A 113,787-nucleotide genomic window follows, 5' to 3' on the forward strand; every position below is an offset into this window, starting at 1 on the left:
ACGCGCTTCTCATAGAGCGTGAGAATGAATGAGCCGGTGGTGGTGTGCAGGAGATAATTGGTGTTCTCGACACCCTCTGCAATGCCTTTATAGGAGGTCAATGCACCGATGTCATATTGCTCGAGAAAAGCGCCAAGCTCGATTTCGTTAATGTCTGTATAGACGGCCATGCCGCTTATTTCCCCATATTCACCACGCGCATCTTATCCAAAAACCGTTACACACTTTTTGGGATGCGCTCTAATTTAGGTATTCCGACGACCCGGTTTTCGCCGTTGACGAATGCCATATCCTGCACCGTCAGCTCAACATCGCGGATCTCGCGGTTGACCAGGAAGTTTTCCGTTTCAACGGTCGTTTCAGCCAGTTCAATTTTGACCGAGAAACGCGCCTTGAAAGCATCAATAATCTCATCGACGATAATTTCAGGCGCAGAAGCGCCAGCAGAAAGGCCAACAACCGAAATATCGCCAATCTTGTCCCAATCAATCTCAGAAGCGCGCTGCACAAGCAGCGACATGCCTGCGCCCGCCTTTTCTGCCACCTCAACAAGCCGCTTGGAGTTGGAAGAGTTTGGCGCACCCACGATCAGGAAAAGATCGCAACCGGGTGCTGCATGGCGCACAGCTTCCTGACGGTTGGTCGTTGCATAGCAAATCGATTCCGCCGCCGCCGCATGCATATTCGGGAAGCGTTGCTGCAATTCCTCAATAATGCCCGCAGTATCATCCACTGAAAGCGTCGTCTGTGTGACAAAGCCGAGATTATCCGGGTCGGCAAATTCAATCACCCGTGCATCTTCGACCGTTTCAATGAGCGTGACCGTGCCGTCCGGCAACTGCCCCATTGTGCCAATGACTTCCGGGTGGCCGGAATGGCCGATCAGGATCACATGACGCCCAAGACGCTGATGACGCATGGCCTGTTTATGCACTTTTGAAACCAGCGGGCATGTCGCATCAAGATAAAACAGGTTCTTGGCTTCTGCATCCGCTGGCACCGATTTCGGCACGCCATGGGCAGAAAATACCACCGGCTGATCGCGATGCTCTGCCGGGATTTCATCGAGTTCCTCGACAAAGATTGCCCCGCGCGACTGCAAGCCTTCAACGACATAGCGATTATGCACGATTTCGTGGCGCACATAGACCGGCGCGCCATATTTCTTCAACGCCAGCACAACGATCTGGATAGCCCGGTCAACACCTGCGCAAAACCCACGCGGGCCGCAAAGGCGAATTTCCAGAGGGGGGCGGTTATCGGTCATGAAGCGTGCTCGCTGGGTTCGGCGTGAGGCGCAAGTTCTATAAAGCCGGAGTTGGGCTTCAACGAGGCCCTTGTCAAGTCTTTGTAGCCTTTCGATACCGCCAGAACCACGCCACGACAACCCCTAAGAGCGCCAAAGCAAGCCCATACCAGGTCACAGCATATTGAAGATGGTTGTTGGGAAAGTCGATAATCGTTATCCCGCCAATCGGTAAACCGCCGAAATTGGGCTTATTATCAGCATCAATAAAGAACGGCACCGCATCGTCGAGCGACGGAATATCCGCGCTTTCAGCCATGGCCGACCAGTCTTTCCAGTAAAAAATATTCTTGTCCGCATCATTATCCGGCAAGAAATAACCGGGCTTGCTTGTAAGCGGGTCGCGCGCCAGCCCGGTGATTGTCACCGGCCCATCGAGTTGACCATCAAGACGTGTCTGCTGATCTTTCTTTTCATAAGGCACAAAGCCGCGATTGATCAGCACAAAGCGACCGTCTTCGAGCATCAAAGGCGTATAGACGTTAAAGCCCGGCTGACCCTGATAGGTCGCCAGAAAATGCCGCTCGCCCTGATGCATAAAAGTGCCGGACACCGTGACCGGACGATATTCGACAGTGCCTTCGTCGCGATAGATTTTCTCCATCTCGGAAAGGGGCAATGGAGCCTCATGGACACGCTCCTGCGTCGATGCAAGCAGCGCTTCTTTCCAGTGCAGCCGCTCAACCTGCCATGTTCCGAGTGAAACCAGAATCGCGAATGCGATAAGAGATGCGATCAGCACACCCCATGGAAAAGCTTTCGGCTTTTGTGGCTTTTTCATTGACCATCATCCAGACGGCCCTGTGCCGCCTTGTTGCGATATTGCAGATTGATCAAAATACCCTTCATGCTGCGCATAGCAACAAGACTTAAAATAATCGCCAGCGGCACCCACAGCAGAAAATGCACCCAGAGCGGTGATCCATAATTGACCTCCATCCACAAGGCTGCCCCAACAACGATAAAGCCAATAAGCAGGATCACAAAAGCTGCCGGACCATCGCCAGAGTCAGCAAATGCATAATCCAGTCCACAAGCGCTGCAACGCGGAGCAAGCGTTAGAAAACCGTTGAAAAGCTTGCCCTCGCCGCAGCGTGGGCAATGGCCTGTCATTCCGCTCTTCACCGGATCGACCGGCGGATAAAGATGATGGTCCGACATCACACTCTCACACATGAAAAGAATAAAGGGCGGCCAAGTTTCCAAGGCCGCCCCTCACTTCATTCAAGTCACTGATCAGCCGCCATGCATTGGCGCGCCCCAGCTGCCCCACACATAAATGGCGCAGAACAGGAACAGCCAGACCACGTCCACAAAGTGCCAGTACCATGCAGCAGCTTCAAAACCGAAATGGCGTTCCGGCGTGAAATCGCCCTTCATGGCTCGGAACAGGATAACCAGCAGGAAGATCGTACCCACGATGACGTGGAAGCCATGGAAGCCCGTCGCCATGAAGAAGGTTGCGCCATAGATCGAGTCCTTGAACTCAAAAGGTGCATGCGCATATTCAAAGAACTGTACGAAGGAGAACAGGATGCCAAGTGCGACTGTCAGGACCAGACCAATGATCATGCCTGACCGGTCTTTATGCAACAGCGCATGATGCGCCCATGTCAGTGTTGTGCCCGACAAAAGCAGGATAACCGTGTTGTAAAGCGGCAAATGCAGCGGATCGAGAACTTCAAGACCCTTTGGAGGCCACTGACCGCCAGTAAATTCGGCGCGCAGAACCTGATGCACTTCATTTGGAAACAGGCTGACGTCGAAGAATGCCCAGAACCATGCAGCAAAGAACATCACTTCCGAGGCAATGAACATGATCATGCCATAGCGCAGATGCAACGCGACGACGCGCGTATGATGGCCTTCGTGACCTTCTTTGATCGCGTCTGCCCACCAAGCATACATGCAGTAAAGAACGATCGCGAGACCGATGAAGAATAGCCAAGGTGTTGCCAGATTGATGCCAAAGAAAGGCAGATCACCAGCATTGATGTATCGCATCCATGCAATGCCACCAATGGCCAGCACGAAGGCACCAACCGAGCTCAGAAACGGCCAAGGGCTGGGTGCAAGAATATGATAATCGTGATTCTTCTCGTGAACGTCGGCCATGTCTCTCCCCATGCGACCCGTGAGGGCCCTCTCTCATGCATTCCAGCCTGTCCGCCAATGGCACGATCAGACCGTTCCCTTCTTCACACAACATAGAGCTGTGCTGCTTGTTTGTCTTTGCGGCATTATGTGCCGCAAGCATTCTGTTTTGTCAGCTTCCGCTATTAACAGCCGGAGCCAGTTTTGCATTCGCAACAGGCTTCGGCTTATCAATCGGGAAGAACGTATAGGACAACGTGATTGTCTTCACGTCCTTCAAATCTGGATCGTTGACGATTTCAGGATCAACGAAGAACACAACAGGCATTTCCATGCTTTCGCCCGCTTGCAGCGTCGTATCAGTAAAGCAGAAGCATTCCACCTTGTTGAAGTAAGCGCCTGCCCTGCCCGGCGCAACATTGAAGCTTGCGCGGCCATAGGTTGGTTCATCAAACAGGTTGCGGGCATTGTATTTGACCATCTTGGTCTCACCAATGCGAATTTCTATCTCGCGCTGTTCCGGCTTGAAATCCCAAGGCAAGGCATTCGACGTGTTGGCGTCAAAACGTACCTTTACAGTTCGGTCGAGGATTGTATCCGAATACTGATCGACCCGCTGCGTCGTGCCGCCATAGCCCGTCACCTGACAGAAAATGCGATAAAGCGGAACGGAAGCGTAGGCCGCACCAATCATGCAGACGAAAAAAGAAACGCAGGCAATCGCCACCGTCCGGTTGGAGCGGTTCAGCTTCTTCTGTTTTTCGTCACTATCATGCTGTTGAACCATTTTCTCCTCCCGAAAACGAATAACAGTCGATCAGTTGAGGCCGATTAAATCGTCCTCGCAAATATATTGGCACCGAGTTTGGCAACCGTGCCGATATAAACAAGCACTACAAACAACAGCAGGGCAATCGCCAGACCAATCGAGCGATTGCGCTGTGCTTTTTTCTGCGAAGGCGTCGGAACGATCAGTTCCAGTTTTTCTGTCGGCAGGTTCTGCCCTGTCTTTTCAGTCACGACGCTCTCCATTCCATCTCCTCAGAGGATACCAAAGCCGCTCAGTAACTTCATCGTCAAAGCTTCAAACAGCAGAACGGCAAATATCGCTGAAAGATAGATGAGCGAAAAGCGGAACAGTTTGCGCGCTGCAAGAAGCATCTGGGTTTCGCTGTCTGCCATCCACATGCGCCATGCATAATAAACAAAAGCCAGACCGAGCAGTGTCGAAACCACGCCATAAGTGACGCCCGCAAAGCCCATCAGATAAGGCAACACACCGACCGGCGCCATAATGACCGCATAGAACATCGCCTGACGACGCGTGGACAGCTCGCCCTTCACATTTGGCATCATCGGGATGCGGGCAGCTTCATAATCGTTGCTGGAAAACAGCGACAGCGCCCAGAAATGCGGTGGCGTCCAAAGAAAGATGATCATGAACAGGACAACACTATCCCATGTGACTTCGCCAGTGGCCGCAGCCCAGCCGATCATTGGCGGGAAAGCACCGGCAGCGCCACCAATAACAATGTTTTGCGGCGTCGAACGCTTAAGCCACATTGTGTAAACAACGGCATAGAAGAAAATCGTAAATGCCAGCAAAGCTGCCGAAAGCCAGTTGACCATCAGGCCAAGTGTCAGCACCGAGAACGCGGAAAGTGTGAGGCCGAATGCCAAAACCTGGTTGGGTGCGATGACGCCTGCCGGGATGGGGCGCTTTTTTGTGCGCTTCATGATCGCGTCAATATCGGCATCGTACCACATATTGAGCGCACCAGATGCGCCAGCGCCGACTGCGATGCAAAGAATGCTGATCGCTGCCAAAACAGGATTCATGTGACCGGGCGCAAGCACCAGACCGACAAGTCCGGTAAACACCACCAGCGACATAACACGCGGTTTCAGCAGTACAAGGTAATCCCGCGCTGTCGCCTCGGAGAGTGCGAATGCATCATCGGAAACCGTGTTTTTTTCCACCAGAGACATTAACTTTTACAACCTCAAATTCAACCAACCGAAGCTGCGTTCGGCCCTGAACGCACATCGGCAATTCTATAAACAGTACCCTCCCGGAAATGCATTCACTCCTATCGGAATTTCCGTTCCCAGCCGCAAGCCGATGGCATGCGGCACTGAATGCCGCCTGCACATAACATAGTTTTATGCGTGGGCGAACCCCTTTCGGAAATTCGCCCTAAGCAAGTTTACTTGATACGTGGCAGCTGTTCCCACTGGTGATATGGCGGCGGCGAAGAAAGCTGCCATTCCAGTGTTGTCGCACCCGGACCCCATGGGTTTGCGCCTGCTTCGCGCTTCTTCGCAAATGCCTCGAAGACATTGTAGAGGAAGATCAGCACGGCAAAGCCTGAAATGTAGGAACCGTAGGACGACACCATGTTCCAGCCTGCATAGGCATCCGGGTAGTCGATATAACGACGCGGCATACCAGCAAGACCAAGGAAGTGCTGCGGGAAGAAGACGAGATTGACGCCAATGAAGGTGACCCAGAAATGGAGCTTCGCGGTGAATTCGTCATACATATAACCGCTCATCTTCGGGAACCAGTAATACCAGCCTGCGAAGATTGCGAACACAGCACCCAGCGAAAGCACGTAATGGAAGTGTGCAACCACATAATAAGTGTCGTGCAGAGCGCGGTCGAGACCGGCATTGGCAAGCTGCACACCGGTCACACCACCAACGGTGAACAGGAAGATGAAGCCAATAGCCCAGAGCATCGGTGCGCGGAAGGTTATCGAACCACCCCACATGGTCGCGATCCACGAGAAAATCTTAATGCCTGTCGGCACCGCGATAACCATCGTCGCGAATACGAAATAGCGCTGCGTATCAAGTGACAGCCCCACCGTGTACATATGGTGCGCCCAGACCACAAAGCCGACCACGCCGATTGCAACCATAGCATAAGCCATGCCGAGATAGCCGAACACTGGCTTGCGTGAGAAAGTCGAGATGATGTGGCTGACGATACCAAAGCCCGGCAGGATCAGAATGTAAACTTCCGGATGACCGAAGAACCAGAACAGATGCTGGTAGAGAATTGGATCGCCGCCGCCTTCAGGCGCGAAGAATGACGTGCCGAAGTTACGGTCTGTGAGCAGCATCGTAATACCACCAGCCAGAACTGGCAGCGACAGAAGCAGCAGGAATGCTGTTACCAGCACCGACCATGCAAATAGCGGCATCTTATGCAGCGTCATGCCCGGAGCGCGCATGTTGAGGATCGTGGTGATGAAGTTAATCGCACCAAGGATCGACGACACACCTGCGATATGCAGCGCAAGAATTGCAAAGTCGATTGCCGGACCCGGCTGACCACTGGTTGAGAGCGGCGGATACAATGTCCAGCCGCCGCCGACACCCCACGTACCGGGTGAAGCAGGCATGAACAGTGAGATCAACAGCAGCAGCAATGCCGGAGGCAGCAGCCAGAAGGAGATGTTGTTCATGCGTGGGAACGCCATATCTGGCGCGCCGATCATCAGCGGAATCATCCAGTTGGCATAGCCACCGATCAATGCAGGCATAACCATGAAGAAGATCATGATCAGCGCGTGCATAGAGGTAAAAACATTGAACATGTGCTTGCCAGCATCGAGAGCTGCATCGCCCTCAACACCATAAACCATTGCCGCAAGGCCGTGGAAAATCTGAATACCCGGTTCCTGCAATTCCGCGCGCATGGCGATCGACAATGCGCCGCCGATAATGCCTGCCGTGATTGCGAAAATCAGGTACAGCGTACCGATGTCTTTATGATTGGTCGAGTAAACCCACCGCACCCAGCCTTTTGGCTTATGGTCGTCATGGGCTCCATGCTCGTGAGCTGCTGTGCCAGCCATGGAATTCGCTCCCGTCTTTCAACAGTGTTGCGTACAGGGCTTTTAAAAGCTCGCCGCAGCTACTTTATCGTTTGCTTTGTCTTCAAGTTGATCCCGCAGCGCCCGATTGGCACCCGAAAGATCCGACGCTGCAGCACTCAGCCATGTGTTATATTGCTCGTCAGAGACAACACGCACAGCAATTGGCATATAAGCGTGATCCTTGCCACAAAGTTCGGAACATTGGCCATAATAAAGGCCTTCTTTGTCCGCCTTGAACCAGGCCTCATTGATGCGACCCGGAATAGCGTCCATCTTCACACCAAAAGCCGGAATGGTCCATGAGTGGATAACATCCGCAGCGGTTACGAGCAGACGAACAGTCGTCCCGACCGGCACAACGACTTCATTGTCGACCGCCAGAAGGCGCGGATAAACTGCGAGGTTCTCTTTACCTGCGGCAGCCCGTTCGCTCTCCTTAAGAATAAGGGAATCAAAACTGACCGGGTTTTCCGTCTGATATTCGTAGCCCCAATACCACTGATAGCCCGTCGCCTTGACGGTCAGCGTTGGATCCTGCGGCGAATATTGCGCGGTCAGAAGCTGAAACGACGGAACCGCCAGAAACAGCAGGATAATCACCGGACCAACGGTCCAGATCACCTCAATTGCCGTGTTATGGCTGGTTTTGGATGGCTCAGGATTTGCGCTGGCGCGGAATTTCACCACACACCAGATCAGCAGCGCCAGAACAAGCAAGGTGATCGGCACGATGAACCAGAGCGTATAGCGCTCAAACCAATGAATCTGTTCGGCTATTCCCGTAGCCGCAGCTTGAAATGTCATTTCCCACGGACGCGGTTGATCCGCTAAAGCGGCACCGCTTGTCCACAGCAATGCGACAGCACCAACGACGGCACCCCTCGTTGTGGCAACAATTTTATCCACCAGAACTCTCTCCCTTTTTGCTCTTGCGAGCTGGACGCCGGACGTACAGACGGCCGTATCCCCCGTCAGCGTTCAAACCACACCTTAACGCACACCGCAAGGAAGGCGAATATGTTCCTGTGCGGCATTTTTGCGCGCTGCCCTGCGTTAGAAGTTCGCATCTCAGAAGTGCGGTAAACCTGCTTAAAAGCGTCACGAGCCTTCGAAAACTTGGGAAAATACCAAGAATCACATAATGAAGCCATGATTTAGCGGAAGGTTTCCTTTAACGTGCCGCGTGATAATGGATGCAACTGCCGGAGACGCATCGCAGATGCGATGTCGGTAGGACCTCTGCGACAATGGTGCGGAAGCGACAATAGCTTTTCACCGTGTGTTTCAGAGGATAACGTCCCGGTGATTCGATCTGGAGATTTCATGATTTTCCGTCCATCCATCCGCCGCCCGGTTTTCCAGCGCCTCGCCACCCTTGCAACGGGTGCGGCTTTGATTTTTTCGGCTGCGACACTGCCATCACTCGCACAAACGCCAGCACAGCTTCCTGCGCCAACTGCGCAGCAGGAATCCGGTCAGTCGCCTTCTACACCGCAGCAGAGCGGCACATTGAAGTCGCAGCACGGTCCATGGGCGATCCTTTGTGATACGCCAGCCGGTGCAAAGACTGAGCAATGCGCGCTCATTCAGAATGTGGTTGCAGCCAAGCGTCCTGAACTCGGCCTTTCAGTCGTTGTTCTCAAGACAGCTGACAACAAGGCACGCATCTTGCGCGTTCTTGCACCACTCGGCGTATTACTGCCAAACGGTCTGGGCCTGAATGTCGACGGCAAGGATATTGGCCGCGCTTATTTCGTGCGCTGCTTTGAAGACGGCTGCTACGCAGAAGTGATCCTAGAAGACGAGTTGCTCAACACATTCCGCAACGGCAAGTCTGCAACCTTCATCGTCTTCCAGACACCGGAAGAAGGCGTGGGCATTCCGGTTGATCTAACAGCGTTTGGTGAAGGCTTCGACGCCCTACCCTAATAAATTCTGGCGCTGACGGGCTGCAAACCGCATCCCGCTGCGCTTCCGGTGCTCATGTACCTTAAAGTACACTGCGCTCCGGTTCTCGCGGTACACGGTTTTCGCCTCGTCACCACCAGAATCGCGACACTTCTTATTCTCATGGTTGTTCTCAACCGATTTAGCGCTTACATCCTGTGACAAACACATGCCGCAGGATTATTTTTATGAAAAGCCTGATTGATAGCTTCGACGTTAACCGTGACGATATTGAACGCCTTGTTTCGCAGAGCCTGAACGGCAGCGATGACGGCGAACTCTTCATGGAGTATCGCGAGGCGGAAGCACTCGTCTTTGACAATGGCCGCCTCAAGACTGGCTCGTTTAATCAGGATCAGGGTTTTGGCCTGCGCGCGGTGGCGGGTGAAGCTATCGGCTATGCTCATGCAGGCGACATGTCCGTCGCAGCTCTCAAACGCGCATCGGATGCAGTTTCGGCAACGCTCAGCGGCCATAGCGGTAGCTATGCGGCGGCACCTGCTGGCACAAATCGTCATCTTTACACCGACGAGAACCCAATCGGCTCGCCGACTTTTGACGCCAAGGTCCAGCTTCTACAGAAGATTGACGCCTATCTGCGCGCCAAAGACCCGAAAGTCCGACAAGTTTCCGTTTCCATCGCCGGATCATGGCAGCAGGTGGAAATTCTGCGTGCTGATGGTCACTTCGTGCGCGATATTCGCCCGATGGTGCGGCTGAGTGTTTCGGTGGTTGCAGGCAACGGCGATCGGCAGGAATCCGGTTCGCATACGCTTGGCGGACGCAAGGGCTTTGGCGATTTCATCACCACCGAAAGCTGGCAAAGCGTTGCCGATGAAGCGCTTCGTCAGGCACTGGTTAATCTCGAAGCCATTCCAGCGCCCGCCGGAACCTATGATATCGTGCTGGGCAATGGCTGGCCGGGCGTGATGTTGCATGAGGCGGTCGGCCACGGTCTTGAAGGCGATTTCAATCGCAAGAAGACATCAGCCTTTGCGGGGCTCCTCGGCCAACAAGTCGCCTCCAAGGGCGTAACCGTCGTCGATGATGGTACAATCTCGGAGCGTCGCGGCTCACTCACCATCGATGACGAAGGCACGCCGACCAATCGCACGGTGCTGATTGAGGACGGCAAGCTCGTCAATTACATGCAGGACAGGCAGAATGCGCGTCTGATGGGCATGGAAGCCACCGGCAACGGACGCCGTGAATCCTACGCACATGCGCCCATGCCACGCATGACCAACACCTATATGCTCTCTGGCGACAAGTCGCCGGAAGAGATCATCGCCTCCATGAAGAAGGGCATTTATGCCGTTTCTTTCGGTGGCGGTCAGGTGGATATTACGTCGGGCAAGTTCGTGTTCGGCTGCACCGAAGCCTACATGATTGAAGACGGTAAAGTCGGTGCGCCGATCAAGGGCGCAATGCTGATCGGCAATGGCCCGGATGCCATGCAGCGCATTTCGATGATCGGCAACGATATGAAACTCGACACCGGCTCAGGCAATTGTGGCAAAGGCGGACAGTGGGTGCCGGTCGGCGTTGGCCAGCCGCACTTGCGCATGGATCAGGTGACTGTCGGCGGTACAGCGGTTTAAATCCTGCTCATGCAACTGATCGATAAATATCTGCCGGACTATGGTTTCAGCGAAGTGCATGGCTGCGATGTCAGCGCTTCGCCGGAAACCGTCTTGCAGGCAGCAATGAACTACCGGCCCGAAACGGACGCGTTTTTCCGCTGCATGATTGCATTGCGCGAAGTGCCAATGCGCGCGCTCGCAATGCTGCGCGGACGGAAAAGCACGGTCGCCCCACCGTTTGGCCTTCATGAATTTACGTTGCTTGAGCATAAGCCGGGGGAAGCACTGGTTTATGGGCTGGTCGGGAAATTCTGGAAAGCAGATTTCGGCCTTCATAAAATGGAAAGCGCAGAAGACTATCTGGCCTTCAGAATGCCGGGCGTCGCCAAACTCGCACTTGCCTTCACAGTGACTGAACAGGGTGGCAAAACGCGCCTTGTCACGGAAACCCGCGTCTTCTGCCCGGATCGTGGAAGCCATCTGCGTTTCACGCCCTACTGGTATCTGATCCGGCCCGTCAGTGGCATCATCCGGGGTCGCATTCTCAACTCGATCCGAGAAGCCAGCGAAACATCGCCTGCCCGCTATGGAGCGCCTTTGTGAACATCATCGCGCATGTTGAAATTCCAGTGACGAAGCTCGAACGTGCCATCGCATTCTATAGTACGGTTTTTGGCATCAGCTTTGGGGACGTGGTTGAAATCCACGGCAACCGCATGGCTTATTTTCCATTTGAGGAAGGCAAAGACGGCGCAAGCGGTGCACTCGCGGAAGGTGAAGTCTACGTCCCAACCATTCATGGCGCGATCGTCTATCTCAGTGTTGACGACATAGACGAAGTCATCGCAAAGGCGACAGAACAAGGCAGCGAAGTCCTGTTTCCCAAAACTGAGATCGGCGAAAACGGGTTTGTGGCAGAAATCACAGATAGTGAAGGCAATCGTATTGCAATCCAGTCCTTATAAAGTGCAAACTCGCTGCAAAGACCTGACTGGAGGAGACTATGCCTGAAACACCATATGACTGGAGCGGAAAGCAGCCTGAAAAGCGTTCCCGACAAAAGCGTATGATGGTGATAGCCGCCGCAACTATGATCGCTCTGCTCTTCACGCTGGCTGTGGTGGATGCAATCCTTATTCTGGTCGACTGATGTTGCCGGTCTATGAAATCGACTGCACCGGCATAAAATCCCCCAACGAACTCTGGCAACGCTATCTCGACACAGTGCCCGTGCTCGACCCGAAATCCTTTGGCTATACGCTCGATTCATTCTGGGATGGCGTGCAATGGGGCGGCCCCGGATGGCCCGGAGAATGTGAATTGATATTCAGAAATGTGGAAGCTCTGCGCGATTTAACAACGCTCGGCGGCAAGTCATTTCTTGAAGCATTTCGGCAATTGGTGGCAGACACGGATCGAGTGAAGATCAGGCTCGCCTGATCCTGTTCCAAACTTTACCAGTTGATCGGCAAAATCATCAGGCGCTCAGCCCACCCGCAACGGTAATCACCGCGCCAGTTACAAATCCTGATTTGTCAGATGCCAGCCAAAGCGCGGTTTGTGCAATATCTTCCGGCTCGGCGATACGTCCCATCGGTGTCATGGCTGCGATCTTTGCAGGTCGATCCGGGTTTCCATTCATTGAGTGAATGGACGTATTGGTTGTCCCAACACGGATGGCATTTACGCGGATGCCTTCGGGTGCCAGCTCTTTGCCTGCGCCGATGGAAATGGTTTCGACTGCGCCTTTTGATGCAGCGTAATGCACATATTCGCCGGGGCTTCCGAGAACTGCCGCAACCGACGAAATATTGATGATAACGCCACCGCTACCGTCATTTGCCGTGGACATGCGGCGAGCGGCCTCCTGCGTGCAATAGAGCAAGCCAAAGACATTTGTTTTGAATGTTTGTTCGAGTGCTTCTTCGGAAAGTCCCGAGATGCGCGTGCTTTGCCCGATGACACCAGCATTGTTGATGAGGCATTGCGGCGCGCCGAGCACACTGTCACAGGCGGCAAATAGATCCGCAACGTCCTGTCGGTTGGCCACATCGCTTCGCACGGCGATTGTTTTGGCACCGAAGCCTTCGCAGGCTTTGACAGTTTCGTTTGCCGCGTCTGCATCGCTCACGTAGCTAATGCAGACATTATATCCTTCACGTGCAAAGAGAATTGCGGTGGCAGCGCCAATGCCTCTGCCGCCGCCGGTAACGATAACAACTGGCCTCACGTCGCGCCCTCCCCGCGCTTTGAACCATGTCAAATTTCCGGATTCTCCTCCAGAAGACCTTCGACAAATTCAAAAAGTCCGGGACGGCGATCACGGCGCAGACGTTCCGCGATGATAATGCCTTTAATGCCTGCATAAGAGCGCTGAAGGTCTTCATTGATAACGATATAGTCGTATTTCGCCCATTTTTGGATTTCAAAACGCGCATTCTGCAAACGGGTTTCGATCACATCTGCGGTGTCTTCCGCGCGGCGATTAAGACGGTTCTGCAATTCACGCATAGTTGGCGGCAAAATGAAAATCGACACGACATCGGCAGGCATTTTGGCCTGCAATTGCTCGGCACCCTGCCAGTCGATGTCGAACAACATATCCTTGCCGTCGGCCAGCGCTTCTTCAGCAGTCTGGCGCAGCGTGCCGTAGAAATTGCCGTGCACTTCTGCCCATTCAATCAGCTCGTCATTGTCGCGACGGCGCTCAAATTCGCGCTTGGTGATGAAGTGGTAATGCACGCCTTCAATTTCGCTTGGACGGCGTTCACGCGTGGTCACGGAAACGGACAGCGAAAGGTTCATATCCGCATCGCTTAGCAATTGCCGCGCAATTGTCGATTTACCAGCGCCTGATGGTGATGAAATCACCACCATCAGACCGCGGCGTGCAATGCCATGTTCGACCGAAGAGATGGCCATTTTCCGTTACTCCAGATTCTGTACCTGTTCGCGAAACTGATCGACGACCGCTTTCAGCTCGAGGCCGATTGCCGTGATCGATGCCGCATTCGATTTTGAACACAACGTATTCGCTTCGCGATTAAATTCCTGTGAAAGAAAGTCAAGCTTGCGTCCGATTGGGCCACCATCGGACAGCAGCTTGCGAGCAGATGCCACATGGGTTTCCAGCCGGTCCAGCTCTTCCTGAATGTCGGCCTTGGTCGCAAGAAATGCTGCTTCCTGATAAAGCCGCGCCTCGTCAAGATCGCGCCCGGTTTCCATCAGCAGTGCAACCTGTGTGCCAAGCTTTGCACGAATGGCATCGATGCTACGCGATGGATCATTGCGCGCTTCAAGCGTCAGACGCTCAATCGTATCGACATGACCAGACAAAATGTTGAAGAGTGACTTGCCTTCATGCGCGCGCGCTTCGGCAATCGCCTTTAGCGCGCCTTCAAAGGCTGCAACAACAGCCGCGTCAAGGCCAGCGCGTGCATTCTCATCTTCGCTTACCTGTGCCTGATCAATGATGCCACGCAGGGAAAGAATACCGTCAACGCTTGCTGGTGCCAGACCATGACGGGCTTGCAACTCAGCGCCAAGTTTCAGCACTTCATCAAGCATTGCCTGATTGATTGAAAAACCTGCCTGCGCTTCTGCGCGCTCGACACTGAGGCTCGCCTGAAAATTGCCGCGCGAGAAATAGCGCGCCTGAAGAGAGCGAATGGCATGTTCTGCACCCTCTAAGCCCTGTGGCAGGCGCAAACGCAGGTCCAGTCCCTTGCCATTGACCGAGCGCACTTCCCACACGATGCGCGCTTCACTATCGGCAGCACCATACTGTATCGCGTGGCGGGCAAACCCTGTCATACTCTGGAGCGCCATATCTCTTACCCTTTACACGAGATAAACCGCCCATCGCTTGCCAATATCGCTGGGCGGCATCTTATTATTGCTGGCTTCGTCCCTGCTCAACGGCACGCCATTTGCGCACATTGGCATTGTGTTCCTGCAAAGTCTTGGCAAAGACGTGTCCGCCTGTCCCGTCTGCAACGAAGTAGAGATCTTCCGTATCCAGTGGATTGGCAACGGCTTCAAGCGCTGCACGACCCGGATTTGCAATCGGTGTCGGCGGCAGGCCGTTGATCACATAAGTGTTGTATGGTGTTGGCTTCTCGATATCCGACTTAAAGATCGGGCGATCAGACGGCTTACCCGCGCCGCCGAACAGACCATAGATGATGGTCGGATCAGACTGAATACGCATTCCCTTGTTGAGACGATTCACGAAAACCGAAGCCACATGCGGGCGTTCCGATGCAATGCCCGTTTCCTTCTCAACGATAGAAGCAAGCGTAACGAATTCGTTCTTGTCCTTAACTGGCAGATCAGGACGGCGCTTTGCCCATGTATCGTCAATCAGCTTCTGCTGCGAAGCAACCATGCGATTGATGATTTCTTCGCGCGTGGTGCCGCGTGTAAAATTGAGCGTATCTGTGAACAGTCCACCTTCCGCTGGCATTTCCTTCGGCATGTCACCCACGAGCGTCGGATCAGCGGAAATACGATCAAACACTTGTTTGACGGTCAGACCTTCAGGGATAGTCAGCGGATACATGATCGACTTGCCGCTGATGAGAATATTCATCACATCGCGCATGGTCGATCCGGCAGGGAGCGCATATTCGCCAGCCTTCAGATCGTTTTCATGACCGTAGGCACGCATACCATAACGGAAAATACGCGCATCGCTGACGATCTCGCGATTTTCAAGACTGTTGGACACTTCGGAAATACCGGCACCACGCTTCACCAGAAACGTTGTTTCTGCGGTCAGCGGTCCGGGAGAATCAAACTGAAGTTTACCAAAATAAAACAGTGCCGATCCGCCGAGCAAAACCAGCACCAGCAGCGACAACATGAAATTCATGAAGACGACGATTTGGCTGCGCGCATGACGCGAGCGCTTACGCGGCGGCGGCGTACCGGGTTCAGGGCGCAGTGCTTCCGAGGCAGATTTTGGCACAAAGGGCGCAGCGGGCGCGGCCTGTTCCGGCGTCGCAGACGATGGTGTGTTATCCTGCGGCGGCTGTTGGACGGAATTGCTTCCCGCCTTTTCCTCTGACGTCACTCGACTACCTCGTCTTTAGAGCACGTTCCGATCTGATTAAATCAAGTCTGCGCTCTTTTGCTCTGATCCGCCTGAAACGGCATCCAAATCAATTACATTTTGTAGAGCAACACTAAACATAAATGGCAATTTTAAACATGACATAGGGTCATATTTTGACAAAAACGCGGAGAAATCCCCGCGTTTTTAAATAAGCTTAGTTTTCAGCGTGCCGTATTTTACGAATAACGGCGCAGAACCAGCGAAGCATTTGTGCCGCCAAAGCCGAACGAGTTCGACAAGGCAATGTCGATTTTACGTTCACGTGCCTTATGCGGAACCAAATCGATCTTGGTTTCAACGGCTGGATTGTCAAGATTGAGCGTTGGCGGCGCGATATTATCACGAATTGCCAGCGTCGAGAAAATCGCTTCCGCAGCACCAGCAGCACCCAGAAGGTGACCAATGGACGACTTCGTCGAGGACATCGAAATCTTCGAAGCTGCATCACCCACAACGCGCTCGACAGCACCCAGCTCAATCGTATCAGCCATGGTCGAAGTGCCATGTGCATTGATGTAATCGATCTGGTCAGGCGTAATCTCTGCACGCTTCAAGGCTGCAACCATGCAACGCTCTGCACCTTCACCGCTCTCGGTTGGAGCCGTGATGTGGTAGGCATCGCCCGACAGGCCATAGCCAACAACTTCAGCGTAAATCTTGGCACCGCGTGCAAGAGCGTGTTCCAGCTCTTCAAGCACGACAACGCCTGCACCCTCACCCATGACAAAACCGTCGCGGTCATTGTCGTAAGGACGCGAAGCGGCAGTTGGATCGTCATTGCGCTTGGTGGACAGCGCCTTACAGGCGGCGAAGCCGGCCAGCGAAATGCGGCTGACTGGCGATTCTGTACCACCAGCAACCATCACGTCCGCATCGCCAAAAGCGATCAGGCGGGCAGCATCACCAATGGCGTGCGTGCCGGTTGCGCAAGCAGTAACAACCGAATGGTTCGGGCCGCGCAGTCCGTGCTTGATCGAAACATGGCCGGAAGCCAGATTGATCAGACGGCCAGGAATAAAGAATGGAGAAATACGGCGCGGGCCTTTGTCGCGCAGCGTGTAGCCAGCTTCAACAATGCCTTCGATGCCGCCAATGCCGGAACCGATCAGAACGCCGGTGCGAACCTGATCTTCGTCGCTTTCAGGATGCCAGTTTGCATCGTCGAGTGCCTGGTCGGCAGCGCCAACAGCATAAACGATGAACGGATCGACCTTGCGCTGTTCCTTCTGCTCCATATGGAGGTCAGGATTGAAAGTACCATTGGTACCATCGCCAAGAGGGATACGGCATGCGATCTGACAAGCCAGATCGTCAACTTCAAATTCCGTGACGCGGCGAGCACCGCTTTCACCGGCAATCAGACGCTTCCAGGTTTCTTCGACGCCGCTTGCCAGCGGCGACACCAAACCAAGACCGGTGATGACGACACGCCTCATATCCACCCCTTAAATTTGATAAATTTCGTTGGAGACATCCCGCAGGCAATAAACGCCTCATACGGTCGATGCTCAATCTCGTTACCGGCTCGCTATCGGATTGCGATATGCACATGATCATGCGGCCAAGCCGGGGCAGTTCATTATCTTCAAACTGAAGACAAGCAGGGCCGGGATTCGAAAGAATCCCAGCCCCAAAAGCTCAGATTAGGCAGAAGCCTTATCGATGAACTTTACAGCGTCGCCGACCGTGAGGATCGTTTCTGCTGCATCATCAGGAATTTCAACGCCGAACTCTTCTTCGAAAGCCATGACGAGCTCGACGGTGTCGAGGCTGTCTGCACCAAGATCATCGATGAAGCTTGCACCTTCGGTGACCTTGTCGGCATCTACACCCAGATGCTCAACAACGATTTTCTTGACGCGCTCTGCGGTATCGCTCATGTCGGAACCCTCGACCTGTTTGTTTACTTGCTCCGCATTGGTTAGCGGTATGCATGATTGTAATCAAGTTATAAGGCACCTGCCAAGTTACGAGTTTGCTCGCCTGACAGTCACCCTGTGGATATTCCTTGCGGAACAGGATAACGGCATCCCGCGAACGAAATGCCGAAACTCTCGTCGGGCGCATTACCATGCTTCTTGAGCAAGGCAAAGCGCATTTTGGTTTCTACCACCCGACTTTAATAGTTTTTATACCGTAAAATACTGATTTAAGAGCCATCTAACGGCTTTTAAATCATCGCCATACCGCCATTGATGTGCAGTGTCTGACCTGTAACATAGGCTGCTTCATCACTCGCGAGATAGACAACAGCAGCAGCAATCTCGCTGCCAACGCCCATGCGCTTCATCGGAATGCTGCCCATGATTGCGTCTTTTTGCTTATCATTCAGCTTGTCAGTCATAGCCGATTCGATAAAGCCCGGCGCAATGCAGTTGACTGTGACGTTACGGCTTGCGATTTCCTGTGCCAGCGACTTCGAGAAGCCGATCAGACCAGCCTTGGACGCGCAGTAATTCGCCTGACCCGGATTACCCGTTACACCAACAATCGACGTGATGTTGATGATACGACCCTTGCGGCGGCGCATCATTGGATGGGTCAATTCGCGCGTCAGGTTGAACACGGATGTCAGATTGACGTTGAGAACCGCATCCCAATCTTCATCGCTCATACGAACAAACAGGCCATCGCGGGTGATACCAGCATTGTTGACGAGAATGTCGATGCCGCCCATTTCTTCTTCAGCCTTCTGGCCCAAAGCCTTGACGGCTTCGCGATCAGAAAGATTGGCCGGGAAGATGAAAGTGCGGTCGCCCAATTCAGCAGCCAGCTCTTTCAGCTTTTCTTCGCGGGTGCCGTGAAGACCAACAATTGCGCCCTGCGCATGAAGAGCGCGCGCAATTGCTTCGCCTAAGCCGCCGGTCGCACCGGTTACGAGGGCCTTGCGGCCAGTCAGATCAAACATCTGGAATCCCTTAGCTATTCAAGGCAGCAAGCGCTGCTGCAATTTCTTCAGCCGAACCAACGGTCACGCCGGTCACATCCTTGGAGATGCGACGCGCAAGACCCGTCAGAACTTTGCCTGAACCTACTTCATAGAGCGTTGTCACGCCATTGGCTGCAAACCACTCAACAGTTTCGCGCCAGCGGACCTGACCCGTCACCTGTTCAACCAACAGATCAGCGATCTCATTGGCATCGGTGACAGGTGCTGCGCGCACATTGGCAATGAGCGGCACAACCGGATTGTGCTTTTCAACCTGAGCAAGCGCTTCACGCATCGCCTCGGCCGCAGGTGCCATCAATGTCGAATGGAATGGTGCAGAGACAGGCAGCATGATTGCGCGCTTGGCACCTTTATCAGAAGCTAGCGAAGCCGCGAGTTCAACCGCAGCCTTCGAGCCGGAGATTACAAGCTGGCCGCCGCCATTATCATTGGCGATCTGAACCGAGCCGGAAGCTTTGGCTTCTGCGCAGATTGCTTCGACGTCGCTGTGTTCCAGACCGATGATAGCAGCCATTGCGCCTTCACCAACCGGAACAGCTTTCTGCATTGCATTGCCGCGAATGCGCAAAAGACGTGCAGTATCGGCCAGCGAAAATGTGCCCGCCGCGCATAGTGCCGAATATTCGCCGAGCGAATGACCGGCAACATAAACGACCTTATCTTTTAACGAAAAGCCCTGAGCTTCCATGACGCGCAGCGTTGCAATGGAAACAGCCATCAATGCAGGCTGCGCATTGGCTGTCAGCGTCAGAACATCTTCAGGACCTTCAAACATGGTTGCGGAGAGCTTTTCGCCCAACGCTGCGTCCACTTCCTCGAAAACAGCGCGTGCCTCAGCGAATTGTTCAGCAAGGGCTTTACCCATGCCAACTGCCTGGCTACCCTGTCCCGGAAATGTAAATGCTACCGCCATGAATGCCTCTTTTTATAGAACAATTTCATGCGATGTGCCCCAACACAGGTTGAAAAGTCAACCATTTGTGGATTTCAGCGGGCTTTACGGCTTGCAAATCCGGGGAAAAAGACGTAATGAGCGCCCGTTCGTTGCTGGCATTAGCTGGGGGCTGAACGGAGGAGCGACCAGTTCTTCAACACTTTGTTGAGTTGGTCGTGGAAGTCTAAAGTGCTTCTGCCTCCCGTGTCTCCGCTCTCGATTGTCTTAACTTCAAGCGTCCTTTCTTCCCGGTTTTCCGGTCTTAGAGAAGTCGCAGAGGCTTAGCCGTTAGTGTCAGCGTGATGTAACAGAAGAAAGGCAAAGCCAATGGCTCTTTATGAACATGTGCTTCTTGCCCGCCAGGACATTTCCCAGCAGCAGGTCGACGCTCTCGTCGAACAGTACAAGGGTGTCCTCGAAGCTAATGGCGGCAAGGTTGGTAAGGTAGAAAACTGGGGTCTTCGTCCCCTCACCTACCGCATCAAGAAGAATCGCAAGGCGTATTACACGCTCGTAAACATTGACGCACCAGCAGCTGCTGTTGCTGAAATGGAACGCCAGATGCGCATCAACGAAGACGTTCTTCGTTTCATGACCATCCGCGTTGAAGAACACGAAGAAGGCCAGTCGGCTATGCTTTCGCGCCGCGACGATCGTCGTGAACGCGACGGTGATGACCGTGGCCCACGTCGTCCACGCGAAGGCGGTTTCGACCGTGGCGATCGCGGTGATCGCGGACCACGTCGTCCACGTGACAACGAAGCTGGCGAAGGAGCATAATTATGGTTGATATCAATCAGATCCCAACCCGTCGTCCTTTCCACCGTCGTCGCAAGACCTGCCCATTCACCGGTCCAAACGCGCCAAAGATCGACTACAAGGACATCAAGCTCCTGCAGCGTTACATTTCGGAACGCGGCAAGATCGTTCCTTCGCGTATTACAGCTGTTAGCCAGAAGAAGCAGCGCGAACTCGCTCAGGCGATCAAGCGTGCACGTTTCCTCGGCCTGCTTCCATACGTTGTGAAGTAAGACATTCTCGCAAGGCGACATTCGTGTCGCCTTGCGTTTCTTCTAGGATGCGATGGGCGCAACCGGAGCACTCAAAATCCCAAGTTGGGGCGATAGCGAATAATCGCAGCCTCTAACTGCAAAACCGGAACAGCCGGAGCAGGACAGCGAATTTATGAAATTCAACGGAACCATCATTGGAGTCGGCATATTGGCGGGGCTTGCCTCGGCACTGATGTCGTCTGGCGTCATCGCCCAGTCGGGTATGGCGGTGGTTTTGTATTTCCTGACACCATTACCAATTTTTGTCGCCGCTCTTGGCTGGGGTTCGAGCGCAGGGCTTGTCGCTGCTGCTTGCGCCACCATTGCGGTCGGCATCGTTGCTACACCGATTGGCGCTGTTCTGATGGCGCTAACGAGCTATGCACCAGCAGCAATCGGCGCTTATCTTTCAGGCCTCGCCCGTCCTGCATCAGAACTCGGCGGCCCAAAAGACGTGATGGTCTGGTATCCGCTTTCGGATATTGTTTTCCGTCTGGCGCTGATGGTTGCGGCAAGCTTTATTATCATTGGCTACATCATCGGCTTTGGCCCGGATATGGCGCGTGAGCTTTCAAACACATTGATTGATAGTCTCGCAGCTGCCGACCCGCAATTCACCGCAAGCGATGAAATGCGTCAGAGCGTGAGCGCACTTCTGATGGTGGCGCTGCCTGCGATCCAGCCTGCAACATGCCTCGCCATTCTCATCGGCAATCTCTATCTGGCTCTGCGCCTCACAGCGCTTTCTGGTCGCCTGCGTCGCCCGCGTGATGACTGGCCCGCAACCATGCGCATGCCGCGCCCAGCTTTGCTGGTTTTTGCAGTTGCGCTCGCAGTTGCATTTTTGCCGGGTGCTGCTGGCCTCGTCGCAACTGTCGTTGTGGGTGCGTTGAGCTTCGGTTTCATGATCGCCGGTCTTGCAACGTTCCACCAGCGCAGCCGTGGCAAGCCATGGCGTCCAGTCGCTTTGTGGCTCGTCTATGTTGTGATCATTTTGTTCGCACCCGTGCTTTTCGTCTTCATGGTTTTTGGTCTTTTCGATACATCGCGCGGCGCGCCAATCTCGAAAATCCCGGAAGCCGACAACCAATAAATCCATATTTAAATCTCGAAAGGAAACTCAAATGGACGTTATTCTTCTGGAACGCATCGCCCGCCTCGGTCAGATGGGCGACACTGTAAAGGTTAAGGACGGCTTTGCCCGTAACTTCCTTCTGCCACAGGGCAAGGCTCTTCGTGCCAACGAAGCCAACCGCAAGAAGTTCGAAGGCCAGCGCGCACAGCTAGAAGCTCAGAACCTTGAGCGCAAGAACGAAGCTGAAGCAGTTGCAACCAAGCTCAACGGCGAATCGTTCATCGTTGTTCGTTCGGCTGGTGAAACCGGTCAGCTCTACGGTTCGGTTTCGACCCGCGATATCGCTGACATCGTTACTGCAAACGGCTTCAACCTGCACCGCAACCAGGTTGAACTGAAGCAGCCGATCAAGGCAATTGGCATTCATGAAATCGTTATCTCCCTGCATCCTGAAGTCGAAGTTACGGTTTCCGTAAACATCGCTCGTTCGAACGAAGAAGCTGAACGTCAGGCAAAGGGTGAAGACCTGACCTCGATCGAAGCTATCTACGGCATCGAAGAAGCTCCACTTGCTGAAGAAATCTTCGACGAAGACGAAGAAGTAGAAGATCAGGCTTAATTAGCCGTCTTCCAGCCAGTGAATGCCTGCCCTAAACGCAGGCATTCCCATGGTGGTAAACTTTATATGATGATGCCCGGTGGTCTCCGCCGGGCATTTTCTCTTTTCAGATTAGAAAAACTCCCTATTCTGCATATTAGTATTGGATTGGAGAGAGTGCCGACGGAAACGTCCGCGTTTGCTCAGGCGATAAGCAATAGGCCAATTGACCGAATGGAAATTGCCTGAAATCTGATGACAGTGCGGCCGCTAAGGCAACGGGCCGCCTGCCATGCAACCGCATGGATGTTGCACTTGCTTCAGTCCCGCAAAAGGGAGATGGGGCCAATGCATGGAATACTGCGTACTGTTCTTTCGCATATGATTAAAGTCGGCGACCTGACGGTTACCGATTCAACTGGAACTGCCAATCGTTATGGTGACAAGACTGGTGAGCCGGTCCATATGCGGTTCAATACGCTCCATGCGGAACGTGCAGTTGCTCTCGACCCGGAACTAAAACTCGCTGAATGCTTCATGGATGGTGAGATCGATTTTCTGGACGGCGATATTTATAAGCTTCTGAAAATCGTCTTTGAAAACACCGGCCCGACAGCGGCCACCGAGCCTTGGATGAAAGCGGCGGGGAAATTCCGCGTGTTGTTCCGTCGTTTCCAACAGATGAACAACATTGCGCGCTCATCCAGCAACGTCAAAAGCCACTACGATCTTTCCGGTGCGCTTTATGATCTGTTTCTAGATCCCGACAAACAATATTCCTGCGCTTATTTTGAAACACCCAATGCAACGCTTGCAGAAGCGCAGCTTGCTAAAAAGCGGCATATAGCAGCCAAGCTTCTTGTCAAAGAGGATCACAAGGTTCTCGACATTGGTTGTGGCTGGGGCGGTATGGGGCTTTACCTCGCCCGCTTTCTCAAAGCCGATGTGACCGGTGTGACGCTGTCTGAAGAGCAACATGCTATTGCTAATCAGCGTGCATTGGATGAGGGCCTATCCGACCGCGCAAAATTTCAACTCACCGACTATCGAAACATTGACGACCAGTTCGACCGACTGGTTTCGGTTGGTATGTTTGAGCATGTGGGCGTTGGACACTTCGCTGAATATTTCCAGCATGCGGCGCGGCTATTGAAAAAAGACGGCGTTTTTCTGCTCCATGCCATTGGTCGCGCTGATGGACCCGGTGCGACCAATCCATTTATTCGCAAATATATTTTCCCCGGCGGCTATATCCCTGCTCTCTCTGAAGTCTTGCCGCATATCGAAAAGGCTGGGCTATATGTTACCGACATTGAAATCCTGCGGCTTCATTATGCAGAGACACTCAAAGAATGGCGACTGGCTTTCATGGCACGGCGCGACGAAGCAAAAGCGCTATATGATGAACGCTTCTGCCGTATGTGGGAGTTCTATCTGGCCGCCTCAGAAAGCGCATTCCGCTGGCAGAATATGATGGTATTCCACATTCAGATTGCACACCGTCAGGACGCCGTTCCACTGACGCGCAATTATATTGAGACGGAGGAAAAACGCCTAAAGCGGCTCGACAGTGCGCCCAAAGGCGCAAACAGTGAGGCGCAGGTGCCAAAAAGAAGGGTTAAGGCATAAAGACACCCCGTCAAGTCTTCGTGCAAAAGATTAAACCGTGAACTGTGGATGCCTGTGAATCATGGTATAGCTTGTGACTTCCAGTTGGAATCACCTTGAGGCTGCATTGCGTTTGGCCTCACATCAGGGCTAGCTGGAAAAGATCAGGGACAGGAAAAGACGGATATGGCGGAAGCGGCGGTACGCAAACTTGACGATGCGCGTGATCAGAAAGACGCGCTTTATCGTGAAGCACCTCATAATATTGAAGCAGAACAGGCGCTTTTGGGTGCTATTCTGATCAACAATGATGCGTTCTACCGCGTTTCGGATTTTCTCAAGTCGACTCATTTCTTTGAGCCTCTGCATCGTCGCATCTACGAGATTTCGACCGACCTTATTCGCGTTGGCAAAATGGCCAATCCGGTGACGATGAAGACCTTCTTGCCGAACGAAGGCAAGATCGGCGATCTGACCGTATTTCAGTATGTCGCGCGTCTAGCGACAGAAGCCGTGACAATCATCAATGCCGAAGATTATGGCCGTGCGATCTATGATCTAGCGACCCGCCGCGCGCTGATCGGCATTGGCGAAGACATGGTCAATGTAGCCTATGACGCACCAGTCGATAATGCGCCGCAGGAACAGATCGAAGACGCCGAGCGTCGTCTGTTTGAACTCGCTGAAACCGGCCGTTATGACGGTGGTTTTCAGGCGTTTAAAGATGCTGTCACCACCGCAGTAGATATGGCCAACGCCGCATTCATGCGCGATGGTCATTTGTCCGGCGTATCGACTGGCATTCACATGCTTGATGGCAAGATGGGTGGCCTGCAGCCTTCCGACTTGATCGTGCTTGCGGGTCGTCCGGGTATGGGTAAGACCTCGCTTGCAACCAATATCGCTTTCAACATTGCCAACGCCTATGAAGCAGACCAGCAGGCCGATGGTTCGATGAAAGCCAAAAATGGCGGTGTTGTCGGTTTCTTCTCACTCGAAATGTCGGCGGAACAGCTCGCAACGCGTATCATTTCCGAGCAGACCGAAGTGTCATCATCGAAAATCCGCCGTGGTGATATTACCGAATCTGACTTTGAAAAGCTGGTCGCCTGCTCGCAGCATATGCAGAAAATTCCACTCTATATCGATCAGACGGGTGGTATTTCGATTGCACAGTTGGCTGCACGTGCGCGTCGTCTCAAGCGCCAGCGCGGCCTTGATGTTCTGGTAATCGACTATATTCAGCTGATGACGGGTTCTTCTAAAGCATCTGCACAGAACCGTGTTCAGGAAATCACCGAAATCACCACCGGCCTGAAAGCGCTTGGCAAGGAGCTTAATGTTCCGATCATTGCGCTCTCACAGCTCTCGCGTCAGGTGGAAAGCCGCGAAGACAAGCGTCCACAGCTCTCCGATCTTCGTGAATCGGGCTCGATCGAGCAGGACGCCGACGTGGTGCTTTTCGTGTTCCGTGAGGAATATTACGTTAAGAACCTAGAGCCGCGCGATGAATTTGATCCGAAATATGAAGAGTGGAAGCAGCACTTTGAAAAGGTGAAAGGCACGGCTGACGTGATCGTCGCCAAGCAGCGTCACGGACCAACCGGCACTGTTAAACTCGCCTTCCAGTCCGAGTTCACGCGATTTGCAGATTTGGCCGAGGGTTCCTATATCCCGGAACAGTATGAATAAATCCGAATGTTCCTTTTGGTCGCAATTCCGAACGGAAAACCGCTACGCACTTTTCCTGGAATTGCTTGTATCCCGGAGCAATATGAATAGTTCTTCCGATCTCAAGGGGCGCGCCTGATGGCCAAGGCACGCATTCAGTTCATCTGTCAGAATTGCGGCGCGGTGCATACGCGCTGGGCGGGTAAGTGCGACGGTTGTGGCGAGTGGAATACGCTCGTCGAAGAAGGCACCAATAGTGGCATCGGGTCTGGCCCCGGCTCCATGCTTTCCAAGCGCAAAGGCCGCGCTGTCGCCCTCACCTCGCTATCGGGCGAAATCGAAGATGCGCCACGTATCATTTCCGGTATCAGCGAACTTGATCGCGTCACTGGCGGTGGTTTCGTTCGAGGCTCAGCGATACTGATCGGCGGTGATCCCGGCATCGGCAAATCAACGCTCCTGACACAGGCTGCAGCAGCGCTTGCTAATCATGGGCATCGCATTGTCTACGTATCGGGCGAAGAAGCCGTCGCACAGATACGCCTGCGCGCGCAGCGTCTGGGCGTGGCATCGTCTTCCGTGGAACTCGCGGCTGAAACCAATGTCGAAGACATTCTCGCAACCGTATCCGACGGTAAGCGTCCCGATCTGGTCATCATCGATTCGATCCAGACACTCTGGACCGACATGGCAGATTCTGCACCCGGCACAGTCACCCAGGTTCGCTCCTCCGCGCAGGCAATGATCCGCTATGCCAAGCAAACGGGCGCAGCCGTCGTCCTTGTTGGCCACGTCACCAAAGAAGGCCAGATTGCAGGTCCACGTGTGGTCGAACATATGGTCGATGGCGTTCTCTATTTTGAAGGCGAAGGCGGGCATCAATACCGTATCCTGCGCACCGTGAAGAACCGCTTCGGCCCGACCGATGAAATCGGCGTTTTTGAAATGTCGGACGGTGGCCTGCGAGAAGTTTCTAATCCGTCCGAACTGTTCCTCGGCGAGCGCAATGCGAAATCACCGGGTGCAGCTGTTTTTGCAGGAATGGAAGGCACGCGCCCTGTTCTGGTCGAAATACAGGCACTCGTTTCCCCCTCGTCGCTCGGCACACCGCGCCGCGCAGTCGTAGGCTGGGACGGAAGCCGTCTTGCGATGATCCTCGCAGTGCTCGAATCACATTGCGGCGTGCGCTTTGGCCAACACGATGTTTATCTCAATGTGGCGGGCGGCTATCGCATCAGCGAGCCAGCGGCGGACATTGCAGTTGCTGCCGCACTGGTTTCGTCCATTGCAGGTATTGCCCTGCCGGCAGATAGTGTTTATTTCGGCGAAATCAGCCTTTCTGGTGCTGTTCGTGCGGTTTCGCATGCGGTACAGAGACTGAAAGAAGCTGAAAAGCTTGGCTTTCAGCAGGCAGTTGCACCAGGCGGAACCAGTGATCTTTGGAAAGATCGCAACTTCAGTCTCGTGGAAACCACTGCTCTCTCGGACCTCGTTGTGCGCATTGCTGCATCAGGTCCAGCCAAAAAATGACCTTGTTCTGCAATCATCAGGTTGCAGATCATTGAATTTAATGAGATTTAACTGCGGAAGGTTTCGTCAACTTTCCGATGTTAATCTATCAAAAGTATGACTGCCCCGCAGGTGGACACATCCTGCGTATCAATTAAGGACAGCCCAGAATGCCGGTTACGCTACTTGATGGAATTCTACTAGGAATAACACTGGTTTCGGCCATTCTTGCGATGGTTCGCGGCTTCTCGCGCGAAGTGCTTTCGCTGGTTTCATGGGCTGCAGCAGCCGCAGCGGCTTACCTGTTTTACCAACCTGTGCTGCCTTATCTCCAGCCATACATCAACAATGAGACGATCGCGAAGATTGCAGCCGCTGGCGCAGTGTTCCTCGTGGTCCTGATTGTTGTGTCGCTTATCACAATGAAAATCGCCGATTTCATCATCGACAGCCGCATCGGTGCGCTTGATCGCACGCTCGGCTTTCTGTTCGGTGCTGCGCGTGGTGTTCTGCTCGTGGTCGTGGCAATGCTGTTCTTCAACTGGCTGGTTCCAACTGGCCAACCTGCATGGGTCACCAATGCAAAATCCAAGCCAATGCTCGACTCTTTCGGTCAGCAGCTTGTGGAGCTTCTGCCTGCCGACCCTGAATCTGCCATAAAGCAGTTCAAACCCGGACAGGATACACAGACGCCAGCTGGCACCACCACTGAGCAACCCGTGCCGGACGACACACCGGCTGCAAACTGATCCAGAACCAAGAATTATGAAACCGGCAGCATAAAGCTGCCGGTTTCATCTGTTTTTAGCCAAAGTCTTATCCTATATCAGCGGCTGAAACGCGCATCATGCAAGGGATCGCTTTTAAAATGCGGGCTTTTGCTGTAAATGTTGCTTTTAGTAACCGCAATCGAAAGGCCTTGCGGACGATGTCCCAACAATCGCATGACGAAAACTCCTTTATGCTGGACGATGATACGTTGCATGAAGAGTGTGGTGTATTTGGTATTCTCGGCCATGAAGATGCGGCAGCGCTGACAGCGCTTGGTCTGCATGCTCTTCAGCATCGTGGTCAGGAAGCTGCTGGTATCGTTTCCTATCACAACCGCCGTTTCCATTCAGAGCGACACATGGGGCTGGTCGGCGATCACTTCACCGATGCGTCGACGCTTAATCGCCTGCCCGGCGACCGTGCTATCGGTCATGTGCGCTATTCCACAACGGGCGAAACGATCCTACGCAATGTGCAGCCGCTTTTTGCCGAGCTGGAAGTTGGTGGCATCGCGATTGCGCATAACGGCAATTTCACCAATGGCATTACGCTTCGCAAGCAGCTGATTGCATCGGGCGCGATCTTTCAAGCAACATCCGATACCGAAGTCGTGTTGCATATGATTGCGCGTTCGCGCCAGACCTCGTCGAGCGCACGTTTTGTCGATGCGATCCGTCAGGTCGAAGGCGGCTATGCTATGCTCGCTCTAACCCGTACGAAGTTGATTGCGGCACGTGATCCGGTCGGCATTCGCCCCCTCGTCATGGGTGAACTCGACGGCAAGCCAATCTTCTGCTCGGAAACCTGTGCTCTCGACATTATCGGCGCGAAATATATTCGCGACGTGGAAAATGGCGAAGTCATCATCTGTGAAATCCAGAAAGATGGCTCGATCACAACCGATTGCATCAAGGCCGAAAATCCACAACCGGAACGTCTTTGCCTGTTTGAATATGTCTATTTCGCACGTCCTGACTCGGTCGTTGGCGGTCGCAGCGTTTATGTTGCGCGCAAAAACATGGGCATGGAACTGGCAAAAGAATCGCCAATCGAAGCCGATGTTGTTGTCCCTGTGCCAGATGGCGGCACGCCAGCGGCGCTTGGTTTTGCGCAGGCCAGCGGCATTCCGTTTGAATATGGCATCATCCGCAATCACTATGTTGGCCGTACCTTCATTGAGCCAACGCAGCAAATTCGTGCGCTGGGTGTGAAGCTCAAGCATTCGGCAAATCGTGCAATGATCGAAGGCAAGCGTGTTGTTCTGGTGGATGACTCCATCGTGCGCGGCACAACATCGGTCAAGATCGTCCAGATGATCCGCGATGCAGGTGCCAAGGAAGTGCATATCCGCGTCGCAAGTCCGATGATTTTCCATCCGGACTTCTACGGTATCGATACGCCGGACGGCGATAAGCTGCTGGCAAACCAATATGACAGCCTCGACGCGATGTGCCGTTACATCGGCGCGGATTCGCTGGAATTCCTCACCATTGACGGGCTTTATAAGGCCGTTGGCGGTGAAGCTCGTGATCCGAAGGCTCCCGCCTTCACCGATCACTATTTCACGGGTGAATATCCAACCCGTCTTCTCGATCAGGAAGGCGAAAGCAACGTCCACACGTTGTCGCTTCTTGCCTCAAACGGCTGATCGATTATCTTCACGCAGGCGGCTCAACGGGCCGCCTGTTTCATCTCTAAGAAAATTAAACTGGGGGTATAATGAGTATCGACCTTACAGGCCGCGTGGCCTTGGTAACGGGCGCTTCGCGCGGTATTGGTTACTTTCTGTCGCTTGAACTGGCAAAGCGCGGCGCGCATGTGATTGCCGTTGCACGGACCGTTGGCGGTTTGGAAGAACTCGACGATGATATTCGCAAGGTCGGCGGCAGCGCCACGCTCGTTCCGCTCGATATTACCGATATGGAAGCGATTGACCGTCTCGGCGGCTCTATTCATGAGCGTTGGGGCAAACTCGATATTCTGGTCGCAAATGCTGGCATTCTTGGCACGATTTCCCCCATCGGCCACGTTGAAGCTAAAGTTTTTGATCAGGTCATGAATGTCAACGTTACAAGCGTATGGCGTCTCATCCGCACGACAGATACCCTGCTGCGCGCTTCAGATGCTGGACGCGCTATCCTGCTCTCATCCGGCGTTGCACATACTTGCCGTGCATTCTGGGCGCCTTATGCCGCTTCCAAGGCTGCTGTCGAGGTCATGGGACGCAGCTGGGCTGAAGAAACCAAGCAGATGAAGCTTAAAGTCAATTCGGTCAATCCGGGCGCAACCCGCACAGCTATGCGCGCAAAAGCAATGCCGGGTGAAGATCCTGAAACTTTGCCGACACCGCAGTCGGTTGCAGAAAAAATCGTCCAGCTTGCCGATCCGAAGCTCGACGTTACAGGAAAGCTTTACGACGTACGTCAGGATAAATTCCTCGACTATAACATGCCATCCTAATCACTGTTTTTCCGGCCTTACTTAGAGCGCGTTTCGATCTGATTGAATCAGATCGGCGCTCTAAATATCTTTTTGGCGCGCATCTTGGTGCGAAAACCGTTTCACACTTTTCGGGATGCGCGCTAACCCCAAGGCCGGAAGTATCCTTTTTTAAATATTCCGCTCCTGCCGAACCATTCGGCCCTGTTTTAAAGCGGCCCTCTCCCCAAACAATATTACTCTGAAGCTTACTTTTCCCAATTTATTGGAGGAACAATGACTTACGACATACAACGATTTATCGTCATCAGCGGTGGCCCCGGATCAGGCAAAAGCACGCTGATTGATGCACTGGAAAGCCAAGGCTTTGCCCGCAGTATTGAAGCTGGCCGCGCCATTATTCAACATCAGTCAAAGATCGGCGGAAACGCATTGCCATGGGCAGATCGCGCATTATTTGCAGAGCTGATGCTGTCATGGGAGATGCGCTCATACGACCTTGCGCTTGAGCAAAAAGGCCCGGTATTTTTCGACCGGGGCGTGCCAGATGTCATCGGCTATCTCACGCTTTGCAGCCTGCCCGTACCTGAGCATATGCGCCGCGCAGCATCGATGATTCAATATAACAGAACAGTGTTTCTCGCCCCGCCATGGGAGGCAATTTTTGGTCAGGATGCTGAGCGCAAACAGTACTTCGATGAAGCCTTGCGCACATTCAAGGTGATGGAAGAAACATATCGCGGGCTTGGATATGAAATCGCGCTCCTGCCGAAATCATCCGTTCAGGAGCGCGTGAATTTCATCCGGAAAACCTTGCCGTCAGACTTCTTCTGACGGCTCACTTTCAATTGCCGCTTTGCGATCAGCGGCTTCGCGCTTGTTCCATGCGACCAAACTGAATGGCAAAAACGCCAGGTAAGCAAGTGCTGTCAGCGTCAGCGTGTGCCATGTGAAGCTCATGAGAAACGCCACATAGATCACGACCAACAAAATCAGCGGCATGACGAAATCGCGACGAATAAGTCCGCCTGCGGACTTACCATTATAGACCGGCAGACGGCTGACCAGCAGGAAAGCAATTGCTACGGTGAAAACCGCAACCGCGAAAGCAAGCCCTTTTGTTGGCGTAAGCCCAAGAAAGCCAAGATAGACCGGCAGAAGCACCAGCATCGCACCCGCAGGGGCAGGCACGCCGATGAAATAATTGCTCTGCCATGGCGGACGGTTTGGGTCTTCCAGCATGACATTGAAGCGCGCCAAGCGAAGGCAGCAGGCAATTGCATAGAGAAGTGCTGCGATCCAGCCAAATGAACGTGCCTGATCAAGCACATAGACATAAAGCACCAGCGCGGGTGCGACGCCGAAATTGACGATATCAGCGAGTGAATCCATCTGCTCGCCAAACTTCGACGAGCCTTTCATCATGCGTGCAACGCGACCATCCACACCGTCGAGAAATGCCGCAACCAGCACCATCATCACCGCAAGTTCAAAGCGGTGCTCAAACGCCAGACGAATGCCCGTAAGCCCCGCGCAAATTGCAAGAACCGTGATAACATTCGGGACAACGATGCGCAGTGGAATCTGCGACAATCTAGGGCCGCGCGATGAATTCACGCGGCCATTCGGCTCGAAGGGTGGGAATGGTGTTTCCATCGGCTCAGGCGATCCGAACCACTGGTTCAGCGCGCTCACTGCCAAATTCGGCAAGCACTGTTTCACCAGCCACTGCTGTCTGACCAACAGCCACGCGGACCGATGCACCAGCAGGCAGATAAACATCAACGCGTGAGCCGAAACGGATCAGACCGAAGCGTTCGCCGACGCTAAGATTATCGCTTTCGCGCGACCAGCAGACGATACGACGTGCAACGAGACCTGCGATCTGCACAACGCCGACTTTACCGTTTGCGCTGTCGATAAGAACGGAATTGCGTTCATTATCGGTGCTAGCCTTATCAAGCTCTGCATTCAGGAACTTGCCCGGACGGTGGAAAATCTTTTCGATCTTGCCACGTACTGGTGCGCGGTTGATGTGGACCGAAAACACATTCATGAACACGGAAACGCGCATCAGTGGCTCTGTACCGAGTTCCAGTTCTGCTGGTGGCACGGCCGGACCAACAAAAGATACTTTGCCATCAGCCGGGCTGATAACCAGATCATCGGCGATAGGCGTTACGCGCTCAGGGTCACGGTAAAAATAGATGCACCAGATGGTCAGCACCAGACCAACCCAGAAAAGTGGCTCCCATAGCCAGCCCAGAATGAGCGAAACCACGAAAAACGCCGCGATAAACGGATAGCCTTCACGATGGATCGGCACGAAAGTGTTACGGATTGTATCAGACAGGCTCATCGGTTTTCCTTTAGGTTTGGCCGTTTTTACCTCATCCTGTCCAAAATCCAAATCGATTTCGCAAATTATTCACGGCTGTTAGGGCGCGTGATCTTATCGCGCCTTATGGCCAGTAATTTGTATAACGCGTGAAAATGATAAAGAGCGCAAAGAGGATCACCGCTGAGATCACAAAAACACAGGCGACCTTATAGACGCTCCACACCAGCCACAGCGAAAATCTGATCATTTGCTCCCTTTGTGGACATACTGGCTTTTCGACTCATCCGTAAAAATACGCGCAATGAAATTTGCCGTCCACTCGCCGTAATTTCGTAAGGCGTCCCACCTACTTCTATTTCTCTACCCACGAAATCGTCCATATCCAAAGGACATAACTTATTCAAAAATTTGTTTCTATCAGGCGCGAAAGTTGCATTTCACCGGCGTGAACGACAACGGCGCTTTTCAAACCATGCAAGATTTTTCAAATTGGGATTATCAAAATTGCGTCGATCACAACTTGGCACCCGGCGATCTCTGTTCGTCACATATAGAAAGTTTGGAGACACCCAGTCTTTGTAATAGCCATTCCAGTCACCGATCAGTGTATCCCAGGGACCAACCCCTTTCCCGGCTCCATCGTCAGCAAGCGGAATAAGTCTGTTCGTTTCCCCATCGATTAATTGGAGACCAGCAGAGCTACGAACCTTTATATAGCGGTCATCAAAGCACATGCTTGAAATTCGAGTTGCAAGACGCGTTTTACCGTCAAATGCATAGAGGTTGCTCAGACTTTGCCGTATTGAACCGTAAAATTCACGTTTAACGATCATGCCATTGGGCAAGATAAAACTATCGTTCAGATACACAACGAGCAAAAACAAAATGCGCAAGCTTAGGATAGTTACAATCGTAACGCAGAAAAACTCGTAGACCTTCCAGGTCCACCAGAGTGTTTTTTTCCAAAATGTTTTTTGCCGAAATATCTGTGACATTGTCAGCCCCCAGACTGACAATGCCTTAATTCTCGATCTCTGCAAAGAGCCTTACTCGGCTGCGGGAACACCCCGGCTGACGACGCCCATGTCGTCATTCTCGCGAACCTGACGCAGGCGTTCCTCTGCCTCATCCGCTTCGCGCTGACGGCTCCACATCGATGCATAGAGACCATCCTGCAAGAGCAGATCGCGATGCGTACCACGCTCGGCGATCAAACCATCTTTCAGCACGATGATTTCGTCGGCGCTTATCACAGTCGACAGACGGTGTGCAATCACAAGCGTCGTGCGGCCACGGCTGACAATATCAAGCGCAGACTGGATTTCCTGTTCTGTCGCGGTATCGAGCGCCGAAGTTGCCTCATCCAGAATGAGGATTGGCGGTGCTTTCAGGATTGTACGTGCAATCGCAACGCGCTGCTTCTCGCCACCGGAAAGCTTCAGTCCGCGTTCACCCACCATCGCCTGATAGCCTTCCGGCAAATGTTTGATGAACTGAGAAATCTGCGCCATTTCGGCGGCCTTTTCCACTTCCTGATCGCTTGCATCGGTGCGGCCATAACGAATGTTATAGGCAATTGTATCGTTGAAGAGCACCGTATCCTGCGGCACCATTCCGATGACTTTACGCAAGCTTTCCTGTGTCACTTCGCGCACGTCCTGCCCGTCAATCGTAACCGAACCCGACTGGACGTCATAGAAGCGGAACAGCAGACGCGAGATCGTGGATTTGCCCGCACCAGATGGGCCGACAATCGCCACCGTTTTGCCCGCTGGCACTTCAAAGCTCACGCCTTTGAGGATCGGGCGGTTTGCATCATAGGCAAAATGCACATCGTTGAAACGGATCGCACCTTTATCAACGCTGAGAGGCTCGGCAGTTGGCTTGTCCTGCACTTCCTGTTGAACATCGAGCAGGTCAAACATCTGCTCAATGTCGGTCAAACCTTGACGGATTTCACGATAGATGAAGCCAATGAAATTGAGTGGAATCGAAAGCTGCATCAACATCGCGTTGATGAAAACGAAGTCACCCAGCGACTGCGTGCCTGCCTGTACTTCGCGCGCCGACATCACCATGACAATCGCCATACCGACACCGAAGATGACGGCCTGACCGAAATTGAGCCAGCCGAGCGAGGTCCATGTTTTGGTTGCCGCATCTTCATAACGCGCCATCGACGCATCGAAGCGCTTGGCTTCCATGGTCTCGTTGCCAAAATATTTGACCGTCTCGAAGTTGAGCAACGAGTCGATCGCCTTAGTGTTGGCATCGGTGTCGGAGTCGTTCATCTCGCGGCGAATATTGATGCGCCAGTCGCTCGCCTTGATCGTGAACCAAGTATAGGCAACGACCGTAACAGCGACGACCAGCAGATAGGAAAAGCCATAAGCGAAGGCGAAAATCACCGCCGTCAGTGCAAATTCCAGAATGGTCGGCAGCGTGTTGAGGATTGTGAAACGGACAATGGTTTCAATGCCCTTGGTACCGCGTTCAATCACACGCGAAAGCCCGCCCGTGCGCCGCTCCAGATGGAAGCGCAATGAGAGCTGGTGCATATGCACGAAAGTTTTATAGGCAAGCTGGCGCACGGCATATTGCCCAACACTGGCAAACAGCGCATCGCGCAGCTGGTTCAGACCCGCCTGAATGATCTTAGCGGCATTATAAGCCAGCACCAGCATCACCGCGCCGGTTAGAAACAGCGGAATGTAATCAGCTGCATCAAGCTGACCGTTCAGCGCATTCGTCACCCATTTGAAGAAATAGGGAACAAGGATCAGTACGATCTTGGAAATAACCAGATAGAACGTCGCCCATACCACGCGCATACGCAGGTCGGGACGCTCAGACGGCCACATATAGGGCCACAGATTTCGCAGTGTTTTGAACGTTTCGCCGGAATCGGCAGAAACAGTTTTGGGGGAACTCATGGCATTTCTTTCAGATCAGACAGGTTTTTCGCAGCAGCCATTGTTGAAGGCTGCAAGATGCGAACGAATTTTGGTCAACTGCTGCCAGTTGACGCTGTAGCGTGATGTCTGGCGGTCGGGCCGATAGTCAATAAGGCCAGCCTGGACGAGAACCTTGAGATGCTGCGACACGGTGGACTGCGCAAGGTCGAGACGACCAACAATGTCTTTGCAGCAGCAGGCATCTTCAAGAATAAGTTGCCGGAGAATGTGAATGCGAACGGAATGGCCAAGCGCTGCATATATGCGCGCAGCATCCTCATCGTCCATGCCAGAAACAGCATCAGACATTATGTCTAGGGAAATATTCATCGTAAATCGACGATATACGATTATACTATAACTAGCAAGATTACGCAGTGCCCTTTCTAAAGGACACTGCGTTCACGAAATGGAGATAACGCGTTTATATCAGTTTGCGGAATCGTGCAGGCGGCGCTGCACTTCATCATCGCCGAGCGGCTGCTGCGGCATAACAAACACCTGACCCGGCAAAATCAGGTCTGGATTACGGATCTGATCACGATTGGCAAGATAGATCGTGGTGTAGCGTAGGCCATTACCGTACGTGCGCTTCGAGATGGTCCAAAGGTTATCACCCTTGCGGATAATCACCGAGCCATCGACGTTCTGCAACGGCGTGCTATTGGCTGCATCTTCCGTTGTATTGTTCTGGCTTACTGTTCCTGCTGCCACGGCGGAGACGTTCTCACCAGCCTCGCGACGGAACGGCACACGTGCTGTTGCAATCACACGACCACTGCCATCAAGCAAATCAGCGCGGATGATATAATCACCCACCGCGAGCGGCTTCTGGCTTTGTACCAAAAAGCGACCTTCCGCCGAAATCGGGCTTGAGCCAAGCAAAATATCGTTGGCATTCACGACAACGGTGCTGCCGCCCTTCGCCTTGCCTGCAACGAAAACTTTGCTGCCTTCGATTTCCACTGCTTCAATAGCAATAGGCGCATCAACCGGTGCTTGAGCCTTCGGCGCCTCTTCACCTGTCTCGGTCGTTGATGCCGCCTGTTGTGCAGGTGCTTCAGGCTTGGTAATCAGACGGCTGGCCTGACCCGGCTCTTCAACGAGCGCCAGAACCTGACCATTGCTGTTATCAGGCACGGATACGATTGCTGTCTGCGCCGAGGTTGCAACATTGGCACCATCAGCGCCTGCGCGCAGCACAAGCTGATGATCTCCCGGTGGTAACGGCTGATCGAGAACAATAGCAAAGTCGCCATTTTCACCGGCCTTGGCTGTTCCTAGCACTTTTGAACCGGAAATAATTTCAACCGCTGCATTGGCAGCTGCCTGACCCGCGATCACCACCGAGCCATCTGTTTCGACACGAAGAATGTCGAAAACAGGAACCTTGGCTTCTTTTGGCGCTTCAGGGGAAGCTGCAGGCGCGTTCTGTTCAACTGGTTGTTGCGCTGCCGCTTCCGCTGGCTTCTCAGGCTCAGCTACCGCAACAGGATCCTGCGTTTCAGCAGGCTTTGGCGTGCTGCCGGTTTCGGGAGCCTTTGCAGCGATGTCCGAACCCGGTGCTGCGCCCTGCTCTTTCAGCGAATTCCAATAATACGCACCACCGCCCAGAATAAGGACGATGATAATACCGATAATTCCATATCTGTAATTTTGCATTTCGGCCCGAAACCCACATGAGTAAATTAGTCAGTGGGTTTATCGCTTTTTTATGCGTCTCACAAGAAGTTGAGCCGAATTACAAATATTATCGGTACTGATTATAAGAAAACTACTCTTCTTTACAGCTAATTGGCTTTTCCTGATCGGGATCTTCCATCAGATTATAGAGATCAGCGGTATCGCCTTTGGTCCACCAGACGTAAATGCCCCCTGCATATTTCGCACCAGAACCCGCAAGCACATTGGCTGCGATAACCGAAGCATCTTCCATTTCAAGCTGCACAAGCGAGTTTTCACCGGCATTGTAATAAGTGGCAGAAACGTTCTGATCACCGCATTTATAAAGAACCGAGTTTTCCGTGACTTCGACATCATCCGGCAAAGGAATGTTAATTTCTCCGGCCAGCGAACCCGATGCCACAAGCGAAAAACCTGCAGCCAAAACCAACTTCTTCATCATATCAAACTCCCTGCCTCATTGATGCTTCGCGACAGTTATAGCTTGAGACGCTTGACGCTGAAACCGCAAAAGCGCACAAGAAATCATGTCTCAGATTCGATCCATTTGTGTTTATTGCGGCTCTTCAACGGGCTTAAATCCAATCTACCGCGAAGCAGGCCTGACGCTTGGTCGCTCGCTCGCTGAACACGGCATTCGCCTTGTTTATGGCGGCGGAACGCGCGGCATTATGGGCGCGGTTGCGCAGGGCGTGATGGAAGCTGGCGGCGAAGTCACCGGCATTATACCGACCTTCCTGCTCGACAAGGAAGCGAGCCTTGAAAAGGCGCAGGAGCTGACCGAGCTGATCGTGGTTGGCGACATGCACGAGCGTAAGCACCTGATGTTCCAGAAGTCGGACGCTTTTGTCACCCTTCCCGGCGGCATTGGCACGGTTGAAGAAATCGTGGAGATGATGACCTGGGCGCAGCTCGGCAAGCACCGCAAACCGATGGTTTTCGCCAATATCAACAAGTTCTGGCAGCCAATGCTCACCCTGCTTGAGCACATGACCACTGAAGGCTTCATTCATACCGCACATCAGGTAAAGCCACTGGTGATTGATGATGCGAAAGACATTGTGCCTGCGATTATCGCTGCCAATGGCCGTGCACATGAAGGGGATCCGAAAATTATAGAAAAGATGTAATCGCGGCTCTGGACCGATTGCATGACGAATAAAAGGGCGGAGCGATCCGCCCTTAACTCTATCCGGGAGGCTGAGATGAAAACGATTGGACTGATCGGCGGGATGAGCTGGGAGAGCTCGCAGGAATATTACCGCATTATCAACCGCGAAGTCCGCGCAAGACTTGGCGGCACGCATTCGGCCAAAAGCCTGATGTGGTCGATGGATTTTGCAGAAATCGAGCATCTCCAGCATCAGGGCCAATGGGACGCGCTGACAAAGCTGATGATTGAAGCAGCGCAAAACCTTGAAAAAGGCGGCGCGGATTTCATCCTGATCTGCACCAACACCATGCATAAAATGGCAGCCGACATTGAACGCGCCACATCGATCCCGCTCGTGCATATTGCCGATCCGACCGCAGAAAAGATCAAGGCCGCAGGCTTCTCAAAAGTAGGTCTTCTCGGCACCGCGTTCACGATGGAGCAGGATTTCTACAAAGGTCGCCTCGCTGCGAAATATGGGCTGGACGTTCTCACGCCCGACGATGCCGACCGCAAAACCTTGCATGACATCATCTATCAGGAACTGGTGGTGGGCGATGTGCGCGATGCATCCCGCGAAAAATACCGCGCGGTCATCAGTCGCCTCGTTGAGCGCGGCGCAGAAGCAATCATTCTTGGGTGCACGGAAATCATGCTGCTTATTGGTCAAGAAGACAACTCTGTGCCGGTATTCGACACGACACGGATACATGCAGAAGCCGCTGTAGACCGGGCTTTACGGTAAACGAAAGGGCGGAAAATCCGCCCTTTTTTAATGTATTAAACAGCGAGGCGATCATTCACCGCCTTTAACGCAGCTTCACGATCATCCTTGTTGAGGTCGAGACGTTCAAAACCCTCATCCAGAAGAACGGGCAATGATGCCTGCGGATGTATGGCAACGATGCCATAGGTCTCATCATCCACTTGCACATAATGAAGAAACGGGCTTTCCTTTCGCGAAAATCGCGAAACAACGCTCTTCTTTTTATGTGCCTTATCAATCGGATTGTAAGTGATGTTCGTCGCACCGAGACTCTTCTTGCTGGCTGTGATCTTCGCCCACACAAACTGAAGTGTTGCGGCAGATTTCATTGCAGACGCGCTGCCCATGATCTTGAAGAAGCGAACCAGAAACAGCACAGACATTGCGAGCATGATCGCGAAAAGTCCGAGATCAAAGGCCAGACGATTCCAGAACTCATCAATGGCCAGTGTCAGCGTTACATTCTCAGGATCAGACCGCTGCATGACAACGTCTGTTTCGTAATCGCCACCCGCCAAGCTCACGAATGAAAATTCGACCTGTTTGATACGGCGTTCGCCTTCATAGTCATAAACAATGCCTGCCTTGCAGTTAACAGTCATCTTTTTAGACCGGCACTGACCGTCGATGATAGAAGCATCTTCCAAAACGAGCGGATCGTTCATGATCAGGTGGTCTTTATAAAGTCCCGGAAACCAGGCCACAGCAACGCCAACACTCGCAAAAGCAAAGACGATGCTGAGAAACGGATAGAGCAGACGATGCGCTAATCCATGTTTTTTGATTTTGATTTCACGAGCAGGAAAAACGCCGTTGAGGTCCGGCAAAGAGGTATTTTCAGTCATTTTATAATCGTCTATCGCAGGGCGCTATTCACGATTGGGAGGAAGAACCGCGCCGGTGATACGTCTTGCAGCCTGTCGGCAAAAATCTGCACAAAACGCGATATGAACATGGCGGTGCGACGCACAGAAACATCATATGCAAGGCCATGAAATGAAAAGCCTGAATGGGTAAAAAACACCCATTCAGGTTTGCATTTTTTAGCAAAGTCGAATTTTACTGCAATATCCGGCAGCCAGAGGAATCCCGAAAACACCCGTCAGCCAGTAACAATTGCGAACAGCCAGACTCTTAATGTGAGACGCAAATGTTGCTGCGATAAAGCGTTCTACTTCTTCACAAGTGTCGCCACGGCTTCAACATGTGGCGACCAGAGGAACTGGTCAATCGGCGTGACGCGTGTGATGCGGTAGCCACCTTTTACCAAAATTGCGAGATCGCGAGCCAGCGTTACAGGATTGCACGAGATGGCAACCACCTTGCCGACCTTGGATTTGGCCAGTTCCTGTGCCTGCTCTTCGGCACCCGCACGCGGCGGATCAAACACAACCGCATCATAAGGCAGTAATTCCTTCGGCATCAGTGGGCGGCGGAACAAATCACGGCGTTCGACCGAAACAGGCTTTAAGCCCTGCACATGACGTACACCACGATCAAGGGCAGCAAGCGCTGGTGCATCGTTTTCAATCGCGTGGACCGCGCTCTTTTCTGCAATACGCAGCGCAAATGTGCCAACACCACAAAAGAGGTCTGCAACGCGCTTGGCCTTGCCGAGATGCGCCTGAACCAGAGAAACCATCGCTTCTTCGGCCTCAACCGTTGCCTGCAAGAAGCAACCCGGAGGCACCGGAACCGGCACTTTGCCAAAATGGATGATCGGCTTTTTAGGCTCAACGATGATTTCGCCTTCATGCGAAAGGCGGGCAAAGCCCTTTTTCATCATGAGTGCAGTCAGCGCACGGCGTTGCTCATCGCTCAGCTTGCCGCAGCCACTTGCTGCCAGATCAAGCCCGGAGGCGGTTACAGTTGTGGCCAGTTTAAACGGCTTTGAACCCGGCGCAATCAGCGCGCCCACTTCGCGCAAATCATCAAGATGCGCAATGATTTCCGGAACTGTGACGGCGCATTCGACAAGATCGATGATCTCGTGGCTCTGGTGGCGATTGAAGCCGAGCAGCACGCCTTTTTCTGTCTTGCGAGCAGCAAAAACCGCACGGCGGCGTGACTGCGGCTGGCAAGCGACCAGCGGCTCCACCTCGACATCAAGGCCGCGGCCCTTCAAAGCCGAGACAACCAGCTCGCGTTTCCATGCGCGATAGGGTTCGTCCTGCCAATGTTGAAGCGCACAACTGCCGCATTCTTCAAAATGCTGGCAGGCAGGATCCTGACGCTCATTGGAGGTTTCAAGCAGTGCCATAACCGTGCCACGGTTTTTGTCGCGTGCGACATTGGCCACTTCACCCGGCAGCGTGAAAGGCACAAACAGCTGACCATCAGGAAGATTGGCGACGCCATCGCCGCCCGCACCTATCGAGCGGATTGTAATTTGCGTCGTCATTGGTCTTTCTTTCCTGCCAAGAGATATTCACGATTGCCGTCGCCGCCCTCAATGGGTGACGGGCAAAGGCCTAGCGCTCGCCAACCGGGCTGCGTTTCAAGCCATGCTTTCAATTCTTCCGCAATGCGCTCGCCGTCTTTCGGGTCACGCAGAATGCCACCTTTGCCGATGGCTTCGCGCCCGGCTTCAAACTGCGGCTTTACGAGAAGCGCGCAGATAGCATCTTTTTGCGCAAACGCCAATGCCGGAGGCAAAGCGAGTTTCAGCGAGATGAAACTGACATCCGAAACAACACAGCCAATATCGCGCCCATCAAGATGGCTGACATCGAGTGCACGGGCATTGACGCCTTCTTTGTTGGTCACACGCGCATCATTGCGAAGGCTCTCATGCAACTGATCGTGACCAACATCGATTGCGATGACATGACTGGCGCCACGCTCTAAAAGCACTTGCGTAAAACCGCCAGTCGATGCGCCAATATCCAGCGCATTCAGACCCTTAACATCGAGATTGAAGTGATCAAGCGCTGCAATCAGTTTGAGTGCTCCGCGCGAAACATAGGCGCTTGCGGGATCATCGACGCTCAATTCAGCCGTGCGCAGAACATTTTGCCCCGGCTTAGTCACCGTCTTGCCGTCAACCTTCACCGTGCCACGCTGGATCGCATCGCGCGCACGCGAGCGCGTAGCAAACAGGCCGCGATCAACCAGCAACTGGTCAAGACGCGGGCGGTTATCCGTCGATTGCTCGCTCATATTTATGCGCGGAACGGTGCCGCGACTTCTTCGCGGCCCAATGCCGCAAAGACCGTGTGCACGATGCCAGCACGATCAAGACCGGCATTGGCATACATAACTTCCGGTTTGGCGTGATCCTGATAGGTATCCGGCAGGGTAAGCACGCGCACTTTCAGTCCGCGATCCAGCAGACCATCTGTTGCAAGGAATTGCAGCACATGAGCAGCGAAACCACCGGCAGCACCTTCTTCAATGGTTACCAGCACTTCATGCTCACGCGCCAGCCGGCGGATAAGATCATGATCAAGCGGCTTGGCAAAGCGTGCATCGGCGACCGTTGTTGAAAGGCCTGCTGCGGCCAGTTCATCGGCAGCACCCAGACATTCATGCAACCGCGTTCCGAATGAAAGAAGGGCAACCTTAGTGCCTTCACGCACAATACGACCTTTGCCGATTTCAAGCACCGATCCACGTTCTGGCAGTTCCACACCAACACCATCGCCACGCGGATAACGGAAGGAAATCGGGCCTTCGTCATAGTCCGCAGCCGTGCGCACCATATGGCGCAGTTCGGCTTCGTCTGATGCAGCCATCACCACAAAGCCCGGAAGCGCCGCAAGGAAGCCAGTATCGAACGAACCGGCATGGGTCGGGCCATCGGCACCCACCAGACCAGCGCGATCAATCGGGAAACGCACGGGCAGGTTCTGGATCGACACATCATGCACGACTTGATCATAGCCGCGCTGGAGGAAGGTCGAATAAATCGCGCAGAAAGGCTTATAGCCTTCAGAGGCAAGACCAGCCGCGAAAGTGACTGCGTGCTGTTCAGCAATTCCAACGTCAAAAGTGCGCTTTGGAAACACTTCGCCAAACAGATCAAGGCCGGTACCGGTTGGCATAGCCGCTGTTACCGCAACAATCTTGTCATCGTGACGGGCTTCTTCAATAAGGCTGGTGCCGAAAATCTTGGTATAGCTCGGCGCATTTGCTGGCGGCTTTGCCTGCTTGCCAGTGATGACGTCGAACTTGTTGACGCCATGATATTTATCGGCAGCAGCTTCGGCAGGCGCATAGCCTTTGCCCTTCTGCGTCACCATATGAATCAGCACGGGGCCGTCCTGCGTGTCACGCACGTTTTTGAGGATCGGCAGCATATGATCGAGATTATGCCCGTCGATCGGCCCAACATAATAAAAGCCAAGCTCTTCAAACATCGTGCCGCCGGTGAAGAACGCACGCGTAAACTCTTCCGATTTGCGCGCCTTGTCCTGCAAGAATTTTGGTAGTTTCTTGGCAACCTGCTTGGCGGCCTCACGCACGCTGCGATAGGTCTTGCCCGAAACAAGCCGGGCCAGATAGGCGCTCATAGCGCCCGTCGGCGGTGCAATCGACATGTCGTTGTCGTTGAGAATGACGATCAGGCGTGCGTCAAGCGCACCGGCATTGTTCATGGCTTCATAGGCCATGCCAGCCGACATCGAACCATCGCCGATAACGGCAATCACATTGCGCTTTTCGCCCGAAAGATCAGCTGCGACAGCCATACCAAGACCGGCAGAAATCGACGTCGAAGAATGGGCCGCCCCGAACGGATCATATTCGCTCTCAGCGCGCTTGGTGAAACCGGACAGGCCGTTTTCCTGCCTAAGCGTGCGGATACGATCACGGCGTCCCGTCAATATCTTATGCGGATAGGCCTGATGGCCAACATCCCAGATGATACGATCATTAGGCGTATTAAAGACGTGATGCAGCGCGATGGTGAGTTCCACAACACCAAGCCCTGCCCCCAGATGCCCACCTGTAGTCGAAACCGCGTCCACCAGTTCGGCGCGCAGTTCTTCCGCAAGCTTCGGCAAATCCTGCTCCGGCAATGCGCGCAGGGCTTCCGGTGTCGGTGCCTTATCGAGCAATGGGGTAATGGGTCGGGACATTAAAACAGCCTGTTTCTGGTTCGATTTTTATCTGTCGGTATAGCAGCCGCCAGTGCAGATCAAGCTTGTCAAAGCTTTCGTGTAGCCAGCGAGACATCATGTCATGCCTATTTATTCTGGCAAAGGTATGAACTCTTCCTCATCACCCGGCACAATATCAAAACGTCCAGTGCGCCATTCTTCTTTGGCCTGTTCAATGCGCTCTCTGGAAGACGACACGAAATTCCACCAGACATAGCGCTTCGAGCCAAGAGCCGCCCCGCCAAACAGCATGAAATGCGCGCCGTCTGGCCCGGCCTGAACCACAATATCGTCACCCGGACGGAAAGCCAGCAGACGATCTGGCGGAAACGCTTCTCCAGCGATGCCAACATTGCCGCGCAACGTATAAATCGCGCGTTCTTCAGTCGTTGGCGGAATATGAAAACGTCCGCCGGGCAGCACTTCTATATCTGCATAAAGCGTTTCGGCATGCTGGATGACCGGCGATGAGAGGCCATGCATTGAGCCAAGAATCAAACGCCCGTTAAATTCACGGTCTTCCATCAATGGCAGATCAGGCGAATTGGTGTGATAAAAATGCGGATCGATTTCTTCGAATTGCTCAGGCAGCGCGAGCCATGTCTGCACACCTGAAATTGCCAGAGGCCCATCGCGCTCTTCTTCCGGTGAACGTTCGGAATGGACGATACCGCGCCCCGCCGTCATGAGGTTCACATCACCCGGACGGATCACCATTTCGGTGCCAAGGCTGTCGCGATGACGGATATGACCATCGAACAGATAGGTCACTGTCGAAAGACCGATATGCGGATGTGGACGCACATCAAGCGCATCGCCATCATTGAGTACCGCCGGTCCCATGCGGTCAAAGAAAATGAAGGGCCCAACCAGCCGCCGCTTCACGGTTGGCAAAGCACGACGCACTTCCAGCCCGCCAATATCGCTGGTGCGCGGAATGACCAGCGTTTCGATTGCATCAACGGAAGTCTTGTCGCCAAGCACCGGATCAGGACAGGGGAAAAAGCTCATCGGGCAGCCACCAAATAAAAGCGCACCGGCAAACGGCTTGCCGGTGCGTCATCCTCAAAAAGATAGAACTGTGTCAGCGATTGTGCAACAGGCGCGACAATTCGTTCGTGTCCGGCACCTGTCCATTGCTGGTCAATTTATCAACCAGACCCGGAAGCACTTGCGAAAGCTGATTGAGCAGTTCCTGCTGGTCAATGCCTGCATGGGCCGCAATTTCGCTCAATGTCTTATTGCCAAGTGCATCGCCAAGCTGACCCGGCTCGATCTGGTGGTTATTGCCCTGCCCGATCCAAGAATCGACCTTGTCACCAAGGCCAGCCTGCTTGAGCTGATCCAGAAGACCACCCAGACCACCACCTAACGGGCCGGGTGCTGCGGGTGCAGATGAGGCACTGCCACTTGCAAGGGCGCCACCAAGCAGGCCACCAAGGCCACCCAGAATACCGCCAAGCAGTCCGCCACCATTATCCGCCTGCTGCGCCGATTGGTCTGGAATAGGAGCCGGTTGCTCTGGCTCGTCGCTATGGCCTTTCAACATTCTTCCGACCAGCAGCGCGCCGAGCGCAATCAAAACCGGCTTAGCAAGGCTACCGCCGGGGATCGGCGAATTGTTGGAATTGTCATCAGAACTTCCCATCACACGATACTCCCTGTTGGTCGCTGTGGTTTTCTCACACGCGATAAATTAAGGTGAAATAAGTTTTCGCCTTTGACAAGCATTATACCTTGCCAAATCGAAACTATTGTGAAAATTTTCTAACTGTCTGATGCAAAACCTTATTTTCGCAATCGGAGATATTAGATGTCTATAATAAGCTGGATTATCCTAGGACTAATTGCCGGCTTTATCGGCAGTAAAATCGTCAATAAAAGCGGTCAGGGTGTGTTCTTCGACATTGCATTAGGCATTGTCGGGGCGATCGTTGGCGGCGTTCTTTCTTCGACACTGTTTGGTCGCGGCGTCACTGGCGCGTTCGATCCAATGAGCCTGATCATTGCGATTATCGGCTCAATAATTGTGCTGTGGGTCTATCACAAGATTACCGGCAAGCGTTCCATCGGCTAAAAAACACGCTATAGTCCTATGGCTCCGGCTCATACCGGAGCCTTTTTATTGCAATCTTCATGAAAGTGCCAACCGTTGATGGGTTTCATCGATCATTACATCGCAGCTTATGGCGCTTTTGCGATTTTTATCATTGTCTATTTTGAATCTTTTGGCGCACCGCTTCCTGGTGAAAGCGCTTTAATTGCTTGTTCATTGCTTGCATTGAATGGAACGCTACATATTGAGCATGTGTTGCTCGCCGTGTTTATCGGAGCCGTTCTAGGAGATACGACTGGATATATCATAGGGCGCTCTGGCGGACGCGCGCTGATCCTGCGTTATGGCAGCCGCATTAAACTGACGCCTGAAAGACTTGAGCACTTTGAGCGCATCTTCGAAACGAAAGGCATCTATGTCGTCGCGACTGCGCGCTTCGTTGTGTTGCTGCGACAGCTGAACGGCATCATTGCCGGTTCCATGAAAATGCCGCCGCTACACTTCATGGCAGCGAATATTTTCGGTGCAGCAGTTTGGACACTGGTTTGGGGGCTTGGTCCCTATCTGCTGAGCGGTATGCTTGCGCCTTATGTCATTCATTTCAAGCGCATGCTCCATTAGCCAGCTTTGAAACAAACATTTCCAGGCTTCATTTCTGTTGCAAACCAACAACAGCAACCATTTAAATAGCTCAGTTTAATTATTTTTAGACAGTGTTGCCTAGTCATTAAAACTTCACTAATCTGACATGTAATTGATATTGTTTGTTTTTTTAACACCTCTATAAGCGCTCCAGTCACACCTCACTTATGGAGTTTCTTATGAGGGTTAAGCATTTTCTCTGCGCTTCGGCTGCAGTATTTTCGTTCGCATCAGTTGCACAGGCTGCTGACGCGATTGTTGCGCCAGAGCCAGAAGCAGTAGAATATGTTCGCGTTTGCGATGCATACGGCGCTGGCTACTTCTACATTCCAGGCACTGAAACCTGCCTGCGCATCCACGGTTATGTACGCGCTGACATCAAGGGCGGCGACAATGTCTATGCTAAGACCCTTAGCGCTCGTGATCGCGACACCTATGACTACCTGACCCGTTTCTCGCTCCGTTTCTCGACCGCTTCGGAAACAGAACTCGGCACACTGAAGACCTATACTGAAGCCCGCTTCCAGTACCAGAACGGCGCTGACGCAAGCTCGACCGGCACCCTGCGTTATGGCTACATCCAGCTCGGCGGCCTGCGCGTTGGTCTTGATGAGTCCGCTTTCGTTACCTTCACCGGTTACCTCGGCGACGTCATCAACGACGACGTGATCCTCGCTGGCGGCACCCGCACCAACGCAATCAGCTACACCTTCAAGGGCGGCAACGGCTTTTCGGCTATCGTTGCGCTTGAACAGGGCGGCAATGGCGATTCCAACGGCTCCGTCACCATCGACGACTACACACCACACGTTGTTGGTGGTCTGAAGTATGCTCAGGGCTGGGGTTCGATCGCCGGTGTTGCAGCTTACGACGCGCTCAATGAAAAGTGGATGGGCAAGGTTCGCCTCGACGTGAACGTAACCGAACAGTTCTCGATCTGGGGACAGGGCGCTTACAAGTCGAATGACGACCATTACATTGCTGGCGTTCGTCAGATCGACAGCTTCTACGGCACATGGGGTGGCGATTGGGCTGTCTGGGGTGGCGCGAAGTACAAGTTCAACAAGAAGACCGCCTTCAACATTCAGGCAGCTTACGAAGAAGCTGGTCGTTTTGCAGGCACCATGAACGTTGCTTACACCATCGTACCGGGCTTCACCATCACTCCAGAAGTGTCCTACACAAAGTGGAACGACGATCGTTCGGTCCTCAAGGGCAAAGACGCGGTTCAGGGCATGGTTCGCTTCCAACGCTCATTCTAAGCAATATTGCTTAGTTCAAATTTGCGTCGCTGAAGCTTCCCGACCTCCAGTCAGATCGAACGCGACACAAAGGAATAGCGGCTCCCAAAGAGCCGCTATTTTTATATCCAGATAAGAGTGTTAGCTGAACTTATTCAGCGTCGAGAGGCTCGGTGCCCACGGGCTGACCATCGCGACCAACGCGAATCTTCTCGACCTTGTCTTCCGCAGATTTGAGCAGCGTATCGCAATGCTTCTTCAGTGCTTCGCCGCGCTCATAGATGCGGATCGATTCTTCAAGCGGCACATCGCCCCGCTCCAAAGCATCGACGATCTTCTCAAGCTGCTTCAAGGCGTCCTCAAAGCTCATAACTGCAATGTCGGTGTTGGACGGTTCGGTTACCATGGTTTATCCTTTCAACAGCCGCGTAATATGGGAAGACGCGGACTGCGACAAGCCCTCAAGATCATATCCACCTTCAAGCACACTCACCAGCCGATGATTGCAGAAGCGCTCTGCACGTTCCATGAGCTTGCCCGTCGCCCAGTCGAAATCCGCTTCATCGAGATTAATCTCGGAAAGAGGATCGCGGAAATGCGCGTCGAAGCCAGCTGAAATAAGGATCAAATCTGGCCGGAAGTTGTCCAAAGCAGGCAATACACGACTATTAAATGCCTCGCGAAATTCGCGGCTGCCGGTATTTGGCGAAAGCGGCGCATTGACGATATTGCCAACGCCCACTTCATCTTTCCGGCCTGTGCCGGGAAAGAGCGGAAACTGATGTGTCGAGCAAAACAAAACGCTTGGATCGTCTTTGAAAATATCCTGTGTGCCGTTGCCGTGATGCACGTCCCAGTCAACAATCGCAATGCGCTCCGCACCATGATTGCGCTGAGCATAACGTGCGGCGATCGCCACGTTGTTAAACAGGCAAAAGCCCATGGCAGTTGCAAGCTCAGCATGATGACCGGGCGGACGCGAGGCGACAAAGACATTATCTGCCTGCCCTGAAAACACATCATCAACTGCGTTAGTTGCGGCACCAATTGCCAGAAGCGCCGCCTCCCAGCTTTTGGGACTTGCATAAGTATCGACACCAAGCTTGTTGATTGGCTGCGGCGCTTCCTCATCATCAACCGGATCAGGAATCTGCCGACGAATTTCATCGAAATAGCTTTCGGGATGCGCGAGCAGAATGGCATCTTCGGATGCCATTTGCGCTTCCACACGGTCGAGACGGTAAAAATCCGGCCCGTCCAGCTCGCTCATCAACGCACGAATACGGTCTGGCCGCTCGGGATGTCCGGGCGGCACGATATGCTCAAGGTAGGTCGGATGCCAGTAAAGCCGTGTTGTCATTGCGCTCCTCTAGCATCCCTAGCCAACAACTCTGTGTCAGATAATTTCCGTGCGCGTGATGTTGATGCCGAAACCTTCAAGCCCAACATAGTGACGCTCACGCGAAGCCAGCAGCACAATCGACGTAATACCGAGATCTTTCAGAATCTGCGCACCCAGACCAATCTGACGCCATTCTTCTTCACGCGCTACAGCTTCCGCATGGGCTTCCTGCTCGCCAAGCAAAGCTTCACGCGCCCGCGCATCGCGATGATCAGAGCGCACGCCAACCGAATCTTCACGCAGGTAAACCAGAACACCACGGCCTTCTTTGCCCATGCGCTTCATGATCTCATCGAGATTGCTGCCGCCATTGCCGAACACATCGCTCAGCACATCTTCGCGATGCAAGCGCACCGGCACTTCTTCGCCGTCGCGAATATCGCCAAAGACAACGGCCACATGCTGCATTGGCTCCCAAGGAAGCTCATAAGTATAGGCATGGGCTGGACCTGCGCAGGTATTGATGGCGGCATCACCGATACGCTTAACCAATGTTTCTTTGCGCTGACGATAGGCAATAAGATCAGCAACCGTGACGCGATGCAGCTTATGCTGTTCTGCAAAGCTCGTTACGTCAGGTCCGCGCATAACGGTGCCATCATCATTGATCAGTTCGCAGATCACGCCAATTGGCGGCAGGTTAGCGAGCTTGCAAAGATCGACTGCTGCTTCGGTATGACCGGAGCGCATCAGAACGCCGCCTTCGCGTGCGATAAGCGGAAAAATATGGCCCGGACGTACGAAATCCGACGCACCAGCATTCGGGTTCGCAAGGTTGCGCACAGTGAGCGTGCGATCATCAGCAGAAATGCCCGTGGTAGTGCCATGACGATAATCAACCGTGACCGTAAAAGCAGTCGTGTGAGCCGATTCGTTCTCGGCAACCATCGGTGCGAGATTGAGGCGCTTCGCTTCCTCGCGCGGCATCGGCGTGCAAACGATACCCGAAGTATAGCGTACGATGAAGGCCATCTTTTCCGGCGTGCAGTGAACAGCGGCAACGATCAGATCGCCTTCGTTCTCGCGCCCGTCATCATCCATGACCACAACAATTTCGCCACGCTCGAAAGCCCGCAGTGCATCAACGACCTGTTTCTGATTATAGCTCATTTCAGCCTCAATCTTTGTAACTCAGTTTCAGTATCTCGCTTTCACGCATGTCGTTATCGGAAAACCGGTTCCCACTTTTCCGCGACATGCTCAGAACCGGCCCTTGGTCCCTGAAACTTGTCTCTGAATATTTTACACGCGACCCGTCTGTCCACGATGGCGCAGATAGTGATCGGCGATTGCGCAAGCGACCATCGCTTCACCAATCGGCACGGCGCGAATACCCACGCAAGGATCATGACGACCCTTGGTCATCACATCCACTTCCTTGCCCTGCGCATCAATCGACTTGCGCGGCGTGAGGATCGACGATGTCGGCTTCACTGCAAAGCGCGAGACAACCGGCGCACCGGTCGCGATGCCGCCCAAAACACCACCGGCATGATTGGACAGGAATACCGGCTGGCCATCATTGCCGATCCGCATTTCATCGGCATTTTCTTCGCCAGTCAGACGTGCAGCTTCAAAACCGTTGCCGATCTCAACGCCCTTCACGGCATTAATCGACATGAGATAGCTTGCAATGTCCTGATCGAGCTTGCCATAGATTGGCGCACCAATACCGGCAGGAACACCTTCAGCTACGATTTCAATAATCGCGCCAATCGAAGAACCATTCTTGCGGATACCATCGAGATAGTCTGCAAAAACCTCGACCGAACCCGCATCCGGCGTGAAGAACGGATTGTTATCGACCTCATTCCAGTCCCAGCGCGAGCGATCAATGTCATGCACACCCATCGAGACTAGCGCACCACGTACCTGCAAACCCGGAACAACTTTGCGCGCAATGGCACCGGCTGCAACGCGGGCTGCGGTTTCGCGTGCCGAGGAACGACCACCGCCGCGATAATCGCGAATGCCATATTTCACATCATAGGCATAATCGGCATGGCCCGGACGATATTGCCGTGCAATGTCACCATAATCCTTGGAACGCTGATCGGTGTTTTCGATCATCATCGAAATCGGCGTGCCGGTCGTGGTCATGGTCACGCCATCGTCGCCCAGAAGCACACCAGACAACACGCGCACCTGATCCGGCTCGCGGCGCTGTGTCGTGTATTTTGACTGTCCCGGCTTGCGCTTATCGAGATAGGACTGAATTTCGGCCTCGGTAAATGTGATGCCGGGAGGGCAACCATCCACGACACAACCAAGCGCAATACCATGGCTTTCACCCCAGGTTGTTACGCGGAACAGATGACCGAAACTGTTATGAGACATGAGCTAAGCCTGATTACGGAGCGCCTTTTCCGGCAAGATATGGGGCGGTTTTATTGGCCTTTTGAGCAACGGTCAAATTATTGCTGGGCATAGCGCATCAGGATCGCAAAATTTCCATCAGATCATCCACATGCCGCATTCTTTTTGACACATTCCACCAGCTAAAATGCGCCCACAAATGAAGTTGCTTCCCTCGGTTTCAGCTCTTAGTGTTTGCTAAAAAATCCGGGAACAATAGCAAAATGCAATTCGTGTCGAATCAGTCAATGGACGGTCGGGCACCCAAATGGAGGATAGCACCCATGCAGTATATTGTGGGACTGCTCTTTATCATTGCTTCGCTCTTTTCGACTGTCGCAATGGCAGATGATGTCGAAGGCAAGATCACTGGCATCAATCAGGACAAGGAAACAATCACGCTTGATGACGGCAAGACTTACAAGTTGCCGGGCGAGTTTGATTATTCCGCCATTAACAAAGGCATGAAGGTTATCATTCTTTACGATGAATCCGACAATACGCGCTTCATCACAGACATTCAGGAAGCGCCGTAAACCTAGGTCACGGATAGAATTGTGCCCGTGTCGTATTGACGAACGAAATCGACACGGGTTCCGTCCCAATGATAGCTGTAATGCCGTCCCTGAACGGGAATCGGTATAACATTCGGCCAGAAAATTCCGATACAAGAGCCGCCGCGCATCCGCACACTGGGCCATAGAAGCCCATGACTGCCGACAATGCGCAATTCTCTTCCCTCAACATGAGATGCAGCATAATCAACCGGATCAAGAACACCCGGAACCGCGCTCACGTCGTCTAATTCCTTATCCACACTGCCGATAAGCACCCGAAAGTCCGAGGTCCAGCCCGGCTCTTCGCGGGTTGCACGCATGAATTTTTCATGGTGATGAATGGTTTCCGCTACTGCCACGTCTTCGCGATCAGCAGCATAATAAATGCCGTAACTGCCATCGCTGAAACGCCCCGGACGCGTCGTTGAGCAATGCACAAAAGGCGCCATCACATAGGTAGCACCCTGCCCTGCAACACGCCTGTCGGCAGGGACTTTGCCAAGATCACCGATTTCAAACCGAATGCGCGGATTGGTTTTTTCCTCGACCGAGGCCAGTGCCTCCCAGTCGCGCGGGTCGGCAATATCTTCAAACAAGTCAATCGGCGGATGAATGGAGCGGATGATGCGAAATGTCTGCGACCAGTTTACAGCCCGCTTTTGCGCCAGCCCGCTTACCACGCGCCACGCTCCGCATTAAGCCATTCACGAAGTGCTGCGAGATCAGAGATTTCGCCTCGCAACATAAGATCAAGCGCCGAAAGACCGCCGAAAGCGTCATTGGGCTTTCTGATCCATGCATAGCCGCGTGCAGCATCGCGGAACATATAACGCAGCCCTTTATGAATACCCATGAGATGCGCCATGCGCATCCTAAGATCGCGATCAATCCGGCCAATAGTGCCATCTTTCCAGCGCGCCCATGTCCGCGGCGACATATCACCCAACAGCGTGCAAGCTTCTCCATCCGAGAGCTTCCAGACCTTCAACAGATTGACCGTGGTGCGCGCCAAAGCGCCCGCTTCTTCATCGGTAATCGCCTTCGTCAGAGTGCCTGCTGGCGTGATACTGATTGGCTGAAGTTCCATCGCACACCTTCCTTATGGCAGAAAGATAACATAGTTTTGCCAAATGGCAAATCGGGTCATCGCAAAGCACGTCGTTGCTAGACTTTTAGGGGCGAGTCTGTTTGTGTCCGAGAGATGGGGGCCTCCAATAATCCGGTCAGGCCGAGTATTGCATATTGGGGCAAGCATCGATGGATGATCCGATAAAATCACTCGACCGGCCGGGAAACAGATCAGCACAAGCGCGCTATGTATTCTTTGCTGCCCTGACGGGAATATTGACCGGAACTGTCGGATCTTATTTTCATCTCATCATTGATGCGTTGATGACATGGCCGCAAAAGCTCGGCCAATACATCACCGGAACATCGCTTATCGTTGCGGCAGCACTGTTTACAATGTGCTGCACGGTGCTTGCGGCTTTCATTGTTCGTCGTTTTGCGCCCGAAGCTGGCGGCAGTGGCGTTCAGGAAATTGAAGGCGCAATGGAAGGCTTGCGTGAAGTGCGCTGGCGGCGTGTGCTGCCTGTGAAATTTCTCATGGGCATCACATCAATCTCATCCGGCCTCGTTCTGGGGCGCGAAGGCCCAACTATCCACATTGGCGCATCACTTGGTGCTGCCATCACAGATTTTTTCAAAGTCAGCGAAACTGAACGGCGTGGCATTCTGGCGGCTGGTGCGGCTGCGGGTCTCGCCTGCGCTTTTAATGCGCCGCTGGCCGGAGTTCTGTTTATCGTCGAAGAAACCCACAAACAGTTCCCCTATACATTCCGCACCTATATGGGCGTGATCGCGGCTGCACTGCTCGCAACCGTCATGACGCAAATCATCGGCGGCACCGCACCCGATATGTCGATGCCCGAAGTGAAAGCAGCACTGGAACATCTGCCTGCTTTTGTCGTGCTTGGCTGTGTGCTCGGCTTCGTTGGTGTGGCGCTCAATGGTGGCATCATGTGGGCGGTCGACTTTGCAGCGCGTATGCATAATCGCGTACCATATCTGTATCCAGCAATTATCGGGCTCTGCGTAGGCGCTCTGTTTATTGTGCTGCCTTATTCAGTCACCGGCGGCGAGCATATCATTATGGAGCTTGCCCATCAGAAAACCGGACTGGCACTACTGCTTTTGCTGGCTTTTGCGCGTTACTTCACGATGGTCGGAAGTTATTCCACTGGCGTTCCGGGTGGCATTTTTGCGCCGATGCTCACACTAGCGACCTGTATCGGTCTGGCATTTGCTGGCATCATCAGTGTGCTTTTGCCAGATGCCGGCATCATGCCGCTGGCATTTGCGATTGCAGCGATGGGTGGGCTATTTACGGCATCGGTTCGTGCACCAATTGTCGGCGTTGTTCTGACGCTCGAACTCACAGGTGCCTATGGTATGGCAATGCCGCTAATCGCGACATGCCTCACTGCCAATCTCGTTGCACAATGGATTGGTGGTAAACCAATCTATGAACAGCTTCTTGATCGCACGCTGGCACAGGCCGGTATCAAACCGAAAGACAGGCCAGCCGAGTCGCACACGGGGCTGGCTTAAACCCACTCAAGCCTGTTGTTCTCGAATTTCAGTATCTTATCCTGCGGGATCGAGAGATTTGCGGCAGCATGGCCGTCCATATCGCCGTAAAGATAGAACAGCGTGCGAATGCAGCCGCCATGCGTCACGCAGACCGTTGGCCATTCAACCGCTTCGACCCAGCGACCAATGCGCTGTGACAGCCGCATATAGCTTTCGGCTGTCTCGCCCGGTGGTATAAAATTCCACTTGTCCTGGGCACGCGCGTCGAGAAGATCTTCGCGCTCTTTGGCAATGTCTTCCATCATGAAGCCCTGCCAATCGCCGAAATTCACTTCCATCAATTGCGGGTCGGTGCGGAAATCATAAGGATCAAGGCCCATGCGCAGGCGAATGCGCTCCATGGTTTCGCGGGTGCGGCGCAGAGGGCTTGCAACAAAATCGTAACCAGCGCCATCGCCGATCAACGATTTCAGCATATCACCATTTCGATCTGCCTGTGTGCGGCCATGCGCATTGATATCAATATCAAGCTGTCCCTGAATGCGCTGCGCAACATTCCAATCCGTCTCACCATGACGCGAAAAATAGATGATCTCGCGGGCCAAAATCACACCTCTGTCTGCACGTAATTCTATTTTGAATAGCCCCTTCGACGATGAAGAGACAAAGAAAAATCCCGAAAAGTCGGTCAACTTTTCGGGATTTTAGAATGTTCAGATCAGTCTTTGATGACCGAGATGTCCGGCGCGTCAACCGCTTTCATGCCGATGACATGATAGCCGCTGTCGGCGTGGTGGACTTCACCTGTGACCGAACGTGAAAGGTCGGAGAGGAAGTAAAGGCCAACATCGCCCACTTCATCAATCGTAACCGTGCGGCGCAGCGGTGCGTTGTATTCGTTCCACTTGAGAATATAGCGGAAATCACCAATGCCTGAAGCTGCAAGCGTCTTGATCGGGCCTGCCGAAATCGCGTTCACGCGAATCTTCTGCGGTCCAAGATCAACGGCCAGATACTTCACGCTTGCTTCAAGAGCGGCCTTTGCAACGCCCATGACGTTGTAGTTCGGCATAACTTTTTCAGCGCCATAATAGGTCAGCGTGAGAATCGAACCACCATCATTCATCAGCTTTTCCGCACGACGCGAAATCGCAGTTAGCGAATAAACCGAAATCAGCATGGTGTTCTGGAAATTGGCTTCGCTGGTGTCGACATAACGACCAGTCAATTCGTCCTTATCGGAGAAACCAATGGCGTGAACGACGAAGTCAATCTTGCCCCACTTCTTTTCCAATGCTTCAAAAACAGCATCAATGCTTGCACCGTCGGCAACATCGCAATGTCCGGCAACAAAAGCATCCAGTTCTTCGGCCAGCGGCTCGACGCGCTTCTTCAGCGCATCACCCTGATAGGTGAATGCGAGTTCCGCACCAGCTTCACGAGCAGCCTTGGCAATGCCCCAGGCGATAGAACGGTTGTTGGCTACGCCCAGAATCAATCCGCGCTTGCCCTGCAACAAACCTGACTTTGCGGTCATTAAGGGTCCTCATCGAAATATAATCAACTAGATGCCCTATCGCACAGCATTGCACAGGCTTCAAGCAATTGCGCACAAAAAGCCGGGTATTATAAAACCTAAGCGACGGATCGCCGCGCAGTGCAGCGATCCGGTTACAGTTTAACGAGGCTCAATATCAATTATTCGCCTCGGCGTTTCTTTAAAAATTCTTCCAATTCTGCATCGCCACCTTCCGGCAACATGATGCGAACATGAACATAAAGATCGCCATGGCCACCGGCCTTGAGCGGCAGGCCTTTGCCCTTAAGACGCAAAACCTTATCCGAGCTCGACCATGCGGGCACTTTGACTGCAATACGACCGCTCAGCGTTTCGACCTCTGCTTTACCGCCAAGCGCTGCATCTTCAAGTTCAACCGGCAAATCGACATGCACATCGCGGCCTTCAAGCTTGAAACGTGCGCTCGGCTTGAAATGGATCGTCACCAGCGCATCCCCCGGCGTACCGCCGACAACATGCTCGCCCTGACCTTTCAGGCGAATGGTCTGGCCATCTTCAACAAACTGCGGCAGCTTGATTTTCAGGTGTTTGCCATTCGGGAAAACGGCCTCCACCTTGTCAGCACCAGCAGCCTGCTCGAGCGTGATATTGATCGAAGCAGCCAGATCATCGCCTTTGATGGGACCACGCTGACGCGCGCGACCACCGCCGCCGCCAAAAGCGCCACCGAATATATCGTTGAGAATGTCTTCGGCACCGCCGCCGAAACCACCCTGCTGGCCACCGCCACGCTGACGAAAGCCTGCAAACGGATCGCCGCCGCCACCAAATCCAGATTGACCGCCGAAACCACCCTGCCCACCAAAGCCCTGAAAGGCCTGCTTGCCTTCGGCATCGATTTCGCCCCGGTCAAACTGACCGCGTTTGTCTTTATCGCCGACAATCTCATAGGCCTGATTGATTTCGGAAAAGCGCTCCTGCGCCTTTGGATCATTCTGATTCTGATCCGGATGGTATTTCTTGGCCAGCTTGCGGAAAGCCGATTTTATTTCTTCGGGCTTCGCCGTTTTGGCGACGCCCAACACGCTATAGGGATCGCGCATATAGTCCTCATTCGGGAAAATGACTGATTTATCAGCCGTTAGACTCACTTTGCCGTAATATGAGTACTAAGCCAGAAAACTTCCAGATCAATAGCGTAAGGTTTTCTAAAAAGCCTAAAGCGGTGCAAATGAGGTTAATGTCCACTCACCGCCGCGCTGCATACAGGTTTCACCGCGATAGATCGAAACGCCATCGAAAGCTTCGCGCGAGGTTTCGAACTGGCGGCACAGCGTGTCGTTGGATTTTGTCTCGGCGATAGTGGTGATGGCACCCTGACTGCCGGTATCGGGATTAGCCCATGGAACCGGATTCTTACCCCATTGGGTAAAGTTCAGTGCTGACACAATGCTCTTGATTGTAGACTGATCGGAACGCTTGCCATTATCCGTCTCGTCTTTTTCGACGGACTTTATGGAGCCAGTGATGGTCGAAGAATCAGGAACTGCTTTGTCGATACCAACTCCGCCCATCGCACAACCTGCGAGCGAAACCATGACGGCAGCGAGGGCCACATGGCGGATCAGAGCCATGCTTCGATTGCAGGTCACATCATTTTTTTCGCGGCGAGCAAGTCCAGCGGCCAACGGGTCTTCCCTTAAGTACATCCTAAAGATGCAATGAATATGGGGGATATGGAGTTAACAAGCGGTTCGCAGGCAGGGTAAACAAATCACTACCAAAGAACAACGCTCAAAATCTGCTCATCTGCGCAAAACAATAGACAAAATGCGCGATATGGACGAAGTTCGCTTACACACACTTTCATGAAAATATGAAATAGCAGAAAATGACCGACAACAGCGACGACTTCACCCAGAGTTCCGAACCCTTCAAGCTCTTTGCGCAATGGCTGAATGACGCCACCAAAAGCGAAGTGAACGACCCAAACGCTTTGGCGCTGGCCACCGTTGATCGCGACGGCTTGCCAAATGTGCGTATGGTTTTGCTTAAGGATTTCGACGAGCACGGCTTTGTCTTCTACACCAATTACGAAAGCACCAAGGGGCAGGAAATCCTGTCTGCCGAAAAAGCGGCCATGTGCTTTCATTGGAAATCGCTGCGTCGTCAGGTTCGTGTACGCGGCCCTGTTGAGAAGGTTACCGCGGAGGAAGCCGATGCTTATTATGCATCGCGTCCACGTGGCAGCCGCATCGGCGCATGGGCTTCAAAGCAGTCGCGTCCGCTTGAAAGCCGCTTTGCGCTCGAAAAAGCTGTTGCAGAATATACGGCTCGTTATGCGATTGGTGAAATCCCTCGCCCGAAACATTGGTCGGGCTTCCGCATCCGCCCAGTCTCCATCGAGTTCTGGCACGATCGCCCCTTCCGCTTGCATGACCGCGTGTTGTTTACCCGCGACACACCGGAAGGCGACTGGCACAAAGATCGTCTCTATCCATAAATTAAAAAGACCGCTGAAATCAGCGGCCTTTTAGAGCACCGATCTGATTAAATCAGATCGGTGCTCTAAAAGTTTTTTTTGACGCGCATCTTGATCCGAAAACCGCTTCACACTTTTCGGGATGCGCTCTCATTTTATACCATCGGTTTTAATGCGACCCAGAGGCTTCCCAATACGAGGCCTAAGAAAATCAGCCAGCCAACCGTGTTGTTCGACTTAAACAAACGCAGGCACTGATCAGGATTATCGATGTCGAGCACGATGATCTGGCGATAAAGATGAACGCCAGCCGCGAGCAGTCCGGCAAGCGCTGGCATCGGCACCTGTGCAACCGCAAAGGCCGCAGCGAAAAAGCCAATCGCTCCACCATAAAGCACCAGCAGCGCCGTCTTGGTATGTTTACCAAACAGACGCGCCGTCGATCCGACGCCGACCAGCGCATCGTCTTCCTTGTCCTGATGGGCGTAGATCGTGTCATAGCCAATCGTCCAGAGGATCGCGCCAATATAAAGCAATACCGGTGAAAGTGAGAGTGAGCCTTCAACAGCCGCCCAGCCCATCAGCGCGCCCCATGAAAAGGCAAGGCCAAGCACCAGCTGCGGCAGGTTCGTGATGCGCTTCATGAAAGGATAAGCCGCGACGATCACAAGCGATCCAACGCCAAGGCCAATCGTGAACCAGTTAAATTGCAGCACAACGGCTAGCCCGACCAGAGCCTGCAAGACAATGAATATTTTTGCCTGTTTGCGTGTCACCTGACCGGACGGCAGCGGGCGCGAGCGTGTGCGGTCGACCTTATCGTCAATGTCCTGATCGGCCAGATCATTATAAGTGCAGCCAGCGCCGCGCATCGCGACAGAGCCAACGAAAAACAAAATGAGATGCCAGATGGATGGCACGACAGACCATGCATCATCGCCCGGTTGCGCACCTGCACCTGCTACCAGAGCAGCCGACCACAAGCATGGCCAGAGCAGAAGCTGCCAGCCAATTGGACGATCCCAGCGTGCAAGCTGCGCATAGGGCCACAGCGATGGCGGAAGCACCCGATAGACCCAATGGCCGGATGGCGCATCCTTGACACGTCCGCGGCTTTCGCGTGACTGAACATCCGAAGCGGTGCCCATATCGGGCTTTGACTGCTGCATGACTGCTTGCTTTCCTGAAACTATGCCGGTGCGACCGCTTTTTATCCAAAAATCGCGGCACTGCCCTTGCCCGCGCGTGCGTTGGGCAATAGAGACCCGTATAAACAACGTTTACTGATCTCACGCGCAGGGAGCAAGGCATGAAAGTTCTGTTGATCGGTTCGGGTGGACGCGAACACGCATTGGCATGGAAACTTGCAGCATCCGATAAGCTGACAAAGCTCTATTGCGCGCCGGGCAATCCCGGCATTGCTGAATATGCAGAACTGGTAACGCTCGATGTAACCGATCACGCGGCTGTCATTGTTTTTGCCAAGCAGAATGCGATTGATCTGGTTGTTGTTGGCCCGGAAGCACCACTCGTCGCCGGCCTTGCCGACGATCTGCAGGCTGCGAATATTCGCGTCTTCGGCCCTTCCAAGTTGGCCGCCCAGCTTGAAGGCTCAAAGGGCTTCACCAAAGATCTCTGCGCCCGTTTTGATATTCCGACCGGCGCTTATGGCCGCTTCAACAATGCGCCAAAAGCTAAAGCCTATATTCGCGAAATGGGTGCGCCAATCGTCGTCAAAGCCGACGGACTTGCCGCAGGCAAAGGCGTTGTCGTTGCCATGACGCTTGATGAAGCGCTTGATGCCGTCGATATGTGCTTTGAAGGCGCATTTGGCTCTGCCGGTGCAGAAGTCGTCGTTGAAGAGTTTCTTGAAGGCGAAGAAGCAAGCTTCTTCTGCATTTGCGACGGCAAGACCGCCCTATCGCTCGGCTCAGCACAAGACCATAAGCGTGTCGGCGATGGCGACACCGGACCGAACACCGGCGGCATGGGTGCTTATGCCCCTGCCCCTGTAATGACACCAGAAATTGTTGAGCGCACCATGCGCGAACTGATCGAGCCAACCATGCGCGGCATGGCTGAAATCGGGGCACCATTCTCGGGCGCGCTGTTCCTCGGCCTGATGATCGGCAAGGACGGCCCGAAGCTCATTGAATACAACACCCGCTTTGGTGATCCTGAATGTCAGGTGCTGATGATGCGCCTCGAAACTGATCTGCTCGACCTCATCAATGCAGCCGTTGATGGTAAGCTTGATAAAGTTAAGCTCGAATGGAAAGACCAGCCAGCGCTAACCGTTGTTATGGCTGCGGAAGGCTATCCGGCCAACGTGAAAAAGGGCAGCGTCATTCGCGGCCTCGAGAAGCTCGACGGCATTGATGGCCTGAAAGTCTTCCACGCTGGCACAGCGGAAAAAGACGGCAATCTCATCGCCAATGGTGGCCGCGTCCTTAACGTGACAGCCATTGCTGAAACCGTAGCGGAAGCCCAAAGCAAAGCCTATGACGCTGTAAAGCAAGTGAACTGGCCAGAAGGCTTTTATCGCTCCGACATCGGCTGGCGTGCTGTCGAGCGTGAGCGTTCAGGCGAATAATTTACGCTATATGAACCCGGTTTCTAGCCGCTAAGCAATATGGACGCGATTGCGTCCGGCATTCTTCGCATCATAGAGCGCCGAGTCCGCACGGCGCATCGTCTCATAAAGGCTTTCCTCATCGACCTGTTCAGCGACACCAAAACTCGCAGTCGGCCCCCAATCAGGTGCTTTTTCGGCAAAGCGTAGTTTGCTCAAAGATTCGCGAAGGCTTTGTGCGAGGCTTTCAGCAGCCGCCATATCCGCATCCGGGATGAACACCACGAACTCTTCGCCACCCATACGCGCTGCAACGGCTGCTTTAGGAAGTTGCGTTTTGAGCAACTTGCCAAAAGCCGCGATCACGCGGTCACCGCCATCATGACCATAGGTGTCATTAACGCGTTTAAAGAAATCCAGATCGCTCATAATCACCGAATAGCGAATTCGTGCGCCTTTGCGGGCCAGCACGCGCGAAACATGCCGGTCAAAACCACGGCGATTATAAATCTGGGAAAGCTCGTCCACCTCTGATTGCTCGCTCGCCTCGCCCACCATGTGCGAAACCGTGGTTAAAAGCAGCAACAGACCACGCACGACATGCACGAACACACCAATCGATAGTGATACAATCACGTGCAGCGTATTGGCTGGATCATCAGGTCTGATATCTGCACCCGGACCAGAGATTAAAAAAGCTTTCGAGAAGTAATGAAGACAGGCGACAACAGCGAGTGCCATCATCAGCCTATCAACGAGGCGTGGCATTCCAGAACGATAAATGACGCGGATCATTAAAAGCTGCGCGATACAAAGTGGTACCTGATACAGAAAGCGATGCAGAAACGACGTGCGTGGCAGTTCTGAAATCAGCAAATTGCAAAGCATAGCGGCGACGAAAAAGCCACTTATGAGTTTCCAGTCAATTTTCTGGCGGTAAATACTTTGCAGACCGATAATTGCTGCCAGAAACGCGATCATTGAAAGCGCAAATGAAATAAGAACAAGCAGCCTGGTGTCTATCGCAACTGGAATCCAGTAGCCGAATATCGAGACAAGTGCCGCTGCGATCGCCGCCAGCGTGAACCAGCGTGGGGCAGCATAATTGCGCTCCTGCATAGCCACAAAAGCGAATGTCAGAATGAAAACGCACGATACCGTAAGATTAACAGTGAGAAAATACGGGACGAGCGTCATATATCAGCACCTTTCAACATACCCACCGTTTAAAAGCATGCGAAGAAAATTTCATTAAGAACGAGGCTATTCTTTACAGGAAAAACATCAGCCATGCAGCATTTAGACATAAGGCACATCTAAAAAACTACCTTTGTATTACGTTAATCAGTATTATTTGGATCCCTATAATTTTTACTTATCCTAGTAATTTTCTCGATTTTAGAAAAGCGCCTTGTAAAAGTGCGATTTGCCGCATATATAGGTGTCATCGATTTTGTTTTCGAATGTTGCGGCGTGCTTTTCGCCACCCGGTACTTCTTTCAAACTCGTAAAATTCGGCGATGGGTTTTGGCCCATTATATTTCAACCGTGCGATTTGAAAGGAATTCAACATGGCAAACGGAACAGTAAAATTCTTCAACACAACCAAGGGCTTCGGCTTCATTCAGCCTGATGACGGCGGCGTAGACGTGTTCGTTCACATCTCGGCTGTTGAGCGTTCGGGCCTCAGCACCCTCAATGAAGGCCAGAAGGTCAGCTTTGAAGTTGTTGCAGACCGTCGTTCGGGCAAGAATGCAGCAGAAAACCTGCGCGCACTCTAATAATTATTCAAGCGAAGCTATTTGAAGCTTTGCTTGCGTGATTGCGCAAAGAAATTTGTCTCCAATCTTTGACCACGGATGTACTGGCACTGATTGTTGAGACTTATGAAGGTCGGGTCCATGCCCGGCCTTTTTGCTTTTCTAGGGCATGAAAACGTCTAACAAAGCCGCCCCCATTTTTCCGCAACCTGATTGCTCCTTCTGTAGTTCACTATCGCTCTTGCGACCCAACTATAATGAATACAACTTGCTCCAAGAAATATTGACGTTTACGTAATAAGCCGCTAGCACTTAGACACGCCAGCCATAAGGCTGAACGCATCGCTGCCAAAGGGCAGCAATGCGAAGCCTTTTGAGGAGAAGGTTTAGGAGGAAAGATGTATCGCGCGCCGGTTTCTGAAATTTCGCATACGCTGATGAAAGTCGCAGGCCTTGAAAAGGCAATCGCAGACAATCAGTTTCCTGATTTCTCCGCTGATCTGGCAGAAGCTATTCTCGAAGAAGCTGGCAAGTTTGCTGCTGAGCGCGTGGAACCGCTTCGCATAACCGGCGACAAACACGGCGCTAGTGTCAAAGACGGCGTCGTTACAACCGCTCCCGGCTGGAAAGAGCTTTATGCCGACTGGATTGCCGGCGGCTGGAATTCGCTGACTGGCTCGCCTGAATATGGTGGACAGGGTTTGCCAACCATGATGTCGGTGGCCGTTAGCGAAATGTGGAATTCCGGCACACTGGCTTTTGCCATCGCTCCCACACTCACCATGGGCGCGGTCGAAGCGCTGGAAAAACACGCCTCAAAAGAACTCAAAGACATCTATCTTGAAAAGCTCATCTCCGGTGAATGGATGGGCACCATGAACCTGACCGAGCCTCAGGCCGGTTCTGATGTCGGCGCATTGCGCACCCGCGCGGAGCGCAACGATGATGGCTCCTATCGCATCTTTGGTCAAAAGATTTTCATAACTTATGGCGAACACGACCTGACCGAAAACATCGTTCACCTCGTGCTAGCTCGCCTGCCCGATGCGCCTGCTGGCACCAAGGGCATATCACTCTTCCTCGTGCCAAAATTTCTCGTCAATGACGATGGTTCGCTCGGCCGTCGCAATGATCTCTTCTGCTCTGGCCTTGAACACAAGATGGGTATTCACGCCTCCCCAACCTGCACCATGATTTATGGCGATGGCTTTATGAAAGGCGAGGAAACAGGCGCAGTCGGTTATTTAATCGGAGAAGAAAATCGCGGTTTGGCTTGTATGTTCACCATGATGAATAATGCCCGTCTGCTAGTCGGCATTCAGGGCGTAGGCGTCGCAGAAGCCGCCTATCAGCAAGCGTTGAACTATGCAAAGGAACGCAAACAGGGACGCGCCCTTGGTGCTAATCCAAAGGCGGGCATGAGCCCGATCATCGAGCATCCCGATGTGCAGCGTATGCTGCTCACCATGAAAGCGCTCACACAGGTCGCCCGTGCAATCACCTATTCCTGCGCCCATGCGATTGATATGAGCCATGCAACGGAAGGTTCAGACGCGCAATTCTGGTCAGATCGCGCAGGGTTGCTCACACCTTTAGCTAAAAGCTTTGCGACTGACGTCGGCGTGGATGTTGCTTCGCTTGGCGTACAGATCCATGGTGGCATGGGCTTCATTGAGGAAACAGGCGCTGCACAATTGCTGCGCGATGCCCGCATTACCCCGATCTACGAAGGTACAAACGGAATTCAGGCTATCGACCTTGTGCTGCGCAAATTGCCGCTCGGCAATGGTGAGCATATTCAAGGCTTCTTTGCCGAATTGCAGGACGAGGCTGAGAAGGCCACGGCCTCGAACCGCCCTGAACTAGGCGAAACCGGCCCGCGCCTTTCAACAGCAATCAATGAAGTGCGCGAAGCAACTGACTGGCTGCAAAAGGCGGCAGCCGAAGGCCGTACAGAGGAAGCACTAGCAGGAGCTACGCCTTACCAGCGACTGCTGTCACTGACCGCTGGCGGCGCATATCTGGCGCGAGCAGCACTCACAAGCGATGATACAGGCCGCGCTGCTCTTTGCCGCTTCTTTGCAGAAAACATGCTAGCCGAAGTCGCTGCTCTGAAAGACACCGTCATCACCGGCTCATCGAGCCTCGCCGCTGCAAAATCAGCACTGGAGGCGTGACAATGGGCGAACATATTCTGATCGAACGTCAGGGTGCTGTGCAGATCATCCGGTTGAACCGGGCTGACAAGAAAAACGCTATCACCCGCGCCATGTATGCCACAATGGCCAAAGCGCTCATCGATGGTGACGCCGATGATGCCGTGCGGGTGCATGTGTTTCTCGGGGTGCCGGGAGCATTTTCATCTGGCAATGATATGCAGGATTTCATGGCTGCTGCATCCGGCGGCAGTCTTGGCCAGGAGATTCTGGATTTTCTAAATGCGCTCTCAAGTGCGAAAAAGCCGATTGTCTCCGGCGTCGATGGCTTGGCGATTGGTATTGGCACGACGATACACCTCCATTGCGACCTCACATTTGCTACCAGCCACGCGCTTTTTCGCACACCGTTTGTTGATCTCGGCCTTGTGCCGGAAGCAGCCTCCAGCCTGCTCGCTCCACCGCTCATGGGCCATCAGAAGGCATTTGCACTTTTGGCCCTCGGCCATGGCTTCGATGCACAGGCAGCGCTTGAGGCTGGCATTGTGTATAAGATCGTCGAAAGCAGCGGCCTCGAAACAGAAGTATTGAAGGCCGCAGACGAAATCGCGTCTAAGCCACCACAGGCCATGCAGATCGCACGCAGCCTGATGCGGATGCCTGCTGAACCTGTCGTTGACCGCATTCAACGCGAAGCCAAGCATTTTGCCGAACGGCTAACTTCGGATGAAGCGCGGGAGGCCGTAATGGCATTTCTCAGCCGGAAAAAGTAATCAAAAAAATACCCGGATGGGGATACCATCCGGGTGGCTTTGTTGGAGGTCAGCCAATTTGTTGCTCCGACATCGTGGCCTTTAATATCTGGAAAGGTCCTTCATCTTTCCAGACAACCACCAAGCGGCGCGTTATTCCTTAGATAATATAGAAATCAGACGAGAACATGTTCACACGCGAATGTGATCTTTTGTTAGTTTCTTGCAATAATCTCACGACCTTCGATCACCATGCGCACACCCAGCGAACCAGTCTTGCGACGTGCGAGGAACCGAGGACGGCGGCGGCGTGGCTCCTGCCCCTGACGGCGCGCTTGCGGCTCAGCGGTGCGGACCGGGCCAGTGCTTTCGTAAAGCGGGCGCGCAACGCCATCTTCTTCGACCAGCATCATCGGCAGGTTGAAGGTCGCAGCCCATGCGCGCCAGTCAGCGGCAACATCGGTCAGATCATGCGCCACCAGCAGCGGCACCGAAAGCTGCGGGTCTTCATGCATCAGTTCGAGTGTTACGGTGATTTCGCCGTACTCGTCTTCAACAGCGCGGGCAACGACACCGACAAATGCGTTGATCGGCAGCGCAATCGACATCGGCAAACCGCTCGAAGGCAGGATCTGGCGCATAACCGCACCACGTTCGCTGATCGTGAAAGTTACGTCTGCATCACAATCTTCAGCCGGGTAAGTCACGACCTGCGGAAGGTGAAACGGATCAAGCCGAAGTTCCTGACCTGCCCATTCTGGCTTCTTCTGTCCGCTGCTCATCATTTTCGACGCCTCTGTCTATCTCTGCCTGTTTTTTTGAGAGCCAGTTATTCCGGCTTCTCTTTTGAGCATGTTCGCTCTTGTTGATTTAGAGAATAGGCGATGAATATTACCGAGGCGCTTAACGCGTTAGGTTAACTTTTCCCTGCTTTTTCATTTGGTTACTGCTTTACAACCAGCTGTAAGAACTCAGTAATTCTTGCTAATTTTCGTTTACATAAATGAAAAAGCGGACAGTTGCCTGCCCGCCTCGTTTTCGTCATATTTGCTGAAATTACAGCACTTTACCCGGATTCATGATGCCATTCGGATCGAATGATTTCTTAATATGGCGCATCAATTCGAGGGCTACGTCTTGCTTGAAGAAGGCAAGCTCTTCGCGTTTCAGCACGCCAATACCGTGCTCTGCGGAGATCGATCCGGTATAAGAAGCAACAATTGTGTGAATGCGATGATTTAATTCGTGCCAGCGCGCAAGGAATGCTTCCTTATCGGCACCAATCGGCTGCGACACGTTATAGTGCAGATTGCCATCGCCAATATGACCGAAGCAAACGATACGCGAACCCGGAATCATCTCAAGCGTTGCTGCATTGGCTTCTGCAATGAATTCAGGGATTTTCGCGACAGGCACGGAAATGTCGTGCTTGATCGAGCCGCCTTCCGGCTTCTGCGCCCAGGACATTTCCTCACGCATTTTCCAGAACATCTGCGCCTGCGCGACGCTTTCAGCAATGGCTGCATCCTGAATGATGTCGTTCTCGAAAGCTTCCGTTAGAATAGTTTCAAGCGTCGTGCGGGCATCGTCTTCCGAACGAGATGAGGAAATATCAACCAGCACATACCAGTCATGCGGGCTTTCAAGTGGATCGCGAACGCCATCGACATGAGCAATGGTAAACTCGACGCCGACGCGCGGCATCAGTTCAAAACCAGTCAGCGATGGGCCTGCGTGTTCGGTCGAAAGCTGGAACAGACGCAACACATCTTCTGGGCTGCGCAGACCGGCATAGGCCACGCCCTTGCCCTTTGGCTGAGGGTAAATCTTCAGCACTGCTGCGGTGATAACCCCAAGCGTTCCTTCAGAACCGATGAACAGGTCTTTCAGATCGTAGCCGGTATTGTCTTTCTTTACATAGCGCAGATCGTTGAGGATCTCGCCATTCGGTAGAACCACTTCAAGGCCAAGGCAAAGCTCGCGCATATTGCCATAGGCCAGCACTGCGGTGCCGCCTGCATTGGAGCCAAGATTACCACCAACCTGACACGAACCTTCCGCACCCAGCGACAGCGGGAACAGACGACCAACTTTCTGCGCTTCGTCCTGAAGGTTTTTCAGGATCACACCAGCTTCCACCGTCACCAGATTGCCAACCGGATCAACCGCACGCACCTTATTCATGCGACCAAGCGACAGAACGATGGCAGTATTGCTCTGATCCGGCGTCTGACCGCCAACAAGACCGGTATTGCCACCCTGTGGCACAACCGGCGTTTTGGTTTCATTGGCAAGCTTCATGATTGCCGAAACTTCTTCCGTCGAAGCGGGGCGCAGTACCAGCGGCGATTGCCCCTGATAGAGATCGCGCTGCTCAATCATAAATGGCGCAATATCTTCGGGCGCAGTCAGTGCATTCTTTTCGCCAACAATGGCTGCAAAACGTTCGATCAGGGCAGTGTCGAGCATGTGCTTCTCTTGAATGTTTGGGGAACTAGCGCGGGGCCGCCGCGCGTTTAAGACGATCATTGATGGCCTCACCGAGACCATCAAACGGAATGGGTTCAACGGCGATTGTCACAACACCGGTAGCATCAAGCTTGCGCATGAAGTCAAACAGGTTGCTGGCTGCCTCGCGCAGATCGCCGCTTTCGCTAAGATTAAGAATTTGGATAGCTTGCTCGCTGCCTGCAACGCGCTTGGGGCCAAATGCCAGCAGCGCCTCACCGGGCTTCACGCTCTTAACGTCAAGGCGCATCGCGGCATCCGGCGCATAATGCGATTCCATCATGCCGGGCGCCTGAATGGCTGCATTATGCTCAGCGCGGATCAGCTTCACGCCTAGAAACGCTTCAATCTCTTCCGCAGCCAAACCGCCGGGGCGCAGCAGATGCACGCGCTCGCCATCGACTTTGACGATTGTGGATTCAACACCCACGCCGCACGGACCGGCATCAAGGATCAAGTCGATCTTACCGCCAAGATCGTCGGCTACAGCCTGCGCGCTTGTCGGGCTGATACGACCCGATGTATTGGCGCTTGGTGCTGCCACAGGGCTGTCCAGATTCTTTATAACATCACGCACCTGACCATTCGGCATGCGGATGGCGAGCGTATCAAGCCCCGCCGTTACCAGCGGATGGATCGGGCGTGGCGTGCCTTGCTTTGCTTTAAGCGGCAGAACAATCGTCAGTGGTCCCGGCCAGAATTTCTCTGCAAGCCTGCGCGAAATAGCATCAAACGTCACGTAACGCTCGGCCATGGCGACACTATCGACATGCGCAATAAGCGGATTGAATTGCGGGCGACCTTTAGCGGCGAAAATACCGGCCACGCCTTCGCCATGCGCCGCGTCAGCTGCAAGACCATAGACAGTCTCAGTCGGAATCGCGACAAGGCCACCGCGGGCGAGCACTTCTACCGCGCGTGAAACAGCTTTATCGTCAAATTCCAGAATATCGGCCAAGGTCATTCTCCTGCCGCTGTAGCTACACAACACATGGGCTTAGAGCAAGGGACTCGTATACGTAGTTGATGCAAGATAGGAATGAGTTATGAAAAAGGCCGCCTCAGAGGCGGCCTTTTGATCTTATCCGGCGATTTTCGAGAAATCGGCCACTGTGCTTGTGGCATTGCGGATTTGTTCAAGCAGAGCAAGACGGTTAGCGCGGACATTTTCGTCCTCGTCATTGACCAAGACGCTCTCAAAGAATGTATCGACCGGACCGCGCAGCTTGGCGAGTGCCAGCATTGCACCACCGAAATCTTCGCGGGCAATCGCTTCTTCGGCTTCGGTGGATGCAAGGTTTACAGCCGCATAAAGCGCCTTTTCCTCGTCAAGCTTCAACAGAGCCGCATCGACGCTGCCTGCTACCTTCGTGCCCTTCTTTTCTTCCGCAGCCAAAATATTGGCGGCGCGCTTGGTACCGGCCAGAAGGTTCTTGCCGTCTTCTTCATTGATGAAGACGATCAGAGCTTCCAGACGACGGGCAACCAACAGAAGATTGTCGGCATCCGATGTCAGAACTGCGTCAATCGCGTCGTAGCGTGCGCCTTCTTCCTTCAGATGAACCTTGAAGCGGTCATGCAAGAAGGACAGAAGATCAGCCAGCAATGGCTCAGCATTGGCTTCGGTTTCTGCACGCGTCTTAGTTTCAAGATTACGCAGTGCGTTATCGACGTCCTGTTCGCCGTCCACATCGCCAGACTTTTCAGACACAAGCTTCGCCTCAAACTCGCGCAGCTTACGCTGAACCTGACCTTCTTTGAGCGACGCATAAGCCGAGCGCAGAAGTGGCAAAAGCGGGAACTTCCAATCCTGCGACAGGATCAGGCGGATAACACCCAAAGCCGCACGACGCAGCGCAAACGGGTCTTTCGAGCCAGTTGGCTTTTCGTCAATCGCCCAGAAGCCGACCAGCGTGTCGAGCTTATCAGCGAGTGCCACAGCGACTGAAACCGGGTTCTTCGGCACAAAATCAGACGGACCTTGTGGCTTGTAATGCTCTTCGAGAGCGCCCGCCACAGCTTCGTCTTCACCCTGAAGCAGCGCATATTTGCGACCCATTGCACCCTGAAGCTCAGGGAATTCACCCACAACTTCCGTTGTCAGATCAGCTTTTGCCAGAACTGCTGCACGGGCTGCAAGCTTCGGATCAGCACCGACCAGCGGCGCAATCTGACTTGCAAGCTCACGAATACGCTCAACACGTGCGCCTTGCGTGCCGAGCTTAGCATGGAAAGTCACATTGAGGCTATCGAGGCGCGCCATACGCTGATCAAGCGGCTTTTTCAGATCAAGGCCAAACTTCTCACCCGAAGCTGAAAGCTTGTCGAGATCAGGCAGATCATGCTGATCGGTATTCCAGAAATAGAGCGCATCAGACAGGCGTGCGCGCACGACCTTGCCGTTACCATAAGCGATTTCCGTGCCGCCATCGCGCGCTGCGATGTTCGACACCAGAATGAACTTGTTCGACAGCGCTTCCGTTTCGCCCTGCTTGCGGGTGACGAAGCATTTCTGGTTCACGCGGATGGTCAGCTGAATGACTTCCGGCGGGATCGCGAGGAATTCTTCCTCAAACTCGCCCATCAGCACGACCGGCCATTCGACCAGACCGGAAACTTCTTCCAAAAGCCCTGCATCTTCGACCAGCTCCAGACCGGAAGCGAAAGCAAGATTATGCGCGTCCTGCGAGATGATTTCCTTGCGGCGCTCGGCGTCGAGCACAACGAAAGCCTTTTCAAGCTTATCGACGTAATCCTCGAAACGACGCACTTTGATCGCCTGACCATCGCTCAGGAAACGATGCCCATAGGTGACATTGCCCGACTTGATACCATCAACGTCAAATTCAACGACGACTGTTTCTTCTGTTTCTGGGCCAAAAGTGCACAGGATCGATTGCAGCGGACGCACCCAGCGCAACGCACCCGGCTTGGATGACGCCGCACCCCAGCGCATGGATTTTGGCCATGGGAAATTGCGGATCGTCTGCGGCACGAGTTCCGCGATTATTTCTTCGGCAGCGCGGCCCGGCTTCGTCAGATGGGCAACGTAGAAATCGCCCTTCTTTGGATCGGAATGCACATGCGCCTGAGAAACATCCGAGAGACCAGCCTTGCGCAGGAAGCCTGCAATCGCCTGTTCCGGCGCAGTGACGGATGGACCCTTCACGTCTTCATGCACGTCTTTTGAGCGCACAGTGAGGCCGCGAATGTCGAGCGCCAGGCGGCGCGGGGTCCAATAGGCAGTTGTTGCCTCATAGGTGAGACCTGCTTCCACCAGACCATCGGTGATCATCTTCTTGAAATCACCCGCAGCTTTGCGCTGCATACGGGCCGGGATTTCTTCGGAAAAGAGTTCGAGCAACAAATCAGGCATATTACTCGCCCTCACGCTTGAGATTAAAACCACCGGCATCCGTCAACAGGAACGCTTCGCCGCACTGACGCGCTAGATTGCGCACGCGCAGAATATAGCTCTGACGCTCTGTCACCGAGATCACCCCACGCGCATCCATCAGGTTGAAGACATGCGATGCCTTGATGCACTGGTCGTAAGCTGGAAACACACATTTATGCAGCGAGCCTTCGCCTGTGCTACCTGCCTTCAAAATCGCAGCGCATTCGCGCTCAGCATCAATGAAATGCTGATGCAGGATTTCGGTATTGGCCATTTCGAAATTGTAGCGGGAATATTCCTGCTCAGCTTGCAGGAAAACGTCGCCATAGGTGACTTTTTCGTCGCCCTCGAGACCATTGAAGTTGAGGTCATAAACATTGTCCACGCCCTGCACATACATGGCGAGGCGTTCAAGACCATAGGTCAACTCACCCGCAACCGGCGAGCATTCAATGCCGCAGACTTGCTGGAAATAGGTGAACTGCGACACTTCCATGCCGTCACACCAGCACTCCCAACCAAGACCCCATGCACCAAGCGTCGGGCTTTCCCAGTCGTCTTCCACAAAGCGCACGTCATGTAGCGTCGGATCAAGACCGATGGCGCGCAGCGAACCGAGATAAAGATCCTGAAGGTTCGGCGGCGATGGCTTGATGATCACCTGATACTGATAATAATGCTGCAAACGGTTTGGATTTTCACCATAGCGACCATCTTTCGGACGGCGCGATGGCTGCACATAGGCAGCTTTCCACGGCTTCGGCCCGAGCGAACGCAAGGTAGTTGCCGGGTGGAATGTACCCGCCCCCACTTCCATGTCGTAAGGCTGCAAAATAGCGCAACCGTGTTCCGCCCAATAGTTATGGAGCGTCAGGATCAGACCCTGAAAGGAACGGGTGGGGTGCATATGTGCTGGCAACGTACTGGACACAGGGTCAGGCCTTGTTATTGAAATGATTGGCCCGGTCTAATTTGTCCGCCTGCCACGGTCAAGCATGACATTTGATCGCTGAACGCTCGTAAGCAAACATCGACAAATAGAAAGCCCGGAAATCGATAAAACTTCCGGGCTTAAAAACTATTCGGTTTTGCTTTCAGGCGCTTTTGTCGGGGTAAGGCTCTTATCCTGCACACGTGCCTCAGCAGGGTTCGGATCGGCTGGCAATCCCTTTTTCAGCTTTTCTTCGATTTTGACCAGTTCTTCCGGCTCAGGTTTACCAGCAATTGCGTGGTTCCATTGAAACGTCGCTTCCAGCTGACGATCCGTCCGCCAGTAAGCATCCCCAAGGTGGTCATTTATGGTAGGGTCTTCCGGGCGCAGTTTCACAGCCTTTTCAAGCTCAACGACTGCTTCCGGATAACGCCCCAGCTTGTAATAAGCCCATCCAAGCGAATCGACGATGTAGCCATCCTGCGGACGCAAATCGACCGCCTTTTTGATCATGCCGAGCGCCTCATCGAGGTTTTCACCCCGATCAACCCATGAATAGCCAAGATAATTGAGCACCTGTGGCTGATCAGGATAGAGCTCCAGCGCCTTGCGGAAATTAGGCTCCGCCTGATCCCATTCCTTCAGCCGTTCATGTGCGATGCCACGCTGATAGAAAACCGGCCAATCCTTGCGCTCTGGCTTTTCAATCTGCTCAACAGCCGCATCATAGATTTTCGCTGCATCGGCAAAATTCTTGTCCTGCGCATAGACGCCGCCCAGCGCGAGATAAGTGCGGATATCCGTCTTATCGCGCTTTAGCAGCGTTTTAAGCTGTCCGATTGCATCGCCAGTCTTTTCATTCTCAGCGAGATTGAGCGCACGCTGCATCTCGGCATCGCGCCTGTAAGGTGACCATTCCGGCACACGCGCATAATATCGAACAGCCTGTTCTGGCTGGCGTAATTTGGCCGAAATATCACCAAGCTGATAAAGTGTTGCGTCATTATCCGGGCGCAATGGCAGTGACATTTGCAGATAAAGCTTGGCAAAAGCTTCTGCGCCGCCGCGATTGATCGCAGTGCCAAGCGTATAAAGCACTTCGCCAACGCCCTGCTGTGCATTGTTGACCAGACGACGATGTCTCTGGCCGTCCTCAAGCTTTTCACGCAATGCGGTGATTGTTATCCGACCGTTGAGGACTTCTTCCGCGTCTTTGAGAAGCTTTATAGCCCCTGCCCTGTCGCCGCGACGCAGCAAAAACGAGGCATAAGACATGACTACGCGTTCATAAGTATCAGGAGCCGCTGCACCACCCGCGCGATCATCAACAGCCTGCTGATAATAGTTTCGCGCGTCCTGCCTCAGGCCCGCAACATCGGCAATCATTGCGGCATTATAGATGCGGAACAGGTTGTACCATTCCGGCCCTTTGATATTGACGACATCGGAAAGCGCTTCCTGTGCATTTCCCTGCCCGACCTTCACCCATGCGCCAATAAGATTGGTCGCGAGTTCGTCCATGTCGGACTTAACCGATAGCATCAGCAATGGCTCGGTCTTGCGATATTGTTTTTTGGAGAGGGCATCAATCGCCAGCGCGACGCGAGAAAACCGTTCAATCTCCGGCTGATCTTTCAGCTCGTCAGCAATGGGCAATGCTTCTTTGAAACGACCTTCAGTCAACAATGCCAGCAGCAAATTTTGCTTGATAAGATCATTGCTCGGATCAAAAGCCATAGCCTGCCGATAGAAATCGACAGCTGCGGAAATATTGTTATCGGATTCTGCCGTAAGCGCAGCAAGATAAGCACCTGCAAACGAGCCTGCGCGGACTTGTGGAGCCGGATCTATACTTGTTTTAGCCATTGCCGCATTGGACGGCATCGCCACTCCAGCCAAAGCCAGAAGAAGCAATCCGTAAAGCGGACGACGTTTAGATCCCTGCCGCATAAAGCTCAGTCCTCTTTCCGATTCCTTATAAACTCCCCTACTCAGAGGAGCCTCAAGCATGGCCTTTTTGGGGTCCAAGCGCAAGAAAAGCATCCGTGAAGGATGCTTTTCTTTTATTCTATTCAATTAGCTATGCAGCAAATCAGTTCACCCGGCTGATGCAGAAGTCGATGACTTCAATCAGTGCATCCTTTTCAGGGGATGCCTTCAATGTAGCCAAAGCATCGCGGGCCATTTCACCAAAGTCACGTGCGCGCTGAACAGTTTCAGCAATAGCGCCATGCTTCAGCATGAGGTCAATGGCTTTCTCGAGCGATGCATCATCACTCGCACCTTCTTCAATGGCGTGCTTCCAGAAGGCGCGCTCTTCATCCGAGCCATGACGATAGCTCAGGATAACCGGCAACGTAATTTTGCCTTCGCGGAAATCATCGCCTGTGTTCTTGCCAAGATCAGCAGCCGAACCACCGTAATCAAGCGCATCATCAACGAGCTGGAACGCGAGCCCGAGATAAAGGCCATAATCACGAAGGGCTGTACGATCCGACGGTTTTGCATCCGCGATGATCGGACCAACTTCCGCAGCCGCCGAAAACAGCGCTGCGGTCTTGGCTTTGATCACTGCCAGATATTCGTCCTCGGTGGTTTCCATGTTCTTGGCGGCTGCAAGCTGCATCACTTCACCTTCGGCAATGACCGAAGCAGAAGTTGCAAGCACATCGAGAGCGTCAAGCGAGCCGACATCGACCATCATCTTAAACGCCTGACCGAGCAGAAAGTCGCCAACCAGAACGCTTGCCTGATTGCCCCAAATCATGCGGGCGGTGCTTTTGCCGCGACGCAGATCGCTTTCATCGACCACATCATCATGAAGAAGCGTTGCCGTGTGCATGAATTCGACAGCGGTTGCGAGACGAACGTGGCCGTCGCCTTCATAGCCAAACATGCGGGCACTTGCGAGTGTCATCATCGGGCGAAGACGCTTGCCACCGGATGAAATCAGGTGGTTTGCCACTTCCGGGATCATCTCAACATCGGAACCGGCGCGCGACAGGATCAGTTCGTTTACACGACCCATATCAGCCTTTGTCAGATCGACCAGAGGCTGAACCGATCCTTCCCGCTTCGTATTCCCGTCAAGATTCAAAACCACACCCAATGCCGTTACTCCTAGCTGCTGACCACACTATGTGCGTGGATCAGAACGCTCAAGGTGCCTTACAGCCCCTGCAACGCCCAAGCTTTTTTATTCAGAGCCTGTTCACCATTGAAGGAGGCAGTTGTCAATGCGGTCTATTGAATACACAGTGTCGAAATGATCGAACTTATGCGCACAAATGATTCCGTTTTGCTGTCAGTTGCTGAAGCGCTGATGAAAGAAGCAGGCATCGTCTATTTCATCGCTGATACCAATATGAGCATTCTTGAAGGTTCGCTCGGTATAATACCGAGGCGCTTTCTGGTGGAAGAAGACAGGTTGGATGAAGCCAGACGCTACTTGATTGATGCCGGTCTGGAACATGAACTCAAAGACAATGGCAAATAGAGTGCCTGAGCCAATAGAAGAAACAGTGGATGTGTTTCATCGCGGTGCATTTCATCTCGTGCAGCCTGCGATGAAGGGACATCGCTCTGGCGTAGATGCGATGATTCTTGCAAGCAGTGTGCCGAATGACTTCAAAGGTCGTCTCGCCGATCTTGGCAGCGGTGCTGGCGCTGCCGGTCTCGCTGTAGCAGCGCGTTGCAAAGATGCACGCGTAACACTTATCGAACGCTCCGGCTTTATGCTCAGCTTTGCGCACAAAAGCGTGAACCATCCGCTGAATGCTACCTTGCGTGCTCGCATTGATATTCTGGAAGCCGATGTTGCGCTCACCGGCAAAGCGCGCGCGGAAGCGGGACTGATCGATAACAGCTTCGATTACGTCATCATGAACCCGCCGTTTAACGAAGCGAGCGACCGTGCAACGCCCGATCCCGTGAAAGCCGAAGCACATGTCATGCCGGAAGGCATGTTTGACCAATGGCTGCGCACGGCATCGGCTCTGCTCCGCCCCGGCGGCGGCGTTTCCATTATCGCGCGCCCTGCTTCGCTTGCGCCGATATTAGAAGCGTTGGACCGGCGTTTTGGCGGATTGAAAATCATTCCAATCCTGCCGCGCCCTGATGCAGCAGCAATCCGCATTGTAATCACCGGCATTCGCGGCAGCCGAGCTGGTCTTTCACTGATGCCGGCACTCGTTCTGCACGGTGATGCGGGCAATGAGTTTACGCAACGCGCCACAGCGATCAGCAATGGCCAAACATCGTTGCTTTAGGAAAAGCTCGTGAAAAAATGTTTGCAAGCGATGGATCGCGCCGACGCAAAGGCCCGGTTCGAACTGTTTGATCATGGCAATGGACTTTATTCCTTTGAGGAAACAAGAGAGCTTCTCGATGAAGTGCCGGAACTCGGCCCCTATATTTATTGGGGCACGACTTACGCCTCAGGCCTTTACAATGACCCAAGCGAGGCCATGCGGGAAGCCAAAGCGCTGATCCCGTGGCTCGCAAAAATCAGCTAACACTATAATCTGGAAAACTGAAGACATGCTTCTGATCATTGGAACCATTCGCCTGCCTGCCGAAAAACTTGATGAAGCGCGACCAGTTATGCAGAAAATGATCGAAGCAAGCCGCGCAGAAGATGGCTGCATCGATTATACTTATTCTCAGGATATACTTGATGCGAGCCTCATTCATGTGAAAGAGCTCTGGCGTGATCGGGTTTCACTGGACAAACACTTCCTGTCTGACCACATAGGGGACTGGCGCTCTGAATGGCCCAAACTCGGCATAACGGATCGCAACCTCATGCTCTATGAAGTCGGCGCTCCGGTAAAAACCTGAAAAGAAGAAGAATGACAACAAATCCGCAGCCAGCTCGCCCCGTTTCCATCATGCGCCGATTTCTGGACAGCGAATCCGCAGGCGGCATTGTACTTATGGCTGCGGCGGCGCTGGCGCTGATTGTTGCCAATTCGCCTTTCTCCAAAACCTATTTTGACGCCCTGCATTTTTATATTGGTCCGCTCAGCCTGTCGCACTGGATCAATGATGCGCTGATGGCCGTGTTCTTCTTTCTCGTTGGCCTTGAGATCAAACGAGAGTTTCTCGATGGTCAGCTTGCCAGCTGGCCCAATCGCATCCTACCGGGAATTGCCGCTGCCGGTGGCGTTATCGTACCTGCTCTGATTTTTGTAGCGTTCAATTATGGGGACCCGGAAAAAGTGCGCGGCTGGGCCGTGCCTTCCGCCACCGACATCGCTTTTGCGCTTGGTGTTTTATCGCTGCTTGGATCGCGCGTGCCGTCGAGCCTCAAAGTCTTTCTGGCAACGCTTGCAATCCTTGATGACCTCGCAGCCGTTATCATCATCGCGATTTTCTACACTGCCGAAATCTCCATGCCTTATTTGGGTGCAGCCTTCGCAACCGCAGCCGTTCTGTTTGCGATGAACCGCATGGGCGTTTCCCGCCTGCTGCCTTATCTTATCGGCGCAGCCCTGTTGTGGTTTTTGGTATTTAATTCCGGCGTTCATGCTACCGTCGCAGGTGTCGTTGCTGCACTCATGATCCCGCTCAAGCCTGCAAAGGCCAAGCCAGACGATATGAGCTCGCCGCTGCATACGCTGGAACACGCACTGGCGAAGCCTGTCGCTTTCTTCATTGTTCCGGTATTCGGCTTTGCCAATGCGGGCATTTCCTTTACCGGCATGACACCAACCATCATTTTCGACACATTGCCGCTTGGCATCATGCTCGGCCTGTTTGTGGGCAAACAGATAGGCGTATTCGGTGCTGCATGGCTGGCGATTAAAGCCGGTTTTGCACAAAGGCCGATGGGCGCAAGCTGGGCACAGCTTTATGGCGTTGCAATCCTGTGCGGCATCGGCTTCACCATGAGCATCTTCATCGGGCTTCTGTCTTACCCCTCAGAATTGTTGCAGGCCGAGACAAAAATCGGTGTGCTTACTGGGTCTGCGCTATCCGCAATATGCGGTTATGTCCTGCTCCGAATGCTGGCAAAGCCAAAAAAATAACGAATATTCAATGCCCGGAACGAAATTCCGGGCATTTCTCTTTGTGTTTGCAAAATTGCTTCCTACATTCGCTGCAACGTGATTTTTTCAAGTTGGAGTTTAATTTGTCCGGGATTTTGTGCCGTTTCATTCCGCGCCGTTTTCGCAAAAAAGAAATTGAGATTCCTGTTGTGCGTCTGCATGGCGCAATCATGAGCGGCGGCTCCTCGCTGCGCCCATCGCTTTCGCTCGCAAGCGCTTCCGGCGTGCTGGAAAAAGCCTTTGGCGACAAAGAAACGCCAGCCGTTGCCATTTCGATCAATTCGCCCGGCGGATCGCCCGTGCAGTCACGCCTGATCTATCGTCGCATTCGCGACCTAGCGGACGAGCATCAGAAACGTGTTTTCGTGTTTGTTGAAGATGCAGCCGCATCGGGCGGCTACATGATCGCACTCGCTGGCGATGAAATCATTGCCGATCCGTCATCAATTGTCGGCTCCATCGGCGTTGTTTCAGCCTCGTTCGGCTTCCCGGAACTGCTCAAGAAAATCGGCGTCGAGCGCCGCGTTTACACTGCTGGCCAGAACAAAGCCGTGCTTGATCCTTTTCAGCCGGAAAAAGAAGCCGATATTGAGCGCCTCAAGTCGCTTCAGCTTGAAATTCATGCGACCTTTATCGACATGGTCAAAGAGCGTCGTGGCAGCAAGCTGGCAGACAACGACGACCTGTTTACCGGCATGTTCTGGACAGGCACCAAGGGCAAAGAACTCGGTCTCGTTGATGGGCTTGGTGATATGCGCAGCTTCCTGCGCAAGACCTATGGCGACAAGGTAAAGCTCAAGCTCATCGAACCAAAGCGCGGACTGCTCGGGCGCAAAGCCCCCGGCGTCGAAATCGCGCTTGGCGGCATGGATCCGGCATCGATTGCTGCTAATCTCGGTGACGGTCTTCTCTCTGTTGCTGAAGAAAAAGCGCTTTGGGCGCGATATGGTCTTTGAAATTCACCATTTCACCATGATATGATGCATAATCCTACAAATTAGTGTTATGCTTCCTGCAACGAAGTTTCCCTGCGTGATCCCGAAAAGGCATTTCGGGGTCAGGTTTAAGATAGAGCGCCATTCGTCCTTTGGACGAATAAAGGTCGCTCTAATTATTTGAAACACGCATCATGCTTTCCAAAAATCGATTACGATTTTTGGAAAGCATGATGCTAAAGGATTAGAGGCCATGCCCCAGCTTATCTTTCTGCTGCTGATACTCGCTGCCGCTTGGTACGGCTATCGTTCGTTCAAGCGCGAAGCGGTCCGCGTGACCCAGCGCGTGCGTCGGGCAGAAAAAGAAGCGCAGAACCGTGCGCATGGCACTCTGGTTCAAGACCCGAAGACCGGCGAATATTACGTCAAAAAAGACTAGGCCTGACTTACCTTTAAAATGCATAATACAGCTCAGGCCGCGCAAACGGTTCGCTACACTGCTCCGGCCAAGATTAATCTCGCGCTCCATGTGACGGGGCGCAGAGACGACGGTTATCACCTGCTCGACATGCTGGTGGTTTTTGCCAATTTCGGCGATCGCGTCACCGTTCAGGAAGCCAGCGAAGACAATTTCACCATTGACGGACGTTTTTCTGAGGGCATCCCGCTTGATAGCCGCAATCTGGTTATCAAAGCACGCGACGCTTTAAGAGCGCATAAGGGTCGCAAACTTTCACCCGTTTCCATTCATCTTGAAAAGAACCTGCCAGTTGCATCCGGCATCGGCGGCGGCTCAAGTGATGCGGCGGCGACGCTTCTCGCACTCAATGAAATCTGGCAGCTTGGCCTTAACCACAACACGCTGGCCGAACTTGGTCTGAAGCTGGGCGCTGATTTGCCGATGTGCCTGCATGGTGCAGCTTATGGTGCGCCACTTATTGCGCGTGGCATTGGCGAGCAACTGACCGCAGCCCCTCAAATGCCATCGCTGCCTATGCTGCTTGTCAATGACGGGACGGCCATTGCAACGCCTGATGTCTTCCGTGCGTTGACAAAGCGAGACAATGCACCCCTTCCCGCCCCTGCTCACAGCAGCGTCGAAAACATCTGCGCCTATCTCGGCTCGACGCGCAACGACCTTCTGCCCGCAGCGCTCTCCATTGCCCCGCACATCAACGACAAGCTTGCTCTCTTGCGCGCAAGTGGTGCGCTTTTTGCGCAAATGTCTGGATCAGGCGCGACTTGCTTTGCTGTCTTTAAAAACCAACAGAGCGCAGATACCGCCGCATTGCATATCCTTGCGCATAAGCCTGACTGGTTTGTGGCTTCAAGCCATACCGCGCCGTCTGCACAGTAACGAAAACAGCCACTTTCCCGCCTCATACTGTTCACATATACTTGAATAAATAGCTGCCCATAGAACAATCCTCTGGCTTCAAGGGTTCATTGTCTACCAATTAGAATACAATGCGTGAACCAAACGCTGGCTATGCGCAGCCGATTGAAAGGCCTATCTCTTAGTCATCGAAACGACGAACACATCGCCGCTTCACACAAACCAAGGAGATAGAAAATGAAAAAGTTTGTTCTAGCTACTGTTGCTGTTGTTCTGAGCGCTGGCGCTGCTTTCGCTGAAAACCCAAATGTTGGCACCCCTGCTGATCTCTATGCCAATGACCGCACTCCAGTTGCTGCACAGCAGATTGATCGCACTGCAACTGCTTCGATCGGCAAAGCTTCGGTCATGGACGGTTCCGCTCATCGTTTTGGCGACGCATCGCCTTCGAGCTTCCAGAACTAACTCTGAATTAATGAACAATCCCGCCTGACGGACTTATCCAAAAGGCAATCCCAGTTATCTCCCCGGTGGATGGCATTGCTGCCACTCCGGTGCCCCGTAAGCACTGATGCCATCCAAAGGGCGATTATAAAAAGGAATAGAAAAATGAAGAAGTTTGCTCTCGCTGCCGTAGCCGTTGCCCTTAGCGCCGGTGCAGCTTTCGCTGAAAACCCAAATGTTGGCACTCCTGCTGATCTTTATGCCAACGACCGTACACCAGTTGCTTCGCAGCAGGTTGATAACACCGCTACCGCTTCGATTGGCCAGAAGACCTATCAGGATGGCTCAGCTCATCGCTTTGGCGACGCATCGCCTTCAAGCTACCAGAACTAATATCGGCACCCGCCGGTAGGACTGCACAAAAAGGCGAAGCCAGTCAGGCTCCGCCTTTTGTTGTATTTGGAAGTGTAATAACTGGCGATAATCGCACAGGCTTCAACTGACGCGGCAAATCTTCAAGCTCGTCCAAACGCGACGGCAATGGCTTGAGCTTATCGACCTTCACAAGCAATCCCGCATCTAAAGATGGCTTGCGGGTAAATAACTTTCCTAGCAGTCCGAAGCGCGCCTCTTGTGGCAATGTAAAACGCGCCGCAGAATTGCTCGCCGCCAAATGACGGCCAACCGCATCTATCCATTCATCCTGCAATGTCGCTCCAGGCTGCAAAATAAGCAGCCAATGCGTTCGCAAATCCCGAAATGCCTCAGATAAATTTTCTTCATCATAAAGCGCGCAACCCGCACCTTCTGCTACGAGCTTAGTATCATCTGTCGAGCCTTGATCGACAACGACGACACGTCGCAAAAGCCCATCGACAACGGCAGGCACCAGCCCGGCCAGTGTATGTGCCAAAGCTTTTTCAGAATTATTTGTGACGAGCAGAACAGAAAGCATTATTTTCTATATCACAGTTGGTAGCCTTCTAAAGCAGTGCAACACGAATATTCATTCTGTTCTTTAATATTAATTATAAGCTAAAAATAACATATGAAATCAGCAAGCAAAGTGATTTAGTCGATTCTGTTATGAACCCTATATTTTGCGGAGTGAGCTGATGCGGGTAGCTCTTACATCGATTGTTCTGGCAACGGCAATGCTTGCAGCACCTGTTGCACAGGCTGCGAATGCTATAGCGACAACCAATCTGAACGTGCGCACGGGTCCGGGTACGAACTATCCGGTCATTGGTGCAATTCCAAATGGTGCAGGCATTGACGTGCTTGGCTGCACAACTGGCTATAACTGGTGTCAGGTCGATTACGGCGGTCGCCTCGGATGGGCGTCGTCCAATTATCTGGCCTTCTCACAGGGATCGGCCAGAAACTCCAATAATTTTGGAACTGCGGCAGTTGCCATCGGGATCCCGCTGATAGCAGCGGCAATTCTCAGCTCCAACAAACACGGCTGGCATCGTCCGCCACCGCCACGGCCGCCGCATTGGAACAATGGCCCGCACCGTCCCGGCAAGCCTCCGGCAACACATCGTCCGGGTCGTCCTGATAGGCCGCATGCAAACCGTCCCGGTCGTCCGGGCGGCCCAGGCAAACCGCATGAGGTCCGTCCGGGTGGTCCCGGCGGCCCGGGTAAGCCTGGCCATAACCAGGGCCATCCGCCAAAGAAGCAGCCACGCTACTAATATAAGACCCCAGACACCGGCGTGAACGATCACGTCGGTGTTTTATTCTATCGGCTCAAGATTTTGTGTTCTTGCTTTGTTCTATTCTCTGCGATAGGATGAGTATAGAAAACGAAAGAGTCGGTTATGGAAATCATCCAGCAGGCAGATCAGGCAGCATTCGGAGCAGGACGTGCAGATCACGCCAATGCGCTTGTCAGTGAAGCTGGCCTGCGTATTGATCACTCCCGCAGACGCGGACGCGGCGCTGGCATCAATCCGACCGGACGCTTTGAACCCACCACGCGCCATGAATTTGATGACGGCTGGGAAACGCTCGAAGATTTGCCTGCTTTCAAGACTGACGTGCAGGTTGAAAAGCCACGCACGATTATCACGCGCAACGATTCACCCGACATCAGTTTCGACCGTTCGATCAATCCTTATCGCGGTTGCGAACATGGTTGCATCTATTGCTTCGCACGTCCGACACACAGCTATATGGGCTTGTCTGCTGGCCTTGATTTTGAAGCGAAGCTGTTTGCCAAGCCTGATGCTCCGCGTCTGCTTGAGCGCGAGCTGGCGAAGCCGGGCTATCAACCGAAGACCATTGCTATCGGCACCAACACTGATCCCTATCAGCCAATCGAAAAAAAATGGCGCATCATGCGCGAAATTCTTGAAGTGCTGGAAGCAGCCAACCATCCGGTTGGCATTGTTACCAAATCAGCTTTGGTCGTGCGTGACATCGATATTCTGAGCCGTATGGCAGAAAAAGGTCTGGCTAAGGTCGCCCTGTCGGTCACAACCGTAGACGCCACGCTTGCACGCACCATGGAGCCGCGTGCATCAACGCCGACACTGCGTCTGCAAGCCATTCGTAAACTCACCGAGGCTGGCATTCCAACCAGTGTGATGATGGGGCCAATTATTCCCGGCATCAATGATCATGAGATTGAACGCATTCTGGATGCAGCTTACGCACAAGGTGCGCGTGAAGCAGGCTATGTATTGCTGCGCCTGCCGCTTGAAGTCGCACCTTTGTTCAAGGATTGGCTACTGCGCAATTATCCCGACCGTTATCGCCATGTGATGTCGCTTGTACGCTCCATGCGCGACGGCAAGGATTATGATGCGGAATGGGGCAAGCGTATGCGCGGTACTGGCCCTTATGCTTGGCAAATCGGGCGCCGCTTCGAAATTAGCGCACGTAAGCTCGGCTTCAATTCAAAGCGCATTCCCTTGCGTACAGACCTGTTTGAACCCGTCGAAAAAGGCGGAAAGCAGCTTTCGCTTTTCTAAATTCTGGATATCAGAGCGCGATACATCAGCGTTCTGGTTCAGACGATACGCTAAAGTTCAAGTGTGCATGAGTTGTCAGTTGTGCGTTCCATCCCCGTCTGATTTTTTCGGACAGAAGGCCCCTGCTTTTACGCCAATATCCTCGGCAGGGACCTTGCGGAGAATCAGAAGCAATGCGAACATTTCCGCCAAATGAAACGCTTAAGTTCTGATTCTCCGCTCCTCTTTGAAATTCCGCTTGCTCCAGACTTCTCGGAAGAGACGAAATATCTGGCCCGGGGGATAAAACATATTGCTGGCATTGATGAGGCTGGCCGTGGACCGCTCGCAGGTCCTGTTGTTGCGGCCACTGTTGTACTTGATCCCCACGATCTGCCAGAGGGACTGGATGACTCCAAGCGGCTGAAGGCAGCGAAGCGCGATGCGCTTTATGATGTTATTTTGGCCAAAGCAGTGAGCGTTTCCGTTGCAAGCCTGAGTGCGCGCAGTATTGATGCCAGCGACATTCGCAAAGCGGCCCTTGAAGCCATGCGCCGCTCTCTTATGGGACTAACACTTAGCCCCGATCACGCATTGATCGACGGACGCGATGTTCCCCCGGGCCTATCTTGCCCCGGCTCGGCATTGGTAAAAGGCGATCAGCGCTCGATTTCTATTGCCGCTGCATCCATCGTGGCGAAGGTCACACGAGACCGCATGATGATGCGCACCGGTGCCTTGCACCCATCCTACGGCTTTGAGGTTCATGCCGGTTACGGAACACTCAAGCATCGCAATGCTATCGAGACAGCGGGGCCAATTGCGGGCATTCATCGCTATACATTTGCGCCTATCAAAGGGCGCACATTCCCATAGCGAATTAAGACCTAGAAACTTGTTGCTCGATCGTTCAGCAACGCGCGCACAGATGGATGAAGCCGACTGCCCTCTGCCTCTTGTCTCCGTGCAAACGCACGCATGGCATTGGGTGCTATCTGTGCCAGAATTGCATCCTTATAAACCGTATTGAGATTGATGCTGATCTTCTTCTCATCCTGCGTGAATAGAAGTGTGCCGCGCAGCGCTTTCCTTCGTGCATTGTACTGATGAACGACATTGGCATTCGCAAGATCAATCCTCGTCTCGTACGGTCGCAGTTGAAAACAGCCCTTTTCAATGAGAAATCGCCCATCTGTCATGAGATACGTCACGTTTGGAGCGAGCGAAACAATTACCGCCGCTGCGGCGAAAACCAGAGCAACCACACATCCAACAGACCAATAAGCTATCTTCGAGCCAACCCATATGGGTTGTGGCGCAATATCTTGCTGGGCGGGAAAATGACGGGCCAGCAGCTTTTCCTTTAGCAGCGCCATCAAGATTACGAGAGCCAAAGAGCCCAGGCCAATCAAGAAGATTATACCCGGTCGTGTCGTACATGAGAAATCAGACCAGATACGGTCGTCAAGGATAAGCAAGTCAGGCCCCGCGCCATAAACTGCATCTTCAAACGCGTTGTGCGCCCAGAGTGCATTCCATTTTTATTTACAGCCGCAAGAAGACCACTGGCCTTCTGGACCGCATCGATAAAGACCGCCAAAATTTCTCGACAGATGTCAAACGCGTATCCCGACGCATTGAAGCAATATTCTCTTATTAAAAAGAAATGACAGAAACAACAAAAACGCCGCCCTTTTGAGGCGGCGTTTTCAAAACTCTAAAAAGACTGAACTTAGTTCAGGTTAGTCTTAACCTGACCGAGTGCATCCTTGAACAGGGTGCCTGCAACCTTGGCATCGACCTTGTCGGCAACGATTTTGCCAGCAGCGGCGATAGCCAGATCAACAGCTGAAGCGCGCACTGCATTGATTGCATCAGTTTCAGCGGTTGCAATCTTCTGCTCAGCAAGCTTGTTGCGACGAACAACATAGTCTTCTGTCGCCTGCTTGGCGTCTTCGAGAAGAGCCTTTGCTTCGCGCTCTGCAGCAGCGACGATGTCGCCAGCTTCTTTTTCCGCTTCCTTACGCTTGCGATGATATTCAGCAAGAAGCTGCTGGGCTTCTTCGCGCAGGGTACGGGCTTCTTCGAGTTCCTTCTTAATATTTTCGGCGCGCTCATCGAGCGAGCGACCGATCACGCCTGGAACCTTCAGGTAAACAATCAGTGCGATGAAGAGAAGAAGAGCAATAAATGCCCAAAATGTTGAATCCATTTTCGTCTCCTCAGGCGTTTGCGGTTTTAACGGCTGCGGCAACGTCAGCCTTGTCGGCCTTAGTTCCCAGAAGCTGTTCAACAATCGCAGACGTGGTTTCTTCAGCGATCGTACCGACATCGCTCATGGCCTTGGCCTTGATTGCGGCGATACGTTCTTCAGCTTCAGCAAGCTTGCCTTCAAGTGCAGCTTCAGCAGCAGCACGTTCGGCATCAGCTTCGCCTTTGCCCTTTTCACGAGCAGCTTCAGCAATCGAAGCGGCCTTGGTGCGGGCAGAAGCCAGTTCCTGCTCGTAAGCAGCAATCGCGTTGTCTGCATCCTGCTTGAGGCGTGCAGCCTGCTCGAGATCCTGTGCGATACGATCACGACGGTTTTCGATCACGCCGCCAATACGCGGCAGAACCACGCGCGACAGGAACAGATAGAAAAGACCGAAAGAGATCGCCAGCCACAGAAGCTGCGATGCATAATGGGTGGAATCAAACGGCGGGAATACGCCGCTGCCGTGTCCGGCATCGTGCGCGACCCCGGTTTCGGTGTGCACAGCATCGGCTGCGCCGTGCTCGCCAGCAGCTGGTGCCGGTTGCGATTCGGTGGCGGTTTGGGCAAACGCCGTGGACACGAACATCCAGATTTCCCCTTTAATCCAGCATATTCTTTTCCGGGCAGAAGAGCCGGGAAAAACGGAATACGCTCACTCAGACTTCATATGCAAAGGCCAGCCGCGCTGCATTTCAAGATACAGATCGCGGCAGGCCAGTTTCTTGCGACTGTTTATTAAACAGCGAAGAGGAGCAGAAGCGCGATGAGCAGCGAGAAGATGCCCAGAGCTTCCGTCACAGCGAAACCGAATACCAGACGGCCAAACTGGCTGTCAGCAGCGGATGGGTTACGCAGAGCGCCCGAGAGATAGCTACCGAAAATGTTGCCGAGGCCGAGAGCCGTACCGGCCATACCGAAACAGGCGAGACCGGCGCCGATGTACTTTGCTGCTTCCGCTTCCATGTTAAAGCTCCTTCTGGATTGCAAATTAGTGCGGATTTCTGTTCTGGCGGAAACCCGCCGGCGAGAACCTCAAAGCGCATTACTTATAATTTGATGCAAAGCGCTTTAAATCTTTTCATTACGCATGTTGTTTTCGGAAAACCAGTAAACCACTTTTCCGCAACATGCTTTTAGTGACCAGGATGTACTGCGTCGTTGATGTACATGCAGGTAAGAACGGTGAAGACGTAGGCCTGGAGGAATGCAACCAGGAACTCAAGCGCGGTGATCGCGACCGTCATGATCAGAGGCAGAATAGCGCCGCCAACACCCAGTGCACCAAGCGAGCTCAGCGAGACAACGAAGCCTGCGAAAACCTTGAGTGTGATGTGACCTGCCAGCATGTTCGCGAAAAGACGAACTGAAAGGCTGATTGGGCGCGAAAGGAAGGAAATGATTTCAATGGCAACAACCAGCGGTACAATGATGCCCGGTACGCCGCTTGGCACGAAAAGCTTCAGGAAGCCAATGCCATGCTTGTAGAAACCGTAAATGATGACCGTTCCGATAACGAGCAGCGACAGCGCAAATGTTACAATGATCTGGCTGGTGACTGTGTAGAAATAAGGGAACAGACCGATAAAGTTTGCAACCAGAATGAACATGAACAGCGAGAACACAAAGGGGAAGAACTTCATACCCTTTGAACCGGCTGAATCTCTCAGGCTCGATGCAACAAACTCATAAGCCATTTCAGAAACCGACTGAAGGCGGCTTGGAATCAGACCACGGCTTGAAGACGTGAAATAAAGAAAGCCTGACGCAAGAACCACAGTTGCGACCATAAAGGCCGAAACATTGGTAAACGACAGGTCCAAACCACCGACGTCGATAGGAATCAACCGGGAAACCTGGAACTGATGGATCGGATCGTTGGCCAACTTAACCTCGTCTGTCGTTCCTGCCCTAGGGCGTTTCAGTCACGGACCAAAGGTCCGCTTGGGGCGTTTTCGTTACGAACCAAAGGCTCGCTTGTCTTAAAGGTCTATACGCGAACATTTTCGTGATGTCCGCGAAGACTTATTCCTTATCGCTCTTTTCCACGCTAGACTTAATGTTGCCTTGATCGGCGACATAACCTGCGGAACGGAGCACGTTGAGGGTGCCAGCACCGAAGCCGAGAAGGAGAAAGATGATTAACCCCCACGGCGAAGTCCCTGCGTAGCGATCAAGAGCCCAACCAATCAGCGCGCCAACGATAATACCAGCGATAAATTCACTGGAGAGTTTCATGGCTTGCGCGACAGAACTGGATGTTTCTGATCGCTCATCCTCGGAAGCTGGCGGTTTGAGCAAACCTTTTTTGGCCAATTCGACCTCAAGGCGATTCAAACGCTGATCCAACCCCCCGGAAACAGTTTTTGCGTCCTCATTCTTGCGCTCACCGGGTGTTTTTCCCGGCTCAGTGCCGCTCGTCATTGGCAGCTCCTTTTTGCAAGAAATGCGGGCGTTAAAAGCCCATTTCCAAGTTGCGCGCAACATATTGACACACCGCACGCTAGTCAAGGCAATGAAGCACTTGCTCCAAAAGGTTTTTTCTCGTGAAAAGACAATAACTTAGCCATTAGTGCGACTCATTTTCCGCTCAAAGTGGCAGATCGGTCAGCATTTCGGTCCACAAATTGGAATCGAATTGGGCGAAGGTCAGCACATAGATTCATCATTGTGCACGCGTTTCAAGCGCGGTTTCGGACAAATAAATGTGTCCGAAAGTGATCGCTTCGACACGGAACCCTATCAGCTCCAGCCGCCGCCATAGGTCCGGTAAAACACATGAAGACCGATCTTGGTCATTTTCTTCATGGTCGGTGCCCAGAACGGGCTGACATAGGTTGCGTGATAATGTGTTGAAGAACCAACTTCCGGCAGCCAGATGCGGCCGTCGGTTACGGTCTTTGCTACCTGCTGCGCCAGACGCCATTGCGGCATCTCGGTGACGCGATGCTTCTGACCGTCACAGGCAAAGGAAAACTGGCAAGCATTGAGCCAATTCTGGTTCTGATAAACAACGCCGCAAATCGTGCCAGGATAGGCTGGATTGCGTACACGGTTCAGAACGACCTGTGCGACAGCCACCTGCCCTTTAACATTTTCGCCGCGCGCTTCATAGTAAACTGCTTCGGCAAGGCACTTCTGCTCTTTCGAGCCGAATGATTCTGCTGGTAGCGGTGTTGCTGCCCAGGCGTGGTCCTGATCGCTGATCGGTGGCACGAAACGGCCACTGTCAGCTTCCGGTGTCAGGATGCTCTCGAAGGGAGATGTTTTGCCGTAATCAGGCTTAGACGGCGCATAGCCCAACGCGAGAACGTCGGGCTGATCATTGTTGATGAGCTTTGCCAGTTGCACCGGCATATCCGGCTTGGGTTTTGGTGGTTTGACCGCATGAAACGCCATCGCGATCTCAACCTCCTTGCCCTCAACACTGGACTTGGAGAAAGCCATACGCGCATCGATCTTTTCGCGCGGTGCCGTGATCATGCTGATTTTCTCAAACATGCTACCGGCATTAAACGACCGTGCTGGCGCTTTCGGCTTCACAGAGACAAGACGACCCGTCTTGTCAGCGCGATTAATGCGGTTTTCATCAGGATTGGGATCATCGACGCCAAGCTTGGCGGTCTTCTGGCCACCTGAAAGCGCGACACGTCCAATGCCCGGCACTTCGATACCCGTCGCCGAAATACTACCCGTTACGGTCGTCGCATCGACAAAAGGCATTTCTGCCTGGTGCAGCGAGCCAACCGGCGCTTTTGCAACAAAAGCCGTCCAGCGATGACCGGCAATATCGGCGGCTGGCACAAGGCTCGCCATATCCTGAAAAGCAATCGCATTAGAATTGAAGAGATAGGTAATGGCAGCCAGCACAAGCGGCACCAAACGATGTGGTTTGCGCACGACATGACGTGGCTTGGCGCGCACGGCGTAATAGCGACCATCCTCCGGGCAATAGCCCTTCACCGGATAGTGCCATACCGGCTCGGCAGCGGCCTTTGACCGGCCAAACAGCGCTCGTATGGAACCAAAACGCACCGCAAACTCCACTCGCAACGATTACTTAACTATGTGCGATAATGGCTTATTAACCTTGATGGAACGTTAACGGGACTTTGTTTACCCTTTGAAAATATTGATTAATTTTGAATTAACATCGTTTCAGGAGGTTTGTTTTTATTTGCTTTTTTAGCCGTCACAATAGCTAATGTATGAAGGCAACATCCAATGAAGCAGATAAAATTTTTAGGGTATTTATAATGTTTAGCAAAAAGATCATTCAAGCACTGGCGGCAGGGTTGATGCTTCTCCCTTTCTCATTGTCAAATCTTTACGCTGGCAACGCCCCACACACTCTTATTTTGAGTGATACGCCAAAACTCACACGGTGGGCAGTGGTTCATCAGCAACCCGATAGCGCGCACAATGATCCTTATTTTCATCTGGAAGCGTTCGAGCATAAAAAGGGCAACAAGCCATGGGTGTTCAAACGGCTTACCCAGCATATGGTGATCACACCGGAGGCTCTCAATAAAAGCCGCAACGGACAGAAAGCCAAAACCTACGCCTATAAAGATGTCGAGTTCTGGATCACCTATAAGCACTGGCGCGACACCCCAGAGAGCCGCGCCGAGACGCCCGTTTGTGAAACAAGCATCGCCGATTGTTTGCGAGACTAGAGAGACCTACGCATAGGCCGCATCAAAGAATGCTTTCTCAAGCTCGACTGCCCGCTGAAAGAAGCTGCGGGACTGCGTGCCGGCGTCAGGCCCAACCCGATCGAGTTCTGAGCGCAGAAATCCGACAAATTCAGAGAAATATGGATTGTCGTGCAACACAATCCACTCTGAAAAAACGAAGCTTTCAGGAAATTCCTTCGGAGCCTTTTGCGCCCAATCCAGATAAAGCCATTCCGCAACCGTCAAAACAGAGAGACATGCAGCATATGAGCCAGATGTTGCGGCCTCGAGCATCAAAGCCTTAAACGCCGCAGTTGGTTGTGCATCCGGTGCGTCGTAACGCTCAGCATCGCTTACATTCAGGCTGGTGAAAGCGCGCTCGAAATATGAATTTTCATCATTGCTGATCATGCCGATGAAGCGACCAAATGTTAACTTCGCTTCCATAGTGTCGCAATTTATGAGCACGCCGCCGAGAAGCGAAAGGAAACAATCAATAAAGCGATGATCCTGTACGAGATAGCGCTTCATCACTTCAGCCGGTACAGAGCCGCGATAGATTTCCTGCACCAAACGGTGATGAACAGCCTGCGACCAGAACGGTTCGGCACTCTGGCGTAAGTTTTCGGAGAATCGTTCCGATGTTTTTTCAGCAACCATCGACATAAGCGGACTTGGCTCCGTATTTGAGTGATTTCAAATAACTTAGCCACCCCTGCTCTTCATCACAATGAAAAGCATCCACACTTGTGCTTTCACAGCACATCTGGAACAACTGCCTTCAACAAGCCACAGAGCAGAAATAAGCGGGCAATATGATCAAAAAAGTGCTTTTCGCCGTCGTTATTATCGCTGTTGCTCTGTTTGGCTATACCAAAGTCATGGCGCGGATTGGCTCTGGGGAGCCGCCGCAGGCAGCGCCTGCTGAACAGCAAGCCGATAGTATCAAAGTCTATAAAAGTGAGCGCCGGATGACCTTGCTTCGCGGCGATGAGGTCATCGGCACCTATCGCATTGCGCTTGGCGGCAATGGCGATGGCGGGCACAAGGCTCGCGAGGGTGATCAGAAAACGCCGGAAGGCAGTTACGTCATCGACTGGCGCAATCCACGCTCAATGGCACATCTGAGTCTGCATGTTTCCTATCCAAATACGGACGACCAGAATGCCGCCGATGCCGCTGGCTACTCACCCGGCGGCAACATCATGATCCACGGCCTGCCAAATGGCTGGGGCCTGCTTGCGCCCGTGCATCATCTCTGGGACTGGACCGATGGTTGCATTGGTGTAACCAATGCTGAAATGCGAGAAATCTGGTCGAAGGTGCCAAACGGCACCCCCATCACCATCACACCTTAAGCTGCCTTCACCGCCCAGCGTTCAATGTCTGCGCTCTGGCCAATCAGCGCCAGACCATTGGCAATCGAATCAAACTGGTTAGAGCTTGTAACCATCGCGTCCGGGAAGCGCTTTTCGAACGCCGTGCGAATGGCGGGTACGAAAGACGTGCCGCCCGTCAGGAACACGCGATCGATGCCATCAAATGTCAGTCCAGCATTTTCAACGGCCTGCTCGACCGAACGTTCAATATTGGCCACGTCTTCGGCAATCCAGTTGTCGAAATCATTGCGGGTTACGTCAGAGCGAATCTCGAAATCGTCCGCCTTGAAGTGCAGTTCGGCTGCACGCTCTGATGACAAACGCACCTTGAGGTTTGAAACAGCGCGATACACCTCATAGCCGTAATCATTCTCGATCAGATTGATAAAATGCTCCAGTGGTTCTGGATCGACAGCATTCTTGGCGAGATCAGTCAGCGCGCGAATAGTGGCTGGCGAGTTCATCAAGAACAGCGTGTTCCAGCGTGCGAAGTTCGCATAATAATGGCGCGGGATCGGCAGACGCTTGCCAAAAGATTTGTATTCGCCGTTTTTGCCAAGCAGCGGCGACACGGCATTGTCGATGATACGATAATCGAAGGTATCGCCAGCGATGCCGAGACCCGTCTGGCTAAGCGGTGTGAAGCTTAAGCCATCTGCGCCAACCTCAAAGCGCACAATCGAAAAGTCGCTCGTACCGCCGCCAAAGTCGGCGACCAGAACAGTCGATTCAGCCTTCAGTTCCTGTGCGTAGAAATAAGCCGCAGCAACTGGTTCATAGACATAATGAATATCCGTAAAACCAAAAGCGCGAAATGCCTTTTCATAGCGCTCCATAGCCAGCGCCTCATCGGGCGTCGCGCCAGCAAAAATGACCGGGCGACCAATGACCACACGATTGCCCTTTGGCGGCAGACGATCACCAAGGCGTGCTGCGACCGATTGCAGGAATGTCTCGAGAATATCCTCGAACTTGAAGCGTTTGCCATAAACCGGGGTGTCGGTGAAGGATTTCTGCGCTGCGAAGGTTTTGAACGATTGCAGCATACGGGTCGAATGCGGCGCATTCACAAAGGCATCCATCGCCCATGGGCCGCTTTCCGATATGCGCTCGCCGGTTTCGCGATCCTGCCAGAAGCAGAGAATCGAGCGATAGCCGGTGACATCAACGCCATCTTTCGGCACGCTCAGAACTGCCGTCGAACCATCGGGGGAAGCCAGCGACAGAACAGTGTTTGTCGTGCCAAAATCGATGCCCATCGTGACACCGCTGAACTGGCTCTCGCTCACTATCGTCATAATCTGCCTCTGGTATTGGGGAATTTCAGGAGGCGGCGGAGTAGCAGACCGATTAGAGTTTCTCAAGGCAAGAAACTTGAATAAGAGACAATCAGAGTTCGCATAACTCATGATTTGAAGGAGCAACCCATGTCGCGCTTTGAAAACACAACCGCAGTCGTAACTGGTGCTGCACGTGGTTTGGGAGCGGCTCTTGCTTTTTCGCTGGCTGAAGCCGGATGCGACGTGGTGCTTTGCGGACGCAGCATGGGCGCGCTTGAAGCAACAGCGCAGAGCATTGCTGAGCATACCGGACGAAAGGTCGAAACCGTTCAGGTCGATCTGGCTGATACCGCGAGTGTTGCGCTTGCTATCGAAGCTATCAAGGCGAAGCATTCCGCAATCGATATTCTCATCAATAATGGTGCGATGTGGCTTGAAGACAGACAGGAAGACTATTCCGAAGCGGAAGTTGCGGGCGTGATCAATGCTGCCGTCACCGGAACATTCCTGTTCACACAGGGGCTGTTGCCGCTTCTGAACGCTTCACCCCAACCGGATATTGTCACCATCGGCTCGATCAGTGGATTGCCCAACGCACCATTGCAGACAGTCTCGATTCCATTCTATGCGGCAAAGCGCGCGCAAGCAGCACTGGCAGACGGTCTGAGACAGAAGCTTGCTGGAACGCCGGTTCGTTCTATCGTCGTGCATCCACCTTATCTGGAAGATGCCTCGCCGCTGGAAGACAACTGGGAAGCCTCAGCTGAACGGCAAAAAGGCCAAGCTGCCACCAGCCGCGATATCGTCGAATCGGTTGTATTTGCCCTCACCCGCCCGCGCCATGTATCGCTATCGATCACCGTCGATGCCGATGAAGGTGGTGTCTTTGGATAAAACGCGCGATAAATTTCAGCTCCGCCGCGATCAGGCCACTGGGCTTGAAGCTGTTGGCGCGCGGTTTCATAGCCATGCCTATGACATGCACTTTCATGATGAATGGCTGGTCGGCGTAACCCATTATGGCGTTCAGGATTTTTTCTGTCGCGGACAAAGACGCCAAAGTACCACCGGCAAGGTCATGCTGATTGAGCCGGGAGAGTTACATGACGGGCAAGCGATCCGGGATGATGGCTTTACCTATTCCATGCTTTATCTGCCGCAATCGCTGCTCAAGCGGGAGATGGGCGGCAGTGATGCCGCAATTGGCTTTCGCAGCACAGTGACCGACGATCCGCATCTGGCCAATGCAATCGCCCGCACTGCAAGCCTGATACTTGATGCTGCGCCGCGTCTTTCTATCGAAGAAGGGCGCGACGAGATTATTGCACTGCTTTGCAACCATCTGGGTCGGGACACACCTAAACCCCACCTGATCTCATCAGATATCTCCGAGCGTGCTATGGAATATCTTCGCGCACATTTTGAGGAAGAGATCGGGCTTGAACAACTGGTCGAAGCCGTAGGCGCAAGCGACCGCTTCGCACTGTCGCGTAGTTTTCGCCGTCGCTATGGCACATCGCTCCACGCATGCCTCGTACAATTGCGACTTGCTGCTGCACGCCGTCTCTTGCGTGAACAGGAAACGCCTGCACAAGCCGCTATGCTGAGCGGCTTTGCCGATCAGAGCCATATGGGGCGGTGGTTCCGGCGGACCTATGGACTGACCCCGGCACAATATCGCCGAGGACGCACAAACGTTCCAGATTTGGCGCGCTAGTCGCGCTATCCGCTCCTTTTTAATGAGGAACGGATCATGATTTTCGATACAAAAATCGCCATTCTGGTAGAGGGCGATTTGCAGATGTGGCAAAAACTTAATGTCACCGCGTTTCTTGCATCAGGCATTGCCGGTGCCGCTTTCCATGCGATGGGCGAACCATATGTCGATGCAAATGGCCGGTCACATGCACGTCTGCTCGGTCAGCCAATAGTTATCTTTTCAGCGAGTCTCGATATTCTCCAACGGGCATGGCAACAGTCATTGCAGCGGGACCTGACCCGCGCCGCCTATGTCCGGGCAATGTTTGAAACCGGACACGATGTCGCCAATCGCGAAGTTTTCCGCGCAGACAATGCCGATACGCCTGATCTGGTCGGGCTGGCGCTCTATGGCCCAAAGAAAGACATCGACAAAGCGATCAAGGGTGCCCAACTTCACCCTTGATTTATGAGATTATTGTGGCCGCAAGAAACGCGTGATCATCGTGGTCAGCAGCTTGCGGCTTTCCTCAAAGCTTGCATCCGGCACCATCAAAGGCAGCATGGGGGCGGAATCCAGCACCGCAATCAACATCGCACTCGTATGTTCGACATTCAGCGATGGATCGACTTCGCCACGCGCCTGTCCTGCTTTCAATGTATCCGCCAGCATTTTGCGAATGCTGGCTGTGTTGCTTCGCAGAATTTCCTTTACGCGCTCGCTTCGTCCCGCTTCTGACAGAAGCTCAAACAGGATGCGGCAATGATCGACCTCATTCCAGCCGCTCATACCCCAGAGCTCTGACAGCAACACGGTGGCTGTGTCCTGCCCTTCCGGGTGGCTTGCAAAATCTCCATGCAACTTACGCAGATATTCATCTGCCATCTGCTCAACGATTTCCTCCTTGCTGGAGAAATAGTGGTAGAGATGGCCGGGGCTGATTTCCGCCTCCTTACAGATTTTTGCAATGGATGCGCCCTGCAATCCTTCGCGCAGAAAACAGCGATGGGCAGCTTCCAGAATCTCCAGCCGCTTCTCTTCATGTTTTTCCGGATTGACGGTGCGAACCATTCACATCTCCATAAATAGATCAATCATTCTAATTATGCTTGACACTGGATCGAACATAAATAGAGTGAACACTCGAATATAACATTCTGCCTCGGCAGAACCATCTAAAACAGAAGTCCAGACGAAATGTCACGCCCGAAAATCTCAATTCGGGTGATGGGTTTTGTCATGCCCAATCTGAGAATTCGCATCATGAATATCCGCTCCGTCTTCACCACTGGCCTTGCATTCTTGCTGGCTGCATTTTTCGTGTTCGGCGCTTATGGCAATTTCTTGCTTTCACCGCAGAACGCGGCCTCCTATGCCCGCTGGGGCTATCCGGACTGGTTTCATTATATAACCGCTACGCTGGAATTGGCGGCCGCAGCATTGTTAATCAACCCACCTACACGCAAAACCGGCGCTGCAATTGGCGCTTTGGTCATGGTCGCAGCAAGTCTCACAACGCTTTTTCACGCCGAATATGATCACGCGATTGCACCTCTGATCGTGCTCACCGTGTCGCTGCTGGTGCTATTTTTGTCGCAACGAGACGGCTCACAAAACTAATTCAAGCTCTGCATTATGGAGAACTACAATGACTGGACTCTCACACGAGGCCGGAAGCCTCGACACGTCCTCAGCCAGCTGGGCTGATCTCTTTTCAGGCCCGCACCTCGCCGTTGTTTCTGTCATGGCGGGCGGCATTCTGCTCTATGCAATGAACCTTTATTTCACGGCAGCACTGATGCCTTCCATCGTGATGGATATTGGCGGGCAACAGTTTTACGCTTGGGTTACAACAGGTTTTGTCATTGCAGCCATTGTTGCATCGCTTTTCGTCAGCCGCGTACTCGACTGGAAAGGTGCAGCTTCGGCCTATGTCATCGCCTTCACAATATTTACTCTTGGAGCCTTCGGCGCTGCGATCAGCCCGACAATGGAATTGTTGATAGTGGCCCGCATTATTCAGGGGCTGGGAGGCGGCCTGCTGGCCGGTCTTGGCTATGCGGTGATCCGATCTGCCCTGCCTGAAAAGCTCTGGGCGCGGGCGACGGGTATTGTCTCTGCAATGTGGGGGGTTGGCACACTGTTCGGCCCGTCAATAGGTGGCTTGTTTGCAGAATTTGGTTTGTGGCGATGGGCCTATGCTGCACTGGCAGTGGCCGCACTTCTGCTGGCGCTCATTGCCCGCGGGTCATTCAGACAGGCCAAGACAAGCGGCTATCGCGCGCCAATACCTTTTGCTTCGCTTGTCCCACTATTGCTTGCAATTATTACGATCAGCATCAGCTCTGTTCTGCCAATCGGTCTACCGACACTGATTACAATCGGCATTGGAATTATGCTGCTGATCGTCTTCGTTCTGATTGAACGCAGTGCCACAAACACGATCCTGCCACGCATAACCTATCTGCCGGGCAATTCACTCAAATGGACTTATCTGACCGTCGCGGCATTGAGTGCTGGCGTCATGCTCGAAAATTTCATTCCGCTATTCAGTCAGCAACTCGCAGGTCTTAGCCCACTGCTTGCCGGACTATTGGGCGCAGTTCTGTCACTCGCTTGGGTAATTGCACAGCTCTTTGCAGTATCGATCAATTCAAAAACAACCCGCCGCCGTGCCATTCGTCTCGGCCCTTTGTTATTGGCAGTTGGCTTGATTGCCTTTAGCCTGCTCCTCACCGATCAGGCATCAACGCCGACAATTCTGTTGTGGACGCTGGCACTTGGTGTTGCGGGTATCGGCATTGGCATCTCGTGGCCCCTGCTTGGCGTTGCAGCCATGAGCAGTACCAACGATCCGGCTGAGGGCGGCAAAGCGGCAGCCGCAATCACAACCACGCAGCTCATCGCGTTCTCGATCACATCCGCACTCGCCGGGACTTTGATGAGCGCAGGCGATGGCACGGCGCTTAACGCCGCGAGCAACGTATCGCTTGGCATTGCGGCTCTATGTGTGATGGGGGTTGCTTCCGCAGGATTGGCTACACGCAAGCCCAAGTAAGAGAAAAGCCCGGTCTCGCGACCGGGCTTTTGCTTATTTCTTCTTCTTTGCACGACCTGCGAACGGATTTTCCGATGTCGTCAGCGACAAGCGGATCGGCACGCCCGGCATATCGAAAGTTTCACGCAGACCATTGACCATATAGCGCACGTAAGACTGTGGCATCGCATCAGGGCGCGAACAGTTCACGACAAAGCCCGGAGGACGGGTCTTCACCTGCGTCATATATTTGACCTTCAGGCGGCGACCAGAAACAGCCGGTGGTGGCTGGTGTGCAATAACGCCAGCAAGCCAGCGGTTGAGGCGACCCGTCGAAATACGGCGGTTCCAGATCTCATGGGTTTTGACAAGGTTTTCCATAAGCTTGTCGAGACCCTGACCGCGTTCGCCAGAGATAGGCACAGCGCGGATACCACGCACCTGCGGCAGTAGACGTGCGGTCTTTTCATGAAGATCAGCCAGAACCATTTGGCGGTCTTCAATCAGATCCCACTTGTTAAACGCGATGATCGGCGCACGGCCTTCGCGGATAATCAGATCGGCAATCTGCAAATCCTGCTTTTCAAACGGGATCGTCGCATCGAGAACGATGATCACAACTTCAGCAAAGCGAATAGCGCGCAAGCCATCGGCAACCGAAAGCTTCTCAAGCTTTTCCTGAACGCGTGATTTGCGGCGCAGACCAGCGGTATCATAAAGCTTGATCTTGCGGCCGCGCCATTCCCAATCGACCGAAATCGAATCGCGTGTGATGCCAGCTTCCGGACCTGTCAGCAGACGGTCTTCGCCAAGCATCGTATTGATCATCGTCGACTTGCCTGCATTCGGACGTCCGACAATGGCAATACGCAGCGGCTTGGTCGTGTCGTAAGCCGGAATTTCTTCTTCATCCGGGTCTTCGATGTCGTCGCCGATCAGCTCACCAACAGCCTTTGGTGTGAAGACTTCGTCGGCTTCTTCCTCTTCGCGTTCATCCGCGAAAACGCGCTCTTCACCCAAAAGCTCGACAATCGCATCACGCAGATCAGGCATGCCCTGACCATGTTCAGCGGAAATCGCGCAAGGCTCACCCAGACCAAGCTGGAACGCATCGTAAAGACCCGACTGTGCGCCGCGTGCTTCTGATTTGTTTGCCACCAGCACAACTGGACGGTTCGAGCGACGGACCAGTTCTGCAAAGGTTGCGTCAGTCGGCGTTACACCGGCTTTGGCGTCAACGACAAAGAGGATCGCATCGGCTTCCTGAATGGCTGCTTCGGTCTGTGCGCGCATGCGCGCTTCCAGACTGTCATTGGCAGCGTCTTCCAAACCAGCCGTATCGATAACCTGAAACTTCAGATCATAGAGCTTTGCATCATGAATGCGCCGGTCGCGCGTAACGCCCGGCAAGTCATCGACCAGCGCCAGCTTACGGCCGACGAGGCGATTAAACAGTGTGGACTTGCCGACATTGGGACGCCCGACGATGGCGAGAGTGAAACCCATAGGTTCGTATTACTCCGAAATTAGTGTAGCTCAGCCCTGAGCTTCTGGCACAGTGATGCCAGCGCCGCGCATGAGATCAAGCATTGTGTTGGCGCGCTGGCGGATATTCGCCGGGGCCAGTGTATCATTGGCAATCTGCTGATAGAGCTTGGCAGCATCGTCGAAACGCTCTGCCTTCCATGCTGCAAGACCGAGCGTCTCGCGCGCGCTGGAGCGCATTGGATTGCCATCTGCCGAAAGCGTTTCAACGCGCTTTGCGACATCATCATAAGAACCAGAATCAACCAGCAGATAAGCTGCACGCAGGCGCGCTATATCACGCATCGGCGCTGGAATTGCATTATCAGCGGCAACCGCATCAAAGGCTGCAACAGCCGCAGTCGCATCACCCTTTGCAGCCAAGACCGAAGCCGAACGCAGACGTGCCAGCACCGGATAAGAACCGTAGCCGGTCTTTTCCAGATCATCGAGCGCTGCAATTGCCTCATCGTTCTTTCCGGCTGCGGCCAGATCAAGCGCTGCGAGGAACTTGTCACCAGCCGCGTTTGCCTTACCATCAGCCCAGTGCTGATAGCCAACCCAGCCAGCTGTACCGATAACGATTGCAACAGCCGCACCGATAACGATGGGGCCAAAGTTTTTCCAAACTTGCTTCGCCCGTTCCGAACGGAGTTCCTCGTTTACCTCGCGGATGAAACTGTCGTCTGCCATGGACCTGCCACTCTGAGTGGAGCGCATTATGTATAATGCCGCGCTCTTAAAACCGTTGATCTTAATTTGTATGTTCTGGCGCTTTTAATCGGAATTCGCTTGAGATGTAAGACCCGAGAGCGAAATAAGCTGCACCTTAACCGAACAATCTGTATTTGTGTCTGAGCTTTGCCTTATTCAACAGCTAAAGCTTGTGGCGGCTACTCCTATCCACCCACTCGCTTTAGCTATTTTATTTTGCGCATGTCGTTATCGGAAAACCGGTTCCCACTTTTCCGCGACATGCGTTGACGCAACCTTTCCCCCCATACTGGCGTTCATCATCCCATGCGTGTTCTTTCTTCCATTGTCGCCCTTTCAGCATCACTTGCCTTTGTCACAAATCCGGTTCAGGCGGAAACGTCCAAGCCACAATATGTGCTGATTTCGTTTGATGGCGCGCATGACAACAAGCTATGGACCCGCTCGCGGGAACTGGCGAAACGCAACAATGCGCATTTCACCTATTTTCTGTCCTGCGTTTTCCTGATGGAAAAGAAAAGTCGCCGCGATTACCAGCCGCCGCATAAGCGCGCCGGTGCGTCCAATGTCGGCTTTGCTTTGAGCCATGATGAAGTTGTGACGCGGCTTGGCAATATCTGGCAGGCGCATCTCGAAGGCAATGAAATTGCGAGTCATGGCTGCGGCCATTTTGACGGAACCGATTGGTCAACCGCCGACTGGGATAAGGAAATCAAAGAATTTCGCCGCATTACTGCCGATGCCTACAAGAATAACGGCATTGAAGGCGAACCGGAAGGCTGGCAAGAACTGGCACGCCACGGCATTAATGGTTTTCGTGCCCCCTATCTTGCGGCATCAAAACCTGTGCAGGATGCACTGAAATCGGAAGGGTTCCGTTATCAGGCATCATCCATCACGCGCGGGCCCGAACTGCCGCAGATCAGCGGCGCATTTGCTTCCTTTGGTCTGCCGCTTATTCCCGAAGGCCCATCACAGCGGCCTATCGTTGGCATGGATTACAATCTCTATGTTCGCCATTCCAAGGGCAAGGAAGCGCCTGCACAGGCCGCACAGTTTGAAGAACGCACCTATAATGCGTTCCGTGCCGCGTTTGAAAAACAATATGATGGCGAGCGCATCCCGCTCCAGCTTGGTTTCCATTTTGTGCTGATGAATGACGGTGCATACTGGCGTGCAATGGAACGGCTTGTGTCCGAAGTCTGCAACAAGCCAGACGTCAAATGCACAACCTATAATGATTATCTCAACAGCATTGGCGCTCCGGGCGGTAACCCGCCCGAAAGCAACTCCCAGGCATTATGACGTCAGGCCAAGGTTTTCCTGATCGAGCGTCGGCAAAGGCTCATCATAGATCACCGCTTCAAAGCCGCGCAGACGTTTATAGATCGACAGAAGTTCGATAATTGTCGTCCATGAGTTGACCAGGTACTGGAACGAGCCACGCACCTGATCAAACACGTTGAGTATCTGGTTCATCAGACCCAGAGTCAGTTTGCCAGCAACAATGGACGGAACCAGAATAAGCGTCGGGAAAATATTATCGGCCTGTAGATAGAAGATACGGGCGACGTTGAAATAGACGTAGTGGAAGTAAAGCCGGAAATAGTTCTGGCGGACATTGAAGAACAGCTCACCCATGGTCAGCGGATGCGCGCGATCCGTATGATCCTCGCCATAGACCAGCTCTTTACGATAGGCAGCTTCCACACGCTGATTGTTGAATTCCAGTCCCGGCAACTTGATGCCAACCAGCGCCAGAAAGCCCGTGCCAAACAGCGCCCAGATAATCGCAGCCCAAACCAGCGCATGAGGCACCATGCCGATGATCGGCAATTCGCTGACCTTATCGGAGAATGAAAACAGCACGGGAAGGAACGCGATCAGCGTCATGATAGCCTTGATCAGGTTCACCCCAAGCTGCTCAAGCGTAGTAGAAAACCGCATCGTGTCTTCCTGCACACGCTGCGCTGCACCTTCAACCGAGCGCAGTTTTGGCCAATGGCTCATGTAAAAATCATTCATCGCCGTGCGCCAGCGGAAGATATAATGGCTGATGAAAAACGCGCTCAACACGCTGATCGTTACGGCAATAAAGGCGATACCCGCAAAATCCAGCATGCTCCAGTAGAAGTCTGCTGCCTGAACTGCTCCCGGTTTGGCCAGTGCATTCTGCACCATATCGTAGAACGGACCATACCAGGCGTTGACAGCGACACTGACCTGCACACTGAAATAGGTCGTGAACAGGATAAGACCTGAACCCAAAATCGACCAGCGTTGCCAACGATGTGGGGCGAATAAGGACCAGAAAGCGTAAAACGCAAAAACCGCCACCGCGAAATATATATAGAACCACAGAAAAGGTGCTGACCAGAAAACGCTAGCACCAATAATCGGGGCTGCATCAACGGCAGCAGGCGGCAAACCAATCAGATGTCCAAGGTTTGCACCGCCCTGATACCATCCCAGCACCGCCAGAAGGCTCCAGAACAACACAGAAGAGAAGAATAGCTTCGGGCGCGGGAAAAAGGATACGAACATCGGAGTTAATTCCAAAAATCAATGTTTTCGCAATTAACTCCTGCGACCTCATATTTGCCAGTTAAATAATTGTAAGGTTTCCCGTCACTTGGCAGCTTTGCCAGCAGCGAGGCCGATCACGGCTGTTACAACCAATGCAAAGGCCGCAACAAGGCTGGGCAGTGTAAACGAGCCAAAGTGCTGCGCCATAAAGCCTGCGACCAGCGGTCCAGCAATCTGACCGATGCTGAAGCAGACTGTCATGCGCGCCAGAGCACGTTTTGGTGATTGAGGTGCCAGCACACGGGCAGCCTGAAGGCCAAATGCAGTCAGCGCCATAAAAGTTATACCCAACAGCGCGCCACCAATCAGTGGACCCCAAGGTGGAGAAAGCAAAACGCTTGCCGCAACACCCACCGCCTCAATGAGGGCCGTGATTGCAAAGGCTGTAAACAGACCGAATTTGCGGATCGCGGGCGACCACAACCAAATCGATGGTGCAGCACAAAGCCCCGTCAGCACCCACACGCCTGCTTCCATCAATCCACCGCCCTCATTGGCGCGGACAATCGCGATGATGAAAGTTGCCGTGATCACGTAGCCAAAGCCAAAAATGCCATAAGCGAGCGCTATCGCATTGAAAGCAAAGCTATTCGGCAGCGCAGGTTCACGCTTACCATTATTCCCGCCAATCGGGCCTTCTTTAACCAAAAAGACCACGCAAACAGCCAGAACTGCACTTAAAACAGCCGCACCAATCCAGTCGGCGCGCCAGTCGAAGCCGAGAAAACGGACCGCTGCGACCATAATGGCAGACAGCGCGATACCAGCACCCACACCGCCAAAATGCAGTGCTCCAAACCCCGGCCTTTCCGCCTTCGTGATGTGACTCAACACAATTGCAGTGGCTAAAATCATTGTTACAGCGCTGATAAATCCGGCTGCAAAGCGAATGATTGAGAAAAGCCAGACGCCATCGACCATCGCCATGAGCGCACAAAGGACGGCGCTGATAATCAGGCCAGTCAACACACTTGCGCGCTCGATTCCCGCTGACCAGCCATAGCCCGCAACAATCGCTCCGAGCAGATAACCCACGTAATTGGCCGAAGCGATAAAGCCTGCATCAGCAGCATTGAAGCTTACATCTACCATCATACCGGGCAAGATCGGTGTGTAGATGAAACGGCCAATGCCCATCACCGCAATCATGGCAAAAAAGCCGCCAAGGGCATAGCGAAGGGCAGATGTGTGCTTGTATATCTGGGGGATTGTCTTATTCATGACGCGGAAAATACGCTTCGTTTCTTGGCATACAATTGAATTTTTCTGATGGGATCAATCACAGAAATTCAGTTCAACTTTCCGGCATCGGCTTGCGCACCGGAACGCTATCCGGTTGGGCGGAATGCAGAAAGTGCAACAGCGTTTCATTGACCGACTGCAAGCGAAAAGCCGTATCGCGCCAGCTAAAATCAATGTCTTGTGGCACAGGTGGCAAACGCTCCGGCACCTCCCCCTCTTCGAGATTACAATTATGAATAACTGCTTGCAGAGACTGCGCAACCCACTCAGGCGGCTGAGCTTCTTTCTTGCGTAGCGCATTGCCAAGCGCTTCGCCGAACAGCAAGGCGGATGCATACAGACGAATGCCGCGGCGATCATAGCGACCTGCCATTTCGCTGACTTCGCGCGCGACAAGCCGCCCACGCAATGACCAGCGGGCATTGGAACGAGCCAATGCTATGCCGTCGCCTAGCGCATTGACCGCTCGTTGCGCTCGCGTGAACTGATTGATTGCGCTTTGCGCATGCACAACATCACGCTTTTCCAGCGCAGTTGCCGACTGCTTGAGACCTTTCAGGATATTATCGACCAAGCCGCGAACGGCGCGATCAATCAGCCTGACAGGATCGGGCGTCACCAATATCTGGCTGAACAACAGCCCAACACCCGCCCCCACCAGAACATCAATAAGCCGTGTCATTCCAGCGACTTGCGGTCCCATAGCCAGCACAAGAATAGCCGAAACGCCTGATTGAATAGCGATGGCAGGAGCCAGACCAAAAGTCGTTGCAATCACCATAGCGACGCAAGTGGCAATGCTCATATGCAGGACCATGATCGTATCCGGCACGAAGAGAGATAACTCACCGACAATCACACCGGTGGTCACGCCCGCGATGACGCCAATCGCCTGTTTGCCATGATTGGGCAGGTTCGGCGCAAGGCAGATAACCGCCGTCACCATCGCAAAAACAGGGCGCGGCTGGCCAAGCATCCACTGGCAGATAAGCCATGCAACCGCACCACCAATGGAAGCGATCAGCGCATCGCGCCAACTCACCGACCATTGCTGAAAAACTCTGTTAAGCCGTTGATGCATGAATGGCCTGCCCTGTTATCCGTCATATTCAGAGATAGAATTTATGGCAGGCTTTCAATAAGTTAAGCCTTGAAAAAATCTTCGTACTGATCCGGTTTAAAGCCGACCGTCAGCTTGCCGTCCTTATCAAGAACCGGGCGTTTCACCATGGAAGGCTGTGCCAGCATCAACGCGCGCGCCTTAGCAGCATCGACATTCTGGCGCTCTTCTTCTGGCAATTTACGGAAGGTTGTGCCCGCACGATTGAGCAGCTTTTCCCACTCTATGTCCTTGAGAAACCGGTCGATTGTTGCAGCGTCCAGACCTTCTTTCTTGTAGTCGTGAAAGCTGTATTCAATGCCATGATCCTCAAGCCAGCTACGGGCCTTCTTCATCGTGTCACAGGCCTTAATACCGTAGATGGTCACGCTCATTTTCGACTCCTTTGATCTCGTATTGCGATCAAAAGCCATCCGCAAAAACGTTGCAACCCCTTATTGTGCATCATGAAATATAATGCCCAGCGTATGACGCTTGCCTGAACGCAAACGGCTGACGCCGTGCCGCATTTTAACTCTATAATCGCCACGCGTGCCACGGACCGGCCTGTCGTTTACTGCAAAGATCACAGCATCTCCCTGCCTTAAAGGAACGACTTCCGCCCTACTTTGCATACGTGGACGCTGCTCTGTGAGCACAAATTCCCCACCCGTAAAATCTTCACCTGGCTGCGACAAAAGCACCGCTACCTGAAGCGGAAAAGCAAGATCGCCGTAAAGATCCTGATGCAGGCAGTTATAATCGCCCGTCACATATTGCAGGATGAGAGGCGTCGGGCGCGTTTGCGCAGCAGCATGACACCTCGCGAGATATTCCTCATGATTCTCGGGGTATTCCACTCCGTTTCCGAGACGTTCACTCCAGCGATTAGCTATAGGGCTTAGACGCCCATACAACTCCTTGCGGGATTCACCGATGATCTTTGGGAGTGGATAGGCGAAATATTTATACTCACCGCGCCCAAACCCGTGCCTCGCCATTGAAATTGTCGAGCGAAACGCATCAGAATTGTTATAAAAACCGCTGATCTCACTGCACTGCTCTTTGGAAAAGAACTGTTCCAGTGTTGCAGCACCAAACTGATCCAGCTCATCTGCAATTTTCTGCCAGTCGTAAGAGGCCAGTTTCTCTTTCATGACTGACGCTCTTTTTCGAGCAATTCGCGCTTGCGTTCCACCCCCCAGCGATAGCCGGAAATTCCACCGTCATGACGCACCACGCGATGACAGGGAACAGCAACAGCGATCTTATTTGCACCGCAGGCTTGAGCGACCGCGCGTGCCGACTTTGGCAGCCCCATTGTTTCAGCAAGCTCGCTATAACTCACCGTTTTACCCAATGGGATTTCGCGTAAGGCTTGCCAGACGCGCTGCTGAAAGGCTGTGCCTCTTAAATCAAGTGGCAGATGAAAACCGATACCGGGATTTTCGACAAAGCCGATCACTTGCGCGATATGATCTTCGAAGTCACGATCCGCACCGACAAGCTTTGCTTTGGGGAAACGCTTCTCCAGATCGTCAATCAATTCCTGCGGATCATCCCCCATCAGAATAGCGCAAACACCCTTGCCGCTTTCCGCCGCCAGCACCGCGCCAAGAACAGATTGACCAATCGCAAAGCGGATAGTTTCGCTTTCGCCACCAGATTTGAAAGCTTTTGGCTTCATGCCGAGTATCTTGTCTGAGGCCTCATAGAAACGGCTGGAGGAATTATAGCCCGCCTCATAGATTGCATCGGTAACACGACTGGTTTCTTTGAGGACGGCGCGCATTTTGTCGGCGCGGTGCGCATCGGCATATGCTTTGGGCGTGAGGCCGGTAAAGCTTTTAAAAATGCGATGGAAATGCGCCGGACTTGCGCCAACGGCCCGGGCAATGTCTTCAAGCGCCGGGACTTCTTCAGCATTCTCAATGAAACGACAAGCAAGCGAAACCATATCGGCATAACGCGCAGTGTTTTGTGTCTCAAGCGTTGCATCAACATGCGGTTTGCAGCGCATGCAGGGACGAAAACCTGCGTGTTCCGCATCGTCGCAAGCAGCAAAGAACTGGACATTTTCGCGTTTTGCACGTCGCGAAGGACATGACGGGCGGCAATAAACGCCCGTCGTGCGGACGGCATAGACAAACTCACCGTCCGATGCCTTGTCCCGCGCAAGCACTTGTCTCCAGCGGCTGTCATCTGTGCTGTGGGTCAATGTCATCAGGTTCATGTCCGTTTCCCTTCTTACTATGAAGGAAAGCTATTCCCTTACAAGAGAAACAACACTCCGCTGCTTGCTTTCAAATTTTACGACCGCGTTAAGCCTTACGTGCCTCTTTGATCGCATCGATCAGATTTTGCTCTTTCATCACACCGCCGTAAAGACGGGTGCCGATGACGAAAGACGGCGTACCACTGAAATTGAACGCCTCGCCCTGTTCCATGTTGCGCTCAAGAATGCCGTCGATCCGCGCTGCATCGGCCTTATAGTCAGCTTCGAGCTTCTTGGGATCAAGGCCAGCCTTTTTCAAAGCCGCATCGGTCTGGTCTTTTGTCAGACGTCCCGGCGTCTGCATCATGGCTTCCATAGCTTTGACGTAATTTCCCGACTTTTCCGCCGCCAGCACCAGACGCGCCGGATAGGAGGAATTATCGCCGAAGATAATCCAGTCTTTCAGCACCAGCCGAACATTGCCGTCTTTCTCGACAACGCGCATCAATTCAGCATGGCCCTTTTTGCAATAGGGACACTGATAATCGAAATACTCAACGATAGTCACATCGCCTTTCGGATTGCCGAGCACCGGGATTTCGGTGTCATAAAGGACTTCGGCGACGCTCGGTGCGCGCTGGGCGAAGCTCGCGCCGCCAGAAAATGCAAGTGTTGCGGCTCCGGCTACTGTTGTAGCGAGCATCTGGCGGCGGTTCATCATTAGCTTTCTCCTTGACCGGATTGAGACTTGCTCAGGACAACAACGCGACTTCCAGCCGAAACACGCTTGTGAAGATCGAGAATGTCCTGATTGAAAAGACGGATGCAGCCCGACGAAGCGGCCTTGCCGATTGACCAGGGTTCGTTGGTGCCGTGGATGCGATAAAGCGTGTCCTTGCCATCGCGATAAAGATAGAGCGCACGTGCGCCAAGCGGGTTGCGAATGCCGCCTTCCAGACCATTGGCGTATTTTGCATAATGATCGGGATTGCGCTTGATCATGTTTTGCGTTGGTGTCCAGCGTGGCCATTGTGCCTTGTAAGCGACCTGCGCCTCACCGCTGAAAGTCAGCCCTGCGCGGCCCACCCCAACAGAATAGCGCATGGCCTTGCCACCGGGCTGCACGAGATAGAGATAACGCGCATAAGGATCGACGATAATGGTGCCGACCGGATGGCTGGTCTGATAATCAACCTGTTTGCGCAGATTGCGTTCGGCAATTTTACTGAGATCAAGTGCTGCAATGTGATTACCGCCGTCAGTGACAGCACCATACATCACTTCATATTCGCTCTTTGCCGTCTGGATTTCCGGCTCCGGCAAGACAGGTGTAACTGCCACCGGCTCAGGTGCCATGACCACTGGTTCAGGCATGTTAACAACAACAGGCCTGTCTTGTGTTGTGGTGCAGGCCGCAACTGCAAATGGCAGAAGGCTGATAAAAACCAGCCGCGCCAGCGAGCGTGCAGCCTTCTCTTTTTGATAATATGTCGTCAATTTCCCCAACCCTACTTTGCCCAAGCCATATCTAATTAAAAGCGCCGCCCTGCTTCTGCGTGCTATTCAGAAGCCCAACCGAACGCTCAATCGTTGCTGACGAAACATCGCCAACCAATCGTGTACCTTCAGGCTCTCTGCTGGCATTGTTGAAGAAAATCATGGTCGGCGGACCTGCCACTTTGAGCCTCGCCATCAGATCGGCATTGCCCGCATTAAGGTCCGAGACATCGGCTTTGATAAGCTGATATCCGCCAAGCGCTTTCTTCACACCTGCATCCGGCAGGACGCGCCGCTCCACCGCGGAGCAACTGACACACCAGTCTGCCGTAAAATAGACCAGCGTCGGCTTGTCGCCGTGCGCCGCGTCCAGCTTTTCCTGAAGGGCAGAAACCGTTTCAACCGGCGCGAATCGCAACGCGGCTGAATTATGGTTAACATCTCGATTAGCTAATGCTGCCAGCGGTTGCAACGGATCGCGACCGCCAGACGCAACACCCACCATCAGAATAACGCCATAGACAAACGCAGCCGTTCCAATCGTGCGCGCAACAAGGTTGCGGTGCGGGATTTTGATAAAAGCGAAACACGCCACGCCAAACAGCAGCAAAGCCCACAGAACCATATCCACGCCTGATGGCAGCAAAGGTGCAGCCATGAAAATGGCCGTGGCAAGAAAACCAAAGCCAAACACTTGTTTGACCGCCTCCATCCATGCTCCAGCACGTGGAAGCGTGCCAGCACCCAGCGTCGCAAAAGCAATCAGTGGCAGCCCTTTGCCTATGCCAAGCGCAAAGAGCGCGCTGGCTCCAAGCGCAACATTGGCCGTCTGCGCAATATAAAGCAGTGCGCCAGCCAAAGGTGCGGTCACGCAAGGCCCGACAATCAAAACCGAAGAAAAGCCAAGGATTGCAGCAGAGCGCTTGGAGCCGGTGCGCTGGCCGGTTTTAGCCGAGATTGCACTGACCCACGACGATGGGAGCTGAAGCTGGAACAAGCCGAACATTGACAAAGCAAGCAATGTGAAGATGCCAGCCAGTGCAAGCGCCATCCATTTGGATTGCAGCACCATTTGCAAATTCTGGCCCGACCAGCCAGCAATTGCACCGACGACCGCAAAGCCCAAAGCGAGGCTCACCACATAGGTACTGGAAAGAACAAAGCCGCGTTTCGCAGTCAGTTTTTCACCTTCTCGCGCCAGCGTTCCCGCGACAATCGGATAGATTGGAAACACGCAGGGCGTAAAGGCCAGCAGCACACCGAAAGCGAGGAAAGCTGCAATCACCAGTGCAGAACCGCCCTGCTCAAGAAGGTTTTCGATCAGGCCCTTTTCGGGGGCAAGCGCGAAAGCTTTGCTGGCAACCTGTGTCGGCGATGCGGATGCAGGCCCCGCTTGGAAGGGGGAATTTTGCGTCAACGCCTTGCCCATCTGAGAGCTGACGGCGAGCGTCACCGGATCAATGGTGCGGGTTTCAGGCCGATAGCAAATGCCGTCTTCCTGACAGCCCTGATAGGTCAGCTCGATGGGTTCGCTACTCGCTGAAACACTTGCACTCGTGCGTGTGTAATAGACTTCGAGCCGCCCGAAATTCGGATCATCTTTGGCAATACCCGGTTGCGTATCAACGCTGAGTGCTGCGCCTTTCGCATCTTTGGCTTCGATATGATCGCGATAGAGATAATAACCATCTGCTATCTGCCAGTTCAGCAGAAGCCGGTTGTCGCCATCCTTCGCAACACTTAAACGAAAGGCATCATCGACCGGCAGCGGATTTGCAGCCAGTGCTGGTGAAAGAGCGACTAAAATAAAAGCGACGAGTATCGTGAAAAAGCGCATTTGGATAATCTGATTCTCGAAAATGAATTAGGTTGTAAAAAGCAAATGCTGTTGTCAGCTTAAGGCAGCCTTAAGCTGACGAAGCGAGAAGCTCAACTACCAATAAAACAAGGTGAAAGCAGGAACCAACATGCGCATTCTGGTGGTTGAAGACGATCCAATCTTGCTCGACGGGCTATCCGTGGGCCTGGGATTGGCTGGTTTCACCGTCGATGCGGTAGCAAGTTGTGGCGATGCGGATGCCGCGCTTGCTGCGCAAAACTACAATGCCGTTGTGCTTGATCTGATGCTGCCAGACGGCTCTGGTCTCGACATTCTCAAATCCATGCGACAGGCCCGCGATGATACGCCGGTTCTGCTGCTAACCGCGCGTGATCAGGTGCCCGAGCGCATTGCAGGGCTTGATGCGGGCGCGGATGATTATGTCGGCAAACCGTTTGATCTGCATGAATTGGCAGCGCGTGTGCGTGCCATTGCCCGGCGCGGTACAGGGCGCGCAAGCAGCACCCTTGAATGGCGCGGTGTGGAGCTTGATCCTGCTGAAATGTCAGTGCAGTTCAACGGCGAGCCACTGCGCCTGACACGTCGTGAATTTTCAATATTGCGCGCATTGATGGAACGCCCAACCGCCACTGTTTCCAAGTCATCGCTTGAAGAAGCATTGTATGGCTGGCAAGAAGAAGTCGAAAGCAACGCAGTCGAGGTGCATATTCATCATCTGCGATCCAAGCTTGGCGCAGGCTTCATCGAAACTGTGCGCGGTGTCGGCTATAGGCTCGGCGGAGCACAGGCATGAATTCGCTTCGCAATCGTCTCACCGGAATATTAATCGGCATCACCTGTCTTGTCTGGCTTTTCGCTGTGATATGGATTCATGTGAGCACCCAATCAAAGCTCGAAAAAGTGCTGGATGCACGCCTGATGGAAGCGGCGCGCATGGTCAATTCGCTGCTGACCGAGCGGCGTGTTGAGGTCAACCCCGAAGGTGATGGCGGACAGCTCTCATTTAAGCCAATGGATGATTTTCCTCATTATGACCGTCAGCTTTTCTGCCAGATTTGGGCAATTGATGGCAGGCTCGTGGGGCGGTCTGAAAGCGCTCCGGGCGAGCGGCTGACCGATGTTGCTAACGGCTTTTCCGATACGGTTGTCGCGGGCGAACGCTGGCGGGTTTTTGCCGTTGAAAACACCAAGCTTGGGTTGCGTGTAATGGTTGGTGACAGTCTCTCGGTGCGCGAACGACTGGTGCAGAATGTGGTGACGGGCGTGATCCTGCCTGCGCTGTTAATGCTGCCAATTCTGGCCCTGCTGATCTGGCTTTATGTCAGGCGCGGACTTAACCCGCTGAGCAACCTCGCTCGCACTTTGTCCAGACGCGATGCACGGGATTTGCGACCATTACCGCAAGACAATCTGCCATTAGAAATTGCTCCTGCGGTCTCAGCGTTGAATGATCTTTTTCATCGCGTCGAAGAAGCACGTGAGCGCGAGCGCAATTTCGCGATCTTCGCCGCACATGAACTCAAGACCCCGCTTGCTGGTCTGAAGACTCAGGCACAAATCGCCGAGGG

General features: G+C 53.2%; 124 protein-coding genes (2 of these 124 cut by a window edge). 52 read left to right on the forward strand and 72 right to left on the reverse strand.

Annotation, left to right across the window (positions count from 1 at the left end; translation table 11 throughout):
- From J2782_RS06340 to coxB, 10 genes are all read right to left on the reverse strand, one after another.
- Positions 1-170, reverse strand: the beginning of a protein-coding gene (locus J2782_RS06340) for a homoserine kinase (protein WP_310010764.1). The gene continues 811 nt to the left of window position 1, outside the view; 170 of the gene's 981 nt are visible here — the first part of the coding sequence; it begins with the start codon at positions 168-170; the stop codon falls past the left edge of the window.
- Between the two features lie 47 nt (positions 171-217).
- Entirely contained in the window at positions 218-1,267 is a 1,050-nt protein-coding gene (gene ispH, locus J2782_RS06345) for a 4-hydroxy-3-methylbut-2-enyl diphosphate reductase (RefSeq protein ID WP_310010766.1), read from the reverse strand.
- A 73-nt stretch (positions 1,268-1,340) separates the two neighbouring features.
- The gene (locus tag J2782_RS06350; protein ID WP_310010768.1) at positions 1,341-2,087 is read right to left on the reverse strand and encodes an SURF1 family protein; all 747 of its coding nucleotides are present in this window, start codon (positions 2,085-2,087) and stop codon (positions 1,341-1,343) included.
- Positions 2,084-2,467, reverse strand: coding sequence for a DUF983 domain-containing protein (locus J2782_RS06355; RefSeq protein ID WP_310010769.1), 384 nt, complete (start codon positions 2,465-2,467; stop codon positions 2,084-2,086). The genes J2782_RS06350 and J2782_RS06355 overlap by 4 nt, the downstream gene beginning before the upstream one ends.
- A 75-nt stretch (positions 2,468-2,542) precedes the next feature.
- Positions 2,543-3,421, reverse strand: coding sequence for a cytochrome c oxidase subunit 3 (locus J2782_RS06360; protein ID WP_250040304.1), 879 nt, complete (start codon positions 3,419-3,421; stop codon positions 2,543-2,545).
- Between the two features lie 151 nt (positions 3,422-3,572).
- Positions 3,573-4,187, reverse strand: a complete 615-nt coding sequence (locus J2782_RS06365; protein WP_310010770.1) for a cytochrome c oxidase assembly protein — start codon at positions 4,185-4,187, stop codon at positions 3,573-3,575.
- 44 nt (positions 4,188-4,231) lie between these two features.
- Positions 4,232-4,420 (reverse strand): hypothetical protein, encoded by a 189-nt coding sequence (locus J2782_RS06370; RefSeq protein ID WP_404989594.1) that lies wholly within the window; start codon positions 4,418-4,420, stop codon positions 4,232-4,234.
- A gap of 21 nt (positions 4,421-4,441) precedes the next feature.
- The gene (gene cyoE, locus J2782_RS06375; RefSeq protein ID WP_310010771.1) at positions 4,442-5,389 is read right to left on the reverse strand and encodes a heme o synthase; all 948 of its coding nucleotides are present in this window, start codon (positions 5,387-5,389) and stop codon (positions 4,442-4,444) included.
- A 218-nt stretch (positions 5,390-5,607) separates the two neighbouring features.
- Positions 5,608-7,266: a cytochrome c oxidase subunit I gene (ctaD, locus tag J2782_RS06380; RefSeq protein WP_250040300.1), complete on the reverse strand. Its 1,659-nt coding sequence runs from the start codon at positions 7,264-7,266 to the stop codon at positions 5,608-5,610.
- 42 nt (positions 7,267-7,308) lie between these two features.
- On the reverse strand, positions 7,309-8,193 hold the full coding sequence (coxB, locus tag J2782_RS06385; protein WP_310010772.1) for a cytochrome c oxidase subunit II: 885 nt from the start codon (positions 8,191-8,193) through the stop codon (positions 7,309-7,311).
- A gap of 417 nt (positions 8,194-8,610) precedes the next feature.
- Here coxB and J2782_RS06390 point away from each other — a divergent pair, with 417 nt between their 5' ends.
- From J2782_RS06390 to J2782_RS06415, 6 genes are all read left to right on the forward strand, one after another.
- Positions 8,611-9,216 (forward strand): invasion associated locus B family protein, encoded by a 606-nt coding sequence (locus J2782_RS06390; RefSeq protein WP_250040298.1) that lies wholly within the window; start codon positions 8,611-8,613, stop codon positions 9,214-9,216.
- A gap of 206 nt (positions 9,217-9,422) precedes the next feature.
- Positions 9,423-10,835, forward strand: coding sequence for a metalloprotease TldD (gene tldD, locus J2782_RS06395; RefSeq protein WP_310010773.1), 1,413 nt, complete (start codon positions 9,423-9,425; stop codon positions 10,833-10,835).
- 9 nt (positions 10,836-10,844) lie between these two features.
- Positions 10,845-11,420, forward strand: coding sequence for a hypothetical protein (locus J2782_RS06400; protein WP_310010774.1), 576 nt, complete (start codon positions 10,845-10,847; stop codon positions 11,418-11,420).
- Positions 11,417-11,782, forward strand: a complete 366-nt coding sequence (locus J2782_RS06405) for a VOC family protein (RefSeq protein ID WP_310010775.1) — start codon at positions 11,417-11,419, stop codon at positions 11,780-11,782. Before J2782_RS06400 ends, J2782_RS06405 begins: the two co-directional genes overlap by 4 nt.
- A 38-nt stretch (positions 11,783-11,820) precedes the next feature.
- Positions 11,821-11,967, forward strand: a complete 147-nt coding sequence (locus J2782_RS06410) for a hypothetical protein (protein WP_153223297.1) — start codon at positions 11,821-11,823, stop codon at positions 11,965-11,967.
- Positions 11,967-12,257 (forward strand): hypothetical protein, encoded by a 291-nt coding sequence (locus tag J2782_RS06415; protein WP_310010776.1) that lies wholly within the window; start codon positions 11,967-11,969, stop codon positions 12,255-12,257. The genes J2782_RS06410 and J2782_RS06415 overlap by 1 nt, the downstream gene beginning before the upstream one ends.
- Positions 12,258-12,294: 37 nt before the next feature.
- On the opposite strand, the gene J2782_RS06420 is transcribed toward J2782_RS06415, so the two are convergent.
- The 8 genes from J2782_RS06420 to fabD form a co-directional block, all read right to left on the reverse strand.
- Entirely contained in the window at positions 12,295-13,047 is a 753-nt protein-coding gene (locus J2782_RS06420) for an SDR family oxidoreductase (protein ID WP_310010777.1), read from the reverse strand.
- 29 nt (positions 13,048-13,076) lie between these two features.
- Complete coding sequence (gene gmk / locus J2782_RS06425; protein ID WP_250040289.1) at positions 13,077-13,739, reverse strand: guanylate kinase; 663 nt, start codon at positions 13,737-13,739, stop codon at positions 13,077-13,079.
- Positions 13,740-13,745: 6 nt separating this feature from the next.
- Positions 13,746-14,645, reverse strand: a complete 900-nt coding sequence (locus J2782_RS06430) for a YicC/YloC family endoribonuclease (protein ID WP_310010778.1) — start codon at positions 14,643-14,645, stop codon at positions 13,746-13,748.
- A gap of 64 nt (positions 14,646-14,709) precedes the next feature.
- Positions 14,710-15,891 carry an endolytic transglycosylase MltG gene (gene mltG / locus J2782_RS06435; protein ID WP_310010779.1) on the reverse strand — a complete coding sequence of 394 codons (1,182 nt, stop codon included), beginning with the start codon at positions 15,889-15,891 and terminating at the stop codon, positions 14,710-14,712.
- A 218-nt stretch (positions 15,892-16,109) separates the two neighbouring features.
- Positions 16,110-17,369, reverse strand: coding sequence for a beta-ketoacyl-ACP synthase II (gene fabF, locus J2782_RS06440; RefSeq protein WP_310010780.1), 1,260 nt, complete (start codon positions 17,367-17,369; stop codon positions 16,110-16,112).
- 207 nt (positions 17,370-17,576) lie between these two features.
- Complete coding sequence (locus tag J2782_RS06445; protein WP_002963616.1) at positions 17,577-17,813, reverse strand: acyl carrier protein; 237 nt, start codon at positions 17,811-17,813, stop codon at positions 17,577-17,579.
- 290 nt (positions 17,814-18,103) lie between these two features.
- Entirely contained in the window at positions 18,104-18,841 is a 738-nt protein-coding gene (gene fabG / locus J2782_RS06450; protein ID WP_250040282.1) for a 3-oxoacyl-[acyl-carrier-protein] reductase, read from the reverse strand.
- 10 nt (positions 18,842-18,851) lie between these two features.
- Positions 18,852-19,796: an ACP S-malonyltransferase gene (gene fabD / locus J2782_RS06455; protein WP_310010781.1), complete on the reverse strand. Its 945-nt coding sequence runs from the start codon at positions 19,794-19,796 to the stop codon at positions 18,852-18,854.
- A 348-nt stretch (positions 19,797-20,144) separates the two neighbouring features.
- Between fabD and rpsF the strand changes: the two genes are divergently transcribed.
- The 11 genes from rpsF (at position 20,145) to J2782_RS06510 (ending at position 31,374) form a co-directional block, all read left to right on the forward strand.
- Positions 20,145-20,597 carry a 30S ribosomal protein S6 gene (gene rpsF / locus J2782_RS06460; RefSeq protein WP_187546010.1) on the forward strand — a complete coding sequence of 151 codons (453 nt, stop codon included), beginning with the start codon at positions 20,145-20,147 and terminating at the stop codon, positions 20,595-20,597.
- Positions 20,598-20,599: 2 nt separating this feature from the next.
- Entirely contained in the window at positions 20,600-20,848 is a 249-nt protein-coding gene (gene rpsR / locus J2782_RS06465; RefSeq protein ID WP_187546012.1) for a 30S ribosomal protein S18, read from the forward strand.
- A gap of 154 nt (positions 20,849-21,002) precedes the next feature.
- Positions 21,003-21,962 carry a DUF2232 domain-containing protein gene (locus tag J2782_RS06470; RefSeq protein WP_310010782.1) on the forward strand — a complete coding sequence of 320 codons (960 nt, stop codon included), beginning with the start codon at positions 21,003-21,005 and terminating at the stop codon, positions 21,960-21,962.
- Between the two features lie 31 nt (positions 21,963-21,993).
- On the forward strand, positions 21,994-22,563 hold the full coding sequence (gene rplI / locus J2782_RS06475; RefSeq protein WP_310010783.1) for a 50S ribosomal protein L9: 570 nt from the start codon (positions 21,994-21,996) through the stop codon (positions 22,561-22,563).
- 327 nt (positions 22,564-22,890) lie between these two features.
- Complete coding sequence (locus tag J2782_RS06480) at positions 22,891-24,171, forward strand: class I SAM-dependent methyltransferase (protein ID WP_310010784.1); 1,281 nt, start codon at positions 22,891-22,893, stop codon at positions 24,169-24,171.
- 165 nt (positions 24,172-24,336) lie between these two features.
- Positions 24,337-25,842, forward strand: coding sequence for a replicative DNA helicase (locus J2782_RS06485; protein ID WP_250040267.1), 1,506 nt, complete (start codon positions 24,337-24,339; stop codon positions 25,840-25,842).
- Between the two features lie 117 nt (positions 25,843-25,959).
- Positions 25,960-27,351, forward strand: a complete 1,392-nt coding sequence (gene radA, locus J2782_RS06490) for a DNA repair protein RadA (RefSeq protein WP_250040265.1) — start codon at positions 25,960-25,962, stop codon at positions 27,349-27,351.
- A 149-nt stretch (positions 27,352-27,500) separates the two neighbouring features.
- A complete protein-coding gene (locus J2782_RS06495) occupies positions 27,501-28,079 on the forward strand; it encodes a CvpA family protein (protein WP_310010785.1) in 579 nt (192 codons plus the stop codon).
- A 212-nt stretch (positions 28,080-28,291) separates the two neighbouring features.
- Complete coding sequence (purF, locus tag J2782_RS06500; RefSeq protein ID WP_310011112.1) at positions 28,292-29,749, forward strand: amidophosphoribosyltransferase; 1,458 nt, start codon at positions 28,292-28,294, stop codon at positions 29,747-29,749.
- A gap of 71 nt (positions 29,750-29,820) precedes the next feature.
- Positions 29,821-30,561, forward strand: a complete 741-nt coding sequence (locus tag J2782_RS06505; RefSeq protein ID WP_250040258.1) for an SDR family NAD(P)-dependent oxidoreductase — start codon at positions 29,821-29,823, stop codon at positions 30,559-30,561.
- Between the two features lie 255 nt (positions 30,562-30,816).
- On the forward strand, positions 30,817-31,374 hold the full coding sequence (locus J2782_RS06510) for an AAA family ATPase (RefSeq protein ID WP_310010787.1): 558 nt from the start codon (positions 30,817-30,819) through the stop codon (positions 31,372-31,374).
- Here J2782_RS06510 and pssA read toward each other — a convergent pair.
- From pssA to J2782_RS06545, 7 genes are all read right to left on the reverse strand, one after another.
- A complete protein-coding gene (gene pssA / locus J2782_RS06515; RefSeq protein WP_310011114.1) occupies positions 31,360-32,196 on the reverse strand; it encodes a CDP-diacylglycerol--serine O-phosphatidyltransferase in 837 nt (278 codons plus the stop codon). The two genes, J2782_RS06510 and pssA, sit on opposite strands and share 15 nt — an antisense overlap.
- Positions 32,197-32,200: 4 nt before the next feature.
- On the reverse strand, positions 32,201-32,899 hold the full coding sequence (locus tag J2782_RS06520; protein WP_310010788.1) for a phosphatidylserine decarboxylase: 699 nt from the start codon (positions 32,897-32,899) through the stop codon (positions 32,201-32,203).
- A 419-nt stretch (positions 32,900-33,318) separates the two neighbouring features.
- Positions 33,319-33,876, reverse strand: coding sequence for a hypothetical protein (locus J2782_RS06525; protein WP_310010789.1), 558 nt, complete (start codon positions 33,874-33,876; stop codon positions 33,319-33,321).
- 51 nt (positions 33,877-33,927) lie between these two features.
- On the reverse strand, positions 33,928-35,814 hold the full coding sequence (locus J2782_RS06530) for an ABCB family ABC transporter ATP-binding protein/permease (protein WP_310010790.1): 1,887 nt from the start codon (positions 35,812-35,814) through the stop codon (positions 33,928-33,930).
- Between the two features lie 15 nt (positions 35,815-35,829).
- Positions 35,830-36,144, reverse strand: a complete 315-nt coding sequence (locus J2782_RS06535) for an ArsR/SmtB family transcription factor (protein ID WP_310010791.1) — start codon at positions 36,142-36,144, stop codon at positions 35,830-35,832.
- Positions 36,145-36,264: 120 nt separating this feature from the next.
- Entirely contained in the window at positions 36,265-37,497 is a 1,233-nt protein-coding gene (locus J2782_RS06540) for a LysM peptidoglycan-binding domain-containing protein (RefSeq protein ID WP_310010792.1), read from the reverse strand.
- Between the two features lie 112 nt (positions 37,498-37,609).
- Positions 37,610-37,957, reverse strand: a complete 348-nt coding sequence (locus tag J2782_RS06545) for an MliC family protein (protein ID WP_310011116.1) — start codon at positions 37,955-37,957, stop codon at positions 37,610-37,612.
- Positions 37,958-38,045: 88 nt separating this feature from the next.
- Here J2782_RS06545 and J2782_RS06550 point away from each other — a divergent pair, with 88 nt between their 5' ends.
- Both J2782_RS06550 and J2782_RS06555 read left to right on the forward strand, forming a co-directional pair.
- Positions 38,046-38,648 carry an LOG family protein gene (locus J2782_RS06550; RefSeq protein ID WP_310010793.1) on the forward strand — a complete coding sequence of 201 codons (603 nt, stop codon included), beginning with the start codon at positions 38,046-38,048 and terminating at the stop codon, positions 38,646-38,648.
- Positions 38,649-38,723: 75 nt separating this feature from the next.
- A complete protein-coding gene (locus J2782_RS06555) occupies positions 38,724-39,416 on the forward strand; it encodes an aspartate/glutamate racemase family protein (RefSeq protein ID WP_310010794.1) in 693 nt (230 codons plus the stop codon).
- A gap of 35 nt (positions 39,417-39,451) precedes the next feature.
- Here the strand turns inward: J2782_RS06555 and J2782_RS06560 are convergent, their stop codons facing one another.
- The 6 genes from J2782_RS06560 to J2782_RS06585 form a co-directional block, all read right to left on the reverse strand.
- A complete protein-coding gene (locus J2782_RS06560) occupies positions 39,452-40,282 on the reverse strand; it encodes a hypothetical protein (protein ID WP_310010795.1) in 831 nt (276 codons plus the stop codon).
- A gap of 326 nt (positions 40,283-40,608) precedes the next feature.
- Entirely contained in the window at positions 40,609-41,838 is a 1,230-nt protein-coding gene (locus tag J2782_RS06565; RefSeq protein ID WP_310010796.1) for a class I SAM-dependent RNA methyltransferase, read from the reverse strand.
- Entirely contained in the window at positions 41,835-42,596 is a 762-nt protein-coding gene (locus J2782_RS06570) for a TlyA family RNA methyltransferase (RefSeq protein ID WP_310010797.1), read from the reverse strand. Before J2782_RS06570 ends, J2782_RS06565 begins: the two co-directional genes overlap by 4 nt.
- 2 nt (positions 42,597-42,598) lie before the next feature.
- Complete coding sequence (dxs, locus tag J2782_RS06575; RefSeq protein WP_310010798.1) at positions 42,599-44,515, reverse strand: 1-deoxy-D-xylulose-5-phosphate synthase; 1,917 nt, start codon at positions 44,513-44,515, stop codon at positions 42,599-42,601.
- A gap of 111 nt (positions 44,516-44,626) precedes the next feature.
- Entirely contained in the window at positions 44,627-45,547 is a 921-nt protein-coding gene (locus tag J2782_RS06580) for a pirin family protein (RefSeq protein WP_310010799.1), read from the reverse strand.
- 73 nt (positions 45,548-45,620) lie between these two features.
- Positions 45,621-46,184, reverse strand: coding sequence for a YidB family protein (locus J2782_RS06585; RefSeq protein WP_310011119.1), 564 nt, complete (start codon positions 46,182-46,184; stop codon positions 45,621-45,623).
- Positions 46,185-46,349: 165 nt separating this feature from the next.
- Here J2782_RS06585 and J2782_RS06590 point away from each other — a divergent pair, with 165 nt between their 5' ends.
- The 3 genes from J2782_RS06590 (at position 46,350) to J2782_RS06600 (ending at position 48,496) form a co-directional block, all read left to right on the forward strand.
- Complete coding sequence (locus tag J2782_RS06590; RefSeq protein ID WP_140904224.1) at positions 46,350-46,613, forward strand: GlsB/YeaQ/YmgE family stress response membrane protein; 264 nt, start codon at positions 46,350-46,352, stop codon at positions 46,611-46,613.
- Positions 46,614-46,691: 78 nt separating this feature from the next.
- Positions 46,692-47,213: a DedA family protein gene (locus tag J2782_RS06595; protein ID WP_310010800.1), complete on the forward strand. Its 522-nt coding sequence runs from the start codon at positions 46,692-46,694 to the stop codon at positions 47,211-47,213.
- Between the two features lie 200 nt (positions 47,214-47,413).
- Positions 47,414-48,496, forward strand: coding sequence for a porin (locus tag J2782_RS06600; RefSeq protein ID WP_310010802.1), 1,083 nt, complete (start codon positions 47,414-47,416; stop codon positions 48,494-48,496).
- 130 nt (positions 48,497-48,626) lie between these two features.
- On the opposite strand, the gene J2782_RS06605 is transcribed toward J2782_RS06600, so the two are convergent.
- The 4 genes from J2782_RS06605 to aroC all read right to left on the reverse strand — a co-directional run bounded on the left by J2782_RS06605 (position 48,627) and on the right by aroC (position 52,214).
- A complete protein-coding gene (locus J2782_RS06605; RefSeq protein ID WP_250040228.1) occupies positions 48,627-48,881 on the reverse strand; it encodes an exodeoxyribonuclease VII small subunit in 255 nt (84 codons plus the stop codon).
- Between the two features lie 3 nt (positions 48,882-48,884).
- Complete coding sequence (locus J2782_RS06610) at positions 48,885-49,835, reverse strand: histone deacetylase family protein (RefSeq protein ID WP_310010803.1); 951 nt, start codon at positions 49,833-49,835, stop codon at positions 48,885-48,887.
- 36 nt (positions 49,836-49,871) lie between these two features.
- Complete coding sequence (ribB, locus tag J2782_RS06615) at positions 49,872-50,987, reverse strand: 3,4-dihydroxy-2-butanone-4-phosphate synthase (protein WP_310010804.1); 1,116 nt, start codon at positions 50,985-50,987, stop codon at positions 49,872-49,874.
- A gap of 132 nt (positions 50,988-51,119) precedes the next feature.
- Complete coding sequence (gene aroC, locus J2782_RS06620) at positions 51,120-52,214, reverse strand: chorismate synthase (RefSeq protein WP_310010805.1); 1,095 nt, start codon at positions 52,212-52,214, stop codon at positions 51,120-51,122.
- Positions 52,215-52,516: 302 nt separating this feature from the next.
- Here aroC and J2782_RS06625 point away from each other — a divergent pair, with 302 nt between their 5' ends.
- Positions 52,517-52,768: a DUF1344 domain-containing protein gene (locus J2782_RS06625; RefSeq protein ID WP_310010807.1), complete on the forward strand. Its 252-nt coding sequence runs from the start codon at positions 52,517-52,519 to the stop codon at positions 52,766-52,768.
- Positions 52,769-52,770: 2 nt separating this feature from the next.
- On the opposite strand, the gene J2782_RS06630 is transcribed toward J2782_RS06625, so the two are convergent.
- Positions 52,771-53,469, reverse strand: coding sequence for an RES family NAD+ phosphorylase (locus J2782_RS06630; protein ID WP_310010808.1), 699 nt, complete (start codon positions 53,467-53,469; stop codon positions 52,771-52,773).
- On the reverse strand, positions 53,463-53,876 hold the full coding sequence (locus J2782_RS06635) for an MbcA/ParS/Xre antitoxin family protein (RefSeq protein WP_310010810.1): 414 nt from the start codon (positions 53,874-53,876) through the stop codon (positions 53,463-53,465). Before J2782_RS06635 ends, J2782_RS06630 begins: the two co-directional genes overlap by 7 nt.
- 170 nt (positions 53,877-54,046) lie before the next feature.
- Between J2782_RS06635 and clcA the strand changes: the two genes are divergently transcribed.
- Positions 54,047-55,399: a H(+)/Cl(-) exchange transporter ClcA gene (gene clcA / locus J2782_RS06640; RefSeq protein ID WP_310010811.1), complete on the forward strand. Its 1,353-nt coding sequence runs from the start codon at positions 54,047-54,049 to the stop codon at positions 55,397-55,399.
- Here the strand turns inward: clcA and J2782_RS06645 are convergent.
- The 4 genes from J2782_RS06645 to J2782_RS06660 all read right to left on the reverse strand — a co-directional run bounded on the left by J2782_RS06645 (position 55,396) and on the right by J2782_RS06660 (position 58,588).
- Positions 55,396-55,986 (reverse strand): histidine phosphatase family protein, encoded by a 591-nt coding sequence (locus J2782_RS06645; RefSeq protein ID WP_310010812.1) that lies wholly within the window; start codon positions 55,984-55,986, stop codon positions 55,396-55,398. The genes clcA and J2782_RS06645 overlap by 4 nt on opposite strands.
- 113 nt (positions 55,987-56,099) lie before the next feature.
- Complete coding sequence (gene fabI / locus J2782_RS06650; protein WP_310010813.1) at positions 56,100-56,918, reverse strand: enoyl-ACP reductase FabI; 819 nt, start codon at positions 56,916-56,918, stop codon at positions 56,100-56,102.
- A 161-nt stretch (positions 56,919-57,079) separates the two neighbouring features.
- On the reverse strand, positions 57,080-58,003 hold the full coding sequence (locus J2782_RS06655; protein ID WP_310010814.1) for a DnaJ C-terminal domain-containing protein: 924 nt from the start codon (positions 58,001-58,003) through the stop codon (positions 57,080-57,082).
- Between the two features lie 114 nt (positions 58,004-58,117).
- On the reverse strand, positions 58,118-58,588 hold the full coding sequence (locus tag J2782_RS06660) for an RT0821/Lpp0805 family surface protein (RefSeq protein ID WP_310010815.1): 471 nt from the start codon (positions 58,586-58,588) through the stop codon (positions 58,118-58,120).
- 203 nt (positions 58,589-58,791) lie between these two features.
- Between J2782_RS06660 and pdxH the strand changes: the two genes are divergently transcribed.
- Complete coding sequence (pdxH, locus tag J2782_RS06665; protein WP_310010816.1) at positions 58,792-59,403, forward strand: pyridoxamine 5'-phosphate oxidase; 612 nt, start codon at positions 58,792-58,794, stop codon at positions 59,401-59,403.
- Positions 59,404-59,537: 134 nt separating this feature from the next.
- Here the strand turns inward: pdxH and ubiA are convergent, their stop codons facing one another.
- Positions 59,538-60,530: a 4-hydroxybenzoate octaprenyltransferase gene (gene ubiA / locus J2782_RS06670; protein WP_404989609.1), complete on the reverse strand. Its 993-nt coding sequence runs from the start codon at positions 60,528-60,530 to the stop codon at positions 59,538-59,540.
- 161 nt (positions 60,531-60,691) lie between these two features.
- On the opposite strand from ubiA, the gene purD reads away from it, so the two are divergent.
- Complete coding sequence (gene purD / locus J2782_RS06675) at positions 60,692-61,975, forward strand: phosphoribosylamine--glycine ligase (RefSeq protein WP_310010819.1); 1,284 nt, start codon at positions 60,692-60,694, stop codon at positions 61,973-61,975.
- Positions 61,976-62,005: 30 nt separating this feature from the next.
- Here purD and J2782_RS06680 read toward each other — a convergent pair whose 3' ends face one another.
- Positions 62,006-63,151 carry a GGDEF domain-containing protein gene (locus J2782_RS06680; protein ID WP_310010820.1) on the reverse strand — a complete coding sequence of 382 codons (1,146 nt, stop codon included), beginning with the start codon at positions 63,149-63,151 and terminating at the stop codon, positions 62,006-62,008.
- 374 nt (positions 63,152-63,525) lie between these two features.
- Between J2782_RS06680 and J2782_RS06685 the strand changes: the two genes are divergently transcribed.
- The 3 genes from J2782_RS06685 to J2782_RS06695 all read left to right on the forward strand — a co-directional run bounded on the left by J2782_RS06685 (position 63,526) and on the right by J2782_RS06695 (position 66,643).
- Positions 63,526-63,735, forward strand: a complete 210-nt coding sequence (locus J2782_RS06685; protein ID WP_250040201.1) for a cold-shock protein — start codon at positions 63,526-63,528, stop codon at positions 63,733-63,735.
- A 377-nt stretch (positions 63,736-64,112) separates the two neighbouring features.
- Positions 64,113-65,891, forward strand: coding sequence for an acyl-CoA dehydrogenase family protein (locus tag J2782_RS06690; RefSeq protein WP_310010821.1), 1,779 nt, complete (start codon positions 64,113-64,115; stop codon positions 65,889-65,891).
- A 2-nt stretch (positions 65,892-65,893) separates the two neighbouring features.
- The gene (locus tag J2782_RS06695; RefSeq protein ID WP_310010822.1) at positions 65,894-66,643 is read left to right on the forward strand and encodes a crotonase/enoyl-CoA hydratase family protein; all 750 of its coding nucleotides are present in this window, start codon (positions 65,894-65,896) and stop codon (positions 66,641-66,643) included.
- Positions 66,644-66,837: 194 nt separating this feature from the next.
- Here J2782_RS06695 and J2782_RS06700 read toward each other — a convergent pair whose 3' ends face one another.
- The 7 genes from J2782_RS06700 to J2782_RS06730 all read right to left on the reverse strand — a co-directional run bounded on the left by J2782_RS06700 (position 66,838) and on the right by J2782_RS06730 (position 76,567).
- Positions 66,838-67,407: a DUF6101 family protein gene (locus tag J2782_RS06700; protein WP_250040196.1), complete on the reverse strand. Its 570-nt coding sequence runs from the start codon at positions 67,405-67,407 to the stop codon at positions 66,838-66,840.
- A gap of 271 nt (positions 67,408-67,678) precedes the next feature.
- Entirely contained in the window at positions 67,679-69,091 is a 1,413-nt protein-coding gene (locus J2782_RS06705) for an FAD-binding oxidoreductase (RefSeq protein ID WP_310010823.1), read from the reverse strand.
- A gap of 25 nt (positions 69,092-69,116) precedes the next feature.
- On the reverse strand, positions 69,117-70,094 hold the full coding sequence (locus J2782_RS06710) for an L-threonylcarbamoyladenylate synthase (RefSeq protein WP_404989595.1): 978 nt from the start codon (positions 70,092-70,094) through the stop codon (positions 69,117-69,119).
- A gap of 117 nt (positions 70,095-70,211) precedes the next feature.
- Positions 70,212-72,506: a glycine--tRNA ligase subunit beta gene (gene glyS / locus J2782_RS06715; protein ID WP_310010826.1), complete on the reverse strand. Its 2,295-nt coding sequence runs from the start codon at positions 72,504-72,506 to the stop codon at positions 70,212-70,214.
- A gap of 1 nt (position 72,507) precedes the next feature.
- On the reverse strand, positions 72,508-73,434 hold the full coding sequence (locus J2782_RS06720; RefSeq protein ID WP_310011121.1) for a glycine--tRNA ligase subunit alpha: 927 nt from the start codon (positions 73,432-73,434) through the stop codon (positions 72,508-72,510).
- 171 nt (positions 73,435-73,605) lie between these two features.
- On the reverse strand, positions 73,606-75,408 hold the full coding sequence (locus J2782_RS06725; protein WP_310010827.1) for a tetratricopeptide repeat protein: 1,803 nt from the start codon (positions 75,406-75,408) through the stop codon (positions 73,606-73,608).
- Positions 75,409-75,550: 142 nt separating this feature from the next.
- On the reverse strand, positions 75,551-76,567 hold the full coding sequence (locus J2782_RS06730; protein WP_310010828.1) for a polyprenyl synthetase family protein: 1,017 nt from the start codon (positions 76,565-76,567) through the stop codon (positions 75,551-75,553).
- A 156-nt stretch (positions 76,568-76,723) separates the two neighbouring features.
- On the opposite strand from J2782_RS06730, the gene J2782_RS06735 reads away from it, so the two are divergent.
- The 10 genes from J2782_RS06735 (at position 76,724) to J2782_RS06780 (ending at position 82,616) form a co-directional block, all read left to right on the forward strand.
- On the forward strand, positions 76,724-76,954 hold the full coding sequence (locus J2782_RS06735; protein WP_310010829.1) for a putative signal transducing protein: 231 nt from the start codon (positions 76,724-76,726) through the stop codon (positions 76,952-76,954).
- Positions 76,944-77,726 (forward strand): tRNA1(Val) (adenine(37)-N6)-methyltransferase, encoded by a 783-nt coding sequence (locus tag J2782_RS06740; RefSeq protein WP_310010830.1) that lies wholly within the window; start codon positions 76,944-76,946, stop codon positions 77,724-77,726. Before J2782_RS06735 ends, J2782_RS06740 begins: the two co-directional genes overlap by 11 nt.
- 9 nt (positions 77,727-77,735) lie before the next feature.
- On the forward strand, positions 77,736-77,972 hold the full coding sequence (locus J2782_RS06745; protein ID WP_310010832.1) for a hypothetical protein: 237 nt from the start codon (positions 77,736-77,738) through the stop codon (positions 77,970-77,972).
- Positions 77,973-77,997: 25 nt separating this feature from the next.
- Complete coding sequence (locus J2782_RS06750; protein ID WP_310010833.1) at positions 77,998-78,297, forward strand: putative quinol monooxygenase; 300 nt, start codon at positions 77,998-78,000, stop codon at positions 78,295-78,297.
- A gap of 11 nt (positions 78,298-78,308) precedes the next feature.
- Complete coding sequence (gene nhaA / locus J2782_RS06755; RefSeq protein ID WP_310010834.1) at positions 78,309-79,487, forward strand: Na+/H+ antiporter NhaA; 1,179 nt, start codon at positions 78,309-78,311, stop codon at positions 79,485-79,487.
- 104 nt (positions 79,488-79,591) lie between these two features.
- Positions 79,592-80,464, forward strand: a complete 873-nt coding sequence (locus J2782_RS06760; protein WP_310010836.1) for a S49 family peptidase — start codon at positions 79,592-79,594, stop codon at positions 80,462-80,464.
- A gap of 232 nt (positions 80,465-80,696) precedes the next feature.
- Positions 80,697-80,882, forward strand: coding sequence for a hypothetical protein (locus J2782_RS06765; RefSeq protein ID WP_007873680.1), 186 nt, complete (start codon positions 80,697-80,699; stop codon positions 80,880-80,882).
- Positions 80,883-80,900: 18 nt separating this feature from the next.
- Positions 80,901-81,800, forward strand: coding sequence for a 4-(cytidine 5'-diphospho)-2-C-methyl-D-erythritol kinase (locus J2782_RS06770; RefSeq protein WP_310010837.1), 900 nt, complete (start codon positions 80,901-80,903; stop codon positions 81,798-81,800).
- Positions 81,801-82,016: 216 nt separating this feature from the next.
- The gene (locus J2782_RS06775; RefSeq protein WP_310010838.1) at positions 82,017-82,244 is read left to right on the forward strand and encodes a hypothetical protein; all 228 of its coding nucleotides are present in this window, start codon (positions 82,017-82,019) and stop codon (positions 82,242-82,244) included.
- A gap of 144 nt (positions 82,245-82,388) precedes the next feature.
- The gene (locus J2782_RS06780) at positions 82,389-82,616 is read left to right on the forward strand and encodes a hypothetical protein (RefSeq protein ID WP_310010840.1); all 228 of its coding nucleotides are present in this window, start codon (positions 82,389-82,391) and stop codon (positions 82,614-82,616) included.
- A 43-nt stretch (positions 82,617-82,659) separates the two neighbouring features.
- Here the strand turns inward: J2782_RS06780 and J2782_RS06785 are convergent, their stop codons facing one another.
- Complete coding sequence (locus J2782_RS06785; RefSeq protein ID WP_310010841.1) at positions 82,660-83,178, reverse strand: glycosyltransferase family protein; 519 nt, start codon at positions 83,176-83,178, stop codon at positions 82,660-82,662.
- 160 nt (positions 83,179-83,338) lie between these two features.
- Here J2782_RS06785 and J2782_RS06790 point away from each other — a divergent pair, with 160 nt between their 5' ends.
- The 3 genes from J2782_RS06790 (at position 83,339) to J2782_RS06800 (ending at position 86,056) form a co-directional block, all read left to right on the forward strand.
- The gene (locus tag J2782_RS06790; RefSeq protein ID WP_310010842.1) at positions 83,339-83,920 is read left to right on the forward strand and encodes an SH3 domain-containing protein; all 582 of its coding nucleotides are present in this window, start codon (positions 83,339-83,341) and stop codon (positions 83,918-83,920) included.
- 126 nt (positions 83,921-84,046) lie between these two features.
- Entirely contained in the window at positions 84,047-85,201 is a 1,155-nt protein-coding gene (locus J2782_RS06795) for a PA0069 family radical SAM protein (protein WP_260525652.1), read from the forward strand.
- 192 nt (positions 85,202-85,393) lie between these two features.
- On the forward strand, positions 85,394-86,056 hold the full coding sequence (locus J2782_RS06800) for a ribonuclease HII (protein WP_310010843.1): 663 nt from the start codon (positions 85,394-85,396) through the stop codon (positions 86,054-86,056).
- Between the two features lie 11 nt (positions 86,057-86,067).
- On the opposite strand, the gene J2782_RS06805 is transcribed toward J2782_RS06800, so the two are convergent.
- The 7 genes from J2782_RS06805 to J2782_RS06835 form a co-directional block, all read right to left on the reverse strand.
- The gene (locus J2782_RS06805) at positions 86,068-86,658 is read right to left on the reverse strand and encodes a hypothetical protein (RefSeq protein ID WP_310010844.1); all 591 of its coding nucleotides are present in this window, start codon (positions 86,656-86,658) and stop codon (positions 86,068-86,070) included.
- Positions 86,659-86,912: 254 nt separating this feature from the next.
- Entirely contained in the window at positions 86,913-87,392 is a 480-nt protein-coding gene (locus tag J2782_RS06810) for a F0F1 ATP synthase subunit B (RefSeq protein ID WP_310010845.1), read from the reverse strand.
- A 10-nt stretch (positions 87,393-87,402) separates the two neighbouring features.
- Complete coding sequence (locus J2782_RS06815; protein ID WP_310010846.1) at positions 87,403-88,020, reverse strand: F0F1 ATP synthase subunit B; 618 nt, start codon at positions 88,018-88,020, stop codon at positions 87,403-87,405.
- 149 nt (positions 88,021-88,169) lie between these two features.
- Positions 88,170-88,397, reverse strand: coding sequence for a F0F1 ATP synthase subunit C (locus J2782_RS06820; protein WP_007632966.1), 228 nt, complete (start codon positions 88,395-88,397; stop codon positions 88,170-88,172).
- Positions 88,398-88,567: 170 nt separating this feature from the next.
- Positions 88,568-89,317: a F0F1 ATP synthase subunit A gene (locus J2782_RS06825; RefSeq protein WP_095446113.1), complete on the reverse strand. Its 750-nt coding sequence runs from the start codon at positions 89,315-89,317 to the stop codon at positions 88,568-88,570.
- A gap of 139 nt (positions 89,318-89,456) precedes the next feature.
- Positions 89,457-89,855: an AtpZ/AtpI family protein gene (locus J2782_RS06830; protein WP_310010847.1), complete on the reverse strand. Its 399-nt coding sequence runs from the start codon at positions 89,853-89,855 to the stop codon at positions 89,457-89,459.
- 318 nt (positions 89,856-90,173) lie between these two features.
- Complete coding sequence (locus tag J2782_RS06835; protein ID WP_310010848.1) at positions 90,174-91,466, reverse strand: cell wall hydrolase; 1,293 nt, start codon at positions 91,464-91,466, stop codon at positions 90,174-90,176.
- 221 nt (positions 91,467-91,687) lie between these two features.
- Here J2782_RS06835 and J2782_RS06840 point away from each other — a divergent pair, with 221 nt between their 5' ends.
- On the forward strand, positions 91,688-92,107 hold the full coding sequence (locus J2782_RS06840) for a DUF5086 family protein (protein ID WP_310010849.1): 420 nt from the start codon (positions 91,688-91,690) through the stop codon (positions 92,105-92,107).
- 6 nt (positions 92,108-92,113) lie between these two features.
- Here J2782_RS06840 and J2782_RS06845 read toward each other — a convergent pair whose 3' ends face one another.
- Positions 92,114-92,773 carry a TenA family protein gene (locus tag J2782_RS06845; protein WP_310010850.1) on the reverse strand — a complete coding sequence of 220 codons (660 nt, stop codon included), beginning with the start codon at positions 92,771-92,773 and terminating at the stop codon, positions 92,114-92,116.
- A gap of 149 nt (positions 92,774-92,922) precedes the next feature.
- On the opposite strand from J2782_RS06845, the gene J2782_RS06850 reads away from it, so the two are divergent.
- Complete coding sequence (locus tag J2782_RS06850; protein ID WP_310010851.1) at positions 92,923-93,465, forward strand: L,D-transpeptidase family protein; 543 nt, start codon at positions 92,923-92,925, stop codon at positions 93,463-93,465.
- Here the strand turns inward: J2782_RS06850 and J2782_RS06855 are convergent.
- A complete protein-coding gene (locus tag J2782_RS06855) occupies positions 93,462-94,784 on the reverse strand; it encodes an Hsp70 family protein (RefSeq protein WP_310010852.1) in 1,323 nt (440 codons plus the stop codon). The genes J2782_RS06850 and J2782_RS06855 overlap by 4 nt on opposite strands.
- A gap of 129 nt (positions 94,785-94,913) precedes the next feature.
- On the opposite strand from J2782_RS06855, the gene J2782_RS06860 reads away from it, so the two are divergent.
- The 3 genes from J2782_RS06860 to J2782_RS06870 are packed head-to-tail and all read left to right on the forward strand — an operon-like array spanning position 94,914 to position 96,930.
- On the forward strand, positions 94,914-95,660 hold the full coding sequence (locus tag J2782_RS06860; RefSeq protein WP_310010853.1) for an SDR family oxidoreductase: 747 nt from the start codon (positions 94,914-94,916) through the stop codon (positions 95,658-95,660).
- A complete protein-coding gene (locus J2782_RS06865; protein ID WP_310010854.1) occupies positions 95,653-96,483 on the forward strand; it encodes an AraC family transcriptional regulator in 831 nt (276 codons plus the stop codon). Before J2782_RS06860 ends, J2782_RS06865 begins: the two co-directional genes overlap by 8 nt.
- A gap of 36 nt (positions 96,484-96,519) precedes the next feature.
- Positions 96,520-96,930 carry a DUF2000 domain-containing protein gene (locus J2782_RS06870; protein WP_310010855.1) on the forward strand — a complete coding sequence of 137 codons (411 nt, stop codon included), beginning with the start codon at positions 96,520-96,522 and terminating at the stop codon, positions 96,928-96,930.
- Positions 96,931-96,939: 9 nt separating this feature from the next.
- On the opposite strand, the gene J2782_RS06875 is transcribed toward J2782_RS06870, so the two are convergent.
- Complete coding sequence (locus tag J2782_RS06875; protein WP_310010856.1) at positions 96,940-97,536, reverse strand: TetR/AcrR family transcriptional regulator; 597 nt, start codon at positions 97,534-97,536, stop codon at positions 96,940-96,942.
- Positions 97,537-97,704: 168 nt separating this feature from the next.
- Between J2782_RS06875 and J2782_RS06880 the strand changes: the two genes are divergently transcribed.
- Complete coding sequence (locus J2782_RS06880; protein ID WP_310010857.1) at positions 97,705-98,085, forward strand: DoxX family protein; 381 nt, start codon at positions 97,705-97,707, stop codon at positions 98,083-98,085.
- Between the two features lie 28 nt (positions 98,086-98,113).
- Positions 98,114-99,523, forward strand: coding sequence for an MFS transporter (locus J2782_RS06885; protein WP_310010858.1), 1,410 nt, complete (start codon positions 98,114-98,116; stop codon positions 99,521-99,523).
- Positions 99,524-99,556: 33 nt separating this feature from the next.
- Here the strand turns inward: J2782_RS06885 and der are convergent, their stop codons facing one another.
- Positions 99,557-101,008 (reverse strand): ribosome biogenesis GTPase Der, encoded by a 1,452-nt coding sequence (gene der / locus J2782_RS06890; protein ID WP_310010859.1) that lies wholly within the window; start codon positions 101,006-101,008, stop codon positions 99,557-99,559.
- A 30-nt stretch (positions 101,009-101,038) separates the two neighbouring features.
- Positions 101,039-101,719 carry a tetratricopeptide repeat protein gene (locus J2782_RS06895; protein ID WP_310010860.1) on the reverse strand — a complete coding sequence of 227 codons (681 nt, stop codon included), beginning with the start codon at positions 101,717-101,719 and terminating at the stop codon, positions 101,039-101,041.
- 327 nt (positions 101,720-102,046) lie between these two features.
- Here J2782_RS06895 and J2782_RS06900 point away from each other — a divergent pair, with 327 nt between their 5' ends.
- A complete protein-coding gene (locus tag J2782_RS06900; RefSeq protein ID WP_310010861.1) occupies positions 102,047-103,045 on the forward strand; it encodes a polysaccharide deacetylase family protein in 999 nt (332 codons plus the stop codon).
- On the opposite strand, the gene sbmA is transcribed toward J2782_RS06900, so the two are convergent.
- From sbmA to dsbD, 9 genes are all read right to left on the reverse strand, one after another.
- Positions 103,040-104,284 carry a peptide antibiotic transporter SbmA gene (gene sbmA / locus J2782_RS06905; RefSeq protein WP_310010862.1) on the reverse strand — a complete coding sequence of 415 codons (1,245 nt, stop codon included), beginning with the start codon at positions 104,282-104,284 and terminating at the stop codon, positions 103,040-103,042. The two genes, J2782_RS06900 and sbmA, sit on opposite strands and share 6 nt — an antisense overlap.
- Positions 104,285-104,368: 84 nt before the next feature.
- Entirely contained in the window at positions 104,369-105,547 is a 1,179-nt protein-coding gene (locus J2782_RS06910) for a YbfB/YjiJ family MFS transporter (RefSeq protein ID WP_310010863.1), read from the reverse strand.
- Positions 105,548-105,620: 73 nt separating this feature from the next.
- The gene (locus tag J2782_RS06915) at positions 105,621-106,649 is read right to left on the reverse strand and encodes an FUSC family protein (protein WP_310010864.1); all 1,029 of its coding nucleotides are present in this window, start codon (positions 106,647-106,649) and stop codon (positions 105,621-105,623) included.
- Positions 106,650-106,711: 62 nt separating this feature from the next.
- Positions 106,712-107,062 carry an ArsC family reductase gene (locus J2782_RS06920; protein WP_250040141.1) on the reverse strand — a complete coding sequence of 117 codons (351 nt, stop codon included), beginning with the start codon at positions 107,060-107,062 and terminating at the stop codon, positions 106,712-106,714.
- A gap of 60 nt (positions 107,063-107,122) precedes the next feature.
- Positions 107,123-107,824 carry a 2OG-Fe(II) oxygenase gene (locus tag J2782_RS06925; protein ID WP_310010865.1) on the reverse strand — a complete coding sequence of 234 codons (702 nt, stop codon included), beginning with the start codon at positions 107,822-107,824 and terminating at the stop codon, positions 107,123-107,125.
- Positions 107,821-108,900 carry a bifunctional DNA-binding transcriptional regulator/O6-methylguanine-DNA methyltransferase Ada gene (gene ada / locus J2782_RS06930; protein ID WP_310010866.1) on the reverse strand — a complete coding sequence of 360 codons (1,080 nt, stop codon included), beginning with the start codon at positions 108,898-108,900 and terminating at the stop codon, positions 107,821-107,823. Before ada ends, J2782_RS06925 begins: the two co-directional genes overlap by 4 nt.
- A gap of 88 nt (positions 108,901-108,988) precedes the next feature.
- Positions 108,989-109,603 (reverse strand): DsbA family protein, encoded by a 615-nt coding sequence (locus J2782_RS06935; protein ID WP_310010867.1) that lies wholly within the window; start codon positions 109,601-109,603, stop codon positions 108,989-108,991.
- On the reverse strand, positions 109,603-110,379 hold the full coding sequence (locus tag J2782_RS06940) for a L,D-transpeptidase (protein ID WP_310010868.1): 777 nt from the start codon (positions 110,377-110,379) through the stop codon (positions 109,603-109,605). The genes J2782_RS06935 and J2782_RS06940 overlap by 1 nt, the downstream gene beginning before the upstream one ends.
- A gap of 31 nt (positions 110,380-110,410) precedes the next feature.
- Positions 110,411-112,216 (reverse strand): protein-disulfide reductase DsbD, encoded by a 1,806-nt coding sequence (dsbD, locus tag J2782_RS06945; protein WP_310010869.1) that lies wholly within the window; start codon positions 112,214-112,216, stop codon positions 110,411-110,413.
- Between the two features lie 130 nt (positions 112,217-112,346).
- Here dsbD and J2782_RS06950 point away from each other — a divergent pair, with 130 nt between their 5' ends.
- Both J2782_RS06950 and J2782_RS06955 read left to right on the forward strand, forming a co-directional pair.
- Positions 112,347-113,012: a response regulator gene (locus J2782_RS06950; protein WP_310010870.1), complete on the forward strand. Its 666-nt coding sequence runs from the start codon at positions 112,347-112,349 to the stop codon at positions 113,010-113,012.
- Positions 113,009-113,787: the 5' portion of an ATP-binding protein gene (locus J2782_RS06955; RefSeq protein WP_310010871.1), read on the forward strand. Its footprint extends 583 nt past the window's final position; only the first 779 of its 1,362 coding nucleotides appear in the window; it begins with the start codon at positions 113,009-113,011; its stop codon lies beyond the right edge, outside the window. The genes J2782_RS06950 and J2782_RS06955 overlap by 4 nt, the downstream gene beginning before the upstream one ends.

The organism is Brucella pseudogrignonensis (assembly GCF_031454375.1).
Taxonomy (GTDB): Bacteria; Pseudomonadota; Alphaproteobacteria; order Rhizobiales; family Rhizobiaceae; genus Brucella; species Brucella pseudogrignonensis_A.

Bases quoted from the DNA above. Each gene is read 5' to 3' on its own strand.
- rpsR (WP_187546012.1), top strand. From the start codon at position 20,600: ATGGTTGATATCAATCAGATCCCAACCCGTCGTCCTTTCCACCGTCGT.
- J2782_RS06850 (WP_310010851.1), top strand. From the start codon at position 92,923: ATGATCAAAAAAGTGCTTTTCGCCGTCGTTATTATCGCTGTTGCTCTG.
- J2782_RS06415 (WP_310010776.1), top strand. From the start codon at position 11,967: ATGTTGCCGGTCTATGAAATCGACTGCACCGGCATAAAATCCCCCAAC.
- J2782_RS06720 (WP_310011121.1), bottom strand. From the start codon at position 73,434: ATGCACCCCACCCGTTCCTTTCAGGGTCTGATCCTGACGCTCCATAAC.
- J2782_RS06860 (WP_310010853.1), top strand. From the start codon at position 94,914: ATGTCGCGCTTTGAAAACACAACCGCAGTCGTAACTGGTGCTGCACGT.
- J2782_RS06885 (WP_310010858.1), top strand. From the start codon at position 98,114: ATGACTGGACTCTCACACGAGGCCGGAAGCCTCGACACGTCCTCAGCC.
- J2782_RS06770 (WP_310010837.1), top strand. From the start codon at position 80,901: ATGCATAATACAGCTCAGGCCGCGCAAACGGTTCGCTACACTGCTCCG.
- fabF (WP_310010780.1), bottom strand. From the start codon at position 17,369: ATGAGGCGTGTCGTCATCACCGGTCTTGGTTTGGTGTCGCCGCTGGCA.
- J2782_RS06430 (WP_310010778.1), bottom strand. From the start codon at position 14,645: ATGGCGCTCCAGAGTATGACAGGGTTTGCCCGCCACGCGATACAGTAT.
- J2782_RS06800 (WP_310010843.1), top strand. From the start codon at position 85,394: ATGAAACGCTTAAGTTCTGATTCTCCGCTCCTCTTTGAAATTCCGCTT.
- J2782_RS06655 (WP_310010814.1), bottom strand. From the start codon at position 58,003: ATGCGCGATCCCTATAGCGTGTTGGGCGTCGCCAAAACGGCGAAGCCC.
- J2782_RS06400 (WP_310010774.1), top strand. From the start codon at position 10,845: ATGCAACTGATCGATAAATATCTGCCGGACTATGGTTTCAGCGAAGTG.
- J2782_RS06585 (WP_310011119.1), bottom strand. From the start codon at position 46,184: ATGGGAAGTTCTGATGACAATTCCAACAATTCGCCGATCCCCGGCGGT.
- J2782_RS06365 (WP_310010770.1), bottom strand. From the start codon at position 4,187: ATGGTTCAACAGCATGATAGTGACGAAAAACAGAAGAAGCTGAACCGC.
- J2782_RS06635 (WP_310010810.1), bottom strand. From the start codon at position 53,876: ATGGAACTTCAGCCAATCAGTATCACGCCAGCAGGCACTCTGACGAAG.
- fabG (WP_250040282.1), bottom strand. From the start codon at position 18,841: ATGTTTGATCTGACTGGCCGCAAGGCCCTCGTAACCGGTGCGACCGGC.
- J2782_RS06525 (WP_310010789.1), bottom strand. From the start codon at position 33,876: ATGTCACAGATATTTCGGCAAAAAACATTTTGGAAAAAAACACTCTGG.
- J2782_RS06810 (WP_310010845.1), bottom strand. From the start codon at position 87,392: ATGGATTCAACATTTTGGGCATTTATTGCTCTTCTTCTCTTCATCGCA.
- J2782_RS06705 (WP_310010823.1), bottom strand. From the start codon at position 69,091: ATGCTCGACACTGCCCTGATCGAACGTTTTGCAGCCATTGTTGGCGAA.
- J2782_RS06725 (WP_310010827.1), bottom strand. From the start codon at position 75,408: ATGCGGCAGGGATCTAAACGTCGTCCGCTTTACGGATTGCTTCTTCTG.
- J2782_RS06360 (WP_250040304.1), bottom strand. From the start codon at position 3,421: ATGGCCGACGTTCACGAGAAGAATCACGATTATCATATTCTTGCACCC.
- J2782_RS06750 (WP_310010833.1), top strand. From the start codon at position 77,998: ATGCTTCTGATCATTGGAACCATTCGCCTGCCTGCCGAAAAACTTGAT.
- J2782_RS06480 (WP_310010784.1), top strand. From the start codon at position 22,891: ATGCATGGAATACTGCGTACTGTTCTTTCGCATATGATTAAAGTCGGC.
- gmk (WP_250040289.1), bottom strand. From the start codon at position 13,739: ATGGCCATCTCTTCGGTCGAACATGGCATTGCACGCCGCGGTCTGATG.
- pssA (WP_310011114.1), bottom strand. From the start codon at position 32,196: ATGGAAACACCATTCCCACCCTTCGAGCCGAATGGCCGCGTGAATTCA.
- J2782_RS06390 (WP_250040298.1), top strand. From the start codon at position 8,611: ATGATTTTCCGTCCATCCATCCGCCGCCCGGTTTTCCAGCGCCTCGCC.
- cyoE (WP_310010771.1), bottom strand. From the start codon at position 5,389: ATGTCTCTGGTGGAAAAAAACACGGTTTCCGATGATGCATTCGCACTC.
- J2782_RS06590 (WP_140904224.1), top strand. From the start codon at position 46,350: ATGTCTATAATAAGCTGGATTATCCTAGGACTAATTGCCGGCTTTATC.
- J2782_RS06790 (WP_310010842.1), top strand. From the start codon at position 83,339: ATGCGGGTAGCTCTTACATCGATTGTTCTGGCAACGGCAATGCTTGCA.
- J2782_RS06410 (WP_153223297.1), top strand. From the start codon at position 11,821: ATGCCTGAAACACCATATGACTGGAGCGGAAAGCAGCCTGAAAAGCGT.
- purD (WP_310010819.1), top strand. From the start codon at position 60,692: ATGAAAGTTCTGTTGATCGGTTCGGGTGGACGCGAACACGCATTGGCA.
- dxs (WP_310010798.1), bottom strand. From the start codon at position 44,515: ATGTCCCGACCCATTACCCCATTGCTCGATAAGGCACCGACACCGGAA.
- J2782_RS06510 (WP_310010787.1), top strand. From the start codon at position 30,817: ATGACTTACGACATACAACGATTTATCGTCATCAGCGGTGGCCCCGGA.
- J2782_RS06580 (WP_310010799.1), bottom strand. From the start codon at position 45,547: ATGAGCTTTTTCCCCTGTCCTGATCCGGTGCTTGGCGACAAGACTTCC.
- J2782_RS06495 (WP_310010785.1), top strand. From the start codon at position 27,501: ATGCCGGTTACGCTACTTGATGGAATTCTACTAGGAATAACACTGGTT.
- J2782_RS06520 (WP_310010788.1), bottom strand. From the start codon at position 32,899: ATGAGCCTGTCTGATACAATCCGTAACACTTTCGTGCCGATCCATCGT.
- J2782_RS06600 (WP_310010802.1), top strand. From the start codon at position 47,414: ATGAGGGTTAAGCATTTTCTCTGCGCTTCGGCTGCAGTATTTTCGTTC.
- sbmA (WP_310010862.1), bottom strand. From the start codon at position 104,284: ATGTTCGTATCCTTTTTCCCGCGCCCGAAGCTATTCTTCTCTTCTGTG.
- J2782_RS06870 (WP_310010855.1), top strand. From the start codon at position 96,520: ATGATTTTCGATACAAAAATCGCCATTCTGGTAGAGGGCGATTTGCAG.
- J2782_RS06610 (WP_310010803.1), bottom strand. From the start codon at position 49,835: ATGACAACACGGCTTTACTGGCATCCGACCTACCTTGAGCATATCGTG.
- J2782_RS06925 (WP_310010865.1), bottom strand. From the start codon at position 107,824: ATGAAAGAGAAACTGGCCTCTTACGACTGGCAGAAAATTGCAGATGAG.
- J2782_RS06795 (WP_260525652.1), top strand. From the start codon at position 84,047: ATGGAAATCATCCAGCAGGCAGATCAGGCAGCATTCGGAGCAGGACGT.
- J2782_RS06540 (WP_310010792.1), bottom strand. From the start codon at position 37,497: ATGCAAAATTACAGATATGGAATTATCGGTATTATCATCGTCCTTATT.
- J2782_RS06820 (WP_007632966.1), bottom strand. From the start codon at position 88,397: ATGGAAGCGGAAGCAGCAAAGTACATCGGCGCCGGTCTCGCCTGTTTC.
- J2782_RS06740 (WP_310010830.1), top strand. From the start codon at position 76,944: ATGGCAAATAGAGTGCCTGAGCCAATAGAAGAAACAGTGGATGTGTTT.
- J2782_RS06910 (WP_310010863.1), bottom strand. From the start codon at position 105,547: ATGAATAAGACAATCCCCCAGATATACAAGCACACATCTGCCCTTCGC.
- J2782_RS06560 (WP_310010795.1), bottom strand. From the start codon at position 40,282: ATGACTGAAAATACCTCTTTGCCGGACCTCAACGGCGTTTTTCCTGCT.
- J2782_RS06920 (WP_250040141.1), bottom strand. From the start codon at position 107,062: ATGAGCGTGACCATCTACGGTATTAAGGCCTGTGACACGATGAAGAAG.
- J2782_RS06535 (WP_310010791.1), bottom strand. From the start codon at position 36,144: ATGTCTGATGCTGTTTCTGGCATGGACGATGAGGATGCTGCGCGCATA.
- J2782_RS06690 (WP_310010821.1), top strand. From the start codon at position 64,113: ATGTATCGCGCGCCGGTTTCTGAAATTTCGCATACGCTGATGAAAGTC.
- J2782_RS06605 (WP_250040228.1), bottom strand. From the start codon at position 48,881: ATGGTAACCGAACCGTCCAACACCGACATTGCAGTTATGAGCTTTGAG.
- J2782_RS06880 (WP_310010857.1), top strand. From the start codon at position 97,705: ATGCCCAATCTGAGAATTCGCATCATGAATATCCGCTCCGTCTTCACC.
- J2782_RS06545 (WP_310011116.1), bottom strand. From the start codon at position 37,957: ATGAAGAAGTTGGTTTTGGCTGCAGGTTTTTCGCTTGTGGCATCGGGT.
- fabD (WP_310010781.1), bottom strand. From the start codon at position 19,796: ATGGCGGTAGCATTTACATTTCCGGGACAGGGTAGCCAGGCAGTTGGC.
- J2782_RS06815 (WP_310010846.1), bottom strand. From the start codon at position 88,020: ATGTTCGTGTCCACGGCGTTTGCCCAAACCGCCACCGAATCGCAACCG.
- J2782_RS06780 (WP_310010840.1), top strand. From the start codon at position 82,389: ATGAAGAAGTTTGCTCTCGCTGCCGTAGCCGTTGCCCTTAGCGCCGGT.
- J2782_RS06845 (WP_310010850.1), bottom strand. From the start codon at position 92,773: ATGTCGATGGTTGCTGAAAAAACATCGGAACGATTCTCCGAAAACTTA.
- J2782_RS06785 (WP_310010841.1), bottom strand. From the start codon at position 83,178: ATGCTTTCTGTTCTGCTCGTCACAAATAATTCTGAAAAAGCTTTGGCA.
- J2782_RS06840 (WP_310010849.1), top strand. From the start codon at position 91,688: ATGTTTAGCAAAAAGATCATTCAAGCACTGGCGGCAGGGTTGATGCTT.
- J2782_RS06700 (WP_250040196.1), bottom strand. From the start codon at position 67,407: ATGATGAGCAGCGGACAGAAGAAGCCAGAATGGGCAGGTCAGGAACTT.
- J2782_RS06685 (WP_250040201.1), top strand. From the start codon at position 63,526: ATGGCAAACGGAACAGTAAAATTCTTCAACACAACCAAGGGCTTCGGC.
- J2782_RS06830 (WP_310010847.1), bottom strand. From the start codon at position 89,855: ATGACGAGCGGCACTGAGCCGGGAAAAACACCCGGTGAGCGCAAGAAT.
- J2782_RS06775 (WP_310010838.1), top strand. From the start codon at position 82,017: ATGAAAAAGTTTGTTCTAGCTACTGTTGCTGTTGTTCTGAGCGCTGGC.
- clcA (WP_310010811.1), top strand. From the start codon at position 54,047: ATGGATGATCCGATAAAATCACTCGACCGGCCGGGAAACAGATCAGCA.
- ispH (WP_310010766.1), bottom strand. From the start codon at position 1,267: ATGACCGATAACCGCCCCCCTCTGGAAATTCGCCTTTGCGGCCCGCGT.
- J2782_RS06950 (WP_310010870.1), top strand. From the start codon at position 112,347: ATGCGCATTCTGGTGGTTGAAGACGATCCAATCTTGCTCGACGGGCTA.
- pdxH (WP_310010816.1), top strand. From the start codon at position 58,792: ATGACCGACAACAGCGACGACTTCACCCAGAGTTCCGAACCCTTCAAG.
- dsbD (WP_310010869.1), bottom strand. From the start codon at position 112,216: ATGCGCTTTTTCACGATACTCGTCGCTTTTATTTTAGTCGCTCTTTCA.
- J2782_RS06855 (WP_310010852.1), bottom strand. From the start codon at position 94,784: ATGACGATAGTGAGCGAGAGCCAGTTCAGCGGTGTCACGATGGGCATC.
- J2782_RS06350 (WP_310010768.1), bottom strand. From the start codon at position 2,087: ATGAAAAAGCCACAAAAGCCGAAAGCTTTTCCATGGGGTGTGCTGATC.
- ada (WP_310010866.1), bottom strand. From the start codon at position 108,900: ATGAACCTGATGACATTGACCCACAGCACAGATGACAGCCGCTGGAGA.
- glyS (WP_310010826.1), bottom strand. From the start codon at position 72,506: ATGCCTGATTTGTTGCTCGAACTCTTTTCCGAAGAAATCCCGGCCCGT.
- J2782_RS06470 (WP_310010782.1), top strand. From the start codon at position 21,003: ATGAAATTCAACGGAACCATCATTGGAGTCGGCATATTGGCGGGGCTT.
- J2782_RS06555 (WP_310010794.1), top strand. From the start codon at position 38,724: ATGAAAACGATTGGACTGATCGGCGGGATGAGCTGGGAGAGCTCGCAG.
- J2782_RS06765 (WP_007873680.1), top strand. From the start codon at position 80,697: ATGCCCCAGCTTATCTTTCTGCTGCTGATACTCGCTGCCGCTTGGTAC.
- J2782_RS06550 (WP_310010793.1), top strand. From the start codon at position 38,046: ATGTCTCAGATTCGATCCATTTGTGTTTATTGCGGCTCTTCAACGGGC.
- J2782_RS06355 (WP_310010769.1), bottom strand. From the start codon at position 2,467: ATGTCGGACCATCATCTTTATCCGCCGGTCGATCCGGTGAAGAGCGGA.
- ctaD (WP_250040300.1), bottom strand. From the start codon at position 7,266: ATGGCTGGCACAGCAGCTCACGAGCATGGAGCCCATGACGACCATAAG.
- rpsF (WP_187546010.1), top strand. From the start codon at position 20,145: ATGGCTCTTTATGAACATGTGCTTCTTGCCCGCCAGGACATTTCCCAG.
- J2782_RS06595 (WP_310010800.1), top strand. From the start codon at position 46,692: ATGGGTTTCATCGATCATTACATCGCAGCTTATGGCGCTTTTGCGATT.
- radA (WP_250040265.1), top strand. From the start codon at position 25,960: ATGGCCAAGGCACGCATTCAGTTCATCTGTCAGAATTGCGGCGCGGTG.
- J2782_RS06915 (WP_310010864.1), bottom strand. From the start codon at position 106,649: ATGCATCAACGGCTTAACAGAGTTTTTCAGCAATGGTCGGTGAGTTGG.
- J2782_RS06680 (WP_310010820.1), bottom strand. From the start codon at position 63,151: ATGACGCTCGTCCCGTATTTTCTCACTGTTAATCTTACGGTATCGTGC.
- ribB (WP_310010804.1), bottom strand. From the start codon at position 50,987: ATGAGCTATAATCAGAAACAGGTCGTTGATGCACTGCGGGCTTTCGAG.
- nhaA (WP_310010834.1), top strand. From the start codon at position 78,309: ATGACAACAAATCCGCAGCCAGCTCGCCCCGTTTCCATCATGCGCCGA.
- purF (WP_310011112.1), top strand. From the start codon at position 28,292: ATGCTGGACGATGATACGTTGCATGAAGAGTGTGGTGTATTTGGTATT.
- J2782_RS06505 (WP_250040258.1), top strand. From the start codon at position 29,821: ATGAGTATCGACCTTACAGGCCGCGTGGCCTTGGTAACGGGCGCTTCG.
- J2782_RS06935 (WP_310010867.1), bottom strand. From the start codon at position 109,603: ATGATGAACCGCCGCCAGATGCTCGCTACAACAGTAGCCGGAGCCGCA.
- J2782_RS06895 (WP_310010860.1), bottom strand. From the start codon at position 101,719: ATGGCAGACGACAGTTTCATCCGCGAGGTAAACGAGGAACTCCGTTCG.
- J2782_RS06695 (WP_310010822.1), top strand. From the start codon at position 65,894: ATGGGCGAACATATTCTGATCGAACGTCAGGGTGCTGTGCAGATCATC.
- J2782_RS06445 (WP_002963616.1), bottom strand. From the start codon at position 17,813: ATGAGCGATACCGCAGAGCGCGTCAAGAAAATCGTTGTTGAGCATCTG.
- J2782_RS06875 (WP_310010856.1), bottom strand. From the start codon at position 97,536: ATGGTTCGCACCGTCAATCCGGAAAAACATGAAGAGAAGCGGCTGGAG.
- J2782_RS06625 (WP_310010807.1), top strand. From the start codon at position 52,517: ATGCAGTATATTGTGGGACTGCTCTTTATCATTGCTTCGCTCTTTTCG.
- tldD (WP_310010773.1), top strand. From the start codon at position 9,423: ATGAAAAGCCTGATTGATAGCTTCGACGTTAACCGTGACGATATTGAA.
- rplI (WP_310010783.1), top strand. From the start codon at position 21,994: ATGGACGTTATTCTTCTGGAACGCATCGCCCGCCTCGGTCAGATGGGC.
- J2782_RS06530 (WP_310010790.1), bottom strand. From the start codon at position 35,814: ATGAGTTCCCCCAAAACTGTTTCTGCCGATTCCGGCGAAACGTTCAAA.
- J2782_RS06570 (WP_310010797.1), bottom strand. From the start codon at position 42,596: ATGAGCGAGCAATCGACGGATAACCGCCCGCGTCTTGACCAGTTGCTG.
- der (WP_310010859.1), bottom strand. From the start codon at position 101,008: ATGGGTTTCACTCTCGCCATCGTCGGGCGTCCCAATGTCGGCAAGTCC.
- ubiA (WP_404989609.1), bottom strand. From the start codon at position 60,530: ATGGGCACCGCTTCGGATGTTCAGTCACGCGAAAGCCGCGGACGTGTC.
- J2782_RS06485 (WP_250040267.1), top strand. From the start codon at position 24,337: ATGGCGGAAGCGGCGGTACGCAAACTTGACGATGCGCGTGATCAGAAA.
- J2782_RS06735 (WP_310010829.1), top strand. From the start codon at position 76,724: ATGATCGAACTTATGCGCACAAATGATTCCGTTTTGCTGTCAGTTGCT.
- aroC (WP_310010805.1), bottom strand. From the start codon at position 52,214: ATGTCTCATAACAGTTTCGGTCATCTGTTCCGCGTAACAACCTGGGGT.
- J2782_RS06710 (WP_404989595.1), bottom strand. From the start codon at position 70,094: ATGACCTTGGCCGATATTCTGGAATTTGACGATAAAGCTGTTTCACGC.
- fabI (WP_310010813.1), bottom strand. From the start codon at position 56,918: ATGACCGCAAAGTCAGGTTTGTTGCAGGGCAAGCGCGGATTGATTCTG.
- J2782_RS06900 (WP_310010861.1), top strand. From the start codon at position 102,047: ATGCGTGTTCTTTCTTCCATTGTCGCCCTTTCAGCATCACTTGCCTTT.
- J2782_RS06565 (WP_310010796.1), bottom strand. From the start codon at position 41,838: ATGACGACGCAAATTACAATCCGCTCGATAGGTGCGGGCGGCGATGGC.